Here is a 115,343-nt window from a genome sequence, read left to right as displayed (position 1 = left end):
GTAGCCGACCTTGAATTCTTCCAGTTCCACCCCACCTGCATGGTCCTTCCGGCCGAAGCCCGGGAGGTGGAAGGCAACAACGACCCCCTGCTGATTTCCGAAACCGTCCGCGGGGAAGGTGCCGTCCTCGTGGACGCCCAGGGTCACCGGTTCATGCCCGGCTACCACCCGGACGCCGAACTCGCACCCCGGGACGTCGTCTCCCGCAGCATCGCCCTGCACCTGGCAAAACTCGGCGATCCCAACGGCCATGTGTTCCTCGACGCCACCGTGATCGAAGAGCAGAGGGGCAGCGGCTTCCTGGCCAAGCGCTTCCCCACCCTCAGCAAGAGGACCCGCCAAGCAGGCGTCGACTGGACCCGGGAACTGGTCCCCGTGGCGCCGGCGGCCCACTACTGGATGGGTGGCGTGGTGACCGACCTCTACGGCCGCACCTCTGTTCCTGGGCTCTTGGCTGCAGGCGAAGTGGCTTGTACCGGTGTGCAAGGGGCCAATCGCTTGGCAAGTAACTCCCTGCTTGAGGGGCTGGTGTTTGGGCGGCGGGCTGTTGACGTTTTTCTCTCTGTTGAGTCGCCTGACGGCACCGCAGGCCCCCTGGCGCCTGCGCTCGCGCCTCGAACCGGCGATCGCCTCGCAAGCTCGGCGGCCGGTTCGGGCGCTCACGCGACAACGGCGCTGTCGAGGCCTCCGGCGCCGCTGGAATTGTTGGAGGGTCATCCGCTCGCCCACCCTGCCTCCACCAGTGGGTTCTCACGCCACGCGCTGCGGCTCCTCATGACAGCCAAAGCTGGCGTGTTGCGTGATGGTCAGTTGTTGGCTGCGGCCGCGGAAACTCTTGGGTCTTGGGAGGGTGAGGTTCTGCCCTTGGATGTTCCTGATTCCTTCGATGTCCGGGAACATGAGGACTCCAACCTTCTGCTGGCTGCCCAGTTGCTCGTGCGGGCGGCCCGGGAACGGCGGGAGTCCTTGGGGGCGCATTACCGCAGCGACAGCGTGGGGGAACCAGCCGCCGTCGACGATTTTGACAAGCGTTACACCATGAGCCGGAAAGTGAGCCTCGTCCATGACTAACCTGACCCTCCCCGCAGCCCCTGTCCGGGACATCCTGGAGCGGGCATTCGCGGAGGACGCACCCAGCGGGGACATTACCTCCCAGTTGCTGATCCCCGCTGACGCCCGGGCAACCGCCGTGCTGAACGCGCGGGTTCCCGGTGTCTTCAGCGGCGGTACCGTGTTCCGCGATGCCATGAAGCTTGTGGACCCTGATACCGAGGTGGAACTGCTGCTCGCCGATGGTGAAGCGTTCGACGCCGGCACGCACCTTGCGCGGGTCAGCGGCAGCGCCCGCTCCGTGCTCCTCGCTGAACGCGTTGGGCTCAACCTGGTGCAGCGGATGAGTGCCATTGCTACGAAGACCGCCGAATTTGTCCGGCTCGTGGAAGGTACCCGCGCCAGGATTACGGACACCCGTAAGACCACGCCCGGCCTGAGGGTCCTTGAACGCTACGCTGTGCGCTGTGGTGGGGGAGCGAACCACCGCTACAGCCTGTCCGATGCCGTGCTGGCCAAGGACAACCACCTGGCCGTCATGACCGGCGGCGACTCCACCAAGCTCACTGAGCTGTTGGTTGCTGCCAAAGCCCAGCTGGGCCACACCACGCACTTCGAAGTTGAAGTGGACCGCGCTGAGCAGATCGAACCCGTGCTGGCGGCCGGCGTGGACACCATCATGCTGGACAACTTCTCCATCGAGGAACTCAGGGCCGGGGTCAAGCAGGTGGACGGCAGGGCCATGGTGGAAGCCAGCGGCAACGTCAATGTCACCACCGTCACCGAAATAGCCGCGGCCGGCGTGGACGTGATCTCCATTGGGGGCCTGACCCACAGCGTGAGCGCCCTCGATCTCGGCCTCGACGTTGTCCTAGAGACAGCCTGACGGTCCCATGATCTTCCTCGACGCCGCAGCCACCACCCCCGTACGCCGCGAGGCACTTGAGGCCATGTGGCCGTACTTGAGCGGTGAGTTCGGCAACCCCTCCAGCCACCACACCCTGGGTGAAGCGGCAGCAGCAGCGCTCGCCGGGGCGCGTGCCGGCGTCGCGAAGATCCTCAATTGCCGTGCGGGGGAGGTCACTTTCACTTCCGGAGGCACTGAGGCAGACAACCTGGCCGTCAAAGGCATCGCGCTGGCCCGGCGGTCGGCTGATCCGACACTGAACAGGGTGGTCATCAGCGCGATCGAACATCCTGCAGTGGAGGAATCGGCGAGGTACTTGGAGCGGGTACACGGCTTCATCGTGGATGTGCTGCCGGTGGACGCTGAGGGCCTGGTGTCGGTTGAGGGGCTGAGGGCCGTGGTGCGGCCGGAAACGGCATTGGTCAGCATCATGTACGCGAACAACGAGATCGGAACAGTCCAGCCGATTCCAGCCCTGGCAGCAGTGGCGCGGGAACACGGCGTCCCCTTCCACACCGATGCCGTCCAGGCTGCCGGGTGGTTGACCTTGGACGTCAAGGCGCTCGGGGTGGATGCCCTGAGCATGTCCGGACACAAACTTGGTGCCCCCAAAGGATCCGGTGTGCTCTTCACCAAAGGGCGGCTCCGGGTGGAGCCCTTGGTTCACGGTGGGGGCCAGGAACGGGGTAAGCGCTCGGGGACGGAGAACGTGGCTGGCGCCGTGGCATTGGCCACCGCGTTGTCGTTGGCCAGCGCGGAGCAACCAGAGCAGTCCGCTCGAGTCTCAGGCTTGAGGGATCAGTTCATTGAACGGATCCGGGCTGGTGTCGCGGGCACTGTGGTCACTGGCCACCGGCTGCAGCGGTTGCCATCGGTGGCGTCCTTCTGTTTCCCGGGCACCAGTGGAGAATCGGTGTTGCTGGAGCTTGAGCGCCTTGGCGTAGTGTGTTCCAGCGGCTCGGCCTGCGCTGCGGGATCCGATGCTCCGTCACCTGTCTTGGTGGCCCTGGGCATCGCACCTGAAACGGCACAGACGGCCGTGCGCTTCAGCTTCACCTCGACTGTCACCGAAACAGAACTGGAGCAGGCCGCCGACGCCGTGGAAACCGCCGTCGGACGCGTCCGGAACCTGGCATCCCCGCAAGCGGGATAGCTGCACTGTGGCCGGTTGCCGCAGTACGACGGGTTACACGTGCCGGGCGCGCCGGAAAATCCAGTGCCTCAGCAGGGTAAACCGAACCGCTGTGGCCACGAAGCCGGACAACGTAGTAGTCCACAATTCTTCGGTGACTGTGGCTTCCGGCCTGATGAGGTGCAGGACGCCCAGGCTGCCTCCCGTGATGACCAAGGCAATGGCGATCACTATGACGCCACTGAGGTGGTCCCGGGTGCGTTTGTTCTTTCCCGTGATCTTGAACGTGAGCCGGCGGTTCAGCGCAGTATTCATCAGGGACGTCACAATCAGTGCCACGGCGTTGGCCAGCTGAGGGTCAATCCATGGACGCAACAACGCGTAAATGGCCAGCGAGCTTGCCGTGCACACCACTCCGACTCCGGTGAAGCGGGCCAGTTGCCGCACGACGGGGTATCTGAGGACTCCGCGGTGCCGTGTGCGGGGTGGTTGCTGTGGGGGAGACGGGCGCAGCTCAGTGGCGTCCGCAGCTGTCTCCATGGCTTAAGCCTGACACATCACGCGGGCTGGTCCTCCCAGGATGCGCTGGTGACGGGGTTCCGAAGCTCGCCGATTCCTTCAATCCGGCACACCACAGTGTCGCCGGGTTGAATGCGGGCGCACTCTGCGGGGAACCCTGTCAGCACCAGGTCGCCGGGCTGGAGGGTCATGAACGAGCTCAGGTAGACCAGGATCTCGTCCACCTTCCAGCCCAGGTCAGCAGAACTGGCGGTCTTGAGTTCATTGCCGTTGTGCACGATCCCGATCTCCAGGTTCGAGTCGTCAAGATCGGTGACCATCCAAGGCCCCGCCGGCGTAAACGTGTCCTGGCTCTTGGCACTGATCCAGAGCTCGTCGGTCTTTTGCAGGTCCCGTGCCGATACGTCGTTGCCGATGGTGTAGCCAAGAATCGCTGACCGGGCTGTTTCCAGCGTCAAGCCCCGCGCAGGGCGCCCGACGACGACCGTCAGTTCCGCTTCCGGGTCGACGTAGCCCACGCCGGAGTCCAGCTGGATGGCTTCCCCCGGGCCGATCACGCTCGATGCCGCCTTGTGGAAAGCCTGGGGCGGCAGGTCACGTCCCGGCTGCCCGGTGTTGTGTGCCATGCCAAAGACGTTCACAGGCACTGAAGGCGCGAGGAAAGTAAAAGCATCCTGGCTCACCACGGCGCCCAGCTCCCACCCTTTCCTGGCAGGGCTGTTGGCATTGGCCCTCGACGCCGGGAAAGGGGACTCCACCACAGTCCACCTGGTGCCTTCCACCGAAGTGAAATCCGGGGCGTCGTTGGCCACAAAGAAGTGCTCGTCGGGGTACTGGCGAGCCAAGGGTTGGCCGGCGACGGTCGGAACGGGGGTGGGGCGGACACGGGCGATGCGGCGGGGGGCAGGCATGGTCATGATGACATCCTACGTCCTCCCTGCCTGATGCCTCGCGTTGTGGGGCCCGCTTTACGTCCTGTGGCAGAGTCTTGGCGCGCAGGGCAGGCCCCGCAACGCCTCAGGCGAGCGGGGCCGATCCGAAAGCAACACTGAACCGATCGCACCAAAGCACCACGGACGTCATCCCCGTGATGTCGGTGCCGGCCGGAACAACATAGTTTTGGTTGCCGTGCGTGGCCTTGATGGGGCCAAGGTCCACATAGCGTCCCGAGCGGTATTTGAACCAGTCTCCGCCGGCCTCCTGGCTGCTGAGCCAGACCTTGACATCAGGTCCGTCACTGCTTGCCAAATTCTCGAGACGGAGCAGATGGCTGCCGTCGGGGAGCATCAACAGCTGCGCCGTGCCGGTGGTTTGATGTTCCTGGGATTGGAAAGTGCCGCCGCCCACCACTGCCGGGCTGCTGGGTGGTACCTGGCTTGGCACGGCCTGGCTTGGCGGCGCGCTCGCCGTCCCGCCAGCCGACGGTTGACCCGTGGACAAACCCACCACCGGCAGCGCCTCATTGACGCTGCTGCTGGTGAACAGCCGCCACGGTTGGAAGAGCGCAGCCGCTACCACCACCACTGACAGGATCAGCACTCCGACCACCGCAGCAAGGGTCCTGTGGTCCCGTATGAAACTCCGCCATCGGTTCATAGCTCAAGGCTAGGCTTCACGTCATCGGAGCGGGGGCTTCATAGCTTACGGTACGGTGACGTGCTGTTGCCTGGGCCGTTCCCCGGAGGAACCTGGGCGGCAAACCCAGCCACCGGGCTTAGAATCCGACTCATGCGGCTGGCGATCATCGGACTGGTTCTCCTTGTGGCAGGCGGTGTCACCGTGGCCACGGGCGTCCTGCCATGGCAGGATGTAGCGGTCCTGGTGGACCGGGTGGCGCCTATCCTGGGATTCGTCGTCGCAATGACCGTGGTGACAGAGCTCGTCAGCGAAGCCGGCACCTTCCAATGGATCGCGCGGCGGCTGCGTCGGTGGGGCCGCGGCAGCGGTGTCCTCCTCTGGCTGCTGTTGGCGTTGTTCGCGATTTTGAGCACCGTTTTCCTGTCGCTGGATACGACGGCGGTGCTCTTGACGCCGGTGGTGGTCACGGTGGCCCGACAAACGGGTCTCCCAGTCCTGCCCTCCGCCCTGACAACGGTGTGGTTGGCGAATACGGCAAGTCTTTTGCTCCCGATTTCCAACCTGACCAACCTGTTGGCCCAGCACCATCTTGGCAACATCAGTCCGATACGGTTTGCCCAGCTGATGTGGGCGCCATCGTTGGCGGCAATACTGGTTCCCCTGGCCTTCATCGCTGTGGTATTCCGGCGCGACCTTCGCAAGACCTATGCCCTCGATGCTGCACGTCCAGCCCAGGTCCCACCGGCGGCTCCTGTAGCGGACAGACTCCTGCTGGTGGTCAGCGCAGCAGTCCTGGTGTTGCTTTTGCCCGCGTTGGTGTCCGGTGTTGCCATCTGGATTCCGGCCACAGCGGCAGCCCTGATCCTTGCCGGGGTGTTTGCCTTTCGACGACCCAAAGTCCTCACAGTGACGCTGGTTCCGTGGTCGTTGTTGCTGTTCACCTGTGGCCTCTTCCTGGTGGTGGAGGCTACCCAATACCTCGGTGCCTCAGTGCTGCTGGGACAGGTGGCAGGCCAGGGAAGCGGGTTCATTGAGCTGCTCAGGCTGGCCATGACGGGCGCCCTTGGCGCCAACCTGGCCAACAACCTGCCGGCATATCTTGTGGCTGAGCCCCTGGCGGGAAGTCCGGAGCGGATGGCCGCGCTGCTGGTGGGTGTGAACGCAGGTCCCTTGATCACGCCGTGGGCTTCGTTGGCCACCCTGCTGTGGCATGACCGGCTGATGCGGATGAATGTGCTGATCACATGGAAGGGCTACGCCGTGTACGGCCTGATCGTGGCACCGCTGACCATACTGGCGGCCGTCGCGGCGCTCGCAGCTGCTGGCGCGGGAGGAACGTTTGGTTAGCCCACGTACAGTTCGCCCACGGGAACTTCCGTGGCCAGGCGGTTGTCCGGCCCGGCCAAGGGGCACGCCCAAGCTTCGTTGTAGGCGCAGGAGGGGTTGTAGGCGAAATTGAAATCGAGGATGAACTCCTGTTCTCCGGACGAATTTCTTGTCCCGTGGAAGGAGCCCTTGACCGTGTCCAGCAGGTAGCGGCCCGCCCCGTAGCTTCCGCCGTCCTTCCCAGCTGTTGCGTCGCGGAACGGGACAAAGATCCCGCCGCCGTAGCTCCGGAGCCGCCACACCGCCAACGAGCCCAGGCCGGTCAGCTCGAAAGTACCGATGCGGACGAACGGCACCACGCCATCGGTGCCCGTCTCAACATTCATTTCCTGCCCGGAGCCGTGGGGAGAGAGTACCGCGTATTTGCGGAAGGCGGGGTCGTAGCCCGCTGTGCGGAGTCCTGAGAATGAAGCCTTCATCTCCGCAGTCAGCGCTGATGCTGGATGGGTGGCGAACATCAGGTCCCGCTCCTGGCGCCAGAAAACGTGGGCGTCGAACGGGTTGGTGGCCGCCAGTTGACGCACTTTGTCGTACAGCGCGAATGTCCGCAAGCGCCAGTCAGCAATATCAACCGCTGACATGGTGGGGATGTCGTCCTCGAAATAGTCCTGGTGATCGGGAGCCATACCCTCAGCCTAGTCCTGTGCGTGTCGCGGTATCGCCGCCGATAGGCTGTGGTCATGAAGGGCATCATGAACCTGGAGTGTGTTCCGGTGAAGCTCGCTGCCTTGGTGCTGGCAGGGTCGGTGCTCGCCGCAGCTTCCGCTTGTTCAGCTGAAAACAAGGGACCCCAGGTCTCTTCTACGGCGACGTCGAAGCCCAACAGTCCGGAGTCGGGTACAGGCGCGCCAACAGACAGTTCGACGGCGGAACCCGGCACGGCGGGCAACCCACCTTCCGCAACGCCTGGTTCCGGAGGGACGGCAGCCTCGCCTGATCCGGCCGGCGCCAGTCCCAGTCCCAGTGGGGCAGCAACAGCGCTGTCATGGAAGACGTATTCGGATCCGGCCAAGACTGTCAGCTTCGATCTGCCCAGGGATTGGATTGTCCAGTCGGTAACTCCGGATGCGGGTTCTTTGGCGGGAGCAGTGAAGGTGGAAGTCAAGGACGGTGGGGGCAGCTATGTTGCCACCCTCCAGACAGGCCTGCCTCCATCCACTCCGGTGGATTGCCCGGCCGGCCAGGGGCGGCCGTATGTGGTGATCAGCAGCGTCCCCTTGGACGTCCCCCATTCGGATGGTCCGGACACCATTGACCCGCGGGTCGTTTTCCGGGTGATCCAGGGCTACAAGTTTTTCGGTTCCTACGGCATCACCAACATGGTGGCGGGGGCTGACGGGCAGTCGTGCGAACTCCGGAACCGGGTGTTGGGACCGGCGGGAAAGGGCGACTATTCGTTTGGTGACGTCCCCGCCCTTCACGCGTTTGCTGCCGATGAGAAGGTGGCGCCGGCCAAATCCTTCGACACTCTGGACCTGGCCGCGAAGTACGCGGTCCACGGTTCTGAATTCGCCAATGTCCAGCGGATGCTACTGTCTCTGAAGGTCAATCAATAGTCCCGCGATTGGCTGCTTCACACATACGGCGCCGTTGGGGACTGCCCGCCGCAACATATCCCGGAGATCAATGGAACGCAACGTTGCTGCCACGCTCGTTTTCAAGACCGCAGCCAGCACCAAAGTAGCCATGGCAATAGCCGTGGCCCGGAATTCCGGTTACGACTCAGTGACGGAAACCCTGTCCATCACCTCCGCCGGTGACGAGCTTCCCTTCGCCGAACTCAGCGACCACCACGGTGGCCGATTCCATTACCTTGAGTTCACCGAGCCCAGTGAAGTGATGGTGGAGTACCGCGCCACTGTTCACGGCTTTGGCATCCCTGAAACGTCTACTCCCATGGAGTTGATCCGCTACGTCAGGCCCAGCAGGTATGCGGAGTCTGACAGGCTGCTGCCCACCTCCTACGCCGAGTTTGGCTCGCTGCAAGGAGCCGAACTGCTCCAGGCGGTCCGCAACTGGGTCAACGCGGAACTCCGCTACGTCAGCGGTTCGTCACGGGGTACCGATGGTGCCGTGGAAACGTTGCTGCACCGCAAGGGGGTGTGCCGCGATTTCGCCCACCTGGCCATCGCCTTGTTGAGGGCCAAGGATGTACCTGCCCGGCTCGCAGCTGTGTACGCCCCCGGGTTGAGTCCCATGGATTTCCATGCCGTGGCCGAAGCGTACATTGACGGCGCTTGGTACATTATCGACCCCACGGGCCTGGCCCCCCGTGAATCCATGCTGAGGATCACGGCAGGCCGGGATTCCTCGGATACGGCGTTCCTCTCCACTGTGGGTGGCAGCCTGACACTGAAGACCCTCAAAGTCAGTGCCTCGGTCAATGGCGAGCTCCCGGTAGAGGATCTCCGGGAGCCCGTCAGCCTTCGTTAGTGTCCCGCCACGGACGCACGGAGTTTTTCCGCTAGACGAAGGAGTTCGCGCTGTTCTTCGGGGGTGAGGGCCGGTCCCACCAAGTGGGCGATGTCCCGCACGTGTTCCCGCCCGATCGTTTTTTGAAGTTCGCTGCCCGCTTCGGTGAGTGAGAGCAACACTCCGCGGCCGTCGTCGGGGGCTGCCGTCCGCTCCACCAAGCCGCGCTTCTCAAGACGGTCCACCAAGCGGCTCAGGCTCGACTGGCTCAACAGCACTTTGTCGTTGATTTCGTTGAGCCTGAGCTGCCCCGACGGGCACTTGGAGAGCGTAAAAAGAACGTCGTATTCCTTGACTGGAAGGGTTTTGAACGCCGGTCCTGACTGAAGCTTCCGCATCACCGCCACCTGGGAGCGGAACAACGACTCCCAGGTTTCGGCGGCGAGGCGAACGGCGGAGGACGCAGCCCCCGTTGGACCGGACATCAGGCGTCCTGCCCCGCGGCACCGGCAGTTGCGGATTCGCTGACTTTTTCTTCCAATGCTGCGGCAACGCGGGATGCGTGCGTCGGAGCATCCGGCACGTGTGCCGGCTTCATGGCAGCATATTCCTTGCGCAGGACGGGAAGGACTTCCTCGCCGAAGAGGTCCAACTGCTCCAGGACAGTCTTCAGGGGAAGGCCGGCGTGGTCGATCAGGAACAGCTGGCGCTGGTAGTCCCCAAAGGCCTCGCGGAAGGTCAGGGTCTTTTCAATGACTTCCTGGGGGCTTCCTACGGTCAATGGCGTCTGGGAGGTGAAGTCCTCCAGCGACGGTCCGTGGCCGTAGACCGGCGCATTGTCGAAGTACGGGCGGAATTCCTTGACAGCGTCCTGGGAGTTCTTCCTCATGAAGAATTGCCCGCCGAGGCCCACAATCGCCTGATCTGCCTTGCCGTGTCCATAGTGCTCGTAACGCTCGCGGTAGAGGCCGATCAGCTGCTGGTAATGCTCCTTGGGCCAGAAGATGTTGTTGGCAAAGAAGCCATCGCCAAAGTACGCAGCAACCTCTGCGATCTGCGGCGTACGGATGGAACCGTGCCACACGAACGGAGCCACGCCGTCGAGCGGTCGAGGAGTGGAGGTGAAGTTCTGCAGCGGCGTGCGGAACTTGCCGGACCAATTGACGGTGTCCTCATCCCACAGTTTGCGGAGCAGGCTGTAGTTTTCGATCGCGAGTTCGACGCCGTCCTGGATGTTCTTGCCGAACCAGGGGTAGACCGGCGCCGTGTTGCCACGGCCGAGGACCAGGTCCACGCGGCCGTCGGAGAGGTGCTGAAGCATGGCGAAGTCTTCGGCAATCTTCACCGGATCATTGGTGGTGATGAGCGTGGTTGCAGTGGAGAGCGTGATGCGCTCGGTCTGCGCGGCGATGTAAGCCAGTGTGGTGGTGGGGGAGGAGGAGAAGAACGGCCGGTTGTGGTGCTCGCCCAGGGCGTAGACATCCATACCGATTTCTTCGACCTTTTTGGCGATGGCAACGGACGCCTTGATGCGTTCGTTTTCCGTGGGCGTGTGGCCCGTGGTGGGGTCAGTGGTGATGTCGCTGACGCTGAATACGCCGATCTGCATGATGTGCCTTTCTCCCTGCCCGTGGTCCCGGGCTCTTTCAACAGTGTACCTCAAACTAGATGCATTTGCATGTATCGGTACCTGTAACAGGGCAGGGCCGGGAATTGTTCCCGGCCCTGCCCTGCAAGGTAAGTCTGTTGGCGGTGGCTGCTATTCGCCGGGATGGTGGGCTGCGCGGCGGCCCTTGACCCTGGGAATCATGCCCGTGGTCCAATCCTGGAATTCGTCCGACGAGCCGCTTCCGGTCGGCGTCGGCTTGTCCTGCAGGGCGTTCAGCAGGTCCTTCTTCTCCCGGCGTCCCTCCACCAGCTTGTAAAGTACCGGGACCAGCACCAGCGTCAAGGCCGTGGAGGAGACCAGCCCGCCGATCACCACAATGGCCAGGGGCTGTGAAATGAACCCGCCGCCGCCCGTGAGTCCCAAGGCCATGGGCGTCAGTGCGAACACCGTGGCCAATGCCGTCATCAGGATGGGGCGGAGGCGCTGGCGGGCACCGTGCGTGATGGCGTCTGCCACGTTCATGCCCGGGCTGCCATCGTGGGGCTTGCGGTACTGGTTGATGAGGTCGATCAGGACGATTGCGTTGGTCACCACGATGCCCACCAGCATCAGCATGCCGATCAGCGAAGGCAAGCCCAGCGGAACACCGGTCACCAACAGCAAGCCGACGGCGCCCGTGGCGGCGAAAGGAACCGACACCAGCAGGATCAGCGGTTGGATGAGTGACTTGAATGCGGCCACCATGATGACGTAAACGATCGCGATGGCCGCCAGCAGTGCCAGGCCCAACTGCCGGAAAGACTCGGCCTGCTGGGTTGTGGCACCGCCGATGGTGGCGGTGACCCCGGCCGGAAGTTCCACTGATGCCAGGCGCTCCTGAACGGCGGTGCTCACGCTGCCCAGGTTGGAACCTGACGGCGTCACGGTCACCCGCGCGGTTCGTTGCCCGTTGCTGCTGGTGATGGAGACAGGAGTATCAACCTGCTCGACTGCGGCAATGGATTCCAACGCCACCCCGCCGCGTGCTGTGGGGAGCTGGAGTGCCCGGACTGAAGCGATGCTGGTGAAGCGTGTGCCCTCACCGATCTGTACCGGGTAGTCGTTGGTATCGATCCGGACGGTACCGGCAGGGATGGGGCTGACGGTGGTGGCCAGGAAGGCCCCTACCTGTTCCTCCGTCAAGCCGGCTGCAACGGCTTTCGCGCGGTCAACGCGGACTTGGACCACCGATTGCTTGGACGCGAGGTTGGTAGCTACCTCGGAACTGCCCGGCACCCCGTCCATGGCCTTTACCATGGCGTCGCTGGCAGTCTGGAGGTCGGCGGAGTTAGCCGCCCGGATGGTGATGTCCACTGTGGAGGACGTACCGAAGCCGCCTTGCTGGGACCCGACGGTAACCTTCCCCGCGGCACCTTCAAGTTGTGATCTAACCTCATCCTGGAGCTTGGCCTGGTTCACTTTCTCGTCGGTGACAATGGTGAACGTCGAGTTGGACGAACCGGTTGATGTCAGGGCAGCGAAGCCTGTCTGCGCATTTCCGGAGGTGACCTGCACGTCCTTGATGCCGTTGATGCCCTTCAGGGCGTCTTCGATTTTGGCGGCTTCATCGCTGGTGGCCTGCAGGCTTGTCCCGGCGGGCAGGACCTGGCGTACGGTCATGCTGTTCTCGCCGGAACGGCCCAGCAGGTCGGTGGCCAGAAGCGGTGAAACGGCAACGGTCGCCACGAGCACCAAAGCCGCGGCCGACAGCGTGATGACCGGGTGCTTTTGTGTTTTCGCGAGGAGCGGAAGGTAACCGCGCTGGAGCCTGCTCTTTTGCTCGGCGTCCCGGGCCTTCTTTGCCGCCTCCTGGGTGGAGGCCGCCGCATCAGCGCCCTTTGCCGGGGACGCGAGGAACCAGTAGGCCAGTACCGGAACGATCGTGAGCGAAACCAACAATGACGACAACAGCGCGATGGTCACTGTGAGGGCGAACGGCCGGAACAGCTCTCCAGCGAGGTCACCTACAAAGGCGATGGGCAGGAAGACGGCCACGGTGGTCAGTGTGGAGGCCGTGATGGCTCCGGCGACTTCACGGATGGAAGTCAGGATGGCGGTGAGCTTGTGTTCGCCGTAGCTGAGGTGTCGCTTGATGTTCTCGATCACCACGATGGAGTCATCCACCACACGTCCGATCGCAATGGTCAGTGCGCCCAAAGTGAGGATGTTCAGTGAGTAGCCGGTGGCGTAGATGCCAATGAAGGTGATCAAAAGGGACAGCGGTATGGAGACGGCGGTCACCAGGGTGGACCGCACGGACATCAGGAATACCAGGATGACGGCCACAGCGAAGCCCAGTCCAAGAAGGCCTTCGGTGGTGAGGTCCTTGATGGACTTCTCGATGAACGGGGCCTGATCGAAGACCGGCGTGAAGGTGGCGTTGTTGCCCAGTTCGTCCTGCATGGGTCCGATCGCATCGCGCACGGCATGCGAGATCGCCACAGTATCGCCCTCGGGCTTTTTGGTGACGGACAGTGCCAGCGTCGGCTTGCCATTGGTGCGCGTGATGGAGGTAGCGGCGTCGTCCTCGATGCTGACGTCGGCCACTGCCCCGATGGTGGCAGCATTCTTTGCCCCTGTCAGGGGAAGTCCCTTAATGATGTCCAGGGAATCCACGGGACTGCCCAGCTGGAGGGACAACGTCTTGCCTTGGTCCTCGATGGTGCCGACGGGGACCAAGGTTCCGTTGTTCTTCAGGGCATTACTGATGGCCTGGATGGATGCACCGCTGCTGGCCAGGTCTGCCGGACGGGGCTGGATCTGGATGTGCTGGCTGGCCCCGCCCGTCACATCGGCGCCGCGGACGCCGTCGATTTTCTGGAGCCGGGGAACGCTTAGCCGCAAGAGGTCGGCATTGAGTTCACTGAGGGGCTTGTCCGAGGATACGGCCAAGTAGACGATGGGGAAATCGCTGATGTTCCCGGCAATGGACTGGGGCTCGACGTCGGCGGGCAGCACCCGCTTGGCGTTGGAGATGGCCCGGTCGATCTGGTTCCGTGCCCGGTCAAGGTTGGACCCGTAGGTGAATACCATGGTGATCTGCGATACACCATTGCGGGAGGTCGACGTGGTGGACTCCAGTCCCTCAACACTGTTCAGTGCTGTTTCCAGGGGCTGGCTCAATTGCTTGTCCACGACCTCCGGGGAAGCCCCGGGCATGGAGGTCACCACAGTGATCTGCGGGAACTCGATGGACGGAATGAGTTCCTGCTTCAGGGATCCCATGGTGATCACGCCGAACACCGCCGCAAAGACGGTGATCAGCGCGATCAGGGCCCGGTTTCCCAGAGAAAGCTTGGCCAGGCGGAACATTGCATTGACTCCCAGGGTCTACGTAACGATTCGTCTGACGGGAACCGGCCGCAGCCCCGGGTATGGCCTAGCTTTGGACGGCGTTGGCCACGTCAAGCTGCAGCGACCGCGCGGTGCTTGCTTCCAGTTCGGCAGCGAGCTCAGGGTTCTCGTTGAGCTTGACGCCATAGCCCGGCATCATGTCCTTGAGCCTGGACTGCCAGCCCTTGAAGTTCTTGGGGAAGGACTTCTGCAGCAGCTCGATCATGATCGGTACCGCCGTTGAAGCGCCCGGCGAGGCACCCAGCAGCGCGCCAATGGAACCATCGCGGGAGGCAATGACCTCGGTGCCGAACTGCAGGACGCCACCCTTCTGAGGGTGCTTCTTGATGATTTGTACACGCTGGCCAGCGGTAATCAGTTCCCAGTTGCCACCGGATGCCTCGGGGTAGTACTCACGCAGAGCCTCAACCTTGGCCTCGTGCCGCTTGGCAACCTCTTTGATGAGGTACGCGGTGAGGTCCATGTTGTCCTTGGCCACAGCCAACATGGGAATGATGTTTCCGGGTCGGATGGACAGCGGAAGATCCAGGTAGCTGGAGGTCTTCAGGAAGTTGGTGGAGAAACCGGCGTACGGGCCGAACAGGAGGGAACGCTTGCCGTCCACGTAGCGCGTATCCAAGTGCGGGACGGACATGGGCGGCGCGCCCACGGATGCCTGGCCGTAAACCTTGGCGCTGTGCTGTGACGTGATGGCGTCGTCGGTGCAGCGGAAAAACTGGCCGGAAACGGGGAAACCGCCGTAGCCCTTGCTCTCAGGAATACCGGAGGCCTGAAGCAGGTGGAGGGCACCGCCGCCGGCTCCCACGAAGACAAACTTCGCGTGGATGCGGCCGTGCTCGCCGGACTTGGGGTGCTTGATGGACAGGTCCCATCCACCACCGGATGCGCGGCTGATGTTGGTGACGTCGTGCCCGTAGTTGACCTCGGCACCACTGTCCTGCAGGTAGGTTGTGAGCTCACGCGTCAGGGCGCCGAAGTCGACGTCGGTGCCTTCAGCTGCGCGGGTAGCGGCCACGCGCTGCTTGCGGTCCCGTCCCTTGACGATCAGGGGAGCCCATTGTGCGATCTGGTCCTGGTCCTCGGTGTATTCCATGCTGCGGAACAGCGTATTGGGCTTGAGTGCCTCGTACCGGGTCTTGAGGAAGTTCGCGTGGTCGTCGCCAATGACGAAGCTCATGTGCGGGACGGTGTTGATGAAGCCCTTGGGGGATCCAATGACTTTGGTGTCCACCAGGTGGGACCAGAACTGACGTGACAGTTGGAACTGCTCGTTGATGTGGAGGGCCTTGGAAGGGTCCACGGAGCCGTCTTTGGCTGCGGGGGAGTAGTTAAGCTCACACAGCGCGGCATGCCCGGTGCCGGCGTTGTTCCACGGTCCGGAGCTCTCAAGCCCCGCTTCGTCGAGTCGTTCGAACAGGGAGATGGTCCAGGTGGGTTCGAGTTGCTTGATGAACGCACCAAGGGTGGCACTCATGATTCCGCCGCCAATAAGGACGACGTCGGCATGTTGAGTCTTGGAAATGAAGGTCACGATCAATCTCCGTTAGCGGCGGCACTGGCTGTCACAGAATATCCCCGCGAAGACCCAATACTGAAATTGCGGGCGAACGTCAAGGCTTTAAGCGGACGTTCGTGAAAACTTCGTTGAGGACCGGTGAAGCCGGGTAGCTTTCCACCTTGTTGGACAACGCCAAAGCGGAGATGGGGAAGGCGATCGGCACTGCCGGTACCGAGGCCGCGATCTCTGCGTTGATGGCCTGGTACTGGGCGTTGCGGTCGTCTCCGTCGGGCATGGCGCGTGCCCGCTCGATCTTGTGGAAGACTTCCGAATCCGCATAGCCGAACTCTGGCCGTGTTTCGCCGAAGAGCGGCCCCAGGAAGTTATCGGCGTCGGCGTAGGAGCCGTTCCAGCCCAGAAGGTGCAGTCCACGATCTCCCGCCGACTGGACCCGTTGCAGGTAGCCACCCTCCCAGTCCACCGGCACTGGCTTGATGTTGAAGCCAACAGCAACCAGTTGGCGGCTGATTTCGGCATAGATCTTCTCGGGAGTGGGCATGTAGGCGCGGGTGGCGTTCAGCGGGTAGTAGAACTTGATTTCCTCACCCTTGTAGCCCGCCTTTTCCAGAAGTTCCTTGGCCTTCTCCGGGTTGTACCCGAGGGACGGGGCGTTGTTGTTGAACCCACTGAGCTTGGGCGGCACGAACTGTGAGGCCTGTGCAGTGTTGTCGATGAAGAACCGCCGGATCAGCGTTTCCTTGTCTACTGCCATTTCGATGGCCTGGCGGACTTCGAGCTTCTCCAAGGGCGCCACGGCTTGGTTGATCCCGAGGTACATCACGGAGAACGGGTCGCGCTGGATGATCTGGACACCCTTCTTGACCAGTTGGTCAAAGGTTCCGGGTGTTACGAGGTCGTAGGCGTCGATCTTCCCGTCCAGGAGGGCCTGCTGCCGCGTTTCGGCGCGATCGAAGGGGATGAAATTGATGGTGGCTATTTGGCCCCTGTTGCCCCAGTACCCCTTGTACGTGGAGAGCGTGAGTCTGTTCTCATCCCAAGCGCTGAACTCATAGGGGCCCGTGCCTACGGGGTGGCTGGCATAGGCGGACACGGCCTGGCCGTTCAAGGTCTGGTTCAGCACATTCGCCTTTTGCGCTTCAAGGGCGGTGGGCGAGGAGATGGCAAAAGCAGGGAGGGTCAGCGCCTGCAGGAAACCGGTGAAGGGCCGCGTCAGGTTGATCTGGACGTCGTTGGCCGAGACCACTTTGCAGTCCTTGAAGATGGAGAACACCGGCTCATCGGAATAGGCCTTGAACACCCCTTGGAACGAAATGCCGGGTGCTTGTTTCCGGAGTTCAGCGGGAAAGGTGAACCAGCGATTGAAGTTTGCGCAGACAGCGGCAGCGTCCAGTGGAGTGCCGTCGTGGAAGGTTACCTCGGAGCGGAGCGTGAAATCGTAGCTGAGCCCGTTGTTGCTGTCTTTCCACTCCGTAGCCAGAAGTGGAGTTGTCTCACCGGTGGCGCCATCCACGCCGACCAGGCCTTCGAGGACCTGCCGAGTGACACGGTAGGACTCGGAATCCGCGGTCATGGCGGGATCGAGTCCCAGCGGCATGGATGCTGTGCCGAAGTTGAAGGTGGCGGTGGGCTCCACCGGAGCGGTACTGCTGGAGGACGAAGACGGTGCCGGGCCCGGTGTTCCCGTGCACGCTGCCAGCCCCAAAACCGCTACGGCAGCTCCGAACTGTACGGTCAGGCGCCGCATTTTGCTGCTTGCCACTCTTGTCCCCTCAAGCCGGTTGGAAGTGCTGTGGCCGGCTTCGGCCAGACCGCATTCCAGTCTAGTTGAACGTCCTGAGTGCACTTCCCAGCACATTTTCAGGAAGCCATCCCCGCTGCTTGAGGAAAAAACACCCCCGTGCTGCAGAGTTCTGCAACCGGGGGTATTCCGGGTGGCCTATGGCCACTGTGTGTTTCAATGCTGTGCGCAAGGGGGGACTTGAACCCCCACGCCCGAAGGCACAGGAACCTAAATCCTGCGTGTCTGCCAATTTCACCACTCGCGCTGGCTGATGGCCGGTGCCCTGGGGCGGCCCGCCATCGGCCTCCAGTGTACCCGCTACTTGTCCAGCTTGAGGTCCCGGCGAAGCTTGGCAACGTGCCCGGTTGCGCGGACGTTGTATTGCGCCAGGGACACTTTCCCCTCGGGGTCCACCACAATGGTGGACCGGATCAATCCCATGTAGGTCTTGCCATAGTTCTTCTTCTCGCCCCAGGCCGCGTAAGCGTCAGCCACTGCATGGTCCTCGTCCGAGAGCAGCGGGAACGTCAGCTGTTCTTCGGCTGCAAACTTGGCCAGTGCCTTGACGGGATCGGGGGAGACGCCAACGACGTCGTAGCCTGCAGCCTGGAGAGAGGCCAGGGTGTCACGGAAGTCACATGCTTCCTTGGTGCACCCCGGGGTGGAGGCTGCAGGGTAGAAGTACACGATGGTTTTGCGCCCTTGGAAGTCCGACAAGCTGACGCTTTTGCCGGTTTCGTCGGGAAGTGTGAAGTGGGGGGCAACGTCGCCCGGGATAAGTCGTTCTGCCACAATATGCTCCTTGCTGGGGATCGCGATTTCCCAGTTTAGTGGGGAGGAGCCGCGCTGGCTCCCCGTCCGCGCATATACTGTCGGCATGCCAGATATGGAGAGATGGCCCACCACCCGATTGCTTTCGACAGCTGCGCGCCTGGTGGAAATCTCGTGGAACGAAAAATTGAAGTCCATCGGCCTTACCCACGCCGGGGTCATTGCCATGCAAGTGCTTGCCGCCAAAGGCGCAATTACGCAGGCGGCGTTGGCCGAAGTCGCACGGGTCAAGGCCCAGACAATGGGTACTACTCTTGCGCGGTTGGAGCTGCACGGGCACATCGCGCGCCAGCGCAGCGACTCCGACCGCAGGAGCCATGTGGTGACCCTGACAGAGGCCGGCAGTGCAGCTCTCGCAGAAGCAGTGAAGCTTGAGCAGGACGTCTTGGCGCCCGTTGCCGTTGATACCGCACGATTGCGGGAGGAACTGAGGATTGTCGTCCGGGGGCTCGCTGGTTTACCGGCTCCTGAGCCGGAACCCAGCGACGAAGCCACCGACGTCGCGCAAAGCTGACCTACCCCAGGGCCCGATCCACGGCGTTCCGTCCCGGAACGCCGTGGATCGGAAACATAAAAGGCTCCGGATCGTTTTCACGATCCGGAGCCTTTGTTATTGGTGCACCCCCCGGGACTCGAACCCGGAACCCATTGATTAAGAGTCAATTGCTCTGCCAGTTGAGCTAGAGGTGCAGCTGTTGTTTCGTGCTCTCAGGGGAATTCGTATTCCTCGTTGAGCTCCGCAACGACAAATAACTCTACACCAGATTTCGACACTTCAAAACCATCATGACCCCGGAGTGATGCATGCCATGAAGAGATGATTCCAAAGCCCTGCGGAAATGAAAAAGGCCTTGGAGTGAAATTCACTCCAAGGCCTTTCTTGGTGCACCCCCCGGGACTCGAACCCGGAACCCATTGATTAAGAGTCAATTGCTCTGCCAGTTGAGCTAGAGGTGCAGCTGTTGAATTCGACCAAACCGGGAGCTTTTCTTTCCCCGGCGATCTCCGCAACGACATGTAACTCTACACGACATCCGCCCAACTGTGAAATCGGCCCATGCCCCATCACTGACCCTACGACGCGACCCGCAGAATCAGCGCAAAGTCGGGGTTTCTGTTGTTGCTGACCAGCCATAAAGTGCCGTCCGGGGCGCGGGCGACATCCCTCAGCCGCCCGTGCTGTTCTGTGAAATAGGCCACAGGTTCTCCGGCTGACTCGCCGTCGAGCGGTACCGTCCACAGCCGTTGACCGCGAAGGGCGCCTGTGTACGCCACGTCGCCGACGATCTCCAGGCCGCTCGGAGAAGCTTCGGATGTCGAAGGCCACACGACCTTTGCATCGATCAGGCCGTTCCTTCCCGGTGCGCCGGTGACTGTGGGCCACCCGTAATTGCCGCCCGGCGTGATCAGGTTCAACTCGTCATCCACGTCCGGGCCGAACTCGCTGGCCCACAACCTTCCCTCGCTGTCCCATGCCAAACCCTGGACGTTGCGGTGTCCGTAGCTGAAGACGGGATTGTCGCCGAAGGGATTTCCGGGTGCCGGCCGTCCCTCGGGGGTGATGCGCAGGATCTTGCCACCCAAGGCATTGGTGTCCTGCGGCTGATCCCGGCGTTGCGAGTCTCCCGTGCCCACGTAGAGGAACCCGTCGGGGCCAAAGCGGATTCGCCCCCCGTTGTGGGTTGAAGCCTTCGAAATTCCCGAAAAAATTACGTCGGGTTCGCCCAGCGACAACGTCCCCCTGCTGTCTTCGCCCAGCTTCATCCTTGCAATGCGGTTGTCGCTGGCGGACGTGAAATAGGCATAGAGCCAGCGGTCGTTCTGGAACGTCGGAGACACTGCGAGGCCCAGGAGGCCGCCTTCGCCTCCAGGGACGACGCCGGCAACCTCGCCTACGGTGGTGGACCTGCCATCACTGATGGCTTTGACCTGGGCGGAGTCGCGCTCTGATACCACTGCGGTTCCATCCGGCAGGAACACCACCGACCACGGCAGCTGCAACCCGACGTCGAGCTTTTCAGTGATCTCGGGAGCCTGCCGGCTGCCGGCTGTCCCTTGACCTCCTGCTGGCCTTTCGCTGCTGCCGGGGCTGGAAGGCACTGGGGCCGTGGTGGTGGGGTTCGGCGTTACCGCGGTTCCCGGGGATGACGGGCTGCCCGTGCAGCCTGTCATCACCAGGATTGTCGCGAACGCGGCGGCAAACATCAGCAGTCTTCGCCGTTCCGGTGAGTGCGTGCCCATGCCAGCGTCCGTTACCGAGGTCCGTAGTTACCGGTCAAGTGGTGGCTTGCCGGGTCAGTGCCTGTTGCGCCTTGGTGGCCTGAACCCCGCGGCCTCTGCATGCGCGGCCGATTCAAACCACACGTCAGCGGCAACGTCGTCATAGTCCGCAGTGTCTTCGTCGTGGTACGTCATGGCCGCCGCGTTGGCTTTGACGGGATAGGCGTCTCCCGCAATGCTGGAGGAGCCGGTTCCGTAGGGGTGCTCGGCGGCAAGGTGCCCGGAGGTTGTGGGGTCCTCTGCCGCTGCAGACTCGGCGCCCGGGAGGGTGGGGGAGTGCGCGTCCGTGTACTCGTGGTGGTGGACTGGAGCCCCTGATGAGTCGGTCCATGTCGATTCCCACTCGGCCTTGTCTGCAGCATCCTTGCCTGCGGGCTCCGAAGCACCCGCATCCCAGTCGTCAACGTCGCCAGGATCGGCTGTGTGTGCCGTGTCAGCTGTGTGCCCCGTGTCAGCCGAGTACACAGCGGCGTCGGTGTCGACTGTCGGCTGGGCCACCACGGGTTCCTCAACCACCGGTTCCTCCACCACGGGAGCGGCAACAACGGGCTCCTCCACTGTGAGGCCGGGGGTGGGAGACGGCGCGGGGTCGGGAGATGGGGCTGCCACTGGTTCCCGGGCGGGTTGCACGAGTGATTCGTCACCCTTACGTGCGGCTGGCCCAGCCTTTATGTCCCCGGCCAACGACTCGTCGTCAGCCTCCTGGTCCCTGCGGGCTTTGAGGTCGGCCGGTTCATCAGCGATGGACTCGTCCACAGATTCCCGGGCGGGTTGCCCTGCTGGTTCCCTTGCCGGATCCCGGGGGGATTCGTCGCCGGAGGTGCCGCTGCCCTCGGCGGCCGCCTTACCCAGGTTGGTGACGCCGGCCAGGCCTGCCACCCCGGCTGTTGCTGCGGCCGCATCCGGCAGGGTTGTGGCGTTGGCGGGCTCCATTGCGGCGGGAGCGTGGGTTGAGGACGAATTACGTGCTTTGTTGCGGTTCATAAGCCACCAAACAATGGCAATGGCCAACACAATGACAATGACCCAAATTATCCAGTCCATGTGGATGCCCTTCTGCTCACAGGGGTGCAGTTCGTGGTGTTCCTGACGTTACGTGCCTGCTAATGGGCTGTCCAGCCTTTGACCTGCTGTTCCATGGAATGTGATCAGTCTGCTGAGGAAAATCGCGGGTGCTGCAAAATCATGGGGAATGGAATTCCTTCGGTTCGCCTAGTCTGGCTGAATGGACGTGAAAAGACTGCAGATTCTGCGCGAGTTGGCAGACCGTCAAAGTGTGGGTGCCACGGCTGAGGCGATGAATGTCACGGCGTCGGCAGTCTCGCAGCAACTGAAGACGTTGCAGGCGGAAATTGGTGTTGTGCTGGTGGAAAAGGTCGGCAGGGGTGTGCAGCTCACCGAAGCGGGATACGCCATGGCGGCCGCGGCTGCCGACATCGCCACAGCCATGGCGCGGGCTGAGTCCACGATCGACACCTACAGGAAGGGATGGCAGACCCGCGTGTCCGCAGCGTTCTTCCCCAGCGCGGCAGAAATGCTGCTGCCAGGGATGCTGCATCGGGTGTCCTCTGTAGAGGGGCTGACTTTCGACGCACATTTCGAGGATCCGGGAACCGCGCACTTCGCGCCCTTGGTGGCCGACTACGACATTGTCCTTGCCCACAGCGTGGACGGCCCGGAAGTATTTGCCCGGCAGGGCCTGACGGTGGTTCCGCTGCTCGAAGAAGCCCTCGACGTCGCTGTGCCTGCGGGCCACCCGCTGGCAGCCAAGGCGAGGTTAAGTCCCAGCGATGTTGTTGACTACCCCTGGATCGGTGTACCGGAGGGATTTCCCTTTGACACTGTCCTTCGCCAAATCGAGCTCCATGCGGGCCGACAAGCCAACCGTGGCCAGCGGTATCCGGACCTGCGGGTGCTGGAGGCACTGGTGGGTGCGGGCCATGGGATCTGCCTCCTCCCGCGGTACACGGCCCGGGCCAGTGCCAGACGGGGCCTGGTGCTGCGGCCACTCACGGAGGTGAAGGCCAGCAGGAGCATCGTGGCACTTTCCCGCCAGGAGGTAGCCGCCCGGGGAACCATCGCGATCGTCCTTGACATGCTCAGGAGTGAAGCCGCGGAAATCGCCAAGGAGCTTCGGGACTCCCCTCCGGGTACGTAACCCCGGGACCGCAATACCGGGCTGCCGGGAAACCTTGTTTGCCCTGCAATATTTGGTCGATCCTGCTTAACCCGGCATGGAACAGCGGCGGCGGCAGCGAGGTACCCATAGACTTTGCTCATGAGTGACACCGAGATTGCGACAGACATCACGCCGGACATCAAGCCCCGCAGCCGGGTGGTCACCGATGGCATCCACGCTGCACCCGCCCGTGGGATGTTCCGTGCGGTTGGCATGGGAGACGACGATTTCGCCAAGCCGCAAATTGGTGTCGCCAGTTCATGGAACGAAATCACGCCCTGCAACCTCTCCCTCAACCGCCTTGCACAAGGCGCCAAAGAAGGCGTCCACGCCGGCGGTGGCTTTCCCATGCAGTTCGGCACGATTTCCGTTTCGGACGGCATCTCCATGGGGCACGAAGGCATGCACTTCTCGCTCGTTTCCCGCGAGGTCATTGCCGACTCTGTGGAAACCGTGATGCAGGCCGAGCGTATTGACGGTTCGGTCCTGCTGGCTGGTTGCGACAAATCCCTTCCCGGGATGCTCATGGCCGCTGCCCGCCTGGACCTCGCCTCCGTCTTCCTTTACGCCGGCTCCATCATGCCCGGATGGGTCAAGCTCGAGGACGGCTCGGAAAAGGAAGTCACCCTCATTGACGCCTTCGAAGCCGTGGGTGCCTGCGCCGCAGGCAAGATGAGCATGGAAGACCTCACCCGCATCGAAAAAGCCATCTGCCCCGGCGAAGGCGCCTGTGGCGGCATGTACACGGCCAACACCATGGCCTGCATCGGCGAAGCCCTGGGAATGTCGCTGCCGGGCTCAGCCGCCCCGCCGTCGGCAGACCGCCGTCGTGATGACTTCGCCCGCAAGTCCGGCGAAGCGGTGGTCAACCTGCTGCGCCTGGGAATCACGGCCCGCGACATCATGACCAAGAAGGCCTTCGAAAACGCCATTGCCGTCACTATGGCTTTCGGTGGTTCCACCAATGCCGTCCTGCACTTGCTGGCCATTGCCCGCGAGGCAGAAGTTGAGCTGACGCTCGATGACTTCAACCGCATCGGTGACAAGATTCCGCACCTCGGCGACCTGAAGCCCTTTGGCCGCTACGTCATGACTGACGTGGACAAGATCGGCGGCGTGCCCGTCATCATGAAGGCACTGCTCGACGCCGGACTGCTGCACGGTGACTGCCTCACCGTGACCGGCAAGACACTCGCCGAAAACCTCGCCTCGATCAACCCGCCGGACCTTGATGGCAAGATCCTCCGCGCCTTGGACAATCCAATCCACAAGACCGGTGGCATCACCATCCTCCACGGTTCCATGGCGCCCGAAGGCGCCGTTGTGAAGAGCGCCGGCTTCGATGCGGACGTCTTTGAAGGCACTGCGCGTGTCTTCGAGCGTGAACAGGGGGCCCTCAGCGCGTTGGACAACGGCGAAATCAATAAGGGCGACGTCGTGGTGATCCGCTACGAAGGCCCCAAGGGCGGCCCGGGCATGCGCGAGATGCTGGCGATCACCGGAGCCATCAAGGGCGCAGGGCTGGGCAAGGATGTGCTCCTGCTTACCGATGGCCGTTTCTCGGGCGGCACCACCGGATTGTGCATTGGCCACGTTGCGCCAGAAGCGGTCGACGGCGGTCCCATCGCCTTCGTGAAGGACGGGGACCGCATCCGTGTGGACATCGCCGCGCGCTCGTTCGATCTCTTGGTGGACGAGGCCGAGCTCGAGGCCCGCAAGGAGGGCTGGGAGCCCCTGCCGGCCAAGTTCACCAAGGGTGTGCTGGCCAAATACGCCAAGCTTGTCCACAGTGCCTCCACGGGGGCGTACTGCGGGTAATTCCTGCTCCGGACTCCGCCCGCCCTAAGGGCGGAGTCCGGCAGGCGGACATGGCTGTCCAAATAGTGAGATACGATTGTGGTCAATTGACACGTATCTCACTTTGAGGGAACACTGAACGCATGATCACATTCGTTACCGTCGGCGTCGTCGTCCTTACCAAGCGCGTGGCTTAGCCCGACTGGTAACGAACCGTCACGCGCAAACCCCTCGAAGAGCCGGAAGGCTGAGGGGTTTTTTTATTCCCCGAGCAAGACCCATCTATTGAAGATCCACTAAGGAAGAGTCCGATGAGCAAAGGATCGCCGATCAGCCCCTCGCTGATGGCTGCAAAGTCCGCTGGAGCCTACAAAGCTCCGGAAAAGGTCGACCGTACGGCTGAGTCCGTCGTCGTCGACGCTGCTGCACCTCTCTCTCCTGTACTTGGGCCGAACACCGTTGTACCCCCAACGGTGATGTCCGGCTCGCAAGCAATTGTCCGTTCGCTCGAAGAACTCGGCGTGGACGATATTTTCGGTTTGCCCGGTGGCGCGATCCTGCCCACCTACGACCCCTTGATGGCCTCCAGCATGAATCACATCCTGGTCCGTCACGAACAGGGAGCCGGCCACGCCGCGCAAGGCTACGCCATGGTTACCGGACGGGTTGGCGTTTGCATCGCCACCTCCGGCCCCGGTGCCACCAACCTCGTTACCGCCATCATGGACGCCCACATGGACTCCGTGCCGATGGTGGCCATCACCGGCCAGGTGTCCAGCGGAGTCATCGGCACCGATGCCTTCCAGGAAGCGGACATCGTGGGTATCACGATGCCCATCACCAAGCACTCGTTCCTGGTGACCGACCCCAATGACATCCCGCACGTCATGGCAGAGGCATTCCACCTCGCGTCCACGGGCCGCCCGGGACCCGTCCTGGTGGACATCGCCAAGGACGCCCAGGTGGGCCAGATGACCTTCTCCTGGCCGCCCAAGGTGGATCTGCCGGGATACCGCCCCGTGGTGCGGGGTCACAATAAGCAGGTCCGCGAAGCTGCCAAGCTGATCGCTGCTGCCAGCAAGCCGGTCCTGTACGTGGGCGGCGGCGTAGTCAAGGGCCACGCCTCGGCTGAGCTCATGGAACTGGCGCTGGCTACCGGCGCTCCCGTGGTCACCACACTGATGGCGCGCGGCGCCTTCCCTGATTCGCATCCCCAGCATGTTGGCATGCCCGGCATGCACGGTTCAGTCTCCGCCGTGACTGCCCTCCAGCAGGCCGACCTCCTGATCACCCTGGGAGCCCGGTTCGATGACCGCGTTACCGGCGTGCTGAAGACCTTCGCCCCGTTTGCCAAGGTCATCCACGCTGATATCGACCCCGCGGAAATCTCCAAGAACCGCACCGCGGACGTCCCGATCGTTGGCTCGGTCAAGGAGATCATCCCCGAACTCACCGAAGCCGTGAAGACGCAGTTTGAACTAAGCGGCACCCCGGACCTGGATTCATGGTGGGCTTTCCTTGGAAACCTGCGCGACACGTACCCGCTGGGCTGGACCGAGCCGGAAGACGGGCTCACCGCACCCCAGCGCGTGATCAAGCGCATCGGCGAGCTCACCGGTCCCGAGGGCGTCTATGTTGCCGGCGTCGGCCAGCACCAGATGTGGGCCGCCCAGTTCATCAAGTACGAACGGCCCCACGCCTGGCTGAACTCCGGTGGAGCAGGAACCATGGGATACTCGGTTCCGGCAGCAATGGGTGCCAAGGTTGGTGAGCCGGACCGCGTGGTCTGGGCCATCGACGGTGACGGCTGCTTCCAGATGACCAATCAGGAACTGGCTACCTGCGCCATCAACAACATCCCCATCAAGGTGGCCATCATCAACAACTCCTCGCTGGGCATGGTCCGCCAATGGCAGACGCTGTTCTACGAGGGCCGCTACTCCAACACGGACCTGAACACAGGCCACGACACCGTCCGGATCCCGGACTTCGTGAAACTGGCTGATGCCTACGGTTGTGCAGCACTGCGGTGTGAGCGTGACGAAGACATCGACGCCACCATCCAGAAGGCACTCGAGATCAATGACCGTCCAGTGGTTATCGACTTCGTCGTCAGCCCCAACTCGATGGTGTGGCCCATGGTGCCTTCGGGCGTCAGCAATGACCAGATCCAGGTTGCCCGCAACATGACCCCGGAATGGGAAGAGGAGGACTAGGCATGACCCGCCACACACTGTCCGTTCTGGTAGAAGACAAGCCCGGCGTGCTGACCCGCGTGGCCAGCCTCTTTGCCCGGCGTGCATTCAACATCAATTCCCTGGCTGTGGGACCCACCGAGGTTCCCGGCATGTCCCGCATGACGGTTGTCGTCGACGCCGACGGCGACCTCATTGAGCAGGTCACCAAGCAGCTCAACAAATTGGTCAACGTGATCAAGATTGTGGAGCTGACTTCCGAATCTTCCGTACAACGCGACCACATCCTGGTCAAGGTACGTGCGGATGCCGCGACACGCCTGCAGGTTACCCAAGCTGCAGACTTGTTCCGTGCCGCCGTCGTCGACGTGTCCACAGACTCGTTGGTGATCGAGGCAACCGGTACCCCCGAGAAGCTCGCTGCACTGCTTTCAGTGCTCGAGCCGTTCGGCATCCGTGAAATCGTGCAGTCCGGCACCTTGGCCGTTGGACGGGGATCCCGCTCCATGAGTGACAGGGCGCTCCGCTCCGCGTGAGCAGAACGTCCAGTACCGCAGCACCACAATCACTATCTAAGAAACCACTCAAGAGGAGTTACGCAAGTGACTGAAATGTTCTACGACGACGACGCAGACCTGTCGATCATCCAGGGCCGTAAGGTAGCCATCGTTGGCTACGGCTCGCAGGGCCACGCCCACGCCCTGAACCTCCGCGATTCCGGCGTCGAGGTTGTTATCGCGCTGAAGGACGGCTCCAAGTCGGCCGCCAAGGCAGAAGACGCAGGCTTCACGGTCAAGAACGTTGCCGACGCCGCCGAATGGGCAGACGTCATCATGATCCTGGCTCCGGACCAGCACCAGCGCGCCATCTACAACGACTCCATCAAGGACAAGCTGACCGAAGGCAAGGCCCTGGCCTTCGCCCACGGCTTCAACATCCGTTTTGGTTACATCGAAGCTCCGGCCGGCGTTGACGTCATCCTGATCGCCCCGAAGGCTCCGGGCCACACGGTTCGCCGCGAATTCGAAGCCGGGCGCGGTATCCCGGACATCATCGCCGTCGAACAGGACGCCTCCGGTTCTGCATGGGACCTGGCGAAGTCCTACGCCAAGGCCATCGGCGGAACCCGCGCCGGCGTTATCAAGACCACCTTCACCGAAGAGACCGAAACCGATCTCTTCGGCGAGCAGTCCGTCCTTTGCGGCGGTGTCTCGCAGCTGGTCCAGTACGGCTTCGAAACCCTCACCGAAGCCGGCTACCAGCCGCAGATCGCCTACTTCGAGGTTCTCCACGAGCTCAAGCTCATTGTCGACCTCATGTGGGAAGGCGGCATCGCCAAGCAGCGCTGGAGCGTTTCCGATACCGCAGAGTACGGCGACTACGTCTCCGGCCCGCGCGTCATCACCCCCGAGGTGAAGGAAAACATGAAGGCTGTCCTCGCCGACATCCAGAGCGGTGCTTTCGCCAAGCGCTTCATCGATGACCAGGACAACGGTGGCACCGAGTTCAAGGAACTGCGTGCCAAGGCTGAGCAGCACCCCATCGAAGAGGTCGGCCGCGAACTGCGCTCCCTCTTCTCCTGGCAGCAGCAGGACGCTGACTACGTTGAAGGTTCTGCAGCCCGCTGATCCTTCGGCGCCGGCCTGACGGCCTCCGCCATAACGACGCGCCCGCCCGGTGGACAAAGCCGGGCGGGCGTTGCCGTATCACCGGCATTTTGCTCCCGTTTTCAGCAGCCTCCTTGGCTGTGAACTTGTTCACAACGGCTACCGGCCCGGCCGTAACATCCCCCTCCGGCACCGGAATCCCTGCCCGGATTCGATATTCTGGGCTGGTCCCGGCGCCGTGCCCCGGGCCACGCATCCGCTCCTTGTCCAGTCCTGTCCCAAAGTTGTCCAAAGTAAGGTGCCTCCCCGTGTCAGCCAGCAAACCCGTCGTCCTCCTCGCCGAGGAACTTTCGCCCGCCACAGTCGAGGCTCTGGGCCCGGACTTCGAAATCCGCCAGACCGACGGCGCAGACCGTTCCCAGCTGCTGTCCGCAATCGTTGACGTTGACGCCATTTTGGTTCGCTCGGCTACCCAGGTGGATGCCGAAGCCATTGCCGCCGCGAAGAACTTGAAAGTCATCGCCCGCGCGGGTGTTGGGCTGGACAACGTGGACATCAAGGCCGCCACACAGGCAGGCGTCATGGTGGTCAACGCCCCGACGTCCAACATCGTCTCCGCCGCCGAGCTCACGGTAGGGCACATCCTCAGCTTGGCCCGCCACATTCCGCAGGCCAGCTCTGCGCTGAAGAACGGTGAGTGGAAGCGCTCCAAGTACACGGGAATTGAACTCTTCGAGAAGAAGATCGGCATCATCGGCCTGGGCCGAATCGGTGCTTTGGTTGCAGCGCGCCTCCAGGGTTTCGATACCCAGATCCTTGCGTACGACCCCTATATCACTTCAGCCCGCGCTGCCCAGCTGGGCGTCAAGCTGGTCACCTTGGATGAACTTTTGGAGAATTCCGACTTCATCACCATCCACATGCCCAAGACGCCGGAAACGGTGGGCATGCTCGGAGCCGACGCCTTCCGCAAGATGAAGGAAACGGCCTACGTGGTCAACGTAGCCCGTGGCGGCCTGGTGGACGAGGAAGCACTCCATGTTGCCCTGAAGGAAGGCCAGATCGCCGGCGCCGGTGTGGACGTCTTCGTCAAGGAGCCCAGCACGGACCTGCCGTTCTTCGAGTTCGACAACGTCATTGTGACCCCGCACCTGGGTGCTTCCACTGACGAAGCACAGGAGAAAGCCGGCGTCTCGGTGGCCAAGTCTGTTCGCCTGGCACTTGCCGGCGAGCTGGTGCCTGACGCTGTCAACGTCGCCGGCGGCGTCATCGCTCCGGATGTCCGCCCAGGCATCCCGCTGATCGAAAAGCTGGGCCGGATCTTCACTGCGCTGACCCACGCTTCCCTCACCCAGATCGATGTGGAAGTGGCGGGCGAAATTGCCGCCCTGGACGTCAAGGTGCTCGAACTTGCCGCACTGAAGGGCGTTTTCGCCGATGTGGTGACCGAGCAGGTCTCCTACGTGAATGCTCCTGTGATCGCCGAACAGCGCGGAATCAACACCCGCCTCATCACCACCCCGGATGCTGAGGACTACCGCAACGTCCTGACCATCCGCGGTGCCCTCAGCGATGGTTCCCAGATCTCCGTAGCCGGTACCCTCACGGGGCCCAAGCAGGTGGAGAAGCTCGTGGGTGTCAACGGGTACGACGTCGAAATCCCCATCAGCGAGCACTTGGTTGTGGTGGCCTATGCAGACCGTCCCGGCGTCATTGGCACCATCGGACACATTCTGGGCATGAACAACATCAACATCGGCGGGATGCAGGTGGCCCGCCAGACTGAAGGCGGCCAGGTTCTTGCGCTCCTGACCATCGACAGCTCTGTTCCGCAGCAGGTCCTGGAGGCCATCAAGGCCGGCATCGGGGCCGACATGGTCCGGGAAGTGGATCTGGAGGACTAGGGCTGCAACTGATTTCCATCAGCTGAGTTCGCGTGCCGGCGACACACCTTTGGCACGCAGGCGTGGCCGGTCTGCTTACAATGGCTGGGTCCGGGATTCGGACCCGGCAGCAGGCCGGCCACAACTTTTGCACCTAAAGCCCGGTATTCCCTTGTGTCTTTTGAGGAATTCCGGTCTCTGTGTGCGCGCCCGCAATCAAGGTCTCAGGGAGCCCAATGAACGCCGTCCAAAGGTTCATCAGAAGCCGTGTGCTGCTGCTGACCGCGGCCATTTTGATCGTCGCAATGTGCTTGTCCGTCCTCGTCCAAAGCCAGTCACAGGCTGCTTTGAACCGGACAGTGGATGAGAACTCGCGGGGACTCTACGACATCCTGGTCCAGGCCAAGCCGGACCAGGCCCAAGATGGCGACGGCGGTGCTTTGATCCAGCCGGAAATCGCCAACGGCCAAGGCGGCATCAGCTTTGAGCAGCTGGAGAAGATCCGCACCATGGGCCAAACGGCTGTGGCCGCCCCCATCAGCCTGGTTTCGCGCGTTTCGCAGAACCTGGAGGCTCCCCGCCTCAATGCCATGGACTACCTCGGGTACAACGCCGGCCTGGCCGGAGCCGTGACCGCGGGAGATCCTTCGGCGATGGATTCCAGCAAATGGCCCGCTGCGGAATCGGTGTTGTCCGATACCCCCAAGAAGTACCGCCTGACTGCCTCTGCCACGAGTTCTGACGGTGTGAACCAGCAGACGCTCTTCAAGACCAGCGCAGAGGGCACCTTGGGCAAGGGCCGCTTGATCCAGGAGCAGGCTGCGGGCGGCTCCAACGTCAGGATCGTCGGACCCGAAGGCGAGACCGGCATCAAATTCCCGGCTCCCGCACTTGGCTCCGAGCACAATCTTTTCAACCTCTCGGTGGCGCTGCCCCTGGCCCCTGAGGTGACCGAGTCCGTCGTCGCGGTGGACCCCGCCGCCGAAAGGGCGCTGTTGGGATCCGCAGGCGACTTCCTGGCACCCCTTGAGAAGGCTCCGCCGGCCGATGCGCGTGACGCAGGAGCAATCGGACGCCACTTCGAAAGCCTTTTCACCACAGGCCTCAGCATGGACCAGTTGGAAGAAGGTCCTGACTTTCTGGGCGTCAAGCTCAAGTACTGGGCGCCGCTGATGACCCAGTACCAGCAGGCCAAGCGTGACGGTTTGCTGACTGACGATTCCCAGGCCATCCCGCTGATTGTCCGCTCCGGCACCTCCCTTGACCTGCAGTACTCGGTGAAAATCGAGGAACTGGATGCCAGTGGCAAGGTAGTCAATGAGGTCGGCACGGTGACGCGGAGCCTGGACAAGGATTACCTCCCCTTCGTGTCCAAGTCGCCGTTCGCCCTCGAATGGCCGGGTTCAACAGATCACAGCAAGCTGCTCGGAAGCACGGCTTCCTTCAGCCAAGGCCTGTACAACCCCGCCACCTGGAGCGCGGCGTTTGCAGCAGCCCCCAAGTACAAGGACGGCGACGAAGCTTCCAACGGCGCTTCGGACAAGAGCGCGACGCCGGGGGACTGGGTGACGGTCAACCGCCTGCCTGAGAAGTCCTCCTTCGGTGCCGCCGTGGACCAGACGCAGCGCAAACCAGTCGATGAGCGCTCCTACCGCGAGGACCTGGAAACAGGCAAGAAGCCGGCCGCGCCGCTGCCCATGGTGTACGGCACGTTTGACCCCGCCGACGTCCAGTCAGCAGCCGGGGACGTCAACAAGCTGCCTCTGGGCGGCTACGATCCCACGCCGATGACGCTCACCAAGGACGCTGAGGGCAAGGATGTCGAAGGCACGGAACTGAAGCCTTCGTTGAGCGCTACGGGCCTGGTCAGCCAGTCCGCCGGTGCCATCACCGATTACTACGGTCTAGCCGCAGCCCGTGGCTACGACACCAACGCCGACGTTATTGACGCCGTCCGGGTCAAGGCCTCGGCCGCCGGCAACTGGAAAACGGCCCAGCCCGAGGTTGAGAAGCTGGCCACGCAGATTCGCGGGCTCGGCCTTGAAGCCACAGTCGTTGCAGGTTCCGCGCGCGAAGATGCCAATATCTTTGTTCCCGGCTACAGCAAGGACGACGCCGGCAAGGAATCACCGTTGGGCACCGTCCAGCAGTCCTGGGTCCGCCAGGATGCGGCCGATGCCGTCTCCGGTTCGCTGACCGGTACCAACATCACCTTGCTCTTCCTGACGCTCTTGGGCGCAACTCTCCTGACAGGCGCCTCGACGGTCAGCTACATCCGCCAACGCCGGAGCGAAGCAGGCATTCTCAGGGCGATGGGCTGGACGCAGAAACGCATCCGGTCCTGGGTCCTTGAAGAGTTTGCGGTGGGAGCTGCGGCCCTTGCTGCGGCCGGTCTCGTCCTGAGCCTGCTCAGCTGGAATATTGCCACCGTCATCGTTTCCGTGACCATGCTCATCATCTACAGCGGAGCCGCGCTGCTGGCAGCCCAGCAGCTGCGTCACCGTGTAGTGATCGACCAGGAACCGCAGCACGATGACCGCCTGGTAACGGTCGATTCCCCGTTGACGTTCGCCAACCGGCAGCTCACCACCAACCGGTTCAACTCCATCTCCCTTGCCGTGGCAGTAGGTGTGTTCGGCGCTGCAGTGGGTGCCCTGATCGCCCTGCTGATTGACATCCCCCGCGCAGCCGGTGCCAGTGCTTTGAGTGGCCTGGCAGCTGCAAGCATCGCCTTGCCGAGCGTCATCCTGGCGGTCTTTGGAGTCGTGGTGGGCTTGCTGCTGACCCTTGTGACCGGGCGCTTTGAACTCCATGCCAAGCGGGAGTACCTCGGTACCTTGAAGGCCATGGGCTGGAACCCGGACATGCTGGGCCAGGTCCGCTTCTTCGAGAACGCACTTGTAGGCACAGTGGCTCTTCCCTTGGGCGTCCTTGGCGCCTTGGGGCTGGGACTGCTGCTGGCTCCCTACGCGGCCCTGTGGGCCGGTCTGGCCGGACTGCTGGCCGTAATTTGCTGGATTCCGATTGCAACGAAAGTAGTCAAATGACTGACAAACTCAACCCCGAGCTGGCGGCCACCCCGGAATCCACGGAAGAGTCGCTGCAGACCCGCGCCAACACGATCGTGAAGGCCTCCGACCACGCAACCCCCTTGGAATTGAGCCGCGTGACCATCCACTACGGCGGCGACAAGGGCGGCGCCGAGGAAGTGGACGTCGTTGACGACTTCAACCTCACCCTGCACGCCGGTGAGATGCACTGCATCGCCGGCCGAAGCGGCTCCGGCAAGACCAGCATCTTGACCGTGAGCGCCGGACTGACGCTCCCGACGTCGGGCAAGGTCTTTTGGGAGGGCGTGCCGCTGGACACCATGGGCGATGACGAAATTGCTGACCGCCGCCGCGCGCTCATCGGCTATGTGGACCAGGGCGGCGCCCTGATCGACGGCATGAGCGCCCTGGAGAACGTCCTGCTTCCCGCGGTGCCCGATGGCGAAGTGGAACAGCGGACGGAAATGGCCAAGGACCTCCTGGACCTGGTGGGCCTGGGTCGCCGCATGCGGCACCGTCCCGCGCAGCTCTCCGGCGGTGAGCGCCAGCGCGTCGCCATCGCCCGCGCGCTGATCCTGGGCACCCGTGTGCTGGTAGTGGATGAACCCACGGCCAGCCTGGACCGGGCAGCAGCCAACCGCATTATCGGGATCCTGAAGGACACCACGAGCGATGGCATCGCTGTCCTGGTGGCCTCCCATGACCACGAGCTGGTGCGGCTCAGCGATACGCTGACCGAACTTAACTAAGCTATTTCATCCCAAAAAAAGGTAACTTCTTAGAGTGACGTCTCCAGAGAAATCCCCGTTCTACATCACCACCGCAATCAGCTACCCCAACGGCGTGCCGCACATCGGCCACGCCTACGAGGTCATTGCAACTGATGCCATGGCGCGCTTCAAGCGCCTTGACGGTCATGAAGTGTTCTTCATGACCGGAACGGACGAGCACGGACTCAAGATGCAGCAGTCTGCCGAGAAGGAAGGCATCACTGCCAAGCAACTCGCCGACCGCAACTCGGCTGCGTTCAAGCAGATGAGCCAGGACCTGGGCATCTCCCATGACCGCTTCATCCGCACCACCGACCAGGACCACTACGCCGCCTCGCAGGCCATCTGGAAGAAGATGGAAGCCAACGGCGACATCTACCTGTCCAAATACGAGGGCTGGTACTCCGTCCGTGACGAGGCATACTACGTCGAAGACGACACCGTGGTGAAAGAGGACGGTCTCCGTTACTCCAAGGAGACGGACACGCTGGTTAGCTGGACCGCGGAGGAAAGCTACTTCTTCCGGCTTTCCAGCTACCAGGAAAAGCTCCTTGCCCTTTATGAGGCGCAGCCTGAGTTCGGCGCTCCGCAGTCCCGCTTCAACGAGGTCATCAGCTTCGTCAAGCGTGGTCTCGAGGATCTGTCCATCAGCCGCACCACCTTTGATTGGGGTGTTCCTGTTCCCGGCGATGAGAAGCACGTCATGTACGTCTGGGTTGATGCCCTGACCAACTACCTCACCGGCGTTGGCTACCCGGACGTCGAGTCGGAATCCTTCAAGAAGTTCTGGCCTGCCGACGTCCACGTCATCGGCAAGGATATTTCGCGTTTCCACGCGATCTACTGGCCTGCGTTCCTCATGAGCGCCGGGCTTGAGCTGCCACAGCGCGTCATGATCCACGGCTTCCTCACCAACAATGGCGTGAAGATGTCCAAGTCCCTGGGCAACGTCGTCGCGCCGCAGGACTTTGTGGCGCAGTACGGTTTGGACCAGTGCCGGTACTTCTTCCTCCGCGAAGTTCCGTTCGGTGCGGACGGCAACTACAACCACGAAGCGATCGTGGGCCGCATGAACTCGGACCTCGCCAACAACTTCGGAAACCTTGCCCAGCGTTCGTTGTCCATGGTGGCGAAGAACTGTGAAGGCAAGGTCCCGGTGCCCGGAGAGTTCACGTCGGAGGACACTGCCTTGCTGACGCAGGCAGGGGAGTTGCTGGAAACAGCCCGCTCAGCCTTCGACAAGCAGGAATTCAGCCGCGCGCTGGAAGCCATCTGGACCGTATTGGGCGATACCAACGCTTACTTTGCCGACCAGGCCCCTTGGGTGCTGCGGAAGACCGACATCGCGCGTATGAACACGGTTTTGTATGTCACTTTGGAGGTAGTAAGGATCGTAGCGATCCTCGCCCAGCCGGTCATGCCGTCGTCGTCCGCCAAGCTGCTTGAAGTGCTGGGCCAGGCCGAAGGCGAGGCGAGGCAGTTCGCCGCGCTCGCCACGCCGATCGTTGCAGGCACGCAGTTGCCGGCTCCAGCCCCGATCTTCCCCCGCTTCGAAGAGCCCGCCGAAGCTTAGGACCCTCTCTCACATACCATCCATGAAGAGCAATCGCTCTCTCACTTTCCGACAGTATGACCGCGGGAAGTGAGAGAGCGATTCTCGTTTGGCGTGATGATGTGAGAGAGCGTTGCTGCCTTAGGCGGTGGCCAGACCCTCGACGGGGGAGAGGCGTGCGGCGCGCCGGGCAGGGATCACCGAGGCCAGCAGTCCGGCCACCACGGCCACCCCGAAGACTGCGGCCAGTTGCATCCACGGCACGGCAGGAACAACGCTGGCTACGCCTCCCAGTGTTGCCTGCGCCCCCAGCCATCCGTAGACGATCCCCATGCCTGCGCCCATGATGGCGGCCACGCCGGCGACGAGCACGGCTTCGATGGCCAGCATTCCGCGCAGTTGGCCCCGAGTGAGGCCAAGGGCCCTGAGGAGGGAGTTCTCCCTGGTCCGCTCAAGGACCGAGAGGGACAAGGTGTTCGCCACGCCGATCAGCGCAATCACCACGGCGATACCAAGCAGACCGGTGACAACCAACAAGAGCACATCGATGATGCTGTTGAACGTCACCCGCTCGATCGCGGCCCCACTGACGGTTCGCTCCTGCACCCCCAATGCTGCCGCGATGTCTTTCTGGAGAGCCTGCACCCGGTCCGTTGAGACGGAATCGTCCAGCTTCACCCACACCATGGATGCCGTTTCCGGCAGCGGGGACGCAGCGATGCTGGAGCTTTCCACAAACGCCGGGACGTGGCGGGTCCGCAGCACCTTGGCGTCGAGCGAAACCGTGCCCTCCGCCGTCGAGATGGTCGCAGCACCCTCTGGAGAGTCTTCTGGAAGGTAAACCATGCCCGGGCCCGGCTTCAGGTTGTTATCGCGCAGCACAGACGCTGCATCTGCGGCGGAAAGGCCGTAGATCGTCATGCCGCTGTCCGGTGCGCCGGAATCGCCCAGTGTTCCTAACGGCTGCAGCATGACCGCAGCGCTGACGCCGTCGAGCGCCTTGATCCTCGCCATGGCCTGCCGGTGGTCGACTGAACCATCCACGGCAGTCTGTGCTGAAAGGTCCACAGGGTAGTTCTCGGCCAGGGTGTCGTTGAATGCCTGCCGGGATGTGGCCGCACCCGTCATCATGAGCGATACCAACGTGACGCCGATGAGCAGCGCGGCCGCGGTCGCAGAGGTGCGGGCAGGGTTGCGCGTGGCGTTCACGGCCGCGAGCTTGCCCGGCACTCCCGCGGGTGCGGCGAGCCTGCCGGCCAGGGCAACCACCGTGGGGATGAACAGCGTGGAGCACAGGAGAATACCCACGAAGGAGGCGGCTCCGCCCAGCAGCGCAACGCCCAGCGATACGTTGACGCTGCCGTACACCAGCGCTGCTGCTCCGCCCAGCAGGGCCAACAAGCCCAGCACAAGGCGTACCTTGCCGCGCTTGTTTCGGACGGACGCGTCATCGCTGGGCCGCAAGGCGGCCAGGGGCGCGACGGCGGTAGCCGCCTTGGCGGGAACCAACGCCGCGACCACGGTCAACAACGTTCCTGCCACCAGGCCGGCGATAATGGCCGACGGCGGTACAGCCAGCGTCGCGAAGGCCTGCTCAGGCTGGGACTTGGCCCAGGCAATCAGCCCGGTCATCAAGCCCGTGGCCGCCAGGACGCCCACCACAGAGGAAAGGAAACCGACCACCAGGGCTTCGAGCATGACGGACCCACGGATTTGTGCCCGCCCGGCACCGAGGCAGCGCAGGAGCGCCAACTCCCTGGTCCGTTGTGCCACAAGTACAGAGAAGGTGTTGGCCACCACCAAAGTGGAGACAAGGATGGCCACGCCGGCGAACGCGAGCAGTACGATGGTCAGCTGGTCCTGCCCAGCGCTCAGCATGGCAACAGTGGAGGTCACCTTCTCCTGGGCCGTTTCCAGCACAGGCCCGGTAGCTCCCGCAGCTACCATGCGATGGGTGATGTACTCCTTGGCGGCGGCCACGTCCTCGCCGGCCTTGAGCGAGAACTGCACTCCGGTAAAACCGGAACCCGCGTCCTGGACCGCGTTCAGGACCGATTCGGACGCCACCAACTGCGCTGCCGATGATGAGAAAGGATCATTGGTGGCTTGGATCAGGCCGGTGATGGTCACCTTGGCATTCTTGACAGGTCCCGCCCCGTGCAGCTCAAGCGTGCTGCCAACGCTGAGGCCCAGATGCCCGGCTGTCTTGACGTCGATCACAGCCTCAGAGGCCTTCGAAGGCATGGACCCGGAAGAAAGCACGGCACCTTCCAAGGCTGCGGGCGCCGCATTCCGCAGGCGGCCATACTGCTCTCCGCCGCCGGCCTCGAACGTGACGTACGTGGAACGCTCCGCGTAGCTTTCCTCCACTGCCGGGGAGGAGACGGCAGCCTCCACAGCGGCCGGGGTGAATGCTTCACCGTTCTTGGATGTGGCAACAAGGTCAGCGTTTCGGTACGCCTCACCGATGCTGGCCCCCAAGGAAGCATTCGTGCTCGCACCCACCATCAGCGTGGCGGAGAGGAACATCACGGACAACGTGACGGCGAGGCCGATGGCGATAAACCGCCGGAAGTGCGTCGTCAGTTGGGAAACGGCAACACGCAGCATGCTCAGGCTCCCAGCTTGCCGAGGGCTGCCAGGACGGAGTCCGCGGTGGGATCGTGGATTTCGCCCACCAAGCCGCCGTCGCTCATCAGGACAACGCGGTCGGCATAACTGGCGGCCACGGGATCATGGGTGACCATGATGATGGTCTGGCCCATCTCCTGGCTGCTCCGGCGGAGTAACGCCAGCACTTCGCCGCCGGCTTTGGAGTCCAGGTTGCCCGTAGGCTCATCGCCAAAAACGACGTCGGGACGGGTCAACAGGGCGCGGGCTACTGCTACGCGCTGTTGCTGGCCGCCGGAAAGCTCATGGGGGCGGTGCTTCAGGCGATCCTTCAAACCAAGGGTGCTGACAACGGTATCCAGCCACCCGGCGTCGGCGGTGGTCCCCGCCAAAGCGAGCGGAAGCGTGATGTTCTGCTCGGCCGTCAACGTAGGCACCAGGTTGAACGCCTGAAAAACGAAGCCGATCCTCTCCCGGCGGAGCGCGGTGAGCTGACGGTCGTTGAGGCCGGTCAGTTCGGTGCCCCCCAGGATGATGCGGCCGGAGTCCGCTGTATCGAGGCCGGCCAGGCAGTGCATCAAGGTGGACTTCCCGGAACCTGAGGGACCCATGATGGCCGTGAACTTTCCGGCGTCAAAGCTCACCGACACCTTGTTCAGCGCGGTCACGGTGGTATCGGCGCGGCCGTAGCTCTTGGTCAGCTCGTGGGCCTCGACGGCGGGTCGGGCGTGGGCCTCATCGGACCCTGTGGGTCGATCGGTTCCTGACGGGTGGGAGAGAGGCGTGAAGGTTGTCATGGTTTCACGCTATGTTTTGCTGCACCCCGTCAGGATCGGGCCAAGGGCCCATTGTCCGGTGGGTGCCCTCATACCGTGGTCTGAGGTGCTAGGAGCCGGGGGCTACAACTCCGGTCTCATAGGCGATGACCACCACCTGCACCCGGTCACGGGCACCCAACTTGGCAAGGATGTGCCCCACATGGGTTTTCACCGTGGCCTCGGAGAGAAACAGCCCTGCTGCGATCTCGGGATTCGACTGTCCTTGGGCGATCAGTTGGAACACTTCGCGCTCGCGGGCTGTCAGGCGTTCGACGGCGGCAGCATGCTCGGTCTGCTCAGGCGTCTGTGTCCTCAGCAACGGTGCCACATGGTCCAGCAAACGCCGGGTAGTGGAGGGAGCTATCACCGCGTCCCCACGGTACACGGTGCGGATGGCCTCGAGGAGCTCTTCGGGCGGAGCGTCCTTCAGGAGGAACCCGCTGGCCCCGGCCTGGATGGCGGCCAGTGCATACTCATCCAGGTCGAAGGTGGTCAGCACCACGATCTTGATCTCCGCACGCTGCGAACCGGAGGGTTGTGCCGCCGCCTGTTCCAAGATGCGTCGGGTCGCTTCTATGCCGTCCATCCCGGGCATGCGGACATCCATCAGGACCACGTCGGCGGCGGTAGCCGACAGGGCCTGGACAGCCTCGATCCCATTGCCTGCCTCAGCCACGACTTCGAGGTCCGGCTGCGAATTGATCAGCATGCCAAAACCCGAACGGACCAACTGTTGGTCGTCGACGAGTGCCACCCTGATGGGCGCAGGAAGTTCTGGCATGGCTTAGGCCTCCGAATACGGGATGAAAGCGGACACACGGAAACCGCCGCCCTGCTTAGGGCCTGCGGTCAAAGAACCATCGTAGAGGGAGACCCTCTCACCCATGCCCAGCAAGCCGTTGCCGCCGCCGGGTGCCGGCGGATCAGCGGCGGCGCCCCGGCCGTCGTCGACGATGTCCAGCTGCAGGCCCCGGGCCTGCCACGTCAGGGTGACGCCCGCGGCCGCCTTCGGTCCCGCGTGCTTCATGACATTGGTGAGGGCTTCCTGGATGATGCGATACGCCGTGAGCTCCGCTCCGGCCGGAAGTGCGCGGCGGGGGACGCCGCTCTGTTCAAAAGCCACCTGGAGGGTGGCGGCACGGAACCCGAGGAGGAGTTCATCCAGGTCCGAGAGCCGCGGTTGCGGGCGGGTAGGGGAGTCGTCGTCGGAGCGAAGGACACCCAGCAGCCTGCGCATCTCGCCCAAGGAGTCCCTGCCCGTGGCGGCAATGGTAGCCAGCGCTTCCGTAGCGAGTTCAGGTTTCGCGGCAGCAGCATATCGGGCTCCATCGGCCTGGGTGATGATCACGGACAAGGAGTGCGCCACGATGTCGTGCATTTCCCGGGCAATGTGGGAGCGCTCGTCCGCGGCGGCCAGCTTACGTTCCTGCACATGTTCCACCTCGAGGCGCCGCGTTCGGTCTTCCAGGGCCTGAAGTTGGAGCCTGCGTACGCGTGTGAGGTCGCCAAGGGTCCAGCTCACCAGCACCAGCATCCAGATCAGGACGGTGTACAGCGTGCCGATGGTAAGGCCCATGATTCCCGATTCCACAGTGGTCGAGAACAGCCGGGTGGTCAGCATGACGCCGCCGGCGAGGCCTGCAATCAGGACACTGCGGCTGGCCCACGCAGGCCCATAAGCCGCTGTCGCGTAGATGATCAAGGGAACGGCGATTTGCCCCGCCACGGGTTCGGCGCCCACCGCCCATTGAATCAGGCATACGATGACCACCGCGCCGGCAGCCATGGCAGGTCGGGTGCGCCGCCAAGCCAGGGGGAGCAGGAGGCTGCAGGATAAGAGTGAGAGCCACGGACGGTCAGCGATCAGGTACACCGGGCCAAAGAGGAGGATCAGCAGGCACGTTGCCGTGAGGTCCACGATGAAGCGGTTGATCCGGAACCATTCATATACTGCGTGCCTTCTATCCACGCTTAGACTCTATGCGCTTGTTATCGCGGAGGGCGTCATGCCGCGGTCTGACTCTTTCCGGACATCAGTGTTCGCAGAATGAGACGATTTTGACCAGCATGTGGATTGCTTGGCTAGATAGAGCTATGAGTGCAACGTCCATCAATCTCGCTGTCATCCCTGGCGACGGCATTGGCCCTGAGGTCATCGCCGAAGCCATCAAGGTCCTCGAAAAGGCTGTCGCCGCCGAAGGCGTTGCCCTCGAACTGACCAACTACAAGCTCGGTGCCCAGCACTGGCTTGAGACCGGCGAGACCCTCCCGGACGAGGTCCTGGCCGACCTCCGCACCCGCGATGCCATCCTCTTCGGGGCAGTCGGTGCGGCCCCGGGCGATACCCGCATCCCGTCCGGCATCATCGAGCGCGAAATGCTGCTCAAGCTCCGCTTCAGCCTGGACCACTACGTGAACCTGCGGCCCTCGCGACTGTACGGAACCGTCGGCAGCCCCCTGGCCAACCCCGGCGCCATCGATTTCATCGTGGTGCGCGAGGGGACCGAGGGCCCTTACGTTGGCAACGGCGGCACCCTGCGCGGAGGTACGCCCCACGAGGTAGCCACCGAGGTTTCCCTCAACACCGCCCACGGCGTGGAGCGCGTTGTCCGCGATGCCTTCCGTCGTGCGAACGATCGTCCGCGCAAGCACGTCACGCTCGTCCACAAGCACAACGTGCTGGTTTTCGCCGGGCACTTGTGGAAGCGCACCGTCGAAGCAGTGGCCCAGGAATTCCCTGACGTCACCCACGATTATCTGCACATCGATGCTGCCACCATCTTCATGGTGACCGACCCTTCCCGCTTCGATGTCATCGTCACCGACAACCTCTTCGGCGACATCCTCACCGACCTCGCTGCTGCCGTGACCGGCGGCATCGGCCTGGCGGCATCGGGCAACATCAACATGGACCGCACCGCGCCGTCCATGTTCGAGCCCGTCCACGGCTCCGCTCCGGATATCGCCGGACAACAAAAAGCCGATCCCACCGCGGCCATCCTCTCCGCAGTGCTCCTCCTGGACCACCTTGGCTACACCACGGCGGCCCGAAAGATTGAGGCGGCAGTCGTCGCCGACGTCGAAAGCCGCACCGGCGCGCCGCGCAGCACAGCTGCCATCGGCGATGCCATCGCGGCCGCACTTTAGGCCCATTACGCAGGCGTAAGCTTGTCTTGAATTATTTACCTGCTTCCCTGGTCCATCGCTGAACCACACCCTTTTTGGGGGCCCGGTTCGCCCTGCCAGGTAGCTGACTGTGGAGGAAACATGACTCAGACTGCCCATGGCGTCGAATTCAGCCAGCAGCTTTCGGAAACCCCGAAGTCTGCTGAGGAGCGTGCAGCCGTCCTGGCGAACCCAGGCTTCGGCGACTACTTCACCGACCACACCGCCGTCGTCGACTACAAAGTCGACGCCGATGGCAATGGCGGTTGGCAGAATGCCCGGATTGAGCCCTACGGACCCATCTCCCTGGACCCTTCGGCCGCGGTCCTGCACTACGGCCAGGAAATCTTTGAGGGCCTGAAGGCCTACCGTCACGCTGACGGTTCCGTCTGGACCTTCCGCCCCGAAGCCAACGCTGCGCGCTTGAACAAGTCCGCGCGTCGCCTCGCCCTCCCGGAGCTGCCCGAGGAGTACTTCCTGGGAGCTATCCGCGAACTCGTGCAGGCCGACAAGGAATGGGTTCCGTCCGGCGACGGTGAAGCGCTGTACCTGCGTCCGTTCATGATCGCGACGGAGGCGTTCCTCGGTGTCCGGGCTGCCCGCGAAGTGTCCTTCCGCGTCATTGCTTCCCCTGCCGGCAACTACTTCGGCGGCGAACTCAAGCCCGTTTCCATCTGGATCTCCCGTGAATATGCCCGTGCCGGCCGTGGCGGTACCGGTGCTGCGAAGTGCGGCGGCAACTACGCAGCCTCCCTGATCGCGCAGCAGGAAGCCGAAGCGAACGGGTGCAAGCAGGTACTGTTCCTGGACCACTTCAACGACGACGCCGTGGAAGAACTCGGCGGCATGAATGTCTTCTTCGTCATGAAGGACGGTTCGCTCGTCACTCCTGCCCTCAGCGGCACCATCCTTGAAGGCGTCACCCGGATGTCCGTCATCCAGGTGGCCAAGGACATGGGGCGCGAAGTCACCGAGCGTAAGATCACCCTGGACGAATGGCGCGACGGCGTGGCCTCCGGCGAGATCACCGAGGTCTTCGCTTGCGGTACGGCAGCCGTGATCACACCAATCGGTGTGCTCAAGGACGCCACGGAGTTCATCGGCTCCGAGGACGCAAAGGCCGGCGACACCACCATGGCTATCCGCCAGCAGCTTCTGGGCATCCAGACCGGAACCGTCGAGGACACCCACGGCTGGCTGACCCGCCTGGTGTAGCCTCCGGACGTCCCGAAACGCCACCGCACGACGGCGGCCCTTCACTTGGTTATCAAGCGGAAGGGCCGCCGTTCTGCTTCCCGGACGCCCGCTCACTTCCCTGGGGTTTGAGGTGGACGCTCTAGCAGGTTCCTAGGGTTTGAGGTGGACGCTCTATCAGGTTCCTGGGGTTTGAGGTGGACGCTCTATCACGTTCCAAGGGTTTGAGGTGGACGCTCTATCACGTTCCAAGGGTTTGGGGTGGCGCTCGCTCACGGGTTGAGGCCTGCTGCTGTGTTGTCTCTTCGAATCGATCCACTCTTGAGACTCTGTGAGAGAGGATCGGCGGGAAGGGCGTGGGATGTGAGAGAGGATCGGCGGGAAGGGCGTGGGATGTGAGAGAGGATCGGCGGAGGTGCCAAGATGGGAGAGTGACTTCAGAATCAATGGCGGCTGCAGATAATTCTCAAAGCGACGGCAGCTCTTCCCTGCGTCGCAGCAGCGACCTAACCCGCTTCCGGTTGGCCCCCAACCCCGGCCCCATGAGTCTGGACGGCACCAACTCGTACATCATTGGCGCGCCGGGCTCCGGCCATGTGGCTGTGGTGGACCCGGGACCGGCCGACGAACGGCATCTGGCCGTACTCGCAGCGGCGGGCACCGTAGATGTGGTGCTGATCACCCACCGCCATGCGGACCACACTGAGGCCTCGGCCCGCTTCCATCAGCTGACAGGGGCTCCGGTCCGGGCTGCCTCTGCGGAGCATTGTCACGGAGGCGAGCCACTCACGGACGGCGAGGTCCTCACGGCAGGCGGCGTTGAAATCCGCGTCGTTGCAACGCCGGGCCACACTTCCGACTCGGTCTGCTTCCATCTCCCGGGCGACGGGCCGGTCGGCTCCGTCCTTACCGGGGACACCATCCTGGGGCGCGGCACCACTGTTTTGGACTACCCGGATGGCCGGTTGGGGGACTATCTCGCAAGCCTGGACAGGTTGGAAGCCCTCGGTCCCGCAATCCTCCTGCCTGCCCATGGCCCGGTACTCCCTGCTTTGGACGAGAAATGCCGGGAGTACCGGGACCACCGGGAACAGCGCCTTGACCAGATCAGGGCGGCCCTGAAAAACCTGGGGCCGGACGCCTCGATATCCGCCGTCACCGACGCCGTCTATCCCGACGTCGACCCTTCCGTCAGGTGGGCGGCGGAGACTTCCGTGGCAGCGCAACTTGATTACCTCCGGAGCTAAGCCCGGACTGTAGGCTTGAGCCCATGCGTATCGCCCGGTTTGTAGTTGATTCTGATCCCCTTTACGGCGTTGTTGAAGGCGAGCCCGGCAGTGAGGAAATCACTGTCATTAACGGCGACCCGTTCTTCAACGGCGTCGAACGTACACATGTGAAGCACAAGCTCGAGGACGTGCGGCTCCTAGCGCCCATCATTCCCCGCAGCAAAGTGATTGGCGTCGGCCGGAATTTCGCCGAGCACGCAGCGGAGCTCGGCAACGAAGTTCCCCAGCAGCCCTTGTTGTTCCTGAAGCCCAACACCTCGGTGATCGGCCCGAACGACCCCATCATCCTCCCTGAGTTCTCGGAGGAGGTCTCCTTCGAAGCCGAGCTGTGCGTGGTCATCGGCCGCATCTGCAAGGACGTCCCGGAGGATCGCGCGGACGACGTCATTTTCGGCTACACCTGCGGCAACGACCTCACCGCCCGCGATGTCCAGAAGACGGACCTCCAGTGGGCCCGTGCCAAGGGCTTCGACACCTCCGCGCCGCTGGGCCCGTGGATCGAAACCGAGCTCGACCACGAAGACCTGTCCATTCAGGGACGGCTGAATGGTGAACTCCGCCAGGACGGCAGCACCAGCCAGATGATCCGCGGCGTCCGCGAACTCGTCTCGATCGTTTCCCACGCCTTCACGCTCCTTCCGGGCGACGTCATCATGACCGGTACCCCGGCAGGCGTCGGCCTGGTCAGCGAGGGCGACCGTTTTGAGGTGGAGATCGAAGGCATCGGACGCCTGTCCAACCCGGTGGTTCGCCGCTAGGCTCCCAGCGAAACTTCAAAAAGCCAGGTTCGACGGCGGCACTGACCTTTCGCACGAACGGTCAGTGCCGCCGTCGGGCGCTTCCAGCCGGGAAACCGGGGCGGCGCCAAGCGGTAAAGTTGGAACCACTATGACTACTGCTTCTGCGTCGAACGCTGCCTCCAGCGCCATCCCTGCCGTCAACGCCGAGACTCCGGTCCGCGTCCGTTTCTGCCCGTCGCCGACGGGAACGCCGCACGTTGGCCTGATCCGCACCGCCCTGTTCAACTGGGCGTATGCGCGCCACACTGGCGGCAAACTGATCTTCCGCATCGAGGATACCGACTCTGCCCGTGACAGCGAGGAGAGCTACCACCAGTTGCTGGATGCCCTCAAGTGGCTCGGGATCAACTGGGACGAGGGCGTAGAGGTCGGCGGCCCGCACGAGCCGTACCGCCAGTCCCAGCGCGGCGACATCTACCAGGACGTCATCGCCAAGCTTAAGGCCGGGGGACACGTCTATGAGTCCTACTCCACGCCGGATGAGATCGAGGCCCGCCACAAAGCCGCAGGCCGCGACCCGAAGCTCGGCTATGACGGATTTGACCGTCACTTGACCGAGGAACAGCTGGCACAGTTCAAGGCCGAAGGCCGCGAGGCTGTCCTGCGTCTCCGCATGCCGGACGAGGACCTGACCTTCAACGACCTCGTCCGCGGCGAGATCACGTTCAAGGCCGGTTCCGTTCCCGACTTTGCAGTTGTCCGTGCCAATGGCGCCCCGCTGTACACCCTGGTGAACCCGGTGGATGACGCACTGATGGGGATCACCCACGTCCTGCGCGGCGAGGACCTGCTGAGCTCCACCCCGCGCCAGATCGCACTGTACCGTGCGCTCTACGCCATCGGTGTTGCCGAGTACATGCCGGAGTTCGGCCACCTGCCGTACGTCATGGGCCAGGGCAACAAGAAGCTCTCGAAGCGTGACCCCGAGTCCAGCTTGTTCCTGCACCGCGAGCGTGGCTTCATCCCCGAGGGCCTGCTCAACTACCTGTCCCTGCTTGGCTGGTCGCTGAGCGCAGATGAGGACATCTTCACCGTGGAACAGCTCGTGGCCAACTTCGACATCCACGATGTCCTGGGCAACCCGGCCCGCTTCGATATCAAGAAGGCCGAGGCCATCAACGGAACGCACGTCCGTCTGCTGGCGCCGGAAGACTTCAAAGAGCGTTTGGCCCCTTACCTCCGTGCTGCCGGGTTGGTAGGGGAGATCCTCACACCGCGGCAGGAAGAGATTCTTGCCGAGGCCGCCCCGCTGGTGCAGGAACGCATCACCCTCCTCGGTGAGGCTCCTGAGATGCTGGCGTTCCTGTTCAAGGCCGACGACGCCATTGACGTAGCAGATGACGCCCGGAAGGGACTCCCTGCCAACCTGGACGAGGTCCTCGACGCCGCCCTGGCAGCGCTGGAGCCCATCGAGGAGTGGACGGCTGAGAACATCCAGACGGCGCTGAAGCAGGCTCTTGTGGAGGACTTGGGCATCAAGCCCCGGGCCGCCTTCGGGCCTGTGCGCACGGCCATCTCCGGCCGCCGCATCTCTCCGCCGCTGTTCGAATCCATGGTGATCCTTGGTAAGGATTCATCCCTGGCCCGCGTTCGCGCTTTCCGCGGCTAAGGGCGGCTTCAGTCATGGCAATCGCAAGCTCCTTCGGCACTATCCGCGGTGTCCTCTTCGACATCGATGACACCCTGGTGGACCTTGAGTACGCCATGACCACAGCCTTGCGTGACGTCAGCGAACATCTCCTGCCCGGCCTGGACCAGGCCGGGTGGGTGAAGTTCGGCCGCATTTTTACGCACGAGACCACGCACTTCTATGACCGTTACCTGGCCGGCGAGCTGACGTTCAATGAACAACGGCTGCTTCGCGGCAGGGCTGCGTTGGGTCACTTCGGTGTGGAACTTGGTGAGGGCGACGAGTCCCAGGCCTGGGTCTCGGAGTACCACCAGCGCCAGACGGCATACGTGAGGGCCTTCGACGACGTCGGAGAGGTACTGGATGCACTCGACGCCGCGGGCATTCCCTATGGAGCGGTGAGCAATAACGTGCACGATTACCAGCGCGCCAAGTTGGACGGTGCAGGTCTTTCCAGGATCAAGGTTTTGGTGGGCACAGATACTGTTGGCGTGCCCAAACCGGATCCTGCCATTTACCTCGAGGGCGTGCGCCTCCTGGGCACGGCGGCGGGCGAGACGCTCTACGTGGGGGATAACAGGCTGCTCGACGCTGATGGCGCCACGGCGGCAGGGTTGATCGGCGTGTGGCTCAACAGGACCGGAGAAGTTGTGGAGGAATTCACCGGACGCCAAGTGGACTCCCTGACACGCTTGCTTGCCACCGTCCCAAGCGCCGTTGAGGGTACGCATCCAGCGGCGCGAATCATGTGATGCAGGTAACGCCTTCCCGATTTGTGCAGGTGGCAAGACTCCGGTAGAGTCATTACTCGTGCTGAGGGGCACGGAGGGAAAAGCTGAGGGAAACCGAAGCGATGAACTCCGGTCCGAAAGTCACTTTGGGATATGGTGTAATTGGCAACACTACGGTTTCTGGTACCGTCATTCTAGGTTCGAGTCCTGGTATCCCAGCTCTGAAAATCCGCGTGAATACGCCGGAAATTTGGAACCTCCAAGTCGCTGAAGCGATTTGGAACGGAGCTGAAAGTATGAAATACTCATTCAGCTTGATCGCCGGAAACGGCGACAAAAGTGCAAGGCCCCATCGTATAGCGGCCTAGTACGCCGCCCTCTCACGGCGGTAACGCGGGTTCGAATCCCGCTGGGGTCACCACTGAATCCCCCGGAACTACGGTTCCGGGGGATTTCTTTTTGCCTTCGTTGTGCCCATAACGCCTGCCGGGCGCCCGGGACGTGGGTCGGGCTGGCATGATGATGCTGTGACCGCAAACGAAGACCCGGCAGCTATCCGGCGAACCCCCGTACCTCAAGGTGCGGCAGCCGCCGTCGAGGCCTTGGAAGCTGCCCGCGCGGAGCTTGCGGCCACCACCCTTCCCCTGGCCGTGCCGGAGGCCCCGGAAGCCCGTCAATGGATCCGCGATTCCCTCGCACAACTCGACGACTACATCATTCCCCGTTACCGCAGCCTGGATGCGCCGCTGTTGGCCGTCGTTGGTGGTTCCACAGGCGCGGGGAAGTCCACGCTGGTCAACGCGCTGGTGGGTTATCCGGTAACCAGGGCAGGCGCCATCAGGCCCACCACACGCCAACCCATCCTCCTGCACCACCCCAACGACGCCGGATGGTTTGAAGGCCACAGGATACTTCCCAGTTTGGACCGCATCCGAGGGACCGTGTCAACAAATCCGAGGCCTGCCAACCAGGCAGGTGCCGCGCCGGACGCCCACGCGATCACATCATTGGTGTTGGTGGGCCATGACGCCGTGCCGCAGGGCATAGCCCTCCTGGACGCGCCGGACGTCGACTCGATCTCAGATGACAACCGCAGGCTCGCTGGACAGTTGCTTGCGGCCGCGGACCTCTGGGTATTCGTCACCACGGCCAACCGCTACGCCGACGCCGTCCCCTGGCGGCTGCTCCTGGATGCGGCCTCTCGTGACATCACCGTAGCCGTGGTGTTGGACCGCGTGCCCCCGGCCGCGGAAGAAGAAGTCAGGACTGACCTTAAAGCCATGCTGGACCGGCAGGGGCTCAGTGGGGCGGAGCTTTTCGTCGTTCCTGAAAGTGCCTTGGACGGGCTGGGAATGCTGCCGGAGGAATCGGTGTCAGCTCTGCGCCAATGGCTGGGTGCCTTGGCAGCGAACGCAGCTGGAAGGGCGGACGTCGCACGGCGGACTCTTAATGGAGCTGTCAAAGCCGTCAGCGTCCGCTTGGAGGGCATCGCCGCAGCGGCATCAGCCCAGGATGCTGCTGCGCACGAACTCCACACCACCTGCGTCCAGGAGTATGAGCTGGCCCTTTCCCGCATTCTTGCGGCCACCAAGGACGGTGCACTGCTCCGCGGAGAGGTACTGGCGCGATGGCAGGACTTTGTGGGCACTGGAGAATTCTTCCGGGCATTGGAGCAAAACATCGGGCGTATGCGGGACCGTGTGGGCGCTTTCTTCCGCGGAGAGCCGGCTCCCGCGGTGAAGGTGGAGACCGCCATCGAGACCGGGCTGCAGGCAGTAATCCTGGACGAGGCCGCCACTGCAGCAGAAAACGTGGACCGGCGCTGGCGTGCTGACGCTGCGGGCCGCCACCTCCTTGGCTCCGATGATCTTTCAGGGACCAGCGAGGGTTTCGACGCGAAATCTGCCGCTGCCATTCGGACCTGGCAGGAAGGCCTGATGGAGATGATCCGCACCCAGGGGCAGGGGAAACGGACCCAGGCCCGTTGGTTGTCCTTTGGCGTCAACGGCCTGGGCGCTGCGCTCATGGTGGTGGTGTTCTCCATGACCGCAGGCTTGAGCGGGCTGGAGATTGGCATCGCCGGCGGCACGGCGGTAGTCGGCCAGAAGCTGTTGGAAGCCGTATTCGGCGAGGACGCCGTGCGTCGCCTGGCGCAGCAGGCGCGGGATGACCTGCATACGCAGTGCCAACGGCTGCTGGACGATGAACGGCTGCGTTTCCTCGACCGCCTTGAAGCGGCACATCCAAGCTCAGGGAACCAGCTGGCCCAGCACGCCAAGATCCTCCGCCGCCTGGCGGGGGCCGCATGAGCCGCCACGGCCAGGTGCGCGAGGCATCCCAACTGCAGCGGCGGCTCGAGGCGCTGAATACGGCCCGTGAACTCGCTGAAGGCGTGCTTCCGGACGACAACCTGCAATCTGTCTACGACGTCCTGGAGCGTGCCACCTCCAGGCGTTCATTGTCGGCCGGCCACACCGTGGTGGGTTTTTTCGGGGCCACGGGCAGCGGTAAGTCTTCATTGTTCAACGCAGTGTCCGGCAGCGGGCTCGCCACCGCGACAGCACGACGCCCCACGACTTCAGCGCCCCTGGCGGGAATTTGGGGTGAGGACGGCAGCGGCCCGTTGCTCGACTGGCTGGACGTCAAGGAACGGCATACGTTGCCACCTGTCCCGGGGCTGGCCGACGCAGACACGGGCCTGGTCCTCCTTGACCTGCCGGACTTCGACTCCACCAGGGTGGAAAACCGCGAGATCGCCCAGCGCATGGTTGGCATGGTGGATGTCCTCGTCTGGGTCCTGGACCCGCAAAAGTACGCTGATGCCGCCGTGCATAATGACTTCCTTCGGCCCATGGCCTCCCACGGCGCCGTCACCCTGGTGGTGCTGAACCAGGTGGACAGGCTCAACGCAGCGGATGCTTCTGCTGTGATGCAATCGCTGGAGGGCATCCTGGAGCGTGACGGGCTGGGGACAGTCCGCGTGGTGGGTGCCTCAGCTTTAACCGGCGACGGCGTCCCTGCCGTCCGTGCTGCCATCAGGAACGTCGTGGTCCAACGCGAGGCAACAACGCGGAGGCTGGCGGCCGACGTCGTCAAAGCCGGCGCGGAACTCGCCGAGGCGTCCGGCGACGGTGAAGCCCGCGGCATCACTGCAGGCGCCAAGGCGCGGCTTGCGTCTGAACTGGCGACGGCGGCCAACGTGCCGGTGGTGGTGGACGCAGTCCAGCGGTCCTTCAAGAGGGAGTCGGCCCGCAGGACCGGATGGCCCGTGACGCGCTGGCTGCTGCGCTTCCGTCCGGATCCCTTGCGGAGGCTGAACCTGCGGCGGGAGGACACCAGGCCCGAACTCAGCCGGACATCGTTGCCGCCCGCCGGTGCTCCGGAGCGGGCGCGCACCGATGCTGCGGTCCGGGATTTTGCGGACGACGCATCCGCCGGGGCACCGGGACCATGGCGGGCAACAATCCGCGCCGTGGCTAGGGACGGCCGGGAGCAGTTGCCCGATGCCTTGGATCAAGCCATCGCCGGTACTGACCTGAAGGCCACGCAGCGGCCACTGTGGTGGGCGTTGTTCAACACCCTCCAATGGCTGGCGCTTGTCCTGGCCGTTGGGGGCCTGGGGTGGCTGGGGGTGTTGGCCGCTCTCGGTTACTTCCAAATGCCGGTGCCCGAGGTTCCCCGAACGGAAGGGTGGCCGTGGCCTACCCTCATGGTCGCCGGGGGAGTTGGGCTGGGGATCGTCCTTGCCATAACTGGAAGGATTCTTGGAGGCTGGGCTGCGCGCATCAGGGCGTCGGGGGCAGCGAAACGCTTGAAGTCCGCGGTGGCATCAGTTGCCGAACAGAGGATCGTGGAGCCTGTTGAGGTGGAAATTACGCGCTTGAAAGCGTTCAACGCCGCGCTGAAGGCGGCCCGCTCCAAGTGAAGGAGTGCAGCTTAGAGGGCCGCGGCCGCATCCCGGACTTTGATGAGGGTGCGCAGGTTCCTGGTGGTGGTGCCGGCTTTGTAGCGGGCTTTGGCGGAGAGTTTGCTGAACGGGCTGTCCAGGGTGCCGCCGGCGGGTGCCAGCCACGCTGACGCTTCAGGGCCCAGCCGTACCTGCTCCACGCCGTCCAGGGCAGCACCTGCTTCAAAGAGTTCATCAAGCATCGCAGTATCGGAGGCCAGGGTGATGTAGCTGTGGGTGGTTTTGTCATCAGCCGGGTAGGGGCAGGCCTCCACGAGGTCGGCCACCCTTGCTGCTGTGAGGACCACTACCCAGGCGTCGTAGCCGAAGGTCTTCCGCAGGCACTGCTCGAACTGCGTCTTGACCTCATGAGCCTTGAGCTCGCTCTGCAGCACGACGTTTCCACTGGCCAGGAGGGTTTTGACCTTGGCGAACGGGTAGTCCTGGAGTGCAGCCTTGAGGTCGGCCATCTTGATGTTGATGCCACCAACATTGATGCCGCGGAGGAAGACGGCGTAGTTGTCCATGCCGGGCCTAATCGTTGTTCTTTCGCAAGGCTTCCGTCAGCACCCGGGCGGCGTTGCAGACTACTTCGGCGTGCAGGCGGCCCGGCTGGCGGGTAAGCCGCTCAATGGGACCCGAAATCGACACGGCCGCAATGACCCGGCCGGACGGTCCACGAACGGGGGCAGAGACCGACGCGACCCCGGGCTCGCGTTCGCCGAGGCTCTGACCCCAGCCCCGGCGTCGTACTCCTGCCAGCACGGTGGGCGTAAAGCGGGCGTTTTGCAGCCCTTCAAGAAGGCGGTCGTGGTCCTCCCACGCCAGCAGGACCTGGGCGGCGGAGCCGGCCTTCATGGACAGCTGGGTGCCGACCGGGATGGTGTCGCGCAGGCCGATGGGGCGTTCGGCTGATGCGACGCAGACGCGCCAATCGCCCTGCCTGCGGAAAATCTGGGCACTTTCACCGGTCGCGTCGCGCAACTGGATCAGGACCGGTCCCGCAGAAGCGATCAGCCGGTCTTCGCCTGCAGCGGAGGCCAACTCCACGAGCCTGCTGCCCAGGACAAAGCGTCCCTGGATGTCGCGGCTCACCAGCCGGTGGTGGACCAGCGCCAGCGCGAGGCGGTGAACCGTAGGCCGGGCAAGGCCCGTAGCCGCTACAAGTTGGGCGAGTGTCGTGGGCCCGGCCTCGAGGGCATCGAGTACCTGGGCCGCTTTATCAATGACACCGACTCCACTAGAATTGTCCATGTAATGATATTGCCGTCTCAATATCTGAGATGCAAGTTCTTTCGCTGGCCTATTTCGCAGCGATGCTGCTTCAGTGGATCAAGAACAACGCAACAAGCCAACGCAGTGAAGGGAGCAAGGCCGTGGGAAAGACACTGGCCGAGAAAGTCTGGGACGCGCACGTAGTGCGCAAAGGTGAAGGCGAAGGAGCCAACGCCCAGCCCGATCTTCTCTTCATCGACCTTCACCTGGTACATGAAGTGACCTCACCGCAGGCCTTTGAAGGCCTGCGTTTGGCCGGCCGGCAGCTGCGCCGCGTTGACCTCACCATTGCCACGGAGGACCACAACACCCCCACGCTGGACATCGACAAGCCTATAGCCGACCTCACCAGCCGCACCCAGATTGAAACCCTGCGTGCCAACTGCAAAGAATTCGGGGTCCGCCTGCACTCCCTGGGAGACAAGGAACAGGGGATCGTGCACGTGGTCGGCCCGCAACTGGGCCTGACCCAGCCGGGCATGACAGTGGTCTGCGGCGATTCCCACACCTCAACCCACGGGGCCTTCGGCGCGTTGGCCATGGGTATTGGTACGTCCGAGGTTGAGCACGTCATGGCAACGCAGACGCTGTCCCTGAAGCCGTTCAAGACCATGGCAATCAACGTCGAAGGCACCTTGCGTCCCGGCGTGACGGCCAAGGACATCATCCTCGCGGTCATTGCCAAGATCGGCACAGGCGGCGGGCAGGGATACGTCCTGGAATACCGCGGCTCGGCCATTCGCGCCCTGTCCATGGACGCCCGCATGACCATCTGCAACATGTCCATCGAGGCAGGCGCACGCGCAGGCATGGTGGCCCCGGACCAGACCACCTACGACTACATGCAGGGCCGCCCGCACGCACCAGAAGGTGCTGACTGGGACGCCGCGGTCGAGTATTGGAACACGCTCCACACCGACGCCGACGCCGTCTTTGACGTTGAGGTGGACCTGGACGCGGACACCCTGGAGCCGTTCGTGACGTGGGGTACCAATCCCGGCCAGGGCGTTTCCCTCTCGGCGAAAGTGCCCTCTCCGGAGGACTTCGGTGATGAGAACGCCAAGGCCGCAGCCGAGCGGGCGCTCCAGTACATGGGCCTGGAAGCCGGCACGCCCATGAAGGACATCCGTGTGGACACGGTCTTCCTGGGATCCTGCACGAACTCCCGGATTGAGGACCTCCGCGTTGCCGCCGACATCATCCGCGGCCGTGAGAAGGATCCCAACGTCCGTATGCTGGTGGTCCCCGGATCGGCCCGTGTCCGGCTGGAGGCCGAAGCCGAGGGACTGGACAAGGTCTTCAAGGAATTCGGGGCTGAATGGCGCTTCGCCGGCTGCTCCATGTGCCTGGGCATGAACCCGGACCAGTTGGAGCCGGGGGAGCGCTGCGCGTCGACGTCAAACCGCAACTTTGAAGGCCGCCAGGGCAAGGGAGGCCGCACGCACTTGGTCTCACCCGTCGTTGCCGCAGCCACGGCTGTGCGCGGCACGCTGAGCTCGCCGTCGGACCTGGAGTCCGTCCCGGCAGGCAGCCTGACCGGAACCGCAGTCTAGGAGGATCACCATGGAAGCATTCACTACCCACACCGGCATCGGCGTGCCGCTGCGCCAAAGCAACGTGGACACCGACCAGATCATCCCTGCTGTCTACCTCAAGCGCATCACGCGGACAGGCTTCGAAGACGCACTCTTCGCCGCCTGGCGCAAGGATGATTCCTTTATCCTCAACCAAGCCCCGTTCAATGCCGGTTCGGTCCTGGTGGCCGGGCCGGACTTCGGCACGGGTTCATCCCGCGAGCACGCCGTCTGGGCGCTGAAGGATTACGGTTTCAAAGCCGTACTGTCTTCCCGCTTTGCCGATATCTTCCGGGGAAACTCCGGCAAACAGGGCCTGCTCGCCGCGCAGGTCGCGCAGGATGACATTGAGCTCATCTGGAAAGTGCTGGAGAACGCTCCGGGCACCGAAGTCAAGGTTGACCTTGTCAGCAAGACCGTGGAGTGCGGCAACATCGTGGCTCCGTTCGACATTGACGACTACACCCGCTGGCGCCTCCTGGAAGGCCTCGATGACATCGGCCTGACACTTCAGCATGAAGAAGACATCACCGCCTACGAGGCCACGCGTCCTTCCTTCAAGCCCAAGACGCTTCCTGCGAAGGTTCAAGCTGGATAGCGCCGCCGTTTGAGGCCGCAAGCTGCAGATTAAGGACCGGTGGGCACCCTGTGGGAGTGCCTGCCGGTCCTTTTTCGTCAACGTTCAACTGATGGCTGAAGCTCGCGGCGCCGGGTGCGTCCATTTCGGTTCGGTAACGCGAGCTTCTATGCTTAGCTGGAGCCTTTGTAAGTTTGGGGGGCGAGTAGTCGTGAGGAAACCGGTATAGATGAGTAGTGTTCTGACAATCCGCGGTGGCGTCCCCTTAACAGGACGAGTGACCGTTCGCGGTGCCAAGAACCTGGTGCCCAAGGCCATGGTGGCGGCGTTGCTGGGCAGCGAACCATCGGTGCTGAGGAACGTGCCGGAAATCAAGGACGTAGAGGTTGTTACCAGCCTGCTGCAGTTGCACGGCGTGACAGTAGTGAAGGATCCGGTCACGGGTGACCTTACCCTTGACCCCAAGGATGCAAAGACTGCGTCCAGTACCGCCATTGACGCCCACGCCGGGGATTCCCGTATTCCCATCCTGCTGTGCGGGCCCCTGATCCATGCCATTGGCGAGGCCTTCATCCCTGACCTGGGTGGCTGCAAAATTGGCGACAGGCCCATCGATTACCACCTGAACGTGCTTCGCCAGTTTGGTGCAGTAGTGGAAAAGCGCCCGGGCGGTATCCACATCTCCGCACCGCACGGCCTCCATGGCGCCAAGATCTCCCTTCCGTATCCATCGGTTGGTGCCACGGAGCAGGTGCTGCTGAGCGCAACGCGGGCTGAAGGCATCACTGAACTCATCGGTGCCGCAACTGAGCCCGAGATCATCGACCTCATTGCTGTCCTGCAGAAGATGGGCGCCATTATCAGCGTCCAGACTGACCGCACCATCAGGATTGAAGGCGTCAGGGATCTCCGCGGGTACAACCACCGTGCTCTCCCGGACCGCAACGAGTCCGCGTCCTGGGCGTCCGCTGCGTTGGTGACCAGGGGCGACATCTTCGTTGAAAGCGCGTCGCAGCGGGACATGATGACCTTCCTGAACACCTACCGCAAAGTGGGTGGCGGTATGGACATCGGCGACGACGGCATCCGCTTCTACCACCAGGGCGGAAAGCTGTCCCCGTTGGTCCTGGAAACGGATGTCCACCCCGGTTTCATGACGGACTGGCAGCAGCCCCTGGTCGTGGCCCTGACACAGGCAGAAGGCGTGTCGATCGTCCACGAGACCGTCTACGAAAACCGGTTCGGGTTCACCGATGCGTTGGCCCGGATGGGCGCGAACATCCAGGTGCATCGCGAGTGTCTGGGCAGTGTCCCGTGCCGGTTCGGACAGCGGAACTTCCTTCACTCCGCCGTCATCTCAGGACCAACCCCGCTCCGGGGTACCGACATCGACATCCCGGACCTTCGAGGCGGCTTCAGCCACCTCATCGCGGCGCTGGCAGCCACTGGTACCTCCAGGGTGACGGGCATCGACATCATCAACCGCGGTTACGAGCGCTTTACCGAGAAGTTGGCCGGCCTGGGCGCAGACTTCGATATCACCACCACCAAGTAGCGGGGGATCCCTTGAAGGAATCGGCCAAGAGCCGTGCCACGTTCGTGCTGCTGGCGGGCATCGCACGCCCATTGATGAACCTCCTGATGGCCAAAAAGTGGGAAGGTGTCGAGAACCTTCCGTCCGGCGGTTTCATTGCGGCGCCAAACCACTGCACCGAGATCGACCCCATCGTGATCGGGCACCTGGTCTACAACCAGCAGCGTCCGCCGCACTTCCTGGCGAAGAAGGGCCTCTTCAAGGTGCCCGTGCTCGGGGCCTTGCTGAACGCCACCAAACAGATACCCGTTGAACGCTCGACGGCGGGAGCGAACCACTCGCTGCAGGTCGCCAAAGAGGTGGTGGATGCCGGCGGTGCCATCATTATCTATCCCGAAGGCACCCTGACCCGCGATCCCGACCTTTGGCCCATGAAAGGGCATACAGGGGCCGCCCGGCTTGCCCTGCAGACCGGTGCGCCCGTCGTGCCCATGGCGCACTGGGGTGCGCAGGATGTCCTCCCGCGCTATGCCAAGCGGTTCCACCTTTTCCCGCGCAAAACGGTTCGGGTCCTTGTCGGGAAACCGGTGGACCTCAGTGCCTTCGCGGACCGGCCCATGGACCGCGCCACGCTGACTGAGGCAACCGAGGTCATCATGGACGCCATCACCGCTCTGCTGTCCACACTGCGCAACGAGCCCGCTCCCGCCGAACGCTGGGATCCGGCTGTTCACAAACAGTCAAAGCACGGACGTTTCGTTGAGCGCGGATCCTCCGAGGCGCCGGAACCGGAGGACGGTAAGTGACCATTCTCCAGAGCCACGTCCACGCACCGGACATCGTGGCGGTTTTGGGTGCCGGATCGTGGGGCACCACGTTTGCCAAAATCCTCGCAGACGCCGCTGAGGCTGCCGGCGCTGAACGCAGCATCCGGATCTGGGGCCGCCGTCCCGAAGTGGTGGAGCAGATCAATTCGCTGCATCGCAATGCCCAGTACCTGAAAGACATTGAGCTTCCCGCGACCATCACTGCGTCCACGGACGTGGCGGAGGTGCTGAAGGACGCCACGCTGGTGATCCTCGCCGTTCCGGCCCAATCCTTGCGTCCGCAACTGGGCGAGTGGAAGCCATTGCTGGCCCCCGATGCCGTGGTGGTGTCCCTGATGAAGGGTCTGGAGTTGGGGACTGATGCGCGGATGAGCGAGGTCATTGCGCAGGAACTGGGGCTTACCGCGTCCCGTGTAGCAGTGGTTTCCGGTCCCAACCTGGCGATGGAAATCGCCAGGGAGCAACCGACTGCGTCCGTGGTTGCCTGCAGCGACGCTGATACCGCCGCAGCGATCGCGTTGTCCTGCACCGCGCCGTACTTCCGTCCGTACACCAGTACGGACGTTGTTGGTGTTGAGATCGGCGGAATCGTCAAGAACGTCATTGCCCTTGCCGTGGGCATCTGCGAAGGCCGGCAGATGGGCGACAACACCAAGGCTTCGGTGATCACCCGGGGACTCGCAGAGACCTCCCGCCTCGCCCTGGCGCTCGGCGGTGAAGCCCACACTATGGCCGGCCTGGCCGGCTTGGGCGACCTTGTGGCTACCTGTTCATCGGCGTTGTCGCGCAATCACACTGCCGGCCGGTTGCTCGGAGAAGGACTCAGCCTGGAACAGGTCGCAGAACAGATGACGCAGACCGCCGAAGGCATCAAGTCCGGCCCTGCGGTGCACGAGCTTGCCGGCAAGTTGAACGTTGAAATGCCCATTACGGCAGCCGTGGTAGCGGTGCTTGAAGGCAGAATGTCCGTTGATGACCTGGGACCACGTTTGCTGGCCCGGGCACTGAAGTCCGAAGGCGACTACTGATGGTGACAGATCACTCCACCCCTGCGACCGGCCGCCCCCGCGTAGCGGTTCTCTTTGGCGGGCGCTCCAGCGAACATGCCGTTAGCTGCGTCACCGCGGCGGGCGTCATGGGGGCCATCGATAAGAGCAAGTACGAGGTCATTCCCATTGGCATCGCCAAATCAGGACAGTGGGTCCTGGCCTCGGGTGACACCAGTCAGTGGTCCTTGAGTTCCGCAGCGCTTCCTGAGGTGGCGCCGTCGGGAAAGACTGTGACGTTGGCCGAAGTGGGCGGTGAGCACCAGCTGATCGTGACCCAGCCCAATGCCGTGCCACAGGAGCTGGGCTCCGTGGACGTAGTGTTCCCGCTGCTTCACGGGCCGTGGGGCGAGGACGGAACCATCCAGGGCCTCCTGGAACTCTCCGACACACGTTACGTTGGCGCCGGAGTTCTGGCCTCCGCAGTGGGGATGGACAAGCACTACATGAAAGTGGTGTTCGAGTCCGCGGGGTTGAGCGTTGGGCCGTACATTGCAGTGACGGACCGCCAGTGGCTGACCGACGCCGAGGCTGTCCGGAAGCGCGTCGACAAGCTCGGGTTCCCCGTATTCGTCAAGCCTGCCCGCGCCGGTTCGTCCATGGGAATCTCGAAAGTGGATTCCCTGGAGGGCCTGGACGCCGCCATCGAAGAAGCCCGCCGGCATGACCTGAAGCTGGTGATCGAGGCCGGGATTGTGGGACGCGAGATTGAATGTGCCGTCCTCCAGGGGCGGGGCACCGACGCGCCCCGAACGTCCATGCCCGGTGAAATTGCGGTGGCAGCGGGGGAGCACCAGTTCTATGACTTCGCTGCCAAGTACGTCGAAGACGGTGCGGCCGCTCTGAGCTGCCCGGCCGACATGCCGGACGAAGCCATCAGCCGCGTGCGCGAACTGGCCGCTGTGGCTTTTGATGCTGTGGGAGCCGAAGGCCTCAGCCGCGTGGACTTTTTCTATACCCCTGCCGGCGAGCTGATCATCAATGAGATCAACACTATGCCGGGTTTCACGCCCAAGAGCATGTACCCGCAAATGTGGGCGGCGTCAGGTCTGGCCTATGGCGAGCTGATCGACGAACTGATTCATCTGGCGCTGACCCGTAAGACCGGCCTGCGCTGACCCGTGGCCTGCTGACCGTGTCCGGCCGGTACTACTTGCCGGCCGGCAGGTTCTGCAGGTCTTCCTGGCCCACGCACTTGCCGGTTGCCTTGATCTTGCCCACCGCGGCCGCGAGTTCAGTGAGCACGGTTGCGGAGCTGATGTTCGCTGCTTCCAATTTGACCGGATCAATCAGGATCTCGGTGGCCGGTTCGCGGCCAAACGTGGTGAGGGTGTACACGGGATCGCCTTCTTTGATGACCCAATCGATGTCATTGACGCTCACGCAGCGGTCTGTGGTGGGTCCGGGAACATTTACACCGCACCGGAGGATGACCTGGGACGGATCGCCCCACGCTGCCGTGGCCTGGCTGTTGGTCTTGCGGAGTGCGGCGTCGCCGATCCGGTCGGGTAGGGCAACCATCATCGGGGCGCAGGCAGGATTGGCGGCGTCGGTGGCGGCCGTGACGTCAACGGCAGGGGAACAAGCCGACAAAGCAAGGACGGCCACAGCGGCTGTGGATACGGCCAGGGCTGTCCGGCGGAGGGTCTTTCGGTGCATCCATCCAGCCTATCCCGCGAGGGCTGCCGGGCAGATCCACGTAACCCCGGTCACATTCACCCACGTGCTTGGCAACACGTGCACGGCACTATTGTGTCAGTGGATCGCGATAGCGTAGAGCCGTGCCCGCAGAACAAATAACCGTCCAAGACCTTTCGGAATCCGAGCTCCTTGCCAGGATCTTTCCGCGCCTGAACCACAGCCCCGGCATCCTGCTGGGACCGGGAGATGATGCCGCCCTGATCGCTGCACCGGATGGCCGTGCCCTCATTTCCATAGACACCCAGACCCAGGACCAGGACTTCAGGTTGGAGTGGAACAACGGATACCGGACCACCGGATATGACGTCGGCTGGAAGGCTGCGGCGCAAAACCTGAGCGACATCAATGCCATGGGCGGCAGCGCCACCTCCCTTGTCGTGAGCCTGACCATGCCGCCGGACACCCCCGTCGAATGGGTCGAGTCATTCGCCGATGGCCTCACTGCCGCAATCAATGGCCTGGGCGCCCCTGATTGTTCTGTTGCCGGCGGAGACCTCGGAAGGGGCCGCGAGCTGGCGGTGACGGTGGCCGTCGTCGGAACCCTCGGTGGCGTGGCGCCTGTGCTGCGGTCCGGAGCCAAACCCGGGGACGTCGTGGCTGTTGCAGGGACCTTGGGCAGGGCCGCAGCCGGTTGGGCACTGTTGGAAAGCAATTTTCCCATGGGCAGCCTGGACACAGAACAGCGGGGTTTGGTGGAGATCCAATGCCGTCCCCAGCCTCCTTTGGCAGCAGGACCCTTGGCGGCACGCGCCGGTGCAACGGCCATGATGGATATTTCGGACGGCCTGCTACGGGACGGGAGCAGGCTCGCTGCAGCCAGCAATGTTGCCCTGGATTTTGATCCCGTGGCCTTGAAGACCCAGGCACTGCCTCTGGAACCGGCTGCAGTACTCCTGGGCCGCGACCCGATGCCCTGGGTTCTGGGCGGGGGAGAGGACCACGGATTGCTTGCCACCTTCCCAGCAGGAATTCAGCTGCCGCGGGGGTTCACTGCGATAGGCTCAGTTCAAGCCGTTGTCGAGCCGCCAGGCAGCGGCGTCCGGATCGCCGGGCAAGCTGCTGACACCGTTGGATGGGATCACTTTGCAGACTAAGATCGCCGCGAATGCGCACGCCATGAAACGTTGGCTCGGCAAGGCGGAGGTGGTCCTCGGCAACCACAGTGATCGCCTTAATGCGATCAACATCTTCCCCGTGGCCGACGGCGATACCGGCACCAACCTGTACCTCACGGTTCGCGCAGCAGTGTCCGCCCTTGACGGGGCAGCCCCGGACAGCACCGAAACGGGTAACGACGTCGGCGCAGTCTTGTCGCGCGCCGGCCAAGCCGCCATGGAGCAGGCACGGGGGAATTCGGGCACGCTGTTCGCTGTCTTCCTCTGTGCCGCTGCTGAACCGTTGGGCGGTAAATCGCGGCTGAGTGCACCGTTGCTCGCCACAGCGCTGAACAGGGCACAGATCCGGGCATGGTCCGCATTGAGTGAGCCGGTAGCCGGAACCATGCTGTCGGTCCTGGAAGCTGCTTCGGACGCTGCGCAGGCCGTGGATGCTTCCCAAAACTCCGACGACAGCAACCACGCCCTTGCCCTCGCTCTTGACGCCACCGTGGAAGCCGCCTACCAGGCAGTTGTCCGAACCGAAGGCGAGCTCGCACAACTTCAGGAAGCCCACGTGGTGGACGCCGGGGGTGTTGGCATGCTGCTGATTTTGGACTGCCTGCGTTCTGCAGTCCTGGGCGAAGAACTCCAGGACGAACTCCTGGACGGGCTTCACGGCTATAAGCTGCAGGACCCCCACATCCATGAGCGGATGCCGGCCGACGACGGCGTGGAAGTCATGTGCACCATCAACCTTTCCCCCTTGAATGCAGCCATCCTGAGGCAGCGTCTGGATGAGATGGGTGATTCGGTCATCATGAGCCAGGTTGGCGGTGCCCGGAGCCAGGATGATGAGGACGAGGAATCCACGGTTGAAGCAAGCTATCGGTGGAGGGTGCACGTTCACGTTCCAGATCCCGAGCCGGCAGTGGCCCTGATTCGGTCACTGGGCGAGCCCACGGACATCGCCGTCAGCCAATTGGCACTGCCCAGCGGGGATGGACAGGTTCCAACATCACAGGAACCCAGCATTACAGGCCAGCCACGGCATGATGACTGAGCTGGAACTACCCCTCGAGCGCAGAATCGGCAAGCGGTCCGCGGCAGTCATCGACAAGCACCTGGGACTCAAATCCACGGGTGCCTTGCTGAACTATTTCCCGCGCAGGTATCTCAGCCGTGGCGAGCTGACCCCCATCAGCAACCTTCCGCTGGATGAGGAAGTCACCCTGATTGCCCGGGTTCTGTCCAACAGTACGCGCCAGATGCGGGCCCGCCGCGGCTCCATCACTGATGTTGTGGTGACGGACGAAGCCGGTGGAAGCGGCGCTCCGGGCACGTTGAAAGTCAGCTTCTTCAACGGTTTCAGGGCCAAAGCGGAACTTCAGGCAGGCCGGCGGGCCATGTTCTCCGGCAAGGTCACCCGCTATGGTGGCTCACTTGGCCTGACCAACCCCGACTTCCTGCTGCTGGATGAGGACCCGGAAGCCGAAGGTTCCATGGACCCCGAAAAGCTTGCCGCGATGCCCATCCCGGTTTACCCGGCAACGGCCAAGCTGACCAGTTGGTCCATCCACAAAGTGATTACGGCCTTGCTCCAGACAATGGACCTTGACGCCTTGGAAGACCCCCTTCCGGCGAGCATCGTTCGCAGGGACGGGCTGCTCAGCGTGGCTGAGGCCTACCGCTTGATCCATTCGCCGGAGACCGCCAAGGACTGGCAACGGGCGCAGGAGCGGTTCCGGTACCAGGAAGCATTGGTCCTGCAGACGGCCCTCGCGCGCCGGCGCGCCCAACTTGCAGCCGAGGAAGCCACCGCACGCAGGCCCCGCGCCGACGGATTGCTCAGCAGCTTTGACCGGAACCTGCCCTTTACGCTGACTGCCGGCCAGTCCGCCGTCGGAAAGACGCTTGCTGAAGAACTGGCGCGGGATGCGCCGATGAACCGGCTGTTGCAAGGCGAAGTGGGTTCCGGAAAAACCGTTGTTGCCCTCAGGGCCATGTTGCAGGTGGTGGATGCCGGCGGCCAGGCTGCGCTGTTGGCACCCACGGAAGTGTTGGCGGCACAGCACTTCCACTCGATCCGCCGGACGTTGGGATCGTTGGCACGAGACGATGTCTTCGGTGGGGCGGGGATGCTTGGCGGGGACCCGACGCAGGAGTCCGTCCACGTGACGCTGCTGACGGGCTCCATGCCGACGGCGGCACGCAAACAGGCCATGTTGGACGCAGCCTCGGGCAATGCCGGAATCGTTATTGGCACCCACGCCTTGCTGAGTGACAAGACCAGCTTCCAGGACCTCGGCTTGATTGTGGTGGACGAGCAACACCGTTTCGGCGTAGAGCAACGGGACGCCCTTCGGGCCAAAGCGCAGCGGCCGCCCCACTTGCTAGTCATGACGGCAACGCCCATTCCCCGCACGGTGGCGATGACGGTTTTCGGAGACCTTGAGACCTCCATCCTGGATGAGCTTCCCGCTGGCAGGGCCCCTATCACCACGCATGTGGTGGGACTGGTGGAGAACCCCGGCTGGGTGGATCGTATTTGGAAACGGTCGCGTGAAGAGGTTGAGTCGGGCCACCAGGTGTACGTGGTGTGCCCCAAGATTGGAACGGACGACGACGGCGATTTCAGTCCGGGAGAGGTCGAACCCAGCGACGCCGAGCTCGCGGAGGAAGGATCAGCGCGGGAGCTCGCATCGGTGACAGCCGTCGTCGAGAGCCTTCTGCAGGAACCGGCCTTGGCCGGTGTCCCTGTGGCACCGCTCCACGGTCGGCAGGACCCGCAACTGAAGTCCGAGACCATGGCATCCTTTGCCGCCAACCAGGTCAAAGTGCTCGTTTCCACCACCGTCATTGAGGTGGGCGTGGATGTCCACAACGCCACCCTGATGGTGATCCTGGACGCGGACCGCTTCGGAATTTCCCAACTTCACCAGCTTCGCGGGCGTGTAGGACGTGGCGGCTTACCTGGCACTTGCCTGCTGGTGACCACCTTGGAACCCGGGCATCCGAGTCGCCGGCGGCTTGAGGCGGTTGCATCAACCACAGACGGTTTTGAACTGTCGCAGGAAGACTTGAAGCTCCGCCGCGAAGGCGACATCCTGGGAGCTTCGCAATCCGGTGGGCGCTCCACGCTGAAGCTGCTCCGTGTCCTGGAGCATGAGGACATCATTGCCCGCGCACGCACCGACGCCCAAGGCTTTGTTGCAGAGGACCCCACCCTCCAGCACCAGCCGGGGCTTGCCGCAGCCATCGACGAATACTTGAACCCTGAAAAGGAGGCGTTCCTTGAGCGCGGTTAGAAAACCAAGGAGTGGCGGTCCGCAAGGCGCGTCAGCACCGGGAGCATTCCTGTGAGCCGGATCATTGCGGGAGTCGGTGGCGGGAACTCGCTGGCCAGCGTCCCCGGAACCGCCACGCGGCCTACGACCGACCGAGTCAAGGAAGCTCTCTTTTCCCGCTTGGAATCCTTGGCGGTCATCGCCGATGCCCGTGTCCTTGACCTTTACGCTGGTTCGGGAGCCCTGGGCATTGAGAGCGCCAGCCGGGGTGCCCGCAGCGTGGACCTGGTGGAGTTCGACGCCAAGGCGAGCGACGTCTGCCAGCGCAATGCGGACTTGGTGAACCAGCTCCTGGGCGGCAAGAAGGTCTCGGTCCACCGTTCCAAGGTGGAATCGTTCCTGGAACGGGCACATGCGGGCGGGTTGTGGGATTTGGTCTTCCTCGATCCGCCGTACCCCTTGGACGAACCGGCCTTGAGCGAGGTGTTGGCAAAACTCGCGCCGCACTTGGATGAGGGCGCCGTGGTGGTTGTCGAGCGAAGTTCGCGGAGCCCGGAACCGGCGTGGCCTGAGACCATGGAGTGCTTCGCCGACAAGAAGTACGGCGAAACCAAGCTATGGTTCGCCGAACCGGCCTAGCGGGTCGGGCCGGCCTGGCGGCTCGGGCGAGCCTGGCGGCTCGGGGCCGGGATCTCAGCCGGCAATCCGGTCCAGGTCCATCCCGGTGAGCACAGCGGCAGGATGCGGGCCGCGGGCCAGCAACTCCACCGTCCACTCCGGCGTCCACCGTCTGCGTGTGCCCACAAGAATGATGTTGCCGGGGTAACGGCCCTCAAACATGCCGGTTTCTGCGACGGCGGCAACATCCTGCATGGCCTCACGCAGGGCCGTCACCTGGCTCCGCACCAAGGTCAGGGCGGGTTCGTCTCCCACGTTGACGATCAAGACCCCGTCAGGACCCAGCCGTGCGGCAGCTTCCTCGTAGAATTCCCTGCATGCGATGTGTGCCGGGGCCTCTGGTCCGGAGAAGATATCAAGAATCACGACGTCGAATGTCACCGCGGCGTCAAGCTCCGCCAACGCGTCGCGCGCGTCGCCAATGTGGGTAGTCAGCGTGGTGCCGTTGGGCATGGGCAGTTTGTGGAGCACGAAGTCCAGGAGTTCGCGTTCCAGTTCAACGGCATACTGTGCCGAACCAGGGCGGGTGGCCTGGATGTAGCGGGCAAGGGTCAACGCCCCTGCACCCAGATGCAGTGCGCGGATGGGTGCCCCGGGCGCCGCAGCCAAATCCACTACATGACCGATCCTGCGCAGGTACTCATAAAATATCTCCCGCGGATCCGCGAGGTTGACGTGCGATTGCTCGGCCCCGCCGATGCTGAGGATGAAGCTGCCCTCAATGAGGGTATCCGCGTCAATGGTGGCGTGCTGCCCCGTGGTCCGGAGGTAGCGCGAGGCGACGTGGTGTCCGGAGCCGGTGGTATTCAGAGCCGGTCCTTGAGCGAGGCGAGGCGTTCGGCTGCTTCTTCCAGGACGGATGTCTTTTTGCAGAAAGCGAAGCGCAGCAGGCTGCGGGTGCGCGCTGCCCCCTCTGGATGGCAGAAGACAGGAACCGGGATTGCGGCCACTCCCACCAGTCCCGGCAGGCGCCGCGCAAGGTCCACGGAATCGCGGATACCCAAGGGGGCGGTGTCCACATTGATGAAGTAGGTGCCGCTGGGGATGTATACCCCGAACCCTGCCGCACGCAGCCCTTCTGCCAGGATGTCGCGTTTGTGCTGGAGCGTACTGGCAATGCCGGTGTAGAACCCGTCGGGAAGGCCGAGGCCGACTGCAATGGCTCCCTGAAAGGGTGTCCCCGAACTGTAGGTCAGGAACTGTTTCACTGTGCGCACAGCAGAAACCAAATGTTCAGGACCGCTGAGCCAGCCGATTTTCCAGCCGGTAAAGGAAAAGGTCTTGCCGGCCGAGGATACGGTGAGGGTCCGGTCCGCTGCTCCTGGGAGGGAAGTGATGGGGATGTGGTCCACGCCAAAGGTCAAATGCTCGTAGACTTCGTCGCTGACAATGATGGCATCGTATCTGGCAGCCAGTTCCACGATCTTCGCCAGGACATGGTGGGGGAAGACAGCGCCCGTCGGGTTGTGCGGATTATTGAGGAGGACAATGCGGGTCCGGTGACTGAAGACGCCTTCAAGGGCCGAGAGGTCCGGGAGGAAGTCCGGTGCCAGCAGGGGAGCGGTGACGTGCGTGGCACCTGCCATGCCAATGATGGCACCGTAGGAGTCGTAGAAGGGCTCGAAGGTCAGGACTTCATCACCTGGCTGGGTGAAGGCGAGCAGTGTTGCCGCGATCGCCTCCGTTGCTCCGGTGGTGACAAGGACCTCGGTGTCAGGGTCAGGGGCCAAGCCGTAAAACCGCTGTTGGTGTGCCGTGATCGCTTCCCTTAGAACGGGAAGGCCTTTGCCGGGTGCGTATTGGTTGGCCCCGGAGGCTATGGCGGTTTGGGCTGCTGCTTTGATTTCATCGGGGCCGTCTTCGTCAGGAAAACCCTGGCCAAGGTTGATGGCTCCAGTGGAGAGAGCAAGTGTGGTCATCTCCTCGAAGATAGTCACTCCCAGCCCTCCTTCGGGTGAGAGTAGATTGGCTCCGGTTGCGGCCCGCTGCCAAGGTGCTGTTCTGGTACCGGGGGTGGTGCCGGCGCTCGTGTCGAGGGAGGGGCTGCTGCCTGCGGATGCCATGTCTGCCATGGTATCCCGGCGAAGCTATGGGGTAGGTTCGTCTCATGAGACGAGCGGTATGCCCTGGATCCTTTGACCCTATCCACAACGGACATCTCGAAGTCATTGCCCGGGCGGCCGGCCTCTTTGACGAAGTCATTGTGGCCGTGTCCACCAACTACGCCAAAAAGTACAGGTTCAGCCTGGAAGACCGCATGGAAATGGCACGCGAAACGCTGGCGTCCCTTCGCGGAATCATCGTGGAGCCCATGGGCGAAGGACTGTTGGCTGAGTACTGCCGCCACCGGGGCGTATCGGCCATCGTCAAGGGCCTCCGCTCATCGTCCGATTTCGACTACGAACTGCCCATGGCCACCATGAACCGTCAACTGGCCGGTGTGGAAACTGTGTTCCTTCCTGCTGAAGCGCACTATGTTCACTTGTCTTCGACACTCATCAAAGAGGTGAACGTTTTGGGAGGGGACATCTCGGATTTCGTGCCCAAGTCAGTACTGAAACGTCTCCTCGCTGGCGAGCCTGCAACGGAACACCCGCGCAAGGGGTAGGCTTGATGGGTACCTCGCGCCCTTATGCGGAGTGCCCCAAGCTGAAACCACCGCGCATTTATGCGCGCCCGGCGTCAGTTTGAGTCCTCAAGCGTGATCAGGCTAAGATGGTACGTCGGTCATATGTTCTACAGGAGTTCTCATTAAGCGAGATGCAAGTTCGCCCTTGGCGCTGGTAGTCAAGGACCTTGGACGCAGTCCAGGGACCATGCGGACACTCAACGAGCATGTACCTGCGCCAAGTGACCTTGGTGTGGCGCTCATTGGCGTGAAGGAAGGCTCGGATATCGAGTTGGATCTTCGCCTTGAGGCCGTACACGAAGGAATTCTGGTATCCGGCACCGTAATCGTCGATGTAACCGGCGAGTGTGGCCGATGCCTGGATCCCCTTGCGTATGACCTTGAAGTCAATGTGCAAGAACTTTTCTTCTATGAAGGCGTAGAGCTTTCGGGCGGAGAAGACGATGAAGAGCAACGTCGAGTCGAGTACGATCTGATCGATCTTGAGCCGGTGTTGCGGGACGCAGTTGTCACTATGCTGCCGTTCCAGCCGGTGTGCCGGGAAGACTGCCAGGGTCTGTGCTCCGAATGCGGAGCGCGCCTGGAAGACGAGCCGGGGCACCACCACGAGGTCATTGACCCTCGCTGGGCTGCCCTAGCTGATCTGGCTAAGACTGACCGGCAAACCGATTAGTAAGTGTTCGTCTAAGAGAGAAATGAGATAGCCGTGGCTGTTCCCAAGCGGAAAATGTCTCGCGCAAATACACGCGCCCGCCGTGCCCAGTGGAAGGCAACTGCCCCCAACTTGGTCAAGACCATCGAAAACGGTCAGGTTACCTACAGCCTGCCGCACCAGGCAAAGGTCGTTACTGACTCTGCCGGCACCGCGCTGTTCCTTGAATACAAGGGCCGCAAGGTCGCAGACGCCTAATCTGCCGTACAGGCTGACTAAGGATGTCTTCAACTGAAGAGCTTCTGAAGCGTCTCGGTGTCTCGATTGACACCGAGACGCTTCGTCTTGCTCTGACACATCGCTCATACGCGTATGAGAACGGCGGGATTCCCACCAACGAGCGCCTCGAGTTCCTCGGCGACTCCATCCTGGGATTCTCGGTTACTGACTCTCTGTACCGTGAGAACCCCACCCTGCCTGAAGGCGAACTTGCAAAACGCCGCTCCGCCGTCGTCAGTACGCGCGCCTTGGCCGGGATCGGCCGGGCAATTGGCGTTGGCGAGTTCATCTACCTCGGGCAAGGCGAGAAGCTGACTGACGGTAAGAACAAGGCCTCCATTCTGGCCGACACCATGGAAGCCTTGATTGGCGCCACCTATCTGTCCAACGACATGGAGACTGCCCGCCAATTAGTGATGCGGCTGGTGGGTCCGCTCCTGAAAGACGCCGGAGCCCTTGGTGCTGGAACTGACTGGAAGACCAGCATCCAGGAACTGACTGCCAGCCGGCAGCTGGGCGCCATCCACTATGCCGTGGAAGGTTCCGGACCTGACCATGCCCGTACTTTTGAAGCCGTGCTGAACATCGGCGGAACCCCCTACGGACGGGGCTCGGGTCATTCCAAGAAGGAAGCGGAACAGGAAGCCGCCGCCGACGCCTGGCGTGCTTTGACTGCCCTGGATCCGACTGCTGCCGGTCCTGCATCCGCCTGAGCCCCGATGCCTGAGCTTCCCGAAGTAGAGGTAGTACGCCGCGGCCTGGCGCGCTGGGTCCGCGGCCGTTCCGTGACCGGCGTCGATGTCCTTGATCCGCGGTCCATCCGACGGCATGCCCTCGGAGCGGAGGACTTCATCGGGAACCTGGAACACGCCACGGTGCTGGATGTGGTGCGGAGAGGCAAATTCCTCTGGATGCCCCTTGCCATGCCGGGCTTGCCCCACACCGACCCAGGTGCAGCTGAAAGCCTCCCTGCGGTGGCTCTGATGGCCCATCTGGGAATGAGCGGCCAACTGCTGATGCAGGACCCGGATGTTCCGGATGAAAAACACCTCAAAGTCAGGATCAAGCTCAGCCCGGCGGACGGCATGCCGGAACAGCTGCGGTTCGTGGACCAAAGAATTTTCGGCGGACTGTTCGTGACGTCCTTGGTACCGACGCCGGACGGCGGCCCCGGAGGCTTGGGCGAAACACCACTGCCGGAGATCGCGGCGGAAGCCGCCCACATTGCCCGGGATCCCTTGGATCCCTATTTTTCCTTCGACGCGTTCTACCGAAGGATCAAGAGCCGGAAGACCGGTATCAAGAGGGCGCTGCTGGATCAGTCAGTCATCTCCGGCATCGGCAATATCTACGCGGACGAAGCCTTATGGCGCGCCCGCCTCCACTACGCCAGGGCTACGGACACCATGCGCCGTGCGGATGCCGGGAAACTGGTTGAAGCGGTCAAGGACGTCATGAACGCCGCATTGGCCGCTGGCGGAACCAGCTTCGACTCCCTCTACGTGAACGTCAACGGCGACTCCGGCTACTTTGCACGGTCCCTCAATGCGTACGGGCGTGCCGGCGAACTGTGCAGCCGGTGCGAGGCGATCGGCCTTCACAGTGTCATGAAAAGGGAACAGTTCATGAACCGTTCCTCCTATACGTGTCCCGTATGCCAACCCCGGCCACGGAACGGACGTTGGTAGGGCCAAAACTGTTCCGGAATCCGGATCACAATGGCAGACTGTCCCCATGAACAGCTTGGCGCTTCGAATCGCCATCGCAAGGATCAACGCCACCTCAATCCGGGTGGCGTCACTTCTACCCGCAGCCGTTCTTGATGCAGGATCAAACTGCCGCTTCCGCGGCCCATCCGGTCCGGGTACGCCATGATGGCGCGGCGGCTGGTCATAGCAGGTATCTGCCTTGCTGTGCTCATTGCCGCCGTGGCCGTAGTGTTCGACCAGATGGCCAGGCAGGGAGCCACGTCCGCGCAAGCTCCGCCGTCGTCCAGTTCCACCCCTGCCGCGGGCGCCGGTTCCACCGGCGCGACCGCGCCGACATCCGGCAGTCCGGCTCCTGACGCTGCGAACAGCGCAACCGGGGGCACAGCTACCGAGGGCAGCGGCAACGGGACAAGCGGAGCAGAAGGCAATGCCGGGCCATCTGCGGCCAAGCCCCTCGAAGTTCTGCCTCCCGTCACTGCCACGCCAACAGGTTTACCTGAACCTTCCGCGCCGGCGCCGCTCATCACTGGTGCACTTCCGGAGCCCGGCAGTGCGTCGGGCGAGCTGGTGGACGGCTGGCCCGACGGCGTCCTGTCGCTGCCGGCCGGGACCACGATTGGGTCCACCTCGGTTTCCACGTCCGGTGACATCCTCCAGCTGGCAGCGGATGGCATTGTTGCCAAGCCGAGGGCTGAGGTCCTGGACTTCTTCCGCCAATCGTTGGTGTCACACGGCTTTTGGACCGAGGACGCGCCGGCCCCGGACGGTGCGGTAGCGGCACGCTTTGTGCGGGGCGCTGACACGGTAACGGTTTCAGTGGCCACCACGGGAACCGGCAACTCGCGCTTCCAGCTGCTGGGCAGCCTGCACACGAGGGCGGAGTAGGGAATCGATGTACATTTCGCTTTCAGACCACAGCGGCGGTAAACGGGACAAGTCACGGAACAACGCAACGGCACTGGCGGCGGAGGTGCCGTTCCGTTTGTCCCCGGTCATCCTCTGGTTGGGCATCGTGAGCATGGTGACGGACGTTTCTTCCGAGTCGGTCACGGCAATCCTTCCCTTGTACGTGACGGGGTTTTTAGGGCTGTCCACTATCGCGTTTGGCTTCATCGACGGCATCAACCAAGGCGCCAGTGCCATCGTCAGGATTGCGGCCGGGTGGGCAGCCGACCGCAGCGGGCACCCCAAACGGATAGCGCTGGCCGGTTATGGCCTTTCCATGCTTGCCAGAATCGGTTTCCTCTTTGCCGGTGGTTTCTGGGCGATTGCGGCCATTGTGACCGGCGACAGAATCGGCAAGGGAATTCGCACTGCACCAAGGGACGCACTGATCTCGGTCTCCGCCCAGCCAGAACATTTGGCGCGGTCCTTTGGCGTTCACAGAATGCTGGACAATATAGGGGCTGCGGCCGGGCCGTTGATCGCTTTCCTTGTCCTGTTGATGATTCCCAACGGATTCAGCACCGTCTTTGTGGTGTCTCTTGCCTTCGCGGTGATCGGAGTCGCCGTCCTGGCACTGGTTGTGCCGGATATCCGCGCCCACGGCCTGAAGAGCACTGAGGGACGGGAGGACCGGCGGCTCTTTGCCTTTTCGTGGAGCCATTTGAAGGAACCAGGGCTGGGCAAGCTGCTGATCGCCGCAGGCCTTCTGGGTGTGGTGACCATCGGAGATGGCTTCATCTACCTGGTTCTGCAGGCCAGGGACTCGTTCGCCGTCCAGTGGTTCCCGTTGTTGTTCGTCGGGACCAATGTGGTGTTCCTTGCCCTCGCAATTCCGCTGGGGCGGCTGGCTGACAGGGTGGGCAAAATTCCGGTTTTTGTGGGCGGGCATATCGCCTTGCTGGCAACATACCTTCTCGCTGCGGCGCCTTTCGGTGGATTGTGGGGCACTGTGGGGTGCCTGGTCCTCCTGGGAGCGTTTTACGCCGCAACCGATGGCGTCCTGGCCGCCTTGGCCAGCCAACTCACGCCGGCGGGGAAGCTTGCTACAGGAATTGCTTCAGCCCAAACGGTGGTGGCGTTGAGCCGGATGACCGCCTCCGCGGGCTTTGGCGTGCTCTGGTATGCCGTGGGAGCGTCGACGGCGATGGTGGTGGCCAGCGGACTCCTGGCCTGTGCAGTGGTGGCTGTCACCGTGATCCTGCGAAGTGCCGGGCCAGCCGCACAACAGGACGCGGGCAGCGGGGCATGAGTGGGACACTGACCGGCAGCAAGGCGCGGTGGGGTGTTCTCCTCGCCGTGACAGCACTCGTGTTGGCAGCGGCCGGAATCTATGCGGTGGGCGCCTACCAGCGGTTCGAAGAGAGCAGGACCGCGGCTTCGTCCGTAGGTATCACTGCTGGCCAGCCGCTTCCGGCTGCCCCTTTTGTCCTTTTCCGGAACACGGCGTCGGGCCAGGGCTATGGCAACGCGGCAACTGTGCCCCTGTCCGCTCCGGGCGGTACGCGGGCGGTGAGTGAACAAGAGTGCGACCGCGTCCATGGAACGGCCGAAACTGTAGTGTGCTTGAAGACGAACCGCGGGCTGGTGACCGCCTTCGAAGCAGCAGTCATGAACCGCGACTGGCAGATCCAGCGTTCATGGCCCCTCCCGGGCATTCCGAGCAGGACCCGGGTCAGCGCTGACGGCTCCATGATCGCTACTACCGTCTTTGTCACGGGTCACTCCTACGCTGCTTCGGGATTTTCCACAGCCACTGAAATCAGTTTGCCCGGGGGTACGTCCGGAAACCTTGAGGACTTCGCGTTGATGGTTAACGGTGAGCGCCTGGTTGCCACGGACAGGAACATCTGGGGAGTGACCTTCGCGCCAGGACAGAGTGATGTCTTCTACGCCACAGCGGCGTCGTCGGGCCGTGTCTGGCTGGTCCGGGGGAGCCTGTCCGCGAAAACCCTCACCGCCATTCACGACCATGTGGAGTGCCCGTCGATTTCTCCTGACGGTACTCGGATCGCTTATAAGAAGAACGACGGCGGAGGGCTGGTGGCCCATTGGAAGGTCGCCGTCCTTGACCTAGCGTCAGGTCGGGAAACGGTTCTTGCGGAAAAGCGTAGCGTGGATGACCAGATCGAATGGCTGGATGACCGGACACTGCTCTATGGCTTGGCAGATGATGCAGTGGAGGGCGACAGCAACATTTGGCAGCTTGGCACCGAACCGGGCTCGCAGCCCAGCCTGTTCATCGCCCACGCGTGGTCGCCAAGCGTCGTCCGCTGAAGCAGCCGCGGTGAGGGGCCATGATGCAGGTGCTCCCGCCACAACGAGCCCGCTGAAGAGGACGCGCTAAGGGAAGCGGCCGTGAAAGTGCCCCTGGCAAAGCTCCGCTGTCGCCCGACCCGGAGTTCAGGGGTCGGGCGCCAGCGGAAGCGGTGTGTCAGCAGACCCTCAGCATGTACCCAGCAGCCCGCAGAGCAACCCACCCGACTGGGTTGGACTGGGAGTCGGACTGGGCGAGGGGCCCGGGGAAGCAGTAGCCGTCGCCGTTGCCGTGGGTGACGGTGTGGGCGAGGCCGTCTGAGTAGCTGTGGGCGACGGAGCGGGTGCAGCCTGCTGCTGCGCCGGGGTGGTGAAGGAGTACACCACATCGACAAAGTAGTTGGTCGCGTTCCAGGAGTTGGCCGGCATGACGCCACCGGATCCATACCGGTAGCGGCCGTTGTTCGGGCCACTGGCGGTGAACACCCCGCTGGTGTAGGTCTGGTTGAAGAACCCTGAGGTGTAGGAGTAGCGGCCATTGGGTGCCCTGTAGGACACCACGTAGGTTTGGCCTGTCACCAACGCGACTGGTGCGGAGAGGGTGGCAGTTTGCCAGCCCGTGGCGGTCTCATTGGTGAAGGTCACCTGCGCCAGGCGCGAACCTGCCGAGTTCCACAACGAACCCACGTGGGTTCCGGTGTTGCCAGCCCCCTTGTAGAAACGTATGCCCGTTACGTTCCCTGCCTGCGAAACACTGAAAGCAGTACCAAGTTCCACAGGCATGAAGTCGGATGCGGAAACTATCTGGGGCGTCAGCGATCCAAAGATCGTGGACACCTGGACGGTGGGCGCCGCAGTGGTGAATTGCCAGTTGGTAGTCGGGAACGACTGCCCCTGTTGGGAGACGACATTACTGACGCTGGCCGAGATCACGGTGCTGTTGGGCAGCGCCGCGGTGGGGGTGAACGTGACGGTCCGGCTGTCCGCAGAGAGGGCAGCTGTACCGGCTGCCGGGTTGCCGTTCGCTGTCAGGGTGAACGACGCCCCCGGGCGGATGGCGGAGGAGAAAGTGATGGAAGGCTTCACATCCGTTGGAATGCCCGTGGCCCCGGGAGCCGGTACCTGTTCGGAGATCGTCAGGGGCTGCGCGGCGGTGGCGAACACCACATCCACCAGGTAACTGGCGGTAGAGGAGGAACCCGGGAAGTCACTGTTGTATCCGAAAGCTCCCGAGTCAGCCGCCGTACGCAGTGGCCCGCTGGTGAACCCTTCACCGAATCCGCCGGCGGTATAGGAGTACTTGCCGGTGGGGGCCTTGTACGCCGCCACGTACTCAGTATCGGCCGTAATGGTCACCGGTTGGCTGAATGTTGCCGTTTGCCAGCCGGTACTCGACTCATTGGTGAAGGTGACCGTGGCCAGGAGTTGTCCCGTGGCCGTGTAGAGCGAACCAGTGTGGGTTCCCGTGTTGCCGGCCGCCTTGTAGAAGCGCACTCCGGTGATCTGGCCCGCAGTGTCGCTGGCGAACCTGACGCCGAGCGACAACGAAACTCCGTCATCGGCGTTGGGTGTTGCAGGTGTCACTGTGTCCTGGTACAGCGTGCACGGGCAGACGCCGGGAGTACGCGGTGCTGGAACTGTGGTGAAGGTCCACGTTCCACCAGCAGACATCGGTTGCCCGGAGACGGACGTTGCCGTCACGGTGGCCGTGTAGGAGGTCCCTGCGGTCAAGGCAGCGGTGGGGGTGAACGTGACTTTACGGGTAGCTGAGTCATAGGTCGTCGCGCCGGCAACTGCGGCGCCACCCGTCACCTTGACTGCCATGCTGACGCTGGACGCCACCGCAGCCTCGGACAGCACGGCACTGACTGCGGTGTTCAGTGGAACACTCGAAGCGTTTGGCAGGGGCGAGTGTGAGCCGACCGTGAATGGCGGATTCGGTACCGTCACCACGACGTCCACCAAGTAGCTGGTGGTCGATCGCGAGGCGGCAAAGTCGCCGCTGTAGGTGTACGCCCCGGCATCCGATGCCGCCCGCAACGGACCAACACTGAGCCCTGACCCGAAGCCGTTGGTGGTGGCCGAGTAGGTACCGGTCAGCGACTTGTAGGACACGATGTACTCTGTGTTCGCGGCCATCTGGACAGGCTGGCTGAACATGGCGGTCTGCCATCCTGAGGCACTTTCGTTGGTGAATGCCACCGTGGCCAACTGCTGTCCTGCGGCTGTGTACAAGGCTCCGTTGTGGGCACCTGTGTTACCAGCGGACTTGTAGAAGCGGATACCCAATACCTCACCCGCGGAAACACTGGAGAACCTCACTCCGAGGGTCACCGGCACGCCTTCACGCAGCTCGGCGATGCCGGGTGTGACGGAGTCATCGAAGAGGCTGCAGGGGCAGGCGCCCGGAACAGGCATCGTGGCTGCAGTGGTGAAGGACCAGGTGCCACCGGCCGTGACCTGACCGCCGATTGAATCGGTGCCGGACAACGTCGCCGTGAATTGGGTGCTGAACGCCAGAGCGCTCGACGGCGTGAAAGTGGCCCGCCGCGTTGCGGCGTCGTACGCCGTAGTGCCTGCCACAGGTCCCGACGGCGACTGCAACGTCAGCTGGACGCTTGCCGCAGTGACCGGCTTGGAGAAGACGGCACTTACTTTGGTATTCACGGACACGCTCGACGACGACGGAATGGGCGTGTGGCCCGAGACGGTCATGGGGGAGCTGTCTACCGTGCTGAAGAGCGCGTCCGCGAAGTAGTTGCCACCGTTGAAGCTGGTGGTGGGGAATCCTGGCGAGGTGCTGTAGACGCCCGCCGGTTCAGCGCCGAAACCACCCGCAACCTTCAAAGGCGCGTCGGTGGAACCGAAACTCGCCCATTGATGGTCCTTGGTGGCGTAGTGGCCATTAGGTGCCCAATAAGACACCGTATATTTCTGGCCGGCCGCAACAGGCACGGCCTGGCTGAACAGGGCAGTTTGCCAGCCGGACGCAGTTTCATTGGTGAACGTGGTCGTCGCCAGGCGCTCGCCGGTCGCGCTCCACAACGAGCCGGTGTGCGTGCCGGTGTTGGCGGTGCTCTTGTAGAAGCGGACGCCGGTGATGAAGCCGTCTACAGAGGGGGTGAACCGTAGACCCATTTCGTAGGCTCCACCGTCACCTGAGTCTTTGACGGCAGGTACTGTTTGGCCGAAAACGCTGTACGGTCCGCTGAGGGACAGATTCCTGGTGACGGCGGCACCGATGTTGGCGCTGTCGTCGATGGCCCGCGCCTGGATGGTGGCCGTAGCGAGGCCCTTCTGGATGTACGTATAGGTCCAGCTCTGCTTTCCCGTGGCGGGGTGCCAGGTGGTTCCACCGTCGGTGGACACTTCGACGCCGGCCACAACGCCACCCACATCCGTGGCAGTGCCCGTCACGGTGACGGAGCTGCCGTGCGCCACGGTAGCCCCGTTGGCTGGTGCGGAGATGGCGGCGGTGGGCTTGGTGGTATCGGTGCTGGCGACCGCGGCAACCAATCCTGCCGCGCGAGTGGCGGGTTGCGCACCCATGTCGGCGAGGATGTTGACCTGCGCCTGCCGCATGCGGGCATCGGCGGGTGCGCCGTCGCCGTCGTGCTCCTGGTCCAGGCCCCAGGTCCACTGGACGCTGCCTGCTGAAAAGACCAACGCGCCACTGGCGGCGCGGTAAAGGGTTACGTTGTGGGTGGTGGTGCCGGGAGCTACGGTGTTGCCGAAGTCCTGCAGATATTCCGGTACGTTTCCCACGGTGGTGGAGAGCCTGATGAGTCCCGCAGGCCGGAACCCGTTGTCCAGGTCCTCATTGGATTCGTAGCCGACGGTGTGGGGTGCAAGTGCTGTCGAGGAACCTGCGGGCATCGATGCCAAGGTGGTGTTCCGCCATAGCCTAGTCTTGCCCTCGTCCGCTTTGACGGTCACCGGCAGGTCCGAGTGATTGGACATATAGATTGTCCCGGTTACGGCATTTTCGGGCAGGCCTCCGCCGTTGGCTTGGGAAGCGAAGCGCGGGTCACGCCATGTGCCTGTCCACTCCGTGCTGGGGTCGATCTTGGCGTTTCCCCAGGTTTCCTTGTAGCAAGTCAGGGTACGGTTGGCGGCACTGTCAACAGTTGAAGGCTCAAACCTGGTGCGCCAGTACATTTCGTTGCCCGACAGGAACTGGAGATTGACGCCGGCGTCCCTGGCGGCAGTGACGTTGGCCCGTTGGGGGCCCGACCAATATTCGTCGTGGCCGACCGAGAGGAACACCTTGTGGTTCAACAGCTCGGCGCCGTTGCGGTGCGTATCCAGGCCGCTGATATAGCTGACGTCATAACCGTTCTGTTCCAGGAAACGCACCATGGGGTATTCGTTGGAAAAGTAGAAGTCCCTTCCGCCAGGGCCATCCCTGGTTGCCATGGGCCGGTTGTAGCTGACTTTGTAGGACCGTCCGTTCGCGGCGCCCTGGTAGAAGTCAGAGCCGCCGTAGGTGTTGTAGGCCTGCCATGTCTGATCAGCGGTCTGGAACACGACGGCGGAGCGGTTGCCGTCATTGCGGACGATGAACGTGATGTGGCTCTTCGCACCCGTGTCCGGACGCCGGAGGAGCGCGATGTAGACCCCTGAGACAGCGGTGGCCGGGACCTGCCACGTCGCCGATACTGCCCACGTGCCGCAGTCGTACAGCTCCGTGGTGACGTCGCTGCGGCATGCGGGTTGGGTCTGGCGAAACACTGATGGCGTCACGTCAGCGATCTTGCGGGCGCCATTGCCCGCATACCAGCCCGTCCGGTAAATCCCGATGGTGTAGCTCGATGCGTTGGTATCCACCTTGAATCGGATGGGTTGGCCGGCATTGACACTGATCTCGGTGGAGAAGCCCTGGATGCTGTCGTCGCCGGCACCATTGATGTCCCACTCCGACGGCGGACTGCCGGTTTTGGAATTCTCACAGGCCACGAGGTTCACTACAGGGTCGCAAGGACCCGCAGCCACCGCCGCTGGCGCAGTAAGGGGCAAGAGGGCCGCCACCGTGGCGATCACCAAGGGCACGAGGAAACCCTTGAGGACTCGCTGGGGTCGGTTGGCTGAAGTACCGGGCATCAGAACTCCTGGGGGTGGCGCGCCGAAAATGCATATGCGGGTCCGCGATTTCATACACGGGCCCTGCTTGCCGCTCCCCAGCCAGGGTCAAACCAAGATCTTCAGTTATGGAACATGGGGCATTGTGCACTTGGCTCGACGTTCCGAAGATCGGGACCGGATCCGGCAGTGGCAGAACCAAAGTTCATGCTGCAGCCGGATCACCGGAACGAACAGGCCAAGTAGCCCTTGGCAGGAGTGTAGGGGTGTGTCCGGCCGATCACAAGGCGTTCCGGCAACAGATCCATGGATTTCGCTCAAACGGCAGTAGATTTAGGGGATACAACGGCCACCCAGGAGAACCGAAGCGCCTTGCACCTGAAAAGTTTGACTGTCCGAGGATTCAAGTCGTTCGCGTCGGCTACGACGTTCGACTTTGAGCCCGGCGTCACTGCTGTCGTCGGTCCCAACGGGTCGGGTAAATCCAACGTGGTTGATGCCTTGGCATGGGTGATGGGGGAGCAGGGTGCAAAAACACTTCGCGGCGGCAAGATGGAGGATGTCATCTTCGCCGGCACGTCCGGCCGGCCGCCCCTGGGCCGTGCGCATGTCTCCCTCACCATAGACAACGCGGACAACGCGCTCCCCATCGACTACAGCGAAGTCACCATCTCCCGGACACTCTTCCGGACCGGCGGCTCCGAATACGCCATCAACGGCGCACCCTGCAGGCTTCTGGACATCCAGGAACTCCTCTCCGATTCAGGCCTGGGTCGCGAAATGCACGTCATTGTGGGCCAGGGCCAACTGGACAGGGTCCTGCACGCCACACCGGAAGACCGGCGGGGTTTCATTGAAGAGGCAGCAGGAATCCTCAAGCATCGCCGCCGCAAGGAAAAGACCGTCCGCAAACTCGAAGCCATGCAGGCCAACCTGGCACGGCTCGGCGACCTTACCGCGGAAATCCGGCGTCAATTGACTCCTTTGGGCAAGCAGGCGGAAATCGCCCGCCGTGCCCAGACGGTCCAGTTCGATGTCAGGGATGCCAGGGCCCGCCTCCTGGCCGATGACCTGGTGCAGCTCACTACAAGTCTTGAACAGGATGTTGCTGACGAAGCGGCGTTGAAGGAACGACGCCAGGTGGTGGAGGCGGAACTGGGGACCGGACGTCGGCGCCAGGCTGCCTTGGAACAGCAGGCCGCCGAATCAACCCCGAAGCTCAACGCCGCGCGTGATCATTGGTACCAGCTCTCTGCCGGCCGGGAGAGGTTGCGTTCTCTTGGATCCCTTGCTTCTGAGCGTCGCCGGCTTCTGGGTTCCTCTGAGGCCGCGGCGGATACAGGACGGGACCCGGAGCAGCTGGAACGCCAGGCCGCCCGGGTCCGCGAGGAAGAGTCCGCCCTGCAGCATGACATCCTGGCGAAGCAAGCCGCACTTCTTGAAGCCACGGTGGCCAAGGACGCTGCTGAATCGCTGGCGGCCGCCGAAGACAAGCGGCTCACGGCCATGTTGCGCGCCGCTGCCGACCGCAGGGAAGGGCTCGCCAGGCTTGCAGGCCAAGTGGCGGCCGCCAGGTCCAGGGCCGAAGCCGCCGAAGCTGAACGTGGCCGGCTCAGGGAATCCCTCGCATCCGGCGAAGAACGTCGCCGCAAGGCCCAGAGCGAGTTCACGGCGCTTGAATCCCAGGTGGCCGGCGTTGAGGACGGCGAGGAGAGCTTGGATGCCGACTACGAAAATGCGAACGATGTCCTGGATGCTGTCCTTGCCGAAATTGAGGAACTGAAAGCCGCGGAACGGGAAGCTGTCCGCGAGAGGGATGCCCTGACAGCGCGCAGGGATGCCCTGCAACTGGGACTCAACCGGAAGGATGGCTCCGGCAGCCTCCTGACGGCCGAGGGCGTTCTCGGACCGCTGGCTGCGTTGGTGGCCATTGAGCCCGGTTTCGAGGCAGCCGTCGCCGCAGCATTGGGGAGCGCCTCGGACGCCTTGGTCGTTGCAGATGCTGCAAGTGCAGCAGCAGCCCTCAGATCCCTGAAAGACGCCGACGCCGGGCGGGCAGCCCTGGTTCTCGCCGGTGGTTCCGCCGCTGACGGAGATACTCCAGCCGACGTGCCGCTTCCGCACGGCGGCCGCTGGGCGTCCGACGTCGTGAAAATTTCCGATCCCGCAGCGGAAGGCGTGTTGGCCCTTCTGGCGGGGACCGCCGTCGTCGACGATCTTGACGCCGCGGCGGCCTTCATTTCCGAACAACCGGACCTGAAGGCGGTGACGAGGGAAGGTGACGTCTTCACGTCCCTGACCGTCACCGGCGGTTCGGCCACAGCGCCGTCGCTGTTGGAAGTCCAGGCAGCAGTGGACGACGCCGGTGCCCGCCTCCAGGAGGTCACTGCCCGCTTGGAGCGGGGCCGTTTTGCCCTGGCAGGCGCCCAGTCCCGCCGCGCTGAAGCGCAGGACCGTGCGGACGCCGCGCTGGAACGCCTGCACGAGTCCGATGCCCGACTGGCTGCAGTGGCGGAGCGCCTGGGCCACCTCAATTCCGTCCTTCGCAGTGCCGTGGGCGAAAGCGACAGGCTGGCCGCCTCCATGGCCAAGGCCGAAGCCAACATCGCTGAAGCCCAACTGGATCTTGAAGTCGCCGCGGAACGCCTCGCCGCCGCCCAGGAGGCCCCGGACGAGGAACCATCCACGGATCAGCGCGACGAACTGGCCGCGCAAGCCAGGATGGCCCGTTCCTTCGAAACAGAAGCCCGCCTGGCCCTCAGGACGGCAGAAGAGCAACTGGGGGCGATCAGCAACCGGGCCGCGTCGCTTGAGCGGGCAGCCGCAACGGAACGGCGCGCCCGTGAAGAGGCGGCCCGTAGGGCCCAGCGCCGCCGAGCCCAGGCGCAGCGTGCGGCAGCAGTAGCTTCAGCGGTGGAACAGGCCCTGCGGTTCATCGATGTCTCGGTGGAGGCTGCCGGCTGGGAGCGCGACCTCGCAGAGCAGACCCGGGAACGGCTGGAGACGGAGCTGACGCTGGTCCGGACCGGCAATGAGGCCTTGGCGAAGGAGTTGGCCGAACTGACGGACTCCGTGCATCGGGACGAGATGGCGCGGACCCAGCAGCGCCTGCGTATCGAGGCCTTGGAGACACGTTCCATAGAGGAACTCGGCCTGTCCGGCGAACAACTCGTGGCAGACTATGGACCCGGGCTGCCTGTTCCGGTGCCCGCCGGAGCCACTGCCGACAAGTGGGCAGAGCTCCGGACACCCGTTGATGAGCATGGCCAGGCAATAGTGGACGGCATTCCGTTCGTCAGGGCTGAGCAGGAGAAAAGACTCAGAAAGGCTGAGCGGGAGCTGGCTGCCTTGGGCAAAGTGAACCCCCTGGCTCTGGAGGAGTTTGCCGCACTGGAAGAACGGCATCAGTTCCTCAGCTCGCAGCTCGAAGACCTCAAATCCAGCCGCAAAGACCTGTTGGACATCATCAAAGAAGTGGACGCCCGGGTCCAGCAGGTCTTCACTGAGGCCTTCGCCGACACCTCCGCCCAGTTCGACCACGTCTTTGCCAGGCTTTTCCCCGGCGGTGAGGGAAAGCTGGTACTCACGGATCCCGGCGACATGCTGAACACGGGAATCGAAGTGGAGGCACGGCCCGCGGGCAAGAAGATCAAACGGCTGTCCCTGCTCTCCGGTGGTGAACGGTCCCTCACGGCAGTGGCACTGTTGGTGGCAATTTTCAAAGCCCGCCCGTCGCCCTTTTATGTCATGGACGAAGTGGAAGCGGCACTGGACGACACCAACCTGGGCCGGCTCATCACCATTTTTGAGGAACTGCGCGAGTCCAGCCAGTTGATTGTGATCACCCACCAGAAGCGGACCATGGAAGTGGCAGACGCCCTCTATGGGGTGACGATGAGGGGCGATGGCGTCTCCACCGTCATCAGCCAGAGGCTCGGTGCCGGGGCGTAGCTTTATGAGAAGGTAGGGGAGTGAACGATTTCCTACCCATAATTCTGTCCATTCTCGCTGCCCTCGTGGTGGTCGGCGGACTCGTGCCGGTACTCCTGAAGGCCCGGAAGTCCGGAGCGAAATACCCCGGAACCCGGGATGCGAACGACCCCCTGCAGTCGCCGGCAGCGGGCGGCGGAACCTTGGTGGAAGAGCGCCCGGACGCGGTGAAGGCCCCGGCTCCCACCTTTGACGGAACCGTCGAGGGCGCGGATGTGCCCGATGATGCCGCCGGGCTCGAAACCATTGCCATCGACACTCCTGCGCCGGTTGAAGGCCGCCTGACCCGCCTGCGCGCCCGCTTGGTCAAGTCCAACAGCATCCTGGGCAAGGGCCTCCTGGCTCTGCTGTCCGGCGACAAGATCGACGAAGACGTGTGGGACGAGGTGGAGGAAACCCTCCTCCTGGCCGACCTCGGCACCGAACCCACCATGCAGCTGGTTGATGCACTGCGTGAGCGCGTGAAGGTCTTGGGCACCCGCAGCCCCGAGGACGTCAAGGCGATGCTCCGCGAGGAACTCATCAAGCTGGTGGATCCCTCCATGGACCGCTCGTTGAACGTCGAGCGCAAGGGTGACCGTCCCGCCGTCGTGCTTGTTGTTGGTGTGAACGGCGTGGGCAAGACCACCACGGTGGGCAAGCTGGCACGCGTCCTGGTTGCCGAAGACAAGGACGTCCTGCTGGGGGCCGCTGATACTTTCCGCGCAGCTGCTGCCGAGCAGTTGGCCACGTGGGGACAGCGTGTAGGTGTCCCCACCGTCAGGTCGGACATCGACGGCGCCGACCCCGCCTCGGTGGCTTACGAGGCCGTGAAAGCCGGCATCGACCAGGAGGTCGATGTTGTCATGGTGGATACCGCTGGACGACTGCAGAACAAGACCGGCCTGATGGACGAACTCGGCAAGGTCAAGCGCGTCATCGAGAAGCTGGCTGAAGTGGACGAGGTCCTGCTGGTGCTGGACGCCACTACCGGGCAGAACGGCCTCAACCAGGCCCGCGTTTTCGCCGAGGTGGTCAATATCACCGGCATCGTGCTGACCAAGCTGGACGGAACCGCAAAGGGCGGAATCGTTGTGGCCATCCAGAAGTCGCTGGGCGTGCCGGTCAAGCTCATTGGCTTGGGCGAAGGCCCCGACGACCTCGCACCGTTCGACGCCGAGAGCTTCGTGGACGCACTGCTCAACTAGCGCGGGTCCAAACCCTCCGCACTCAACTGGCTGGCAGCTTGGTGCGCCCTGAGGACTCAGGGCGCACCAAGGCTGCCCGTCAGTTTTTGGGTTTAAGGGGTTCCCGGGCCAGTAACCAACCTGCTGCCGTGAGGAGCAGAACGCCACCTGTGATGCCAAACGCCCAGCCATAGCCCAGCTGGTCGGCCAGGAGGCCCGCCACAACCGGTCCGATGATGGCACCCGTGTCCGCAGCCATTTGGAAGACCGCGAGCACCTTGCCTCCGGAGCGTCCCCTGCCAATGACATCAGCGACGGCGGCTTGTTGGGCCGGGCCCAACAAGCCGGATCCGAACCCAGCCACCGCAGAAGCGACAAGGAATCCGGTCAGGTCCGTGGTGAGGCCGATAACGCCGGTGGCCGCGCCCGTGATGAGCAGTCCGGGGATCAGCAGGGGCTTCCGTCCCCAGGCATCGGCCAAACGCCCGGAGAAGGTCAACGCCAAGGCGTTGCCCACCGCAAAGATGGCCAAGGCCCAGGCTGCCGTCTCAGGTTTGGACTGCAGGACAGCCACCGCGAACAGTGGAATAGTAGCCATGCGGACACCGAACGTCACCCAGCCATTACCGAAACTCGAGAACACCGCGGCACGGTAAGCGGAATCGGACAGAGCTTCCTTCAGGGTCATGGCCGGTGCCGGCTCAGCATCTTCTGCGGCGTTGCCCTCACCGCTCAGCATGGTCCGGACCACCAGCGCCGCCACCAGGAGCGCTCCTGCGTACGCCAGGAAAGGTACCCGGAGGCCGAAACCTGCCAGCAGACCTCCTACTACCGGCCCCAGGACGCTGCCGATCAGGAAGGCTGAGGCATACGCGCCGGAGACCCGCCCTCGTCGTTCAGGGGGTGCGAGGCGGATAAGCAGTCCCATCGCGGCCACGGTAAACATGACGGAGCCGGCTCCTCCGAGGCCACGGAAGATCAGCAGTTGCCAGTAATCCTGGGCAAACGCGCACGCCGCCGTGGACACTGCCACGATCAGCAGGCCTGAGACGTAGACGTTCCGTTCTCCAAAGCGTCCGATCAGGGCACCGCCTGCCGGAGCAAACACCAGGCGCATGAAGGCGAAGATGCTGACGATCACAGCGGCAGCCGTGGCGCCAACGTCGAAGGTGGTGGCGAATTGCGGCAAGACGGGCGCCACCAGCCCGAACCCCAAGGCGATCAGGAACGCTGCAGCCAACATCACCTTAATGTCGCGGGGCAACGGGGCTTTGTCCTGCCGGATCCTTGGAGCTTTGACGGATCTGGGCGGCTGCGTCATACGGGGCGGGTCCTTCAGGTGATGTGGGGCCGTGGTGGGCCGGATGGTCAAAAACCGGGGATTTCCAGAGAAGTCCGACGCCTGAAACATATCCGTAACACCGGAGATATGCACCATTTACGTTGGGGAGGTTGTTGTAACCAGCGCGCAATATAAAACCCGAGCAGGTGAAACACGGCGGCACAAAACTCTTAAGCAGGACGCAAACGGCGTCAGGACAGCGGTTGAACCGCAGATCTAGCAAGAGAGGAACGTGCACCATGGAACTTACCGCAGGTCACGTATGGGTCATGGTGGCGGCGGCGCTTGTGCTGTTCATGACACCTGGTCTGGCATTTTTCTACGGCGGCATGACACGCGCCAAGGCAGCCTTGAACATGATGATGATGAGCTTTATCTCCATCGGCATCGTGGGCGTCGTCTGGGTGCTGTGGGGCGCCTCAATGAGCTCCGGCGAGGGCTTCATGGAGATCGTGGGCAACCCGTTTGCCACCTTCGGCCTCGAAGGCATCAATACCCCTGATGGGCTCATCAAGGTTGGCTACGCAGCCACCTTCGCCATCATCACTGTTGCACTGATCAGCGGCGCGATCGCTGACCGCGCCAAGTTCGGCGCCTGGAGCATCTTCGTTCCGGTATGGGTGACCCTGGTCTACTGCCCGCTGGCCTACATGGTCTGGGGTGGCGGCCTGTTCGGTCCCGAAGGCGCAATCGGCAAGGCCCTCGGCCCGGCCATCGACTTCGCCGGCGGCACCGTGGTGCACATCAACGCCGGTGTGGCGGCGCTCGTCCTGGTCCTCATCATCGGCAACCGCCGCGGCTTCGGCAAGGACCCGAACCACCGCCCGCACAATATCCCGTTCGTCATGCTCGGTGCAGCAATCCTCTGGTTTGGCTGGTTCGGCTTCAACGGCGGTGCAGCAACAACAGCAGAGCAGGGTGGCCTGATCTGGATCAACACTCTGGCAGCTCCCGCAGCGGCCATGATCGGCTGGCTCATCACCGAACGTATCCGCGACGGTCACCCGACGTCGCTGGGCGCAGCATCCGGCGTGGTTGCCGGCCTCGTAGCCATCACCCCGGCATGTGCCAACGTCAGCCCGGTCGGGGCCCTTGGGCTTGGTGTCGTTGCCGGTGTGGCTTCCGCCCTGGCCGTCGGCCTCAAGTTCCGCTGGGGCTTCGATGACTCGCTGGATGTTGTAGGCGTCCACCTCGTCTCCGGCATCATCGGCACCGTGGCGCTGGGCTTCATCGCCCTTCCCGCCGACGGCGTAGGTGGCGGCCTCTTCTACGGCGGCGGCATGACCCAGATGTGGGCCCAGCTCGCAGCGGCCGGCATCGCCATCGCGTTCTCGGCCATCATGACGGCCATCATCGCCTTCGCCATCCACAAGACCATGGGCTTCAGGGTTTCCACGGAACAGGAGAACGTTGGCGTCGACCTCAGCCTCCACGCTGAGACGGCCTACGAATTCGGAGTCAACGGCCACGGCGGCAGCTTCCAGCCGCTGCACAACGCCATGACTGGAAAGTCCGAAACCGCCGCAGCCAAGACCCCCGCAGAAGGCAAGGAGAGTGTCCAGGCATGAAGCTCATTACAGCGATCGTCCGCCCCGAAAAGCTTGAAGCAGTCCGGGAAGGCCTCGAATCCTACGGGGTCCAGGGCCTGACGGTCAGCGCGGCCAGCGGCTACGGCCGCCAGCGCGGCTACACCGAGGTGTATCGCGGAGCTGAGTACAACGTGGATTTGCTGCCGAAGATCCGCATTGAGGTCCTCGCCACGGATGAGCAGGCCGACGACATCCTGGATGTCCTCATCGCCAGCTCCAACACCGGACGCGCCGGTGACGGCAAGGTGTGGACCGTGGATGTCTACGAAGCAGTCCGGGTAAGGACCGGGGAGCGCGGCTCGGCAGCAATCTAAGTCCTGCACCCAAAAGGCGGGCCGGGTACCAGTCAAGGTACCCGGCCCGCTTTCGCGTGTGGGAGGACATGAAGCCTGCTGTCTTAGGCCGCTGCCTGTCTTTAGTCCACGACGCCGGTGGGCCAGTCCGCCGGCCCCGCGCTGCCGGCGTCGTACTCTTCCAAGGGGACGTCGCCGCTCTCCCAGGCGCGAAGCACCGGCTCGATGATCCGCCAGCAGTCCTCGGCCGTATCGCCGCGGACGGACAGGAGGGGATCGCCGCTGATGATGCCTTCGAGCACCTCTCCATAGGGCAGCATTCCGGCTGCGCTGAGCTGGGTCACCAGGCTGGCGCGGTCCAGGGTGAAGATGTCGCCGGGGCCGTTCACATCAACGTCAAGCTGGAGCACGTCCGGACCGAAGCCGATGCGCAACTGGTTGGGGGAGTCCACGCCGGAGAATCCTTTGGGAAGGTGGGGGACCGGGCGGAAGGTAATGACGGCTTCCTTGCGTCGGCGTCCCATGGCCTTGCCGGAGCGCAGGATGAACGGCACCCCCTTCCAGCGCCAGTTGTCGATCTCCACCCGGACCTCGGCCAGGGTTTCGGTATTGCGGGCCGGATCAACACCGTCCTCCGCTGCGTAATCCGGCACCGTCCGTTCCCCGAGGGTTCCTGCGGTGTACCGTGCCCGCCGTGTGGACTCCTTGAACGGAGCCTTGATGCTGCTGGCACGCAGAACGGTTGCCACGGCGTCGCGCAGGTCCCGCTCCTCGATGGTTGCCGGCGCGTCGATCGCCAGGAAAGCCATGATGTGCAGGAGGTGGCTCTGGATCATATCCCGGAGGGCACCGGCAGTGTCGTAGTAGCGTGCGCGTCCCTCAAGGGCCAAATCCTCGTCAAAGACGATTTCCACTTTTTCGATGTGTTCGCGGTTCCACACGGGCTCCAGGAACCGGTTGGCGAATCGAAGGCCCAGGATGTTCAACACCGTGGCTTTGCCCAGGAAGTGGTCCACGCGGTGGATGTGGTCTTCGGGGACCAGGGCCGCGAGCGTCTTGTTCAGCTCGTGGGCGGATTCGGTGCCTGAGCCGAAAGGCTTCTCCATCACCAAACGGGTCCCGGCAGGCACCTGATCGCTGTGAAGTACCTCGCAGGCCTTCTGGCTGACGTGGGGAGGCAAAGCGAAATAGATGGCGACGGGTCCCTGCAAGGTGGCCAGGAGGTCCGCCAGGGGACCGTCCGCTGTGACATCAAGCTGGTGGTACTCGGTGGTGTCAGCGACTTTTGCCAGTGCCGCACGGCCGGCATCATCAGCCGTGCCCGAGGCCGCGTTGAACGCGCCCGCAACCCGCTCCCGCCATTGTTCCGGAGACCAGGGGTCCGAGCCTGCACCTGCCAGCCGTAATCCGGGAGCCCTGCCGGAAGCCAGCAGTCCGGCGAGTCCGGGCAGCAGGAGCCTTCCTGTCAGGTCCCCGGACGCGCCGAGGATGAGCAACGTTTTTACAGTTGTTTTACTGGTCACTGTGCCAGCATGCCATCTTGCAGGTGCGACTTGGTACCCTAGATAGTCGAGTCCCCTAGTCGATTCAGATTTGTTGGGTTGAGACATGTTTGCTGGGGGCAATCGTCAAGACTCTGGTGTGCCGCATTGGCCGCCATTCGCAGACCATCGAAAGAAGTGCACGGCGCGTGTTCAATTCACTCTCTGACCGGTTGACAGCAACCTTCAAGAACCTTCGTGGCAAGGGCCGCCTCACCGAGGCTGATGTTGATGCCACAGTCCGGGAGATCCGCCGCGCCCTGCTGGACGCGGATGTTGCAGTATCAGTGGTCCGTGAGTTCACCGGCCGCGTGCGCGAACGTGCCTTGGGTGCCGAGGTTTCGGGTGCGTTGAACCCGAGCCAGCAGATCGTCAAGATCGTCAACGAGGAACTCGTGGAGATCCTCGGTGGCGAGACACGCCGGATCCGCCTGGCCAAGACTGGCCCCACCATCATCATGCTCGCCGGTCTCCAGGGTGCAGGTAAGACCACCCTTGCCGGCAAGCTGTCCAAGTGGCTGAAGGCCCAGGGCCACAGCCCCATGCTGGTTGCTTGCGATCTTCAGCGCCCCAACGCCGTGACACAGCTCCAAGTGGTGGGCCAGCGCGCCGGCGTCCCGGTGTTCGCTCCGCACCCTGGTGCCACCTCCGAGCTCGAGCACCCTGCCGGCGACCCCGTAGCCGTCGCGAAGGCAGGCGTCGAGGAAGCGCGCCAGAAGCTCCACGACGTTGTCATCGTCGATACCGCCGGCCGTCTTGGTGTCGACGCCGAGATGATGGACCAGGCCCGCCGGATCCGTCAGGCCATCATCCCCAACGAAGTCCTCTTCGTGATCGATTCCATGATCGGCCAGGACGCCGTCAACACGGCGATGGCGTTTGATGAAGGCGTCAACTTCACGGGCATCGTGCTGTCCAAGCTCGACGGCGACGCCCGCGGTGGTGCCGCGCTGTCGGTAGCGTCCGTGACCGGCAAGCCGGTGATGTTCGCCTCCACCGGTGAAGGCCTGGACGACTTCGAGCTTTTCCACCCGGACCGCATGGCTTCCCGCATCCTTGACATGGGTGACGTCCTTACCCTGATCGAACAGGCTGAGAAGGCCTGGGATAAGGACGAAGCCGCCCGGATGGCGAAGAAGTTCGCCGACCAGGAAGACTTCACCCTGGACGACTTCCTCGCCCAGATGCAGCAGATCCGCAACATGGGCTCCATGAAGAAGATGCTCATGATGATGCCGGGGGCGCAAAACATCCGTCAGCAGCTGGAGAACTTCGATGAAAAGGAGATCGACCGCGTCGAAGCAATCGTCCGGTCCATGACGCCGCACGAACGCGTCGCCCCCAAGATCATCAACGGCTCACGCCGCGCCCGTATCGCCAAGGGTTCAGGCGTCCACGTGTCCGAGGTCAATGGCCTGCTGGAGCGCTTCGCCCAGGCCCAGAAGATGATGAAGAAACTTGCGCAGGGCGGCGGCATGCCGGGGATGCCCGGGATGCCTGGCCTTGGTGGCCCCGGCGGAGGCCGCAAGAGCGGCAAGAATGCGCCCAAGAAGAAGGCGCGTTCAGGCAACCCTGCCAAAGCAGCACAGGAACTGCGCGATGCCGAAGCCAAGCGGGCTAACGCAGCCTCGGCAGCACCGTCGGGTGCCGCTTTCGGCCAAGGCGCGGCAGAGTTCGATCCCTCATCGCTCAACCTTCCCAAGGGCTTCGATAAGTTCCTCGGCAAATAGGCCGCGGCTGACATCCCCACCGCGTCGCAGTTGGGATGTCAGGGCCGTGGAATAGGCTGAACCAATGCATAAGCAGCGCGTAGTCTTCGTTCACGGCCTGGGCAGCTTTGGTGCTGCGGCATGGCCGAAACAGCACGGCATGGCCCTCGCTTATGACGCACTGTTCCTGCGCCGGCATGGCTTTGACGTTGCAGCAGAACCCGTGGGATCGAGCGTTGCCGCGGACGTTGCCATTGTCATCAATGCCCTGGCGGATACGGGTGGCGGCCACGTCGTAGCGCACGAGCAAGGTGCCATCTCCGCCATGCTGGCTGCCATAGAACGTCCGGACCTGGTGCACTCGCTGAGCTTGGTTGAGCCTGCTTGTTTGTCCCTGACAGCCGAGCTTCCGGCCACAGCCTCCCATCGGGCCCTTATGGAACCCCTGTTCGATGTACGGAGCCAGCTCAACGACGCCGACTACCAACGTGAGTACTACCGCCGGGCGTTTTCTGCCGAAACGGGGGGACTGAATACTCCCGAAGCGCGCCGTTCAGCCCGCAGGCTCAGGCTCCAGGCCCCGCCTTGGGAGGCCCCGCTGCACATCGTGCCCGGTGTCCCCACGTTGGTCCTCACGGGTGGCTGGGAACCCCTGTATGAGGAAATTGCCGGTTACCTCCAGGAAACCGGAGCCCTCCGCCGTGCTGCTGCGGGAGGGCACCGGCCCCAGGATTCAGTGGACGGGGATCACATCATCCGATCGTTTGTTGGTGACGTCGGACGGGCCATGTCAGTTCAGGCTTCCTGAGCCGGCCTCAAATGTGTCCGGGCTGCCGGGTACCTGCAGTTCCGGCAAATAGACCTTTCCGCCAGATGCCAGGAATTCCTGGCTCTTTCCGCGCATGCCGCTGTACATTTCCGCAATGGCTGTCTGCGCCTCTTCTGATCCGTATTCGTCACGGATGTCCTGGCTGATGCGCATCGAACAGAACTTGGGGCCGCACATGGAACAGAAATGGGCGGTCTTGGCCGGTTCCGCCGGCAGCGTTTCGTCGTGGAAGGCTTCTGCTGTGACGGGGTCCAGGGAGAGGGCAAACTGGTCACGCCAACGGAACTCGAATCTGGCCTTGGACAAGGCATCGTCCCGCTCGTGGGCCCCGGGATGGCCCTTGGCGAGGTCGGCGGCGTGGGCTGCGATCTTGTACGTGATGACACCGGTCTTGACGTCGTCCTTATTGGGAAGGCCCAAATGTTCCTTGGGGGTCACGTAACACAGCATGGCGGTGCCGTACCTGGCAATCTCGGTGGCGCCGATGGCTGAGGTGATGTGGTCATAACCAGGAGCCACATCCGTGACCAAGGGCCCAAGGGTGTAGAAAGGGGCTCCCTTGCACAGTTCCTGCTGGCGTTCCACATTTTCCCGGACCAGGTGGAACGGCACGTGGCCAGGTCCTTCCACCATCACCTGCACATCGAACTCCCACGCCCGCTGTGTCAGCTCGGCGAGGGTATCCAATTCGGCGAACTGGGCTGCGTCATTGGCATCGGCGGTTGCACCCGGGCGCAGGCCGTCGCCCAGGGAGAAGGCGACGTCGTACTGGGCGAAGATTTCGCAGAGCTCGTCAAAGTGCGTGTAGAGGAAGTTCTCCTGGTGGTGCGCCAGGCACCAACCCGCCATGATCGACCCGCCACGGGAGACAATTCCCGTGACCCGGTTGGCGGTCAACGGCACATAGCGCAGGAGCACGCCGGCGTGGATGGTCATGTAGTCCACGCCCTGCTCACATTGCTCGATCACAGTGTCCCGGAAAATCTCCCACGTCAGCTTGTTCGCCTCGCCGTTGACTTTCTCCAGCGCCTGGTAGATGGGGACCGTCCCGATCGGGACCGGGGAGTTGCGGATGATCCACTCCCGGGTGGTGTGGATGTCGTCCCCAGTGGAGAGATCCATGACGGTATCGGCACCCCATTGAGTGGCCCACTGCAGCTTGTCCACCTCTTCCGCGATGGAGCTCGTCACTGCTGAGTTGCCGATGTTGGCGTTAATTTTCACCAGGAAGGCTTTGCCGATGATCATCGGTTCTGACTCGGGGTGGTTGATGTTGTTCGGAATGATCGCCCGTCCTGCGGCAACTTCGCTGCGGACCAGCTCAACGTCACAGTTTTCCCGCAACGCGACGAACTGCATCTCGGGAGTCACCGTGCCCTGCTTGGCATAGTGCATCTGCGTGACGGTTTTACCTTCGACGGCGCGGCGGGGCACCGGTTGGGTGCCCTTCCACTCTGCTGATGCTTCCCCGCGCCGCACCGCTGACTTGCCGTCGTCCAGCAGGTTTCGCTCCCGTCCGCGGTAAGCCACGGTGTCACCGCGGGCTTCGATCCATGGAGCGCGGAAAGGCTCAAGCCCCACAACGGGATCACTGCCGGGGCCCGCAGTGCGGTACACCTGGAACGCCGGGTTGGCTGTGCCGTTGGGAGACGGTTCCAAGGCGATCTCGGTGACGGGCACCCGGATCCCGTGGTCCGGGTCCTCCAGGTAGGCCAATGAATGGGATGTCAGCGACTGGGTCACAGATTCCGGCGTCCTTGCGCTTGAGCCGGACGGGTTTTGGGCAGGGCTGTGCTGTGTTTTTGTGGTGCTCAAAGGATTACTCACTTCCTTCGCCGGCATTACCCGGACAGGTTCAACGGTCGCAGACTGCATCAGTCCGATCTCAGCCCCTGCAGGGGCCCCCGTGTGGTCGTAGACGAAGCTACCACAGCTCACAACGGGCACCCAGTCACATGAACGAACCAGCGTCCAGGACGCCGCTGCGGACTAGGCTTTTGATATGGCCACCATCATCGAATTCAGCGGATCTGTCCTTGTCTCGGCGGACGAAGAGCGCCAAGGGATGTGGTCTGTTGACGGAGTCCTGACGTTCGAACGCCCCACGGCCACACCGGACCTGGTGTTGGATGGCTGGGTCCTCCCGGGTTTCGTTGATGCCCACTGCCACATCGGTTTGGGTGTGGGTGGCGCCGTTGACGAGCGGACCACCCTTGCGCAGGCCCACGCTGACCTCGACGCCGGGACTCTGCTGATCCGGGATGCCGGATCACCAAGTGACACCCGTTGGGTCCAGCAACGTGCGGACGTTCCCCGGTTGATCCGGGCAGGTAGGCACATTGCCCGGAGCCGGCGGTACCTCCGCGGTTTGGGGCATGAAGTCGAACCCGGCCAACTCGTGGAGACCGTCCGGAAGGAAGCGCGGGATGGAGACGGGTGGGTCAAGTTGGTGGGGGACTGGATCGACCGTGGCGTGGGTGACCTCGCTGCCTCTTTCCCCGCCAAAATCGTCAAGGATGCCATCGCTGCCGCCCACGATGAAGGTGCCCGGGTGACGGCCCACTGCTTTGCCGAGGACACAGTGGACGACATGCTCGATGCAGGCATCGACTGCATCGAACATGCCACGGGCCTGCTGCCGCGACACATTCCGCGCTTGGTGGAGCAGTCCGTGCCGATCGTTCCCACCTTGGTCAACATCGCGACTTTCCCGGACATTGCTGCCCAGGCTGCCCCAAAGTTTCCTGACTATGCGGACCACATGGTGCGGCTTTGGGAGCGGCGGCGCGAGCGGGTGTTGGAGGCCTTTGAGTCAGGCGTGGCCATCTATGCGGGCACGGACGCCGGCAGCGTGATCAAGCACGGCAGGATCGCAGACGAAATGAAGGAACTGCACGACGCCGGCCTGCCGCCGGCCGCGGTCCTGGACGCCGCGGCGTGGCGTGCCCGGGAGTGGCTGGGGGCCGAGGGCATCAGCGAAGGGGCGGGTGCCGACGTCGTGTTGTGCTCCGAGGATCCCAGGATCGAGCTGGAAACTGTTTCCAGCCTCAAACACATCGTGCTGCGCGGTTCACTGGTCCGTTAGGAATAAATTGAAGCTTCAAGTAATTTAGAGAAGTAGAAAGGTGCTGATGAGGGGCACCTCGAACCCGGGAGCGTCACATGACCACACCACTCAGCCAGGATCTTCTGCCTGCCGAACTGACCATGGGCACCGTCATGCTCAAGGTCGGCAACATGGCTGTCATGAGCGACTACTATCAGCGTGCCCTTGGCCTTGACGTGGTGGCCGAGCAGGATGGCGGGCTCTACCTGGGGCGGCTCGGAAAGCCCGTGGTGCATCTTGCCCCGGCGTCCGGTCTCCAGATTCCAGGCCGTGGGGAGGCTGGCCTGTTTCACACGGCCATTCTGTTCCACGACCAGCCTTCATTGGCCGCCACCATTGCTACCGCCGCCGAGTACGAGCCCCGAGCTTTCGCGGGCAGTGCCGACCATCTGGTCAGCGAAGCGTTCTACTTTACCGATCCTGAAGGCAATGGCATTGAGCTCTACTACGACAAGCCGCGTGAACTCTGGCAGTGGGATGGCAGGAATGTGGTGATGGACAATGTTGCCTTGCCTCCGCAGCGATTCCTCGAGCAGCACCTGAGTGAAGCCGCGGTGACAGGGCAGCGCGAGGCAGCGGCCGGAATTGGACACGTCCACCTGCAAGTCGGTGACGTCGGAACTGCCCAACACTTCTACGTGGAAACCCTGGGCTTTGAGCGGACGGCGGGCTGGCATGGCCAGGCGTTGTTCGTTTCCGCCGGCGGCTACCACCACCACATGGCCATGAACGTGTGGAACAGCCGTGGCGCCGGGCCCCGCAAGGACACGCTGGGCCTGGGGGAAGTGCTCATTGAGGTCCCCGACGCCGACGACGTAGCGGCGCTTGCGGATCGCTTGAAGATCGCAGGAGTGCAGAACCACCACACCGGCGCCGAACTCCGGTTCGAGGATCCGTGGCGGAACAAACTGCGGGTTGCCGTCCGCTAAGCAGCGCCACTCCTGCTGCGCCGGCACACTCCCGTTGCGCCGCCCACTCCTGCATTAGGCTGGGCAGTGACGGCACGGATCCAACCGGGTTTTGTGCCGCCGCCCCGTCAGCACGAAGGAATGAGAGTACTTTCCATGGGCTTTGCCGAAATTTTTGTAGCCACCCACGATGAAGCACTCAAGAGGGCAGCGGCCCTGGATAAGGGCGCGGATGTCACCGGCCCCGCCGTCAGGATTGACGGCATTACCGATTTCGAAGTGGAGCAGCTGGGTGACCTTGCCGGCCAGGCGGTCCACGCAGCCGGTGCTGACTACGAACTTGCCCTGGTTGATGTCACCAGCGATGCGCTTCTGGGTGTCCCCGAAGCCATGGTGCGGGCCTTGGCCGAGCTGTTGACGTACGAGAGCGAAGGCGAGGCAAATGTCCTCGATGACGTTGCCGCAGCCTGGGCTGCGCAGGACGATATGCCCTTCGACGCTGCCCAATCCCGCCAGTACGTCCAGCAGTTGGCTGCCTTGGCAACCGATGTTGAAAAGGTGGAGCGCGCCGGGCTCTACGTCTGGTCCGAATAGCACTTCCGCCCGGGCATGGGCGCACCTTGCACCCCCGCGGGTGAGCAACAACACACGGGCCCAGGTGGCGTAAGTCGTATTTGCTCCGGGCATCTGGCACAATAGACAGGTACTCGATCGGTGCGGCCCCTCTCTCCGTGCTCGTATCTTGTCCTTCGAACCGTCCAGTATGGCCCGCCCCACGGGTGCAGAACGTCGGGTTCACCTCGTTTCAGAAACAGGAGTGACCACAAAAGTGGCCGTAAAGATTCGCCTTAAGCGCTTCGGTAAGATGCGCGCACCGTACTACCGCATTGTCGTCATGGATGCCCGCGCCAAGCGCGATGGCCGTGCCATTGAAGAAATCGGCAAGTACCACCCCACCGAAGAGCCGTCGTACATCGAGGTCGCTTCCGAGCGCGCCCAGTACTGGCTTTCCGTTGGCGCCCAGCCGACCGAGCAGGTTGCTGCGATCCTCAAGATCACCGGTGACTGGCAGAAGTTCAAGGGCCTCCCGGGCCAGGAAGGCACCCTGAAGACCAAAGCTCCGAAGGAAGCCTTCGTAGCACCGGAGAAGGGTTCCGTCATCATTCCGGAAGCCATCACCAAGAAGGCCAAGAAGGACGAAGCAGAAGCTCCGGCCGAGGCTGAAGCAGAGACCACCGAGGCTGAGTAAGTTGCTGGCAGAAGCGCTCGAACACTTGGTCCGTGGGATCGTTGACAGCCCTGAGGATGTCAAGGTCAGTGCCAAGAACAACCGCCGCGGGGAATCCCTTGAGGTGCGCGTTCACCAGGAGGACCTCGGACGGGTGATCGGCCGTCAAGGACGCACCGCACGCGCTTTGCGCACAGTGGTTGCAGCCTTGGCAGGTGGCGAGCAGGTCAGGGTCGACGTCGTCGACACCGACCGCCGCCGGTAACGCGCTCAGCACTGCTTGTCTTAGGTCCGGCCCCTTCACCGAATATGGTGGAGGGGCCGGATTGCTTTATCCACCCTTTCATCACCGTGGCTGCCCGGCGGCGCGGTACACAAGAATTCAGAGGAACCCATGCAGCTCCAGGTGGCCCGGATCGGCAAACCCCATGGCATCCGCGGCGAGGTGACCGTCCAGGTGCTCACCGACGCCCCTTCCGAGCGATTCGTCGCAGGAACCGAGTTCATTGTGGAACCGGCATCGGCTGGCCCGTTGACCATCCGCAGTGCCCGGTGGAACAAGGACATTCTGCTGCTGGGCTTCGAGGAGATCGCCGACCGCAACGAAGCGGAAGTCATCCGTGGTGCGAAGCTCTTCATCGAGACCGAAGAACTTGACGACGAAGACGACGACGAAGGCTGGTACGAGCACGAGTTGGTCGGCCTCGAGGCGCGTGTTGGTTCGCAGGTGGTTGGCAAGGTGGCCGCCCTCAACACCATGCCCGTCCAGGACCTGCTGATGGTCAAGACGGACGATGGCAAGGAAATCCTGGTTCCCTTCGTCGAGGAGATCGTTCCCGAAGTCAATGTTGAGGACGGGTACATCCTGATCACCCCGCCGGCCGGGCTCTTTGAAGTCAACGACGACTCATCCGGGGAGCCCGAGGACGGCACGGGGGATGAAGCCTGAATGAGGATTGACGTTGTCAGCATCTTCCCGGAGTACCTTGCACCGCTGGAGCTCTCCCTCATAGGAAAAGCCCGCCAGGATGGCCTGCTGGAACTCAACGTCCACGATTTGCGCGCGTTCACCACGGACAAGCACAGAACTGTGGACGATACACCCTATGGTGGTGGCGCCGGGATGGTGATGAAGCCGGAACCGTGGGCACAGGCCCTTGAATCAGTGGCCGGTGCTCCTGAAGGTTCCAAGCCGGTACTGATTGTTCCGTCGCCGGCAGGGGAGCGGTTCAACCAGGCCCTCGCCTATGAGCTCGCCGAGGAGCAGCAGCTTGTCTTCGCCTGTGGGCGGTATGAAGGCATCGACGAACGGGTCATCGACTGGGCGCGGGACCACTTCACTGTCCGGCCCGTCAGCCTCGGTGATTACGTGCTCAATGGCGGCGAAGTCGCGGTGCTGGCCATGGTCGAAGCCATCGGCCGGCTCCTTCCCGGCGTGGTGGGAAACCCTGAGTCACTGGTGGAAGAGTCCCATTCGGACGGCCTCCTGGAGTACCCCGTCTACACCAAGCCGTCCGCGTGGCGCGACCATGACGTCCCTGCTGTCCTGCTGAGCGGCAACCATGGAAAAATCGCCCAATGGCGGCGCCACGAGCAATTCCGGCGGACCGCAGAGCGGCGTCCGGACCTTTTGGAAACGTTCGACGCCGGTGCCTTGAGCCGCGCTGACCGCAACGCCCTGTCTGACCTCGGGTACGACGTCGTCGACGGTCGCTTGCGTCCCCGCCCTGGCGGCGACGCCGCAATCTGAGGTCCGCTGCCGCCGTCGAAAGTTCAATAGTCGTGACAGTTGGCCCGATGGCAGCGCATATGGCAGAATTAACCCTTGTGTCTACTGGGCTGACACCTGCCACAGGGGGAGTTCAGCCAACAGTCGGACAACCCGGCCGCGCCAATCAGTGGCGGAGCCGGACACTAAGAAACTTCGGCGGAGATTTCCGGCGGCCCTTCGTGCCCCGGGCTTGTCTGCCGTAACCCAAAGTGAATGACCTGTGGCGTTCACCAGGAGTGGATTAATGCATATCCTCGATAGCGTAGATGCAGCCTCGCTGCGTAACGATGTTCCTGAGTTCCGCGCGGGTGACACCCTCAAGGTTCACGTCAACATCATTGAAGGCAAGAACTCCCGTGTCCAGGTCTTCCAGGGCTTCGTCCTGGGCCGCCAGGGTGACGGCGTTCGCGAAACCTTCACCGTGCGCAAGGTTTCCTTCGGTGTCGGCGTAGAGCGTACCTTCCCGGTACACTCCCCGATCATCGAGAAGATCGAGGTCGTCACCAAGGGTGACGTCCGCCGCGCCAAGCTTTACTACATGCGCGCACTGCGCGGTAAGGCTGCGAAGATCAAGGAAAAGCGCGACTTCGCCAAGTAAGTCCTGCGACTTATGTAACGGGTCCAGGATTCGTGCCCGGTTGTTCCGGAGCAATCCGCAACGCAACAGGGATACGAGTCATGGACACATCAGAACGCCAGCCCCGGAAACAGGGCTGGCGTTTTGTTTTCCTTGCACTGGTCCTCGCCGTGGCCATCAGCGGACTGGTCCGGTCCTTGTGGCTGGACGTTTACTACATCCCATCCGAATCCATGGAACCGCTCCTCGGGGCAGGGGACAGGATCCTGGTGTCACGGACGGCCTTTACTTCCGAGCCGATCCGCCGCGGTGACATCGTGGTCTTCGACGGCCGTGGCTCGTTCGCGCCGCTGAGCAGCGGACAAGGCCCTTTTGTTGACGCCGTCTCGGCTGCAAGCCAGTGGTTTGGACTGACCGGCAGCGACACCACCTATGTCAAGCGGGTCATCGGCGTCGCAGGGGACCGCGTCCAGTGCTGCGATCCCAGTGGCCACCTCACAGTCAACGGCCAGCCGGTTGAGGAACCCTATGTGTATCCAGGGGATGCACCCAGCAAGCAGAAATTCGACGTCATGGTACCCGAGGGCCGCCTGTGGCTGATGGGTGACCACCGCTCCCGCTCCGCAGACTCCCGGGGACTGCTGGGTGCGCCGGGCGGCGGTATGGTTCCTGTGGAACGGGTGATAGGACGGCCGGTCCAGATCATCTGGCCACTTGATAGATTTGCAGAGATGCCTCGCTCTACGCAGGCCGAAACATCGAAGAACGGACAGTAGATGCCGGACAAGGCTCCAGAGAATCCCGAGCGGTACGACGACGACGCCCGGGTCTCGGACGGAACGGCACCTGCCGCCGGGGTGGATGAATCGCGCCAACCCGACGACGCGTCAGGTGGTTCCGGCAACGCAGCTGCTGCCCCCGGCAACGGCAAGACAGCCGCCCGTGAATCGACGGGCGGCGCCCACGCAGTGGAGAAGCCCCGCAAGAACCCTGTCCTGGTCTGGGTCAAAGAGATTGTGACCGTGGTGGCCATCGCGCTGGTGCTGTCCTTCCTGCTGAAGACTTTCCTTTTCCGGGCGTTCTACATTCCGTCGGAGTCCATGGAAAGCACCCTCGACGTCAACGACCGCATCTTCATCAACCTCCTGGTCCCTGAACCTTTCGCCCTGCAACGTGGAGATGTTGTGGTGTTCAAGGACTCCCAGAACTGGCTGACGCCGGTAGCCAAAGAGCCTGCCGGCCCCATGGACTGGGTGGGGGACGCGCTGGAGTTTGTGGGGTTGGCTGCCGACGACAATGAGCAGCACCTCGTCAAGCGTGTCATTGGGCTTCCCGGGGACCGGGTTTCCTGCTGCGATGCCCAAGGGCGTGTCAGTATTAATGGTGTGCCGTTGGATGAGACGTACATCAACCCGGCCGAGATACCGCAGCCGAATGCCTTCGACATTGTGGTTCCGGAGGGCAAGGTGTGGGTGATGGGCGATAACCGCAATCATTCGGCGGACTCACGGGCCCACCAGGAGAGCAACGGCGGCTTCATCAACATTGAAGACATTGAGGGCAGGGCCACTGTCATAGCCTGGCCCGTCAGTCGCTGGACCTACCTCGACAACTTTCCGGACGTCTTCCGCGATGTCCCCGAAAGCACCCCGGCAAAATAATGGCAACAACGGCTGCCGGCCCCAAGGGCAAGACGCAGGTCAAAGTCCCGGCCAAGACCAAGAAGAGCGCCAAGCCCGCCACCAAGGCCAAGAGCCCTGTGGGTTTCCCCACCCTTGACGTGGAGCGGTCCTTCCTGGCGCCCGGCGTGCGGTTGCTGGCCGGTGTGGATGAGGTGGGTCGTGGCGCCCTGGCTGGACCCGTCAGTGTCGGGATTGCCGTGGTCAACCTAGAGGATCATGGCTTGTTGGCCGATGTGCGGGACAGCAAACTTCTCAAGCCTGAGGACCGTGACAGGCTGGAACCCTTGGTCCGCGAATGGGCTGTTGCTTCCGCCGTAGGACACGCCTCGTCCAGGGAAATTGATGACATTGGCATTATTGCAGCCTTGCGCCTGGCAGGGACGCGTGCGTGGCTGGAGATCCTGGCCGGCGGAACCACGCCAGACGTCGTCCTCCTGGATGGCAGCCACAACTGGCTCTCCCCGGATGTTCAGGCGTCCCTCTTTGACGAGCCCGCGCCGGGACCTTGGTGCGAGGCTCCCGTACATACCCGGGTCAAAGCAGACATGAGCTGCCTCAGCGTTGCAGCCGCCAGTGTCCTGGCCAAAGTGGCACGTGACCGCATCATGGTGGATCTCCATTCGGAGGTCCCTGCCTACGGGTGGAACGAGAACAAGGGATATGCCACCTCCGCCCACAGGGACGTGATCCGGCTCCAAGGGCCCAGCGCCTACCACCGGACCAGTTGGAACCTTACGGGGCCTGACGCCGGCTGACGGCACACCGCACAGTGCTGCTGCCCTGCTGTGGCCTGGGGTCATGCTCCGGTTGGCGCATGCCGCGCGGCAGATAGTGCAAGATGGAACTATGAGTGCCGAGGACCTTGAGAACTATGAAACCGACATGGAGCTGCAGCTCTACCGCGAGTACAGGGATGTTGTCGGTCTGTTCAGCTACGTCGTGGAAACTGAACGACGGTTCTACCTGGCCAATCATGTTGATCTGCAGGCACGCAGCGCGGACGGTGAAGTCTACTTCGACCTGACCCTCCAGGATGCCTGGGTATGGGATGTTTACCGTTCAGCCCGTTTCGTGAAGAACGTCCGCGTGATCACGTTCAAGGACGTCAATGTCGAAGAGCTGCCCCGCAGTGAAGACCTGTCCCTGCCCAAGGATGGCGGGCTCGGGGACTTGGGCGATCTTGGAAACTAGCATCTGACTCTTCCTCCACAGCAGTGATCCGGGAAGGTTTACCCACATAGCCCCGTGAGCCCCTGCCGCCCACCGCCGCCAGCCGGAAAGCTGGTAAGCGGAGGTGATGGTCATGAGACCAAAAGACCTGCTGGGCAGGAGCGGCGAGGCCTTGGCGGCCGGTTTTCTGGAAAGCCAGGGGATGCGGATCGTCGATCGTAATTGGCGATGCGCAGACGGTGAAATCGACATCGTCGCGATCGACGGAGACACCCTTGTGGTGGCTGAAGTCAAAACCCGACGAAGCCTTGACTATGGGCATCCTTTTGAAGCTGTGGGGACTGCCAAGTTGGCCCGCCTCCACCGATTGGCTTCATCGTGGTGCCGGGAACACGAGCTGAAGGCACTCCGGAGGCGCGTGGACGTCGTGTCGGTCATCGACGACGGCGTGGGCGAGCCGGAGCTTGACCACCTGCGGGGTGTGGGCTGAATGGGAGTGGGGCGCAGCTACTGCGTTGCCTTGGTGGGCCTCAACGGCTACATCGTGGAGGTTGAAGCCGATATAGGCCAGACACTTCCGAACTTTGTCATTCTGGGCCTGCCGGACGCTGCTCTGAACGAAGCCAAGGAGCGAATCCGCTCGGCTGCCCAAAACTCCGGGATACCCCTGAGCCGGCGAAAAATTACGGCCAACCTGATACCGGCGTCGCTCCCAAAACGGGGCTCCGGCTTCGACCTGGCGATTACCATGGCGGTTCTGTGTGCCGCCAACGACGTCCGTTCCATCGACGGGACGGTATTCATCGCGGAACTTGGTTTGGACGGCCGGTTGCGGCCGGTCCGGGGCATCCTGCCGGCGGTGATGGCGGCCGTTCAGGCTGGCTATCCCGACGTCGTGGTAGCTGACTCAAACGCCGTGGAGGCTTCCTTGGTACCGGGGGCAAACGTCCGCGGGTACAAGACGCTCGCCAGGCTCGCGTTCGACTTCGGGGCCGACCCCAAGGAGTTGGCCCTCGACTACGACCCCGGGGACGGCTGCGTCCCTGACGACGACGGCGGCGGCGACCATGCCTTGGTGCCGGACCTCTGCGATGTGTCGGGCCAAGGCGAGGCGCGCAGGGCGCTTGAAGTCGCCGCCGCCGGCGGCCACCACATGCTGCTGACAGGGCCGCCGGGTGCTGGAAAAACGATGCTGGCGGAGCGTCTGCCCGGACTGCTCCCGGATTTGGCAGATAACGCTGCGATGGAGGTGACGGCCATCCATTCGTTGGCCGCCGTACAATCCTCGGCAGTGCGGCTGATCCGTAGGCCGCCTTTCGAGAATCCTCATCACAGTGCCACAGCTGCGGCCATCATTGGCGGTGGATCCGGACTTCCGCGCCCGGGTGCTGCATCTCGGGCGCATCGCGGCGTGCTGTTCCTGGACGAAGCCCCGGAATATGAACGCCGTGTGCTCGATGCGCTCCGGCAACCGCTGGAGAGTGGGGAGCTCGTCATTCACCGCTCCGCAGGAACGGCGGCGTACCCAGCCCGTTTCCAACTCGTCCTTGCGGCAAACCCTTGCCCGTGCGGGAAGGCGTCAGGCAAGGGCATGGACTGCACCTGTACTGCCATGATGCGGCGGCGGTACTTCGGGAGGATGTCGGGTCCGCTGCTGGACAGGGTAGACATCCAGCTCCAGGTTGAACGGGTCTCCCTGGCGGATTTCGGTCAAGCAGGACGGGAAGAGGACACAGGCACTGTAGCGACCCGGGTATTGGCGGCGAGGGAAGCCCAGTTGGATCGGTTGCGGCAATTGGGGCTTGAAACGAACTCCCAAGTTCCAGGACGCACCTTGCGAGGCGAACTGCGGCTGGCGTCGGGGACCACCCGGATCCTGGACACCGCATTGGAACGCGGCACATTGACTGCCCGCGGTTACGATCGCGTCCTTCGGTTGGCATGGACGCTCGCCGACCTGGGACACAGCGGGACACCGGACGTTGACCACATCGGCCAAGCGCTCAGTCTGCGACAAGCGGCGGGTGCGCCATGACAGACCGTGAATCGAAGGGAACCAATCCAGTGGCAACAGCGGGGATGCAGGACAAAGAACGGATTGCGCGGGCAGCACTTGCCCGGCTTATGGAGCCGCAGGACTCCGTTGGGCTCGCCTTGGTACGGGCTCTCGGGGCGGTTGATGCCCTGGGTGTGGCGACCGGGGAACTGGCGGCAGGTCCCACTGTGGAGCAGGAGATTACCGCCCTGCTGGTTGAGGCAGGGGGACCGTCCACGTGGGTAGGGCTCCCGGCCAGTCTCCGGAGATGGGCGCCGCGCGTTAGTGACCTGGCACCGGAGCGTGACCTTGAAACCATGCGTCGGCTGGGTGGGCGCTTCATCATTCCCGGGGATGAATTATGGCCGGAGCAACTGGAGGACCTTGGACTCCAGGAACCGCTCTGTCTCTGGTGGCGGGGCCAGGAACAGCCGCTGCCGCCCTTGGGGCGAACCATTGCCTTGGTCGGATCCAGGGACAGTACGAGCTACGGCGCGTCCGTTACGGGAGACTTCGCGTTTGGCTTGGCGCAGCGTGGCTACACGGTGGTCTCCGGAGGCGCCTATGGCATTGATGCCCATGCTCACCGTGGGGCGCTCAGCGGCGGGGGAGCCGGGCTGCCCACCATTGCCGTGATGGCCGGCGGTGTGGACCGCTTCTACCCCTCCGGCAACGAGGACCTGCTCCGGGCTGTTGCCACCCAAGGTGCTGTCATCTCGGAGGTGCCGCCTGGGTCCGCACCTACCCGCTACCGGTTCCTGCAGCGGAACAGGCTCATTGCAGCCCTGGCGTCCGTCACCGTCGTGGTAGAGGCTCGTTGGCGTTCAGGTGCCCTCAATACTGCTCATCATGCTGAATCGATCGGCAGGGTTGTCGCCACCGTGCCGGGATCCATTCACAGCGCCAACTCGGCAGGCTGCCACCGCCTGCTGCGGGATGGAGGAGCTGTGTGCGTCACTGACGTGGGTGAGATCGCCGAACTGGCCGGAGCAGTCGGCGAATTCACCAGTGAGGAAAAAAGCGCCGACGTGTCAGTACACGATGGTTTGTCGCTGGAAGATCTCATTCTTTTGGATGCCCTGCCCCTCCGTTCCACCAGTTCAGTGGAAAAGCTGACTGTGGTGGCAGGCCTGAGCCCGGATGCTGTGCGGGCAGGCCTTGGACGACTGGGACTCATGGGATTGGCCAGCTCGGAACGAGGCGCCTGGAAACGGGCCAAAAATACCTGACCAGGATTGGAAACATGTTGATCCGTCCTGTCGGTGCCGGATGCTGGCACAGTGGGACGTGTGAACGGACAATCACTGCCATCATCGATGCTCAGCGCCCTTGCTGGTTTTCGCCGCTACCTGGAGGGTGAACGGGCGAGGTCGGCGCACACTGTGCGTGCTTATCTTGCAGACGTGGAGAGCCTCCTCGGTTTTGCCGTGCAGGAAGGTATCGAAGAGCTCGGCCAGCTCGAGCTGGGTTCCCTGCGCCGCTGGCTGGGTGCGCAAAGTGAAGCGGGCATGGCCCGGGCCACCCTGGCCCGCCGGGCTGCCACGGCCAGGTCTTTCACCGCCTGGGCCCTGAGGGAAGAGCTTATTGCCACTGACCCGGCGATCCGCCTGCAGGCTCCCAAACGGGACAAATCCCTGCCAGGAGTCCTTCAGCAGCAGCAGGTTACCCGGATGGTGGATGACCTGAATACGGCAGCCGCAGAAGGGGGCCCCATGGCTGTTCGCAACCGGGCCATGGTGGAACTCCTGTACGCCACCGGAGTTCGCGTCGGAGAACTTGCCGGCCTGGATATTGATGACCTCGACCCGGACCGTCGGACTCTCCGGGTTCTGGGCAAGGGAAACAAGGAGCGAACTGTTCCGTATGGAGTCCCGGCAGCTGTGGCAGTCGATGACTGGCTTCGTAGGGGACGTCCTGCAGTGGTCACCGCCAGCAGCGGGCCGGCCCTCTTTTTGGGCGTACGGGGCAACCGGGTTGATCCACGCCAGATCCGGGCCGTGGTCAGCGGGCTGCTGCAAGCCTTGGGCGATACGTCGGCCACGGGACCGCATGCGCTCAGGCACAGCGCGGCAACCCACCTTTTGGACGGCGGAGCGGACTTGCGCGCCGTCCAGGAAATTCTGGGACACAGCAGCCTGGCGACCACGCAGATTTATACCCATGTGTCCGTGGACCGGCTGAGGAAAAGCTACCAGCAGGCGCACCCCAGGGCCTGAGCAGGCCCGCCCATGAGCCGCACTGGCGGAAAGCCGCGCCGTACGGCAAAATAAGAGCACCACGGGGAAACCTTCAATTCACAGTTGAGGGTTATCTTTGTGCCAAGATCGTCAGTAGCACTTCACATAACTGAATAGCCTGTCAGGGCCCACGTAATTCATGGCATCCGGCAGCAACAGCAAACATCCAAGCAGAGGTCGTTGGGGAAGACGTACCTACAGCTATGGAGGATGGAATGTCTGTTGCAACAACCCGCGGTGTCCTGTTTGTGCACTCGGCCCCTACGGCACTTTGCCCGCACGTCGAGTGGGCCATCGGATCGGTCGTGGACAAGCGGACCGATCTTGAGTGGACCCCTCAACCTGCTGCGCCCGGAATGTTCCGGGCCGAGTTGTCGTGGACGGGAACGCCCGGCACGGGTGCGCAGTTGGCATCAGCCCTTCGGGGTTGGGCGCATCTGCGTTACGAGGTCACCGAAGAACCGAGCCAGGGAGTGGACGGAGCCCGATGGTCCCATACCCCGGAGCTCGGAATTTTCCATGCCGTCACGGATGTCCATGGCAACATCATGGTCACCGAGGACCGCATCCGTTACGCCTACGAATCAGGTGCAGGCGACCCCTCGGCTGTCTACCATGAGTTGTCCCTGGCGCTGGGTGAGGCGTGGGACGAGGAACTCGAACCCTTCCGGCATGCAGCAGAGGGCGCACCGGTTCGCTGGCTGCACCAAGTCGGTTAGCAGGGCAGCACCAGGTAGGCTCAGCGCACAGAGTCCGCCGACCTCATCCAACTAAATCCGACGAGAAGCGTCTTCCATAGCAATGAGAAGGGCCCCACCTGATGGTGGGGCCCTTCTCACGTTTCAACCAAACGTCGATAAAGGAGCGTGCTCCGAGTCCGGTCAGACGTTCCTGACCGCTATGACGGCGTTGTGTCCTCCGAAGCCGAAGGAGTTGCTCAGCGCCACGATGTCACCGGATGGCAGGTCGCGGACGGAGGTCACAACGTCGAGGGGGATCTCGGGATCCTGGTTTTCGAGGTTGATGGTCACTGGGGCCTTGCGCTCGTAGACCGCCAGTACTGTCAAGACAGCCTCAACGGCCCCTGAAGCGCCCAGGAGGTGGCCCATCTGCGACTTGGTGGCAGAGACCGCCACGTTGTCTACGTGGGTCCCCAGAGCAGCGCGCAGCGCCGTGTACTCGGGCTTGTCGCCGACAGGAGTCGAGGTGGCATGTGCGTTGACGTGCACCACGTCTTCGGCCTGGATGCGGCCATCAAACATTGCCGCCTTCAGTGCCCGGGTCGCACCAAGGCCTTCGGGGTCCGGTGCGGTGATGTGGTAGGCATCCGCTGTGACGGACGTTCCGGCCAGTTCTGCATAGATGCGGGCGCCGCGGGCAATGGCGTGTTCCTCGGCTTCGAGGACCAGTGCGCCGGCACCTTCACCCATGACGAAACCGTCCCGGTCGGTGTCGTACGGGCGGGAGGCGCGCTCCGGCTCGTCGTTGCGGCGGGACAATGCCTGCATGGAGGAGAACGCGGCCAACGGCATCGGGTGGATGGCAGCTTCAGCGCCACCGCATACTACGACGTCTGCTTTGCCGGAGCGGATCAGGTCCAGGCCCAGGTGGAGTGCTTCGGTGCCGGACGCACATGCCGAAACCGGGGTGTGCGCTCCAGCGCGGGCGCCGAGGTCAAGGCTGACCGCTGCGGCCACACCGTTGGGCATGAGCATGGGAACGGTCATGGGCAGGACCCGGCGGGGACCCTTGTCCCTGAGCGTGTCCCAAGCGTCCAGCAGGGTCCAGACGCCGCCGATTCCGGTGGCGAAGGCTACCGCGAGACGGTCGTGGTCGATCTCTTCGATACCGGAGTCGGACCACGCTTCACGTGCGGCGATGACACCAAACTGCGTGGATGGGTCCATGCGCTTGGCCTCGACGCGGCTCAGAACTTCAAGTGCCGGCGTCGAGCACCGGGCAGCAAAGTGAACGGGGAGGTCGTATTTGGCCACCCACTCGTCTTCGAGCGTGCGGGCGCCGGAGACCCCTTTCAGCGCGTTCTTCCACATTGTGGGTACGTCGCCGCCGATGGGAGTGGTGGCCCCCAGACCGGTTATGACTACTTTGCGTGCCATGCGATCACTCTCTGTCGGATCAGCCATCCCTCCTGCAGCGTTCACAAGGGGAGGCAAAAAAATCTTTGGGTGGTATTGCGGCTGTGCCGGGCGCAGGGACGTTAATCCCGGCCCGGCACAGCTGGTGTCAGGACTAGGCCTGTGCGTTGGCGATGAAGCTGACGGCGTCGCCGACGGTCTTGAGGTTCTTGACCTCTTCGTCCGGGATGCGAACGCCGAACTTCTCTTCAGCGTTGACAACGATGGTCATCATGGAGATGGAGTCGATGTCCAGGTCCTCGGTGAAAGACTTGTCCAGCTCTACGGCTTCGGTGGCGAGGCCCGTCTCTTCGTTGACGATTTCAGCCAGGCCGGCCAGGATTTCTTCGTTGCTAGCCATTGTTGGCTCCTTTTCTTGTTGTACCGGCTACTGCCGGAAAGGGGGCAAACCGCGGTTTACGGTTTGGGTTTGTAAGTCGTATTCAGTTGGCTGGTGGTAGCCGGGACGAGTCCCGGTCTACGGCAGGACCACTACCTGGGCGCCGAAGACCAGTCCGGCGCCGAACCCGATCTGCAGGGCCAGGCCGCCGCTCAGCTCAGGGTTCTCCTGAAGCAGGCGGTGCGTTGCCAGCGGGATCGACGCTGCGGAGGTATTGCCCGCTTGGGCGATGTCGCGGCCGATGACAACGGATTCGGGAAGCTTCAGCTTCTTGACCATCTCGTCGATGATCCGCATGTTTGCCTGGTGCGGAACGAAGGCAGCGAGGTCGCTTGCTTCAATGCCGGCGGCATCCAGAGCCTGCTGGGCAACCTTGGCCATTTCCCAGACGGCCCAGCGGAACACGGTCTGACCGTCCTGCCGCAGGGTGGGCCAAACATCCTGGGTTGCCGAAAGAATGGCGGGATCGTCGATTTCATCGGAGTGCCGGGCGGATTCGCCCAGCTTCTTGACGTCCTCAAGGGAGTGGGTCATGCCGATAGCGTCCCACTTGCTGCCGTCTGAGCCCCAGACGGAGGGGCCGATGCCAGGAGTGTCGGACGGGCCAACCACCACAGCGCCTGCGCCGTCGCCGAGGAGGAACGAGATGGTGCGTTCGTGGTTGTCGATGACGTCGGAAAGCTTCTCCGCGCCAACCACCAGGACGTATTGGGCTGCGCCGGAACGAACCAGGGCATCGGCCTGGGCCACGCCATAGCAGTACCCGGCACAGGCGGCCGAGATATCGAAGGCGGGTGCCGGCGTCGCGCCCAAACGTTCGGTGAGCGCAGCGGCAGCCGACGGCGTGGCGTAAGGGTGCGTCACGGTGGACACGATGACGGCGCCCAGTTGGAACGCGTCGATTCCTGCGTGCTGCAACGCTTCGCGTGCGGCGCCTTCAGCCATGTCGATGACGCTGATGTCAGCAGCGGCGCGGTGACGGGTGATGATGCCGGTTCGCTGGCGGATCCATTCGTCGGAGGAGTCGATCCACTGGCATACGTCGTCGTTGGTGACAATGACATCGGGGCGGTAGGCGCCGATGCCGAGGATACGGGCGTTCTCGTTGACAACTGCCTTGTTCAACACGGGAGTGCTCATGCCTGTCCCTCCAATTCTGCGAAGAGAGCGAGAGCCGCGGACAGGTCATCCGGGGTTTTGACAGCGACGGTCTTGACACCGGGCATGCCGCGCTTGGCCAATCCTGCGAGGGTGCCGGCTGGGGCCAGTTCGATCACGCCGGTGACACCGCGGCTGACGAGCGTTTCCATGCATTTGTCCCAGCGGACGGGACGGGACACTTGGGCGATCAGGCTGTCGACGGCGGCAGGTCCGGCAGTGACTTCCTTGCCGTCGTAGTTGGACAGCAAAGGAACGGCCGGGCTCTGGGGTGAAAGCGACGGTTTGAGGGACTCGAGCGCGCTGACGGCCGGAGCCATATGGGAGGTGTGGAATGCTCCTGCAACCTTGAGGGGGATCACGCGCGCTTTAGCCGGCGGATTTTCTGCCAAGGCCTTGAGCTGGTCGAAGGTGCCCGCTGCGACTGTCTGTCCGGCACCGTTGACGTTCGCGGGCGTTGCTCCGGCGGCTTCGATGGCTGCCAGTACCTCAGCGGGATCGCCGCCCACCACAGCACTCATGCCGGTAGGGGTGACAGCGGCAGCAGCGGCCATGCTGTTGGCGCGTTCCCGGACGAAGGTCATGGCTTCAGCTTCCGTGAGGACGCCGGCCAAGGCAGAAGCCGTGATCTCGCCTACGGAGTGGCCGGCGAGGATCACGGGGAGGGTACTGAGCTCGACGTCGAACAAAGACGAAGCAGCTACCAGCCCTGCCGCGACAATCAGCGGCTGGGCCACTGCAGTGTCCTTGATGGTTTCTTCATCGGAGGTGGTGCCGTGGGCCTTGAGGTCAATGCCTGCGATCTCGCTCAGGTTGGCCAGTTGGCCTTCGACGGAGGGGAGTTCCAGCCAAGGGGCCAAAAATCCGGGGGTCTGGGAGCCCTGTCCAGGGCAGACGATTGCAAGCACGTATCCAGCTTTCCAAATTGCCACGTGATCCACTGGTGTTTTGGTACACCAAGCTCACTGGGTCAGTTTGTAGGAAGTCTACAACGGTTCAGTTCTGTGAACGCGACGTATGACGTTCGGGAGCGGCTTTCGGTTGCGCTGAAAGCCGGCCTACCACCAGGGCGGTTTGGAGGACGAAAGCTTCCCTTGGGAGGAGCGGATCCCAGCCCGTTACGTCGCAGACACGCTTCAAACGGTAGCGCACTGTGTTGGCATGGACGAACAGTTCGCGTGCCGTTGCTTCCAGTGAATGCCCCAGCTCCAGGTAGGTTCCCAGAGTCTCCACCAACCCGTTGGAGGCGGCAAGCAGCGGCCGGTAGATGTTCTTGATCAAGGACCTGCGGGCGGCGTCATCACCGGAGACAACACGCTCCGGAAGCAGGTCGTCGGCGGCAACTGGACGTGGAGCGGAAGGCCATGCGCGGGCGGCAGTGAGACCAGCGAATGCTGCCTGGGCCGAGCTGCTGGCCTCCAACAAAGACCCGGCCTCGGGCCCGTAGACCACTGCGCCCGGCGCAAAAAGTTCGCTGAGTTTGAGGTATGCGGTGTCGCGGTCCTGGACACCACCAAGGATCAGGATGAGCCGGTCACCTTGGATTCCCACCAGGGCGTCCTCGGCGAAACGCCCGGCAGTCCGGCGGAGCTCGCTGACATAGCTGGCGCTTGGTTCCGACGGCGAATTCCCCACCATCACCGTGAAGCGCTCCTGGGCTTTCCAGCCAAGGGCTGCGATCCGGGACCGCAAAGCATCCGTGTTCTCACCGCGAAGGATGGCATCCACAATCAGTGCTTCCAGGCGGGTATCCCAGGAGCCGCGGGACTCGGCGGCCCGGGCGTAGACGTCCGCAGCCGCGAAGGCCACTTCCCGCGAATACCGGAGGACCGCTTCGCGAAGTGAGGGCTGGTCCGATTCCGGCGCGATCACCGGTACCTGGTCTTCCACCACCTCCACGACGATGCGGATCAGCTGCAGGGCTTTTTGGAGGCTGATGGATCGGGTCAGTTCCGTGGGGGCGTTGCCGAACACGTCCGTGAGAATCCATGACGGTGAGCTCGGCCGTTCGTACCAGGTCACGAATGCCGCGATGCCGTTCTGTGCCACGAGCCCCAGCGCCGAGCGCTCATCGGAGCTCAAACGGCTGTACCAGGGCAGGGACTTCTCGAGTTGGCGCATGGTGCTGGTGGACAGTTGGCCCACATTGGCACGGAGTTGACGCAGAGTTTCGGCCTTTTCAGGCGACAATGCCTGGGTTGCTGCCTTGCGCTTGGTGGTGGTTTTGCTCGGCTCTGCCATGGAACGAGCATACGGCCCATCCCGGGCAAGCTCCATTTGTGAGAAGGCTACAAGTTGTGTTGTTGCTGCTCACATGCACTGGAGACTCTTCCCCCACGGTTAAACCACGACGGCGGCCGCCACCTTTCGGTGGAAGCCGCCGTTTCGTTGGGTGCTGGAGTGGCCCCTGGTACCGGACTGCGTCCGAGGGTTTTCCTGCGGTTGTTAGGCGTCTCCGCCTGCTCCGCCGGTGGTGCCGGCGTTCACATCCAGGAGCCGGTACTTCTCGATGGCCTTCTCCAAGGCACCTTCTTCAACTTCTCCCTTGGCGGCAAGGAGTTGGAGGGTTTTGGCGACGATGGAGTGGGTGTCGTTTTTGAAGTAGCGGCGTGCGGCTTGGCGGGTGTCGGAGAAGCCGAAGCCGTCTGCTCCGAGGGCGGCGAAGTCGTTGGGGATGAATTGGCGGATTTGGTCGGGGACGGCTTTCATGTAGTCGGTGACGGCGATGACGGGTCCGGTGTGGCCGGCGAGTTGTTCGGTGATGAACGGGGTGCGGGCGGGTTGGCCGGGGTTGAGGAAGGCGTGTTCTTCGGCGGCGAGTCCGTCGCGTCGGAGTTCGTTCCAGGAGGTCACGGACCAGACTTCGGCGGCGACGTTCCAGTCTTCGGCGAGGATCCGTTGGGCTTCGAGGGCCCAGGGCACGGACACGCCGGAGGCGAGGATGTTCGCGGTGGGGCGGTTCGCTGTGTTGGTGCTGTCCGCGGTGGGGGCTTCGGCGAGGTGGTAGATGCCTTTGAGGAGTCCGTTGATGTCCAGGTTTTCTGGTTCCGCGGGTTGGGTGATGGGCTCGTTGTAGACGGTGAGGTAGTACATCACGTTGTGGTCCTCGGAGGCCTCGCCGTACATTTCTTCGAGGCCGTGGCGGATGATGTGGCCGATCTCGTAGCCGTAGGCGGGGTCGTAGGTTTTCACGGCGGGGTTGGTGGAGGCCAGGAGGGGGGAGTGTCCGTCGGCGTGTTGGAGTCCTTCGCCGGTGAGGGTGGTCCGTCCTGCGGTGGCGCCGATGATGAAGCCGCGGGTCATTTGGTCCGCTGCGGCCCAGAAGGAGTCGCCGGTGCGTTGGAAGCCGAACATGGAGTAGAACACGTAGATCGGGACCAGGGGTTCGCCGTGGGTGGCGTAGGCGGTCCCGGCGGCGGTGAAGGCTGCGACGGCGCCGGCTTCGTTGATGCCGGGGTGGATCAGTTGTCCGGCGGGGGATTCTTTGTAGGCCAGGACGAGGTCGCGGTCCACGGAGAGGTAGTTCTGGCCTTTGGGGTTGTAGATTTTCGCGGTCGGGAAGAACGCGTCCATCCCGAAGGTCCGGGATTCGTCCGGGACGACGGGCACGAACCGGGCGCCGAAGTTCTTGTCCCGCATCAGGTCCTTGAGCAAACGGACGAAGGCCATGGTGGTGGCGGCTTGTTGTTTCCCGGATCCGCGTTTGGCTACGTCGTAGGACTTCGCGTCGGGCAAGGTGACCTCGGTGTGTTTGCGGCGGCGTTCGGGGACGAACCCGCCGAGCTCGGCCCGGCGTTCCATGAGGTACTTGATTTCGGGGGCGTCCATGCCGGGGTGGTAGTACGGGGGCCGGTAGAGGTCAGCGTCGAGTTGGTCATCGCTGATGGGGATGCGGAGGTGGTCACGGAAGGCTTTGAGGTCTTCCATGGTCAGTTTCTTCATCTGGTGGGTGGCGTTGCGGCCTTCGAAGTGCGGGCCCAGTCCGTAGCCCTTGACCGTTTTGGCCAGGATCACGGTGGGTTTGCCCTTGAACTCGGTCGCGGCCTTGTACGCGGCGTAGACCTTGCGGTAGTCGTGGCCGCCGCGTTTGAGGCCCCAGATCTGTTCGTCGTCCAAATCCGCGACCATGTCCTTGGTCTGCGGGGATTTGCCGAAGAAGTGTTCCCTCACGAACCCGCCGGACTCGGCTTTGTAGGTTTGGTAGTCACCATCGGGGGTTTCGTTCATGATTTTCACCAACGCCCCGTCCTGGTCTGCTTCCAGCAGGGAATCCCATTCCCGGCCCCAAACGACCTTGATCACGTTCCAGCCCGCACCGCGGAAGAACGCTTCGAGTTCCTGCATGATTTTGCCGTTGCCGCGGACCGGTCCGTCCAGGCGCTGGAGGTTGCAGTTGATCACGAAGTTCAGGTTGTCCAGGTTCTCGTTCGCGGCGAGCTGCAACAAACCACGGGACTCGGGCTCGTCCATTTCCCCGTCACCGAGGAACGCCCAGACCTGCTGGTCCGAGGTGTCTTTGATGCCACGGTTCTGCAGGTACCGGTTGGACTGGGCCTGGTAGATCGCGTTCATCGGGCCGATACCCATCGACACGGTCGGGAACTCCCAGAAATCCGGCATCAGGCGCGGGTGCGGGTACGAAGACAACGCATGGCCGGCCTTGGACTTCTCCTGACGGAACCCGTCCAAATCCTCCTCGGTCAGACGGCCTTCCATGAACGCCCGGGCGTACATGCCAGGGGAAGCATGGCCCTGGAAGAACACCTGGTCCCCGCCGGAGGGATGGTCCTTGCCACGGAAGAAGTGGTTGAACCCCACCTCATACAACGTCGCAGCACCGGCATAGGTGGAAATATGCCCGCCCACACCAATATCGGAACGCTGCGCACGGTGGACCATGACCGCGGCATTCCACCGCATGTACGCACGATACCGGCGCTCGAACTCCTCGTTCCCCGGGAACGGCGCTTCCTGGTCCACCGGGATCGTGTTCACATAATCAGTGGTCGTCACCATCGGCACACCCACCGACCTCGCGCCGGCACGCTGAAGCAACGAACGCATAATGTACTGGGCACGCTCGGTACCCTGCTCCGCGATCAACGCATCAAGGGACTCAATCCACTCCGCGGTCTCTTCCGGATCACGATCAGGCAGCTGGGCAGTCAACCCGCTGAGGATGTGTGAGGTCTCTTCTCCTGCAGCCACGTCCAACCTTCCTTTAGGCGCATGCATCGGCGCCTCAGGTCTGGCAGGGTAACTGCCCGTCGTGAACGCGTCGTGTGCGACATTTCGGTTTCAACAGCCCGGTCGGATGCGCCGGGCAGGTCTTGTGAGCGCTTGGCTGCCCAGTAGAATTCTGCGGGGCGATCGCCCTGCAGCCAGAGCGCTCATGGCCACTCTAGCTTTCACTGCGCTGGGATGCGTAGCCGTGGGCCCTGAAGGGCGTTGTATGTCACACCCCGCCGGCCTGCGTGACGGAAAGCACGTGAGTGTCACAGCCCCGAAACACCCCGGGGAATGCGGAATGTGGCCCGTGGCAGGGACAATGGCTTGAAGCACACGCCCAAAGGGTGTTGGCTGTTAGTAATGGAAGTCACTTCAAAAGGAGGAAACGTGAGCGAGGCCGACGCCGCCACATCGGTAAATGTGGCGGAACGAATGGGTTTCAAAGATGGGGATCTGATTCAGGAGCGCGGCTACGACGACGACGTCGACTTCGACTT

General features: G+C 63.2%; 97 protein-coding genes, 5 tRNA genes and 1 riboswitch (2 of these 103 only partly in view). Of the genes, 68 read left to right on the top strand and 34 right to left on the bottom strand.

Annotated features, from left to right (window positions below):
* The 3 genes in view from ABQM86_RS13155 to ABQM86_RS13145 are tightly spaced (at most 7 nt apart) and all read left to right on the top strand, a layout consistent with a single transcriptional unit that may run on beyond the window.
* On the top strand, nt 1–1,071 hold the 3' portion of the coding sequence (locus ABQM86_RS13155) for an L-aspartate oxidase (RefSeq protein WP_369744626.1). It extends 708 nt beyond the left edge of the window; the window shows 1,071 of its 1,779 coding nt (coding positions 709–1,779); its start codon lies beyond the left edge, outside the window; the stop codon is at nt 1,069–1,071.
* Nucleotides 1,064–1,936: a carboxylating nicotinate-nucleotide diphosphorylase gene (gene nadC / locus ABQM86_RS13150; RefSeq protein WP_337339686.1), complete on the top strand. Its 873-nt coding sequence runs from the start codon at nt 1,064–1,066 to the stop codon at nt 1,934–1,936. The genes ABQM86_RS13155 and nadC overlap by 8 nt, the downstream gene beginning before the upstream one ends.
* Nucleotides 1,937–1,943: 7 nt before the next feature.
* Nucleotides 1,944–3,110: a cysteine desulfurase family protein gene (locus ABQM86_RS13145; RefSeq protein WP_280623055.1), complete on the top strand. Its 1,167-nt coding sequence runs from the start codon at nt 1,944–1,946 to the stop codon at nt 3,108–3,110.
* 33 nt (nt 3,111–3,143) lie between these two features.
* On the opposite strand, the gene ABQM86_RS13140 is transcribed toward ABQM86_RS13145, so the two are convergent.
* The 3 genes from ABQM86_RS13140 to ABQM86_RS13130 all read right to left on the bottom strand — a co-directional run bounded on the left by ABQM86_RS13140 (nt 3,144) and on the right by ABQM86_RS13130 (nt 5,204).
* Nucleotides 3,144–3,629, bottom strand: a complete 486-nt coding sequence (locus tag ABQM86_RS13140; RefSeq protein ID WP_369744624.1) for a GtrA family protein — start codon at nt 3,627–3,629, stop codon at nt 3,144–3,146.
* Between the two features lie 17 nt (nt 3,630–3,646).
* Nucleotides 3,647–4,525, bottom strand: coding sequence for a fumarylacetoacetate hydrolase family protein (locus ABQM86_RS13135; RefSeq protein WP_207593850.1), 879 nt, complete (start codon nt 4,523–4,525; stop codon nt 3,647–3,649).
* Between the two features lie 100 nt (nt 4,526–4,625).
* Nucleotides 4,626–5,204, bottom strand: coding sequence for a DM13 domain-containing protein (locus ABQM86_RS13130; protein ID WP_369744623.1), 579 nt, complete (start codon nt 5,202–5,204; stop codon nt 4,626–4,628).
* 132 nt (nt 5,205–5,336) lie between these two features.
* Here ABQM86_RS13130 and ABQM86_RS13125 point away from each other — a divergent pair, with 132 nt between their 5' ends.
* A complete protein-coding gene (locus ABQM86_RS13125; protein ID WP_369744622.1) occupies nt 5,337–6,533 on the top strand; it encodes an SLC13 family permease in 1,197 nt (398 codons plus the stop codon).
* On the opposite strand, the gene ABQM86_RS13120 is transcribed toward ABQM86_RS13125, so the two are convergent.
* Nucleotides 6,530–7,198 (bottom strand): DUF1684 domain-containing protein, encoded by a 669-nt coding sequence (locus ABQM86_RS13120; RefSeq protein ID WP_369744621.1) that lies wholly within the window; start codon nt 7,196–7,198, stop codon nt 6,530–6,532. The genes ABQM86_RS13125 and ABQM86_RS13120 overlap by 4 nt on opposite strands.
* 54 nt (nt 7,199–7,252) lie before the next feature.
* On the opposite strand from ABQM86_RS13120, the gene ABQM86_RS13115 reads away from it, so the two are divergent.
* Complete coding sequence (locus ABQM86_RS13115) at nt 7,253–8,128, top strand: hypothetical protein (RefSeq protein WP_369744620.1); 876 nt, start codon at nt 7,253–7,255, stop codon at nt 8,126–8,128.
* A 70-nt stretch (nt 8,129–8,198) separates the two neighbouring features.
* The gene (locus ABQM86_RS13110) at nt 8,199–9,005 is read left to right on the top strand and encodes a transglutaminase family protein (RefSeq protein ID WP_369744618.1); all 807 of its coding nucleotides are present in this window, start codon (nt 8,199–8,201) and stop codon (nt 9,003–9,005) included.
* On the opposite strand, the gene ABQM86_RS13105 is transcribed toward ABQM86_RS13110, so the two are convergent.
* From ABQM86_RS13105 to bcp, 7 genes are all read right to left on the bottom strand, one after another.
* The gene (locus tag ABQM86_RS13105; RefSeq protein ID WP_369744617.1) at nt 9,002–9,469 is read right to left on the bottom strand and encodes a MarR family winged helix-turn-helix transcriptional regulator; all 468 of its coding nucleotides are present in this window, start codon (nt 9,467–9,469) and stop codon (nt 9,002–9,004) included. The two genes, ABQM86_RS13110 and ABQM86_RS13105, sit on opposite strands and share 4 nt — an antisense overlap.
* On the bottom strand, nt 9,469–10,593 hold the full coding sequence (locus ABQM86_RS13100) for an LLM class flavin-dependent oxidoreductase (RefSeq protein WP_207593844.1): 1,125 nt from the start codon (nt 10,591–10,593) through the stop codon (nt 9,469–9,471). The genes ABQM86_RS13105 and ABQM86_RS13100 overlap by 1 nt, the downstream gene beginning before the upstream one ends.
* Before the next feature lie 150 nt (nt 10,594–10,743).
* A complete protein-coding gene (locus ABQM86_RS13095) occupies nt 10,744–13,944 on the bottom strand; it encodes an efflux RND transporter permease subunit (protein ID WP_369744615.1) in 3,201 nt (1,066 codons plus the stop codon).
* Nucleotides 13,945–14,011: 67 nt separating this feature from the next.
* The gene (locus ABQM86_RS13090; RefSeq protein ID WP_207593842.1) at nt 14,012–15,517 is read right to left on the bottom strand and encodes a malate:quinone oxidoreductase; all 1,506 of its coding nucleotides are present in this window, start codon (nt 15,515–15,517) and stop codon (nt 14,012–14,014) included.
* A 79-nt stretch (nt 15,518–15,596) separates the two neighbouring features.
* Entirely contained in the window at nt 15,597–17,264 is a 1,668-nt protein-coding gene (locus tag ABQM86_RS13085) for an ABC transporter substrate-binding protein (protein ID WP_280623045.1), read from the bottom strand.
* A 204-nt stretch (nt 17,265–17,468) separates the two neighbouring features.
* Nucleotides 17,469–17,550, bottom strand: a tRNA-Leu gene (locus ABQM86_RS13080).
* A 53-nt stretch (nt 17,551–17,603) separates the two neighbouring features.
* The gene (bcp, locus tag ABQM86_RS13075; RefSeq protein WP_337339677.1) at nt 17,604–18,077 is read right to left on the bottom strand and encodes a thioredoxin-dependent thiol peroxidase; all 474 of its coding nucleotides are present in this window, start codon (nt 18,075–18,077) and stop codon (nt 17,604–17,606) included.
* Nucleotides 18,078–18,162: 85 nt separating this feature from the next.
* Between bcp and ABQM86_RS13070 the strand changes: the two genes are divergently transcribed.
* Entirely contained in the window at nt 18,163–18,630 is a 468-nt protein-coding gene (locus tag ABQM86_RS13070; protein WP_242703328.1) for a MarR family winged helix-turn-helix transcriptional regulator, read from the top strand.
* Between the two features lie 100 nt (nt 18,631–18,730).
* On the opposite strand, the gene ABQM86_RS13065 is transcribed toward ABQM86_RS13070, so the two are convergent.
* The 4 genes from ABQM86_RS13065 to ABQM86_RS13050 form a co-directional block, all read right to left on the bottom strand.
* Nucleotides 18,731–18,806, bottom strand: a tRNA-Lys gene (locus ABQM86_RS13065).
* A 191-nt stretch (nt 18,807–18,997) separates the two neighbouring features.
* Nucleotides 18,998–19,073 (bottom strand) — tRNA-Lys (locus ABQM86_RS13060).
* A 117-nt stretch (nt 19,074–19,190) separates the two neighbouring features.
* Nucleotides 19,191–20,357, bottom strand: coding sequence for a sorbosone dehydrogenase family protein (locus ABQM86_RS13055; protein ID WP_369744614.1), 1,167 nt, complete (start codon nt 20,355–20,357; stop codon nt 19,191–19,193).
* A 54-nt stretch (nt 20,358–20,411) separates the two neighbouring features.
* Nucleotides 20,412–21,440, bottom strand: coding sequence for a hypothetical protein (locus ABQM86_RS13050; RefSeq protein ID WP_369744612.1), 1,029 nt, complete (start codon nt 21,438–21,440; stop codon nt 20,412–20,414).
* A 181-nt stretch (nt 21,441–21,621) separates the two neighbouring features.
* Here ABQM86_RS13050 and ABQM86_RS13045 point away from each other — a divergent pair, with 181 nt between their 5' ends.
* From ABQM86_RS13045 to metG, 9 genes are all read left to right on the top strand, one after another.
* Nucleotides 21,622–22,554, top strand: coding sequence for a LysR family transcriptional regulator (locus ABQM86_RS13045; protein WP_369744611.1), 933 nt, complete (start codon nt 21,622–21,624; stop codon nt 22,552–22,554).
* Nucleotides 22,555–22,674: 120 nt separating this feature from the next.
* The gene (gene ilvD / locus ABQM86_RS13040; protein WP_207593838.1) at nt 22,675–24,393 is read left to right on the top strand and encodes a dihydroxy-acid dehydratase; all 1,719 of its coding nucleotides are present in this window, start codon (nt 22,675–22,677) and stop codon (nt 24,391–24,393) included.
* A gap of 290 nt (nt 24,394–24,683) precedes the next feature.
* Entirely contained in the window at nt 24,684–26,588 is a 1,905-nt protein-coding gene (locus ABQM86_RS13035) for an acetolactate synthase large subunit (RefSeq protein WP_369744610.1), read from the top strand.
* A gap of 2 nt (nt 26,589–26,590) precedes the next feature.
* Complete coding sequence (gene ilvN, locus ABQM86_RS13030) at nt 26,591–27,103, top strand: acetolactate synthase small subunit (protein ID WP_021470923.1); 513 nt, start codon at nt 26,591–26,593, stop codon at nt 27,101–27,103.
* A 66-nt stretch (nt 27,104–27,169) separates the two neighbouring features.
* On the top strand, nt 27,170–28,195 hold the full coding sequence (gene ilvC / locus ABQM86_RS13025; RefSeq protein WP_026540216.1) for a ketol-acid reductoisomerase: 1,026 nt from the start codon (nt 27,170–27,172) through the stop codon (nt 28,193–28,195).
* A 287-nt stretch (nt 28,196–28,482) separates the two neighbouring features.
* Nucleotides 28,483–30,078, top strand: coding sequence for a phosphoglycerate dehydrogenase (gene serA / locus ABQM86_RS13020; protein ID WP_207593836.1), 1,596 nt, complete (start codon nt 28,483–28,485; stop codon nt 30,076–30,078).
* A 215-nt stretch (nt 30,079–30,293) separates the two neighbouring features.
* Nucleotides 30,294–33,104: an FtsX-like permease family protein gene (locus tag ABQM86_RS13015; RefSeq protein ID WP_369744609.1), complete on the top strand. Its 2,811-nt coding sequence runs from the start codon at nt 30,294–30,296 to the stop codon at nt 33,102–33,104.
* The gene (locus ABQM86_RS13010; protein WP_207593834.1) at nt 33,101–33,856 is read left to right on the top strand and encodes an ABC transporter ATP-binding protein; all 756 of its coding nucleotides are present in this window, start codon (nt 33,101–33,103) and stop codon (nt 33,854–33,856) included. The genes ABQM86_RS13015 and ABQM86_RS13010 overlap by 4 nt, the downstream gene beginning before the upstream one ends.
* A gap of 34 nt (nt 33,857–33,890) precedes the next feature.
* On the top strand, nt 33,891–35,450 hold the full coding sequence (metG, locus tag ABQM86_RS13005) for a methionine--tRNA ligase (protein ID WP_369744608.1): 1,560 nt from the start codon (nt 33,891–33,893) through the stop codon (nt 35,448–35,450).
* A 120-nt stretch (nt 35,451–35,570) separates the two neighbouring features.
* Here the strand turns inward: metG and ABQM86_RS13000 are convergent, their stop codons facing one another.
* The 4 genes from ABQM86_RS13000 to ABQM86_RS12985 all read right to left on the bottom strand — a co-directional run bounded on the left by ABQM86_RS13000 (nt 35,571) and on the right by ABQM86_RS12985 (nt 40,826).
* A complete protein-coding gene (locus ABQM86_RS13000; RefSeq protein WP_369744607.1) occupies nt 35,571–38,039 on the bottom strand; it encodes an ABC transporter permease in 2,469 nt (822 codons plus the stop codon).
* Between the two features lie 2 nt (nt 38,040–38,041).
* A complete protein-coding gene (locus tag ABQM86_RS12995; RefSeq protein ID WP_369744606.1) occupies nt 38,042–38,836 on the bottom strand; it encodes an ABC transporter ATP-binding protein in 795 nt (264 codons plus the stop codon).
* Nucleotides 38,837–38,924: 88 nt separating this feature from the next.
* On the bottom strand, nt 38,925–39,638 hold the full coding sequence (locus ABQM86_RS12990; protein ID WP_207593830.1) for a response regulator transcription factor: 714 nt from the start codon (nt 39,636–39,638) through the stop codon (nt 38,925–38,927).
* A 3-nt stretch (nt 39,639–39,641) separates the two neighbouring features.
* Nucleotides 39,642–40,826: a sensor histidine kinase gene (locus tag ABQM86_RS12985; protein ID WP_207593829.1), complete on the bottom strand. Its 1,185-nt coding sequence runs from the start codon at nt 40,824–40,826 to the stop codon at nt 39,642–39,644.
* Nucleotides 40,827–40,951: 125 nt separating this feature from the next.
* Between ABQM86_RS12985 and ABQM86_RS12980 the strand changes: the two genes are divergently transcribed.
* From ABQM86_RS12980 to ABQM86_RS12935, 10 genes are all read left to right on the top strand, one after another.
* Nucleotides 40,952–42,004, top strand: a complete 1,053-nt coding sequence (locus ABQM86_RS12980; protein WP_369744604.1) for a 3-isopropylmalate dehydrogenase — start codon at nt 40,952–40,954, stop codon at nt 42,002–42,004.
* 120 nt (nt 42,005–42,124) lie between these two features.
* Complete coding sequence (locus ABQM86_RS12975; protein WP_207593827.1) at nt 42,125–43,237, top strand: branched-chain amino acid aminotransferase; 1,113 nt, start codon at nt 42,125–42,127, stop codon at nt 43,235–43,237.
* Between the two features lie 425 nt (nt 43,238–43,662).
* Nucleotides 43,663–44,463: an MBL fold metallo-hydrolase gene (locus ABQM86_RS12970; RefSeq protein WP_369746669.1), complete on the top strand. Its 801-nt coding sequence runs from the start codon at nt 43,663–43,665 to the stop codon at nt 44,461–44,463.
* A 23-nt stretch (nt 44,464–44,486) separates the two neighbouring features.
* On the top strand, nt 44,487–45,263 hold the full coding sequence (locus tag ABQM86_RS12965) for a fumarylacetoacetate hydrolase family protein (protein WP_207593826.1): 777 nt from the start codon (nt 44,487–44,489) through the stop codon (nt 45,261–45,263).
* Between the two features lie 130 nt (nt 45,264–45,393).
* Nucleotides 45,394–46,914: a glutamate--tRNA ligase gene (gene gltX / locus ABQM86_RS12960; RefSeq protein ID WP_207593825.1), complete on the top strand. Its 1,521-nt coding sequence runs from the start codon at nt 45,394–45,396 to the stop codon at nt 46,912–46,914.
* Nucleotides 46,915–46,928: 14 nt separating this feature from the next.
* Nucleotides 46,929–47,687: an HAD family hydrolase gene (locus tag ABQM86_RS12955; protein WP_207593824.1), complete on the top strand. Its 759-nt coding sequence runs from the start codon at nt 46,929–46,931 to the stop codon at nt 47,685–47,687.
* Between the two features lie 126 nt (nt 47,688–47,813).
* Nucleotides 47,814–47,885 (top strand) — tRNA-Gln (locus ABQM86_RS12950).
* A 126-nt stretch (nt 47,886–48,011) separates the two neighbouring features.
* A tRNA-Glu gene (locus tag ABQM86_RS12945) sits at nt 48,012–48,087 on the top strand.
* A 106-nt stretch (nt 48,088–48,193) separates the two neighbouring features.
* Nucleotides 48,194–49,975, top strand: coding sequence for a dynamin family protein (locus tag ABQM86_RS12940; protein ID WP_369744603.1), 1,782 nt, complete (start codon nt 48,194–48,196; stop codon nt 49,973–49,975).
* Nucleotides 49,972–51,591, top strand: a complete 1,620-nt coding sequence (locus ABQM86_RS12935) for a GTPase (RefSeq protein ID WP_369744602.1) — start codon at nt 49,972–49,974, stop codon at nt 51,589–51,591. The genes ABQM86_RS12940 and ABQM86_RS12935 overlap by 4 nt, the downstream gene beginning before the upstream one ends.
* An 11-nt stretch (nt 51,592–51,602) precedes the next feature.
* On the opposite strand, the gene ABQM86_RS12930 is transcribed toward ABQM86_RS12935, so the two are convergent.
* Together ABQM86_RS12930 and ABQM86_RS12925 are read right to left on the bottom strand one after the other, a co-directional pair.
* On the bottom strand, nt 51,603–52,139 hold the full coding sequence (locus ABQM86_RS12930) for a DUF1697 domain-containing protein (protein ID WP_280623031.1): 537 nt from the start codon (nt 52,137–52,139) through the stop codon (nt 51,603–51,605).
* 7 nt (nt 52,140–52,146) lie between these two features.
* Nucleotides 52,147–52,866 carry an IclR family transcriptional regulator gene (locus ABQM86_RS12925; protein ID WP_014922101.1) on the bottom strand — a complete coding sequence of 240 codons (720 nt, stop codon included), beginning with the start codon at nt 52,864–52,866 and terminating at the stop codon, nt 52,147–52,149.
* Between the two features lie 122 nt (nt 52,867–52,988).
* On the opposite strand from ABQM86_RS12925, the gene leuC reads away from it, so the two are divergent.
* The 6 genes from leuC to ABQM86_RS12895 all read left to right on the top strand — a co-directional run bounded on the left by leuC (nt 52,989) and on the right by ABQM86_RS12895 (nt 59,563).
* Nucleotides 52,989–54,440, top strand: a complete 1,452-nt coding sequence (gene leuC, locus ABQM86_RS12920; RefSeq protein ID WP_207597580.1) for a 3-isopropylmalate dehydratase large subunit — start codon at nt 52,989–52,991, stop codon at nt 54,438–54,440.
* A gap of 10 nt (nt 54,441–54,450) precedes the next feature.
* Complete coding sequence (leuD, locus tag ABQM86_RS12915; protein WP_089595454.1) at nt 54,451–55,059, top strand: 3-isopropylmalate dehydratase small subunit; 609 nt, start codon at nt 54,451–54,453, stop codon at nt 55,057–55,059.
* Nucleotides 55,060–55,267: 208 nt separating this feature from the next.
* Complete coding sequence (murA, locus tag ABQM86_RS12910; protein WP_369744601.1) at nt 55,268–56,593, top strand: UDP-N-acetylglucosamine 1-carboxyvinyltransferase; 1,326 nt, start codon at nt 55,268–55,270, stop codon at nt 56,591–56,593.
* Between the two features lie 11 nt (nt 56,594–56,604).
* Nucleotides 56,605–57,378 (top strand): lysophospholipid acyltransferase family protein, encoded by a 774-nt coding sequence (locus ABQM86_RS12905; protein ID WP_369744599.1) that lies wholly within the window; start codon nt 56,605–56,607, stop codon nt 57,376–57,378.
* Nucleotides 57,375–58,427: an NAD(P)H-dependent glycerol-3-phosphate dehydrogenase gene (locus ABQM86_RS12900; protein ID WP_207593819.1), complete on the top strand. Its 1,053-nt coding sequence runs from the start codon at nt 57,375–57,377 to the stop codon at nt 58,425–58,427. The genes ABQM86_RS12905 and ABQM86_RS12900 overlap by 4 nt, the downstream gene beginning before the upstream one ends.
* Nucleotides 58,427–59,563, top strand: a complete 1,137-nt coding sequence (locus tag ABQM86_RS12895) for a D-alanine--D-alanine ligase family protein (protein WP_207593818.1) — start codon at nt 58,427–58,429, stop codon at nt 59,561–59,563. The genes ABQM86_RS12900 and ABQM86_RS12895 overlap by 1 nt, the downstream gene beginning before the upstream one ends.
* Nucleotides 59,564–59,594: 31 nt before the next feature.
* Here ABQM86_RS12895 and ABQM86_RS12890 read toward each other — a convergent pair whose 3' ends face one another.
* A complete protein-coding gene (locus tag ABQM86_RS12890; protein WP_207593817.1) occupies nt 59,595–60,104 on the bottom strand; it encodes a DUF3515 domain-containing protein in 510 nt (169 codons plus the stop codon).
* A 122-nt stretch (nt 60,105–60,226) separates the two neighbouring features.
* Here ABQM86_RS12890 and ABQM86_RS12885 point away from each other — a divergent pair, with 122 nt between their 5' ends.
* From ABQM86_RS12885 to rsmD, 4 genes are read left to right on the top strand one after another with little or no spacing between them, the layout of a single operon-like run.
* The gene (locus ABQM86_RS12885; RefSeq protein ID WP_369744598.1) at nt 60,227–61,240 is read left to right on the top strand and encodes a thiamine-phosphate kinase; all 1,014 of its coding nucleotides are present in this window, start codon (nt 60,227–60,229) and stop codon (nt 61,238–61,240) included.
* A gap of 22 nt (nt 61,241–61,262) precedes the next feature.
* Nucleotides 61,263–62,303 (top strand): DAK2 domain-containing protein, encoded by a 1,041-nt coding sequence (locus ABQM86_RS12880; protein WP_207593815.1) that lies wholly within the window; start codon nt 61,263–61,265, stop codon nt 62,301–62,303.
* Complete coding sequence (locus tag ABQM86_RS12875; protein ID WP_369744597.1) at nt 62,293–64,548, top strand: ATP-dependent DNA helicase RecG; 2,256 nt, start codon at nt 62,293–62,295, stop codon at nt 64,546–64,548. Before ABQM86_RS12880 ends, ABQM86_RS12875 begins: the two co-directional genes overlap by 11 nt.
* Nucleotides 64,549–64,599: 51 nt before the next feature.
* Complete coding sequence (gene rsmD / locus ABQM86_RS12870) at nt 64,600–65,166, top strand: 16S rRNA (guanine(966)-N(2))-methyltransferase RsmD (protein ID WP_369744596.1); 567 nt, start codon at nt 64,600–64,602, stop codon at nt 65,164–65,166.
* 54 nt (nt 65,167–65,220) lie between these two features.
* Here the strand turns inward: rsmD and ABQM86_RS12865 are convergent, their stop codons facing one another.
* Complete coding sequence (locus ABQM86_RS12865) at nt 65,221–66,015, bottom strand: spermidine synthase (RefSeq protein WP_369746668.1); 795 nt, start codon at nt 66,013–66,015, stop codon at nt 65,221–65,223.
* Nucleotides 66,012–67,277: an aminotransferase class I/II-fold pyridoxal phosphate-dependent enzyme gene (locus ABQM86_RS12860; RefSeq protein ID WP_280623025.1), complete on the bottom strand. Its 1,266-nt coding sequence runs from the start codon at nt 67,275–67,277 to the stop codon at nt 66,012–66,014. The genes ABQM86_RS12865 and ABQM86_RS12860 overlap by 4 nt, the downstream gene beginning before the upstream one ends.
* Before the next feature lie 35 nt (nt 67,278–67,312).
* On the opposite strand from ABQM86_RS12860, the gene coaD reads away from it, so the two are divergent.
* From coaD to ABQM86_RS12820, 8 genes are all read left to right on the top strand, one after another.
* Nucleotides 67,313–67,813 carry a pantetheine-phosphate adenylyltransferase gene (gene coaD, locus ABQM86_RS12855; RefSeq protein WP_026540246.1) on the top strand — a complete coding sequence of 167 codons (501 nt, stop codon included), beginning with the start codon at nt 67,313–67,315 and terminating at the stop codon, nt 67,811–67,813.
* Nucleotides 67,814–67,979: 166 nt separating this feature from the next.
* Nucleotides 67,980–68,507 (top strand): DUF177 domain-containing protein, encoded by a 528-nt coding sequence (locus tag ABQM86_RS12850; protein WP_089595442.1) that lies wholly within the window; start codon nt 67,980–67,982, stop codon nt 68,505–68,507.
* 33 nt (nt 68,508–68,540) lie between these two features.
* Nucleotides 68,541–68,744: a 50S ribosomal protein L32 gene (gene rpmF / locus ABQM86_RS12845; RefSeq protein WP_011775139.1), complete on the top strand. Its 204-nt coding sequence runs from the start codon at nt 68,541–68,543 to the stop codon at nt 68,742–68,744.
* A 23-nt stretch (nt 68,745–68,767) separates the two neighbouring features.
* Nucleotides 68,768–69,478, top strand: a complete 711-nt coding sequence (rnc, locus tag ABQM86_RS12840) for a ribonuclease III (RefSeq protein WP_089595441.1) — start codon at nt 68,768–68,770, stop codon at nt 69,476–69,478.
* Between the two features lie 6 nt (nt 69,479–69,484).
* Entirely contained in the window at nt 69,485–70,453 is a 969-nt protein-coding gene (gene mutM, locus ABQM86_RS12835) for a bifunctional DNA-formamidopyrimidine glycosylase/DNA-(apurinic or apyrimidinic site) lyase (protein WP_207593811.1), read from the top strand.
* A gap of 183 nt (nt 70,454–70,636) precedes the next feature.
* Nucleotides 70,637–71,359: a hypothetical protein gene (locus ABQM86_RS12830; protein ID WP_369744595.1), complete on the top strand. Its 723-nt coding sequence runs from the start codon at nt 70,637–70,639 to the stop codon at nt 71,357–71,359.
* 85 nt (nt 71,360–71,444) lie between these two features.
* Nucleotides 71,445–72,668 (top strand): MFS transporter, encoded by a 1,224-nt coding sequence (locus ABQM86_RS12825; RefSeq protein ID WP_369746667.1) that lies wholly within the window; start codon nt 71,445–71,447, stop codon nt 72,666–72,668.
* Nucleotides 72,665–73,693 (top strand): TolB family protein, encoded by a 1,029-nt coding sequence (locus tag ABQM86_RS12820; protein ID WP_369744594.1) that lies wholly within the window; start codon nt 72,665–72,667, stop codon nt 73,691–73,693. Before ABQM86_RS12825 ends, ABQM86_RS12820 begins: the two co-directional genes overlap by 4 nt.
* A 168-nt stretch (nt 73,694–73,861) precedes the next feature.
* On the opposite strand, the gene ABQM86_RS12815 is transcribed toward ABQM86_RS12820, so the two are convergent.
* Nucleotides 73,862–78,772, bottom strand: a complete 4,911-nt coding sequence (locus ABQM86_RS12815) for a DUF4082 domain-containing protein (RefSeq protein WP_369744593.1) — start codon at nt 78,770–78,772, stop codon at nt 73,862–73,864.
* 351 nt (nt 78,773–79,123) lie between these two features.
* On the opposite strand from ABQM86_RS12815, the gene smc reads away from it, so the two are divergent.
* Both smc and ftsY read left to right on the top strand, forming a co-directional pair.
* Nucleotides 79,124–82,702: a chromosome segregation protein SMC gene (smc, locus tag ABQM86_RS12810; RefSeq protein WP_369744592.1), complete on the top strand. Its 3,579-nt coding sequence runs from the start codon at nt 79,124–79,126 to the stop codon at nt 82,700–82,702.
* A gap of 20 nt (nt 82,703–82,722) precedes the next feature.
* Nucleotides 82,723–83,928, top strand: a complete 1,206-nt coding sequence (gene ftsY / locus ABQM86_RS12805; protein ID WP_207593801.1) for a signal recognition particle-docking protein FtsY — start codon at nt 82,723–82,725, stop codon at nt 83,926–83,928.
* Nucleotides 83,929–84,007: 79 nt separating this feature from the next.
* Here the strand turns inward: ftsY and ABQM86_RS12800 are convergent, their stop codons facing one another.
* A complete protein-coding gene (locus tag ABQM86_RS12800; RefSeq protein ID WP_369744591.1) occupies nt 84,008–85,228 on the bottom strand; it encodes an MFS transporter in 1,221 nt (406 codons plus the stop codon).
* Between the two features lie 260 nt (nt 85,229–85,488).
* On the opposite strand from ABQM86_RS12800, the gene ABQM86_RS12795 reads away from it, so the two are divergent.
* Together ABQM86_RS12795 and ABQM86_RS12790 are read left to right on the top strand one after the other, a co-directional pair.
* On the top strand, nt 85,489–86,817 hold the full coding sequence (locus tag ABQM86_RS12795) for an ammonium transporter (protein WP_207593799.1): 1,329 nt from the start codon (nt 85,489–85,491) through the stop codon (nt 86,815–86,817).
* Entirely contained in the window at nt 86,814–87,152 is a 339-nt protein-coding gene (locus ABQM86_RS12790) for a P-II family nitrogen regulator (protein WP_089595433.1), read from the top strand. The genes ABQM86_RS12795 and ABQM86_RS12790 overlap by 4 nt, the downstream gene beginning before the upstream one ends.
* A 101-nt stretch (nt 87,153–87,253) precedes the next feature.
* Here the strand turns inward: ABQM86_RS12790 and ABQM86_RS12785 are convergent, their stop codons facing one another.
* Nucleotides 87,254–88,654 carry a glucose-6-phosphate dehydrogenase gene (locus tag ABQM86_RS12785; RefSeq protein ID WP_207593798.1) on the bottom strand — a complete coding sequence of 467 codons (1,401 nt, stop codon included), beginning with the start codon at nt 88,652–88,654 and terminating at the stop codon, nt 87,254–87,256.
* Nucleotides 88,655–88,821: 167 nt separating this feature from the next.
* Between ABQM86_RS12785 and ffh the strand changes: the two genes are divergently transcribed.
* Both ffh and ABQM86_RS12775 read left to right on the top strand, forming a co-directional pair.
* The gene (ffh, locus tag ABQM86_RS12780; protein WP_369744589.1) at nt 88,822–90,402 is read left to right on the top strand and encodes a signal recognition particle protein; all 1,581 of its coding nucleotides are present in this window, start codon (nt 88,822–88,824) and stop codon (nt 90,400–90,402) included.
* A 64-nt stretch (nt 90,403–90,466) separates the two neighbouring features.
* Nucleotides 90,467–91,189: an alpha/beta hydrolase gene (locus ABQM86_RS12775; RefSeq protein ID WP_369744588.1), complete on the top strand. Its 723-nt coding sequence runs from the start codon at nt 90,467–90,469 to the stop codon at nt 91,187–91,189.
* On the opposite strand, the gene thiC is transcribed toward ABQM86_RS12775, so the two are convergent.
* Nucleotides 91,172–93,025: a phosphomethylpyrimidine synthase ThiC gene (gene thiC, locus ABQM86_RS12770; protein ID WP_369744587.1), complete on the bottom strand. Its 1,854-nt coding sequence runs from the start codon at nt 93,023–93,025 to the stop codon at nt 91,172–91,174. The genes ABQM86_RS12775 and thiC overlap by 18 nt on opposite strands.
* A riboswitch (TPP riboswitch) is annotated at nt 93,021–93,128 on the bottom strand. Its footprint overlaps the gene before it by 5 nt.
* 84 nt (nt 93,129–93,212) lie before the next feature.
* Between thiC and ABQM86_RS12765 the strand changes: the two genes are divergently transcribed.
* From ABQM86_RS12765 to ABQM86_RS12685, 17 genes are all read left to right on the top strand, one after another.
* Complete coding sequence (locus tag ABQM86_RS12765) at nt 93,213–94,295, top strand: amidohydrolase family protein (RefSeq protein WP_207593794.1); 1,083 nt, start codon at nt 93,213–93,215, stop codon at nt 94,293–94,295.
* 77 nt (nt 94,296–94,372) lie between these two features.
* Nucleotides 94,373–95,245 carry a VOC family protein gene (locus ABQM86_RS12760; RefSeq protein WP_369744586.1) on the top strand — a complete coding sequence of 291 codons (873 nt, stop codon included), beginning with the start codon at nt 94,373–94,375 and terminating at the stop codon, nt 95,243–95,245.
* Between the two features lie 135 nt (nt 95,246–95,380).
* Entirely contained in the window at nt 95,381–95,818 is a 438-nt protein-coding gene (locus tag ABQM86_RS12755; protein ID WP_207597577.1) for a hypothetical protein, read from the top strand.
* A 235-nt stretch (nt 95,819–96,053) separates the two neighbouring features.
* On the top strand, nt 96,054–96,473 hold the full coding sequence (gene rpsP, locus ABQM86_RS12750) for a 30S ribosomal protein S16 (protein WP_017199647.1): 420 nt from the start codon (nt 96,054–96,056) through the stop codon (nt 96,471–96,473).
* A gap of 1 nt (nt 96,474) precedes the next feature.
* Nucleotides 96,475–96,717, top strand: a complete 243-nt coding sequence (locus ABQM86_RS12745) for an RNA-binding protein (protein WP_011775119.1) — start codon at nt 96,475–96,477, stop codon at nt 96,715–96,717.
* 129 nt (nt 96,718–96,846) lie between these two features.
* Nucleotides 96,847–97,401: a ribosome maturation factor RimM gene (gene rimM / locus ABQM86_RS12740; protein WP_337339653.1), complete on the top strand. Its 555-nt coding sequence runs from the start codon at nt 96,847–96,849 to the stop codon at nt 97,399–97,401.
* Nucleotides 97,402–98,202, top strand: a complete 801-nt coding sequence (trmD, locus tag ABQM86_RS12735) for a tRNA (guanosine(37)-N1)-methyltransferase TrmD (RefSeq protein ID WP_369744585.1) — start codon at nt 97,402–97,404, stop codon at nt 98,200–98,202.
* A gap of 265 nt (nt 98,203–98,467) precedes the next feature.
* The gene (rplS, locus tag ABQM86_RS12730; protein ID WP_144649543.1) at nt 98,468–98,821 is read left to right on the top strand and encodes a 50S ribosomal protein L19; all 354 of its coding nucleotides are present in this window, start codon (nt 98,468–98,470) and stop codon (nt 98,819–98,821) included.
* An 80-nt stretch (nt 98,822–98,901) separates the two neighbouring features.
* Nucleotides 98,902–99,576 (top strand): signal peptidase I, encoded by a 675-nt coding sequence (gene lepB, locus ABQM86_RS12725; RefSeq protein WP_207593790.1) that lies wholly within the window; start codon nt 98,902–98,904, stop codon nt 99,574–99,576.
* A complete protein-coding gene (gene lepB / locus ABQM86_RS12720) occupies nt 99,577–100,461 on the top strand; it encodes a signal peptidase I (RefSeq protein ID WP_369744583.1) in 885 nt (294 codons plus the stop codon).
* Nucleotides 100,461–101,237, top strand: a complete 777-nt coding sequence (locus ABQM86_RS12715; RefSeq protein WP_207593788.1) for a ribonuclease HII — start codon at nt 100,461–100,463, stop codon at nt 101,235–101,237. Before lepB (ABQM86_RS12720) ends, ABQM86_RS12715 begins: the two co-directional genes overlap by 1 nt.
* Before the next feature lie 91 nt (nt 101,238–101,328).
* Entirely contained in the window at nt 101,329–101,673 is a 345-nt protein-coding gene (locus tag ABQM86_RS12710) for a DUF2469 domain-containing protein (protein WP_089595421.1), read from the top strand.
* A 103-nt stretch (nt 101,674–101,776) separates the two neighbouring features.
* On the top strand, nt 101,777–102,142 hold the full coding sequence (locus ABQM86_RS12705; protein WP_207593787.1) for a YraN family protein: 366 nt from the start codon (nt 101,777–101,779) through the stop codon (nt 102,140–102,142).
* Entirely contained in the window at nt 102,143–103,687 is a 1,545-nt protein-coding gene (locus ABQM86_RS12700; protein WP_280623008.1) for a YifB family Mg chelatase-like AAA ATPase, read from the top strand.
* Nucleotides 103,684–104,916 carry a DNA-processing protein DprA gene (gene dprA, locus ABQM86_RS12695; protein WP_369744581.1) on the top strand — a complete coding sequence of 411 codons (1,233 nt, stop codon included), beginning with the start codon at nt 103,684–103,686 and terminating at the stop codon, nt 104,914–104,916. The genes ABQM86_RS12700 and dprA overlap by 4 nt, the downstream gene beginning before the upstream one ends.
* Nucleotides 104,917–105,003: 87 nt before the next feature.
* A complete protein-coding gene (locus ABQM86_RS12690; RefSeq protein WP_369746666.1) occupies nt 105,004–105,903 on the top strand; it encodes a tyrosine recombinase XerC in 900 nt (299 codons plus the stop codon).
* 236 nt (nt 105,904–106,139) lie between these two features.
* Nucleotides 106,140–106,643 (top strand): DUF3145 domain-containing protein, encoded by a 504-nt coding sequence (locus tag ABQM86_RS12685; protein ID WP_026005636.1) that lies wholly within the window; start codon nt 106,140–106,142, stop codon nt 106,641–106,643.
* A gap of 162 nt (nt 106,644–106,805) precedes the next feature.
* On the opposite strand, the gene ABQM86_RS12680 is transcribed toward ABQM86_RS12685, so the two are convergent.
* The 6 genes from ABQM86_RS12680 to aceE all read right to left on the bottom strand — a co-directional run bounded on the left by ABQM86_RS12680 (nt 106,806) and on the right by aceE (nt 114,852).
* On the bottom strand, nt 106,806–108,041 hold the full coding sequence (locus tag ABQM86_RS12680; RefSeq protein ID WP_207593783.1) for a beta-ketoacyl synthase: 1,236 nt from the start codon (nt 108,039–108,041) through the stop codon (nt 106,806–106,808).
* A gap of 133 nt (nt 108,042–108,174) precedes the next feature.
* Nucleotides 108,175–108,420, bottom strand: coding sequence for an acyl carrier protein (locus tag ABQM86_RS12675; protein ID WP_011692310.1), 246 nt, complete (start codon nt 108,418–108,420; stop codon nt 108,175–108,177).
* Nucleotides 108,421–108,537: 117 nt separating this feature from the next.
* A complete protein-coding gene (locus ABQM86_RS12670; protein WP_369744579.1) occupies nt 108,538–109,599 on the bottom strand; it encodes a beta-ketoacyl-ACP synthase III in 1,062 nt (353 codons plus the stop codon).
* Entirely contained in the window at nt 109,596–110,525 is a 930-nt protein-coding gene (locus ABQM86_RS12665) for an ACP S-malonyltransferase (RefSeq protein WP_207593781.1), read from the bottom strand. Before ABQM86_RS12665 ends, ABQM86_RS12670 begins: the two co-directional genes overlap by 4 nt.
* Nucleotides 110,526–110,613: 88 nt before the next feature.
* A complete protein-coding gene (locus tag ABQM86_RS12660) occupies nt 110,614–111,858 on the bottom strand; it encodes a CdaR family transcriptional regulator (protein WP_089595416.1) in 1,245 nt (414 codons plus the stop codon).
* Between the two features lie 204 nt (nt 111,859–112,062).
* Nucleotides 112,063–114,852: a pyruvate dehydrogenase (acetyl-transferring), homodimeric type gene (gene aceE / locus ABQM86_RS12655; RefSeq protein ID WP_369744578.1), complete on the bottom strand. Its 2,790-nt coding sequence runs from the start codon at nt 114,850–114,852 to the stop codon at nt 112,063–112,065.
* 381 nt (nt 114,853–115,233) lie between these two features.
* On the opposite strand from aceE, the gene ABQM86_RS12650 reads away from it, so the two are divergent.
* Nucleotides 115,234–115,343, top strand: the start of a protein-coding gene (locus tag ABQM86_RS12650) for a DUF3052 domain-containing protein (protein WP_207593779.1). The gene runs 310 nt beyond the window's last position; only the first 110 of its 420 coding nucleotides appear in the window; the start codon lies at nt 115,234–115,236; its stop codon lies beyond the right edge, outside the window.

Origin of the sequence: Paenarthrobacter sp. AMU7, from assembly GCF_041200195.1 — a bacterium.
In the GTDB taxonomy this organism is placed as follows: domain Bacteria; phylum Actinomycetota; class Actinomycetes; order Actinomycetales; family Micrococcaceae; genus Arthrobacter.
Note: the sequence above shows the minus strand (reverse complement) of the source record. Positions and strands in the feature narration are given on the sequence as shown.

Bases quoted from the DNA above. Each gene is read 5' to 3' on its own strand.
- ABQM86_RS13145 (WP_280623055.1), top strand. From the start codon at position 1,944: ATGATCTTCCTCGACGCCGCAGCCACCACCCCCGTACGCCGCGAGGCA.
- ABQM86_RS12955 (WP_207593824.1), top strand. From the start codon at position 46,929: ATGGCAATCGCAAGCTCCTTCGGCACTATCCGCGGTGTCCTCTTCGAC.
- ABQM86_RS12970 (WP_369746669.1), top strand. From the start codon at position 43,663: ATGGCGGCTGCAGATAATTCTCAAAGCGACGGCAGCTCTTCCCTGCGT.
- ABQM86_RS12715 (WP_207593788.1), top strand. From the start codon at position 100,461: ATGGCAACAACGGCTGCCGGCCCCAAGGGCAAGACGCAGGTCAAAGTC.
- ABQM86_RS13045 (WP_369744611.1), top strand. From the start codon at position 21,622: ATGGACGTGAAAAGACTGCAGATTCTGCGCGAGTTGGCAGACCGTCAA.
- ABQM86_RS12710 (WP_089595421.1), top strand. From the start codon at position 101,329: ATGAGTGCCGAGGACCTTGAGAACTATGAAACCGACATGGAGCTGCAG.
- murA (WP_369744601.1), top strand. From the start codon at position 55,268: ATGAGTAGTGTTCTGACAATCCGCGGTGGCGTCCCCTTAACAGGACGA.
- rnc (WP_089595441.1), top strand. From the start codon at position 68,768: ATGTCTTCAACTGAAGAGCTTCTGAAGCGTCTCGGTGTCTCGATTGAC.
- ABQM86_RS12680 (WP_207593783.1), bottom strand. From the start codon at position 108,041: ATGGCACGCAAAGTAGTCATAACCGGTCTGGGGGCCACCACTCCCATC.
- ABQM86_RS12995 (WP_369744606.1), bottom strand. From the start codon at position 38,836: ATGACAACCTTCACGCCTCTCTCCCACCCGTCAGGAACCGATCGACCC.
- ABQM86_RS13015 (WP_369744609.1), top strand. From the start codon at position 30,294: ATGAACGCCGTCCAAAGGTTCATCAGAAGCCGTGTGCTGCTGCTGACC.
- ABQM86_RS12875 (WP_369744597.1), top strand. From the start codon at position 62,293: ATGATGACTGAGCTGGAACTACCCCTCGAGCGCAGAATCGGCAAGCGG.
- ABQM86_RS12895 (WP_207593818.1), top strand. From the start codon at position 58,427: ATGGTGACAGATCACTCCACCCCTGCGACCGGCCGCCCCCGCGTAGCG.
- ABQM86_RS13100 (WP_207593844.1), bottom strand. From the start codon at position 10,593: ATGCAGATCGGCGTATTCAGCGTCAGCGACATCACCACTGACCCCACC.
- ABQM86_RS12860 (WP_280623025.1), bottom strand. From the start codon at position 67,277: ATGGCAGACATGGCATCCGCAGGCAGCAGCCCCTCCCTCGACACGAGC.
- ABQM86_RS12965 (WP_207593826.1), top strand. From the start codon at position 44,487: ATGCGTATCGCCCGGTTTGTAGTTGATTCTGATCCCCTTTACGGCGTT.
- ABQM86_RS12760 (WP_369744586.1), top strand. From the start codon at position 94,373: ATGACCACACCACTCAGCCAGGATCTTCTGCCTGCCGAACTGACCATG.
- lepB (WP_207593790.1), top strand. From the start codon at position 98,902: ATGGACACATCAGAACGCCAGCCCCGGAAACAGGGCTGGCGTTTTGTT.
- ABQM86_RS13095 (WP_369744615.1), bottom strand. From the start codon at position 13,944: ATGTTCCGCCTGGCCAAGCTTTCTCTGGGAAACCGGGCCCTGATCGCG.
- ABQM86_RS12935 (WP_369744602.1), top strand. From the start codon at position 49,972: ATGAGCCGCCACGGCCAGGTGCGCGAGGCATCCCAACTGCAGCGGCGG.
- ABQM86_RS13070 (WP_242703328.1), top strand. From the start codon at position 18,163: ATGCCAGATATGGAGAGATGGCCCACCACCCGATTGCTTTCGACAGCT.
- rplS (WP_144649543.1), top strand. From the start codon at position 98,468: ATGCATATCCTCGATAGCGTAGATGCAGCCTCGCTGCGTAACGATGTT.
- ABQM86_RS13125 (WP_369744622.1), top strand. From the start codon at position 5,337: ATGCGGCTGGCGATCATCGGACTGGTTCTCCTTGTGGCAGGCGGTGTC.
- ABQM86_RS12925 (WP_014922101.1), bottom strand. From the start codon at position 52,866: ATGGACAATTCTAGTGGAGTCGGTGTCATTGATAAAGCGGCCCAGGTA.
- ABQM86_RS12765 (WP_207593794.1), top strand. From the start codon at position 93,213: ATGGCCACCATCATCGAATTCAGCGGATCTGTCCTTGTCTCGGCGGAC.
- coaD (WP_026540246.1), top strand. From the start codon at position 67,313: ATGAGACGAGCGGTATGCCCTGGATCCTTTGACCCTATCCACAACGGA.
- ABQM86_RS12790 (WP_089595433.1), top strand. From the start codon at position 86,814: ATGAAGCTCATTACAGCGATCGTCCGCCCCGAAAAGCTTGAAGCAGTC.
- mutM (WP_207593811.1), top strand. From the start codon at position 69,485: ATGCCTGAGCTTCCCGAAGTAGAGGTAGTACGCCGCGGCCTGGCGCGC.
- ABQM86_RS12700 (WP_280623008.1), top strand. From the start codon at position 102,143: ATGGGAGTGGGGCGCAGCTACTGCGTTGCCTTGGTGGGCCTCAACGGC.
- ABQM86_RS12775 (WP_369744588.1), top strand. From the start codon at position 90,467: ATGCATAAGCAGCGCGTAGTCTTCGTTCACGGCCTGGGCAGCTTTGGT.
- ABQM86_RS13110 (WP_369744618.1), top strand. From the start codon at position 8,199: ATGGAACGCAACGTTGCTGCCACGCTCGTTTTCAAGACCGCAGCCAGC.
- ABQM86_RS12660 (WP_089595416.1), bottom strand. From the start codon at position 111,858: ATGGCAGAGCCGAGCAAAACCACCACCAAGCGCAAGGCAGCAACCCAG.
- nadC (WP_337339686.1), top strand. From the start codon at position 1,064: ATGACTAACCTGACCCTCCCCGCAGCCCCTGTCCGGGACATCCTGGAG.
- ABQM86_RS13000 (WP_369744607.1), bottom strand. From the start codon at position 38,039: ATGCTGCGTGTTGCCGTTTCCCAACTGACGACGCACTTCCGGCGGTTT.
- leuD (WP_089595454.1), top strand. From the start codon at position 54,451: ATGGAAGCATTCACTACCCACACCGGCATCGGCGTGCCGCTGCGCCAA.
- gltX (WP_207593825.1), top strand. From the start codon at position 45,394: ATGACTACTGCTTCTGCGTCGAACGCTGCCTCCAGCGCCATCCCTGCC.
- trmD (WP_369744585.1), top strand. From the start codon at position 97,402: ATGAGGATTGACGTTGTCAGCATCTTCCCGGAGTACCTTGCACCGCTG.
- ABQM86_RS12980 (WP_369744604.1), top strand. From the start codon at position 40,952: ATGAGTGCAACGTCCATCAATCTCGCTGTCATCCCTGGCGACGGCATT.
- ABQM86_RS12990 (WP_207593830.1), bottom strand. From the start codon at position 39,638: ATGCCAGAACTTCCTGCGCCCATCAGGGTGGCACTCGTCGACGACCAA.
- ABQM86_RS12800 (WP_369744591.1), bottom strand. From the start codon at position 85,228: ATGACGCAGCCGCCCAGATCCGTCAAAGCTCCAAGGATCCGGCAGGAC.
- dprA (WP_369744581.1), top strand. From the start codon at position 103,684: ATGACAGACCGTGAATCGAAGGGAACCAATCCAGTGGCAACAGCGGGG.
- ABQM86_RS13035 (WP_369744610.1), top strand. From the start codon at position 24,684: ATGAGCAAAGGATCGCCGATCAGCCCCTCGCTGATGGCTGCAAAGTCC.
- ABQM86_RS12675 (WP_011692310.1), bottom strand. From the start codon at position 108,420: ATGGCTAGCAACGAAGAAATCCTGGCCGGCCTGGCTGAAATCGTCAAC.
- ABQM86_RS13115 (WP_369744620.1), top strand. From the start codon at position 7,253: ATGAAGGGCATCATGAACCTGGAGTGTGTTCCGGTGAAGCTCGCTGCC.
- ABQM86_RS12890 (WP_207593817.1), bottom strand. From the start codon at position 60,104: ATGCACCGAAAGACCCTCCGCCGGACAGCCCTGGCCGTATCCACAGCC.
- ABQM86_RS13135 (WP_207593850.1), bottom strand. From the start codon at position 4,525: ATGACCATGCCTGCCCCCCGCCGCATCGCCCGTGTCCGCCCCACCCCC.
- ABQM86_RS13105 (WP_369744617.1), bottom strand. From the start codon at position 9,469: ATGTCCGGTCCAACGGGGGCTGCGTCCTCCGCCGTTCGCCTCGCCGCC.
- ABQM86_RS13120 (WP_369744621.1), bottom strand. From the start codon at position 7,198: ATGGCTCCCGATCACCAGGACTATTTCGAGGACGACATCCCCACCATG.
- ABQM86_RS12820 (WP_369744594.1), top strand. From the start codon at position 72,665: ATGAGTGGGACACTGACCGGCAGCAAGGCGCGGTGGGGTGTTCTCCTC.
- aceE (WP_369744578.1), bottom strand. From the start codon at position 114,852: ATGCATGCGCCTAAAGGAAGGTTGGACGTGGCTGCAGGAGAAGAGACC.
- ABQM86_RS12975 (WP_207593827.1), top strand. From the start codon at position 42,125: ATGACTCAGACTGCCCATGGCGTCGAATTCAGCCAGCAGCTTTCGGAA.
- ABQM86_RS12815 (WP_369744593.1), bottom strand. From the start codon at position 78,772: ATGCCCGGTACTTCAGCCAACCGACCCCAGCGAGTCCTCAAGGGTTTC.
- rimM (WP_337339653.1), top strand. From the start codon at position 96,847: ATGCAGCTCCAGGTGGCCCGGATCGGCAAACCCCATGGCATCCGCGGC.
- ilvD (WP_207593838.1), top strand. From the start codon at position 22,675: ATGAGTGACACCGAGATTGCGACAGACATCACGCCGGACATCAAGCCC.
- ABQM86_RS12880 (WP_207593815.1), top strand. From the start codon at position 61,263: ATGAAACGTTGGCTCGGCAAGGCGGAGGTGGTCCTCGGCAACCACAGT.
- ABQM86_RS13055 (WP_369744614.1), bottom strand. From the start codon at position 20,357: ATGGGCACGCACTCACCGGAACGGCGAAGACTGCTGATGTTTGCCGCC.
- ABQM86_RS12755 (WP_207597577.1), top strand. From the start codon at position 95,381: ATGGGCTTTGCCGAAATTTTTGTAGCCACCCACGATGAAGCACTCAAG.
- ABQM86_RS13010 (WP_207593834.1), top strand. From the start codon at position 33,101: ATGACTGACAAACTCAACCCCGAGCTGGCGGCCACCCCGGAATCCACG.
- ABQM86_RS13050 (WP_369744612.1), bottom strand. From the start codon at position 21,440: ATGGACTGGATAATTTGGGTCATTGTCATTGTGTTGGCCATTGCCATT.
- ABQM86_RS12930 (WP_280623031.1), bottom strand. From the start codon at position 52,139: ATGGACAACTACGCCGTCTTCCTCCGCGGCATCAATGTTGGTGGCATC.
- ilvN (WP_021470923.1), top strand. From the start codon at position 26,591: ATGACCCGCCACACACTGTCCGTTCTGGTAGAAGACAAGCCCGGCGTG.
- ABQM86_RS12670 (WP_369744579.1), bottom strand. From the start codon at position 109,599: ATGAGCACTCCCGTGTTGAACAAGGCAGTTGTCAACGAGAACGCCCGT.
- ABQM86_RS12685 (WP_026005636.1), top strand. From the start codon at position 106,140: ATGTCTGTTGCAACAACCCGCGGTGTCCTGTTTGTGCACTCGGCCCCT.
- ABQM86_RS12830 (WP_369744595.1), top strand. From the start codon at position 70,637: ATGATGGCGCGGCGGCTGGTCATAGCAGGTATCTGCCTTGCTGTGCTC.
- ABQM86_RS12690 (WP_369746666.1), top strand. From the start codon at position 105,004: ATGCTCAGCGCCCTTGCTGGTTTTCGCCGCTACCTGGAGGGTGAACGG.
- ABQM86_RS13140 (WP_369744624.1), bottom strand. From the start codon at position 3,629: ATGGAGACAGCTGCGGACGCCACTGAGCTGCGCCCGTCTCCCCCACAG.
- ABQM86_RS12795 (WP_207593799.1), top strand. From the start codon at position 85,489: ATGGAACTTACCGCAGGTCACGTATGGGTCATGGTGGCGGCGGCGCTT.
- ABQM86_RS13130 (WP_369744623.1), bottom strand. From the start codon at position 5,204: ATGAACCGATGGCGGAGTTTCATACGGGACCACAGGACCCTTGCTGCG.
- lepB (WP_369744583.1), top strand. From the start codon at position 99,577: ATGCCGGACAAGGCTCCAGAGAATCCCGAGCGGTACGACGACGACGCC.